At 63.1% G+C, this 115,343-nt stretch carries 100 protein-coding genes and 1 riboswitch (2 of these 101 cut by a window edge); of the genes, 66 read left to right on the plus strand and 34 right to left on the minus strand.

What is annotated here, in order from left to right; genetic code table 11:
- Positions 1 to 32: the start of an SOS response-associated peptidase gene (locus M4J40_RS13970; protein WP_251754745.1), read on the minus strand. It extends 745 nt beyond the left edge of the window; only the first 32 of its 777 coding nucleotides appear in the window; its start codon is at positions 30 to 32; the stop codon falls past the left edge of the window.
- A gap of 171 nt (positions 33 to 203) precedes the next feature.
- Here M4J40_RS13970 and M4J40_RS13975 point away from each other — a divergent pair, with 171 nt between their 5' ends.
- From M4J40_RS13975 to M4J40_RS13995, 5 genes are all read left to right on the plus strand, one after another.
- Positions 204 to 698 carry a hypothetical protein gene (locus tag M4J40_RS13975; protein ID WP_251754746.1) on the plus strand — a complete coding sequence of 165 codons (495 nt, stop codon included), beginning with the start codon at positions 204 to 206 and terminating at the stop codon, positions 696 to 698.
- A 4-nt stretch (positions 699 to 702) separates the two neighbouring features.
- Positions 703 to 1,140: an NUDIX hydrolase gene (locus M4J40_RS13980; RefSeq protein WP_251754747.1), complete on the plus strand. Its 438-nt coding sequence runs from the start codon at positions 703 to 705 to the stop codon at positions 1,138 to 1,140.
- 67 nt (positions 1,141 to 1,207) lie between these two features.
- Positions 1,208 to 1,612, plus strand: a complete 405-nt coding sequence (locus tag M4J40_RS13985) for a TIGR02301 family protein (protein ID WP_251754748.1) — start codon at positions 1,208 to 1,210, stop codon at positions 1,610 to 1,612.
- 163 nt (positions 1,613 to 1,775) lie between these two features.
- On the plus strand, positions 1,776 to 2,045 hold the full coding sequence (locus M4J40_RS13990) for a hypothetical protein (RefSeq protein WP_251726904.1): 270 nt from the start codon (positions 1,776 to 1,778) through the stop codon (positions 2,043 to 2,045).
- A 36-nt stretch (positions 2,046 to 2,081) separates the two neighbouring features.
- On the plus strand, positions 2,082 to 2,765 hold the full coding sequence (locus tag M4J40_RS13995; protein ID WP_251754749.1) for a hypothetical protein: 684 nt from the start codon (positions 2,082 to 2,084) through the stop codon (positions 2,763 to 2,765).
- Here M4J40_RS13995 and M4J40_RS14000 read toward each other — a convergent pair.
- Entirely contained in the window at positions 2,749 to 4,176 is a 1,428-nt protein-coding gene (locus tag M4J40_RS14000; protein ID WP_251754750.1) for an FAD-binding oxidoreductase, read from the minus strand. The two genes, M4J40_RS13995 and M4J40_RS14000, sit on opposite strands and share 17 nt — an antisense overlap.
- 151 nt (positions 4,177 to 4,327) lie before the next feature.
- Here M4J40_RS14000 and fabI point away from each other — a divergent pair, with 151 nt between their 5' ends.
- Positions 4,328 to 5,146 carry an enoyl-ACP reductase FabI gene (gene fabI, locus M4J40_RS14005; RefSeq protein WP_251754751.1) on the plus strand — a complete coding sequence of 273 codons (819 nt, stop codon included), beginning with the start codon at positions 4,328 to 4,330 and terminating at the stop codon, positions 5,144 to 5,146.
- A 245-nt stretch (positions 5,147 to 5,391) separates the two neighbouring features.
- Entirely contained in the window at positions 5,392 to 5,829 is a 438-nt protein-coding gene (locus M4J40_RS14010; protein ID WP_251754752.1) for a glyoxalase superfamily protein, read from the plus strand.
- A gap of 87 nt (positions 5,830 to 5,916) precedes the next feature.
- Here M4J40_RS14010 and trpC read toward each other — a convergent pair whose 3' ends face one another.
- The 3 genes from trpC to M4J40_RS14025 all read right to left on the minus strand — a co-directional run bounded on the left by trpC (position 5,917) and on the right by M4J40_RS14025 (position 9,718).
- The gene (trpC, locus tag M4J40_RS14015) at positions 5,917 to 6,705 is read right to left on the minus strand and encodes an indole-3-glycerol phosphate synthase TrpC (RefSeq protein ID WP_251754753.1); all 789 of its coding nucleotides are present in this window, start codon (positions 6,703 to 6,705) and stop codon (positions 5,917 to 5,919) included.
- A gap of 10 nt (positions 6,706 to 6,715) precedes the next feature.
- On the minus strand, positions 6,716 to 7,729 hold the full coding sequence (trpD, locus tag M4J40_RS14020; RefSeq protein ID WP_251754754.1) for an anthranilate phosphoribosyltransferase: 1,014 nt from the start codon (positions 7,727 to 7,729) through the stop codon (positions 6,716 to 6,718).
- Positions 7,730 to 7,825: 96 nt separating this feature from the next.
- Positions 7,826 to 9,718: a peptidylprolyl isomerase gene (locus M4J40_RS14025; protein ID WP_251754755.1), complete on the minus strand. Its 1,893-nt coding sequence runs from the start codon at positions 9,716 to 9,718 to the stop codon at positions 7,826 to 7,828.
- Between the two features lie 476 nt (positions 9,719 to 10,194).
- Between M4J40_RS14025 and tpiA the strand changes: the two genes are divergently transcribed.
- The 5 genes from tpiA to thiM all read left to right on the plus strand — a co-directional run bounded on the left by tpiA (position 10,195) and on the right by thiM (position 15,542).
- Complete coding sequence (gene tpiA / locus M4J40_RS14030; RefSeq protein ID WP_251754756.1) at positions 10,195 to 10,938, plus strand: triose-phosphate isomerase; 744 nt, start codon at positions 10,195 to 10,197, stop codon at positions 10,936 to 10,938.
- 292 nt (positions 10,939 to 11,230) lie between these two features.
- Entirely contained in the window at positions 11,231 to 12,562 is a 1,332-nt protein-coding gene (locus tag M4J40_RS14035; RefSeq protein WP_251754757.1) for a dihydroorotase, read from the plus strand.
- A gap of 1 nt (position 12,563) precedes the next feature.
- Positions 12,564 to 13,046, plus strand: coding sequence for a cyclic pyranopterin monophosphate synthase MoaC (gene moaC, locus M4J40_RS14040; RefSeq protein ID WP_251754758.1), 483 nt, complete (start codon positions 12,564 to 12,566; stop codon positions 13,044 to 13,046).
- A 229-nt stretch (positions 13,047 to 13,275) separates the two neighbouring features.
- A complete protein-coding gene (locus M4J40_RS14045) occupies positions 13,276 to 14,493 on the plus strand; it encodes an amidase family protein (RefSeq protein WP_251754759.1) in 1,218 nt (405 codons plus the stop codon).
- A 78-nt stretch (positions 14,494 to 14,571) separates the two neighbouring features.
- Positions 14,572 to 14,675, plus strand: a riboswitch (TPP riboswitch).
- Between the two features lie 60 nt (positions 14,676 to 14,735).
- Positions 14,736 to 15,542: a hydroxyethylthiazole kinase gene (thiM, locus tag M4J40_RS14050; RefSeq protein ID WP_251754760.1), complete on the plus strand. Its 807-nt coding sequence runs from the start codon at positions 14,736 to 14,738 to the stop codon at positions 15,540 to 15,542.
- A 2-nt stretch (positions 15,543 to 15,544) separates the two neighbouring features.
- On the opposite strand, the gene M4J40_RS14055 is transcribed toward thiM, so the two are convergent.
- The 4 genes from M4J40_RS14055 to M4J40_RS14070 form a co-directional block, all read right to left on the minus strand.
- Complete coding sequence (locus M4J40_RS14055; RefSeq protein WP_251754761.1) at positions 15,545 to 17,323, minus strand: cation:proton antiporter; 1,779 nt, start codon at positions 17,321 to 17,323, stop codon at positions 15,545 to 15,547.
- A gap of 63 nt (positions 17,324 to 17,386) precedes the next feature.
- Positions 17,387 to 18,505, minus strand: a complete 1,119-nt coding sequence (locus M4J40_RS14060; protein WP_251754763.1) for an ABC transporter permease — start codon at positions 18,503 to 18,505, stop codon at positions 17,387 to 17,389.
- Positions 18,502 to 19,701 carry an ABC transporter permease gene (locus M4J40_RS14065; protein WP_251754764.1) on the minus strand — a complete coding sequence of 400 codons (1,200 nt, stop codon included), beginning with the start codon at positions 19,699 to 19,701 and terminating at the stop codon, positions 18,502 to 18,504. Before M4J40_RS14065 ends, M4J40_RS14060 begins: the two co-directional genes overlap by 4 nt.
- 3 nt (positions 19,702 to 19,704) lie before the next feature.
- Positions 19,705 to 20,697: an HlyD family secretion protein gene (locus tag M4J40_RS14070; protein ID WP_251754765.1), complete on the minus strand. Its 993-nt coding sequence runs from the start codon at positions 20,695 to 20,697 to the stop codon at positions 19,705 to 19,707.
- Between the two features lie 119 nt (positions 20,698 to 20,816).
- Here M4J40_RS14070 and M4J40_RS14075 point away from each other — a divergent pair, with 119 nt between their 5' ends.
- Entirely contained in the window at positions 20,817 to 21,458 is a 642-nt protein-coding gene (locus M4J40_RS14075) for a TetR/AcrR family transcriptional regulator (protein WP_251754767.1), read from the plus strand.
- A 4-nt stretch (positions 21,459 to 21,462) separates the two neighbouring features.
- Here M4J40_RS14075 and M4J40_RS14080 read toward each other — a convergent pair whose 3' ends face one another.
- On the minus strand, positions 21,463 to 22,542 hold the full coding sequence (locus tag M4J40_RS14080) for an ABC transporter ATP-binding protein (protein ID WP_251754769.1): 1,080 nt from the start codon (positions 22,540 to 22,542) through the stop codon (positions 21,463 to 21,465).
- A 329-nt stretch (positions 22,543 to 22,871) separates the two neighbouring features.
- Between M4J40_RS14080 and M4J40_RS14085 the strand changes: the two genes are divergently transcribed.
- The 5 genes from M4J40_RS14085 to M4J40_RS14105 all read left to right on the plus strand — a co-directional run bounded on the left by M4J40_RS14085 (position 22,872) and on the right by M4J40_RS14105 (position 29,663).
- Positions 22,872 to 25,220 carry an alpha-L-rhamnosidase gene (locus M4J40_RS14085; RefSeq protein ID WP_251755606.1) on the plus strand — a complete coding sequence of 783 codons (2,349 nt, stop codon included), beginning with the start codon at positions 22,872 to 22,874 and terminating at the stop codon, positions 25,218 to 25,220.
- 66 nt (positions 25,221 to 25,286) lie between these two features.
- On the plus strand, positions 25,287 to 26,585 hold the full coding sequence (locus M4J40_RS14090; RefSeq protein ID WP_251754771.1) for an ABC transporter substrate-binding protein: 1,299 nt from the start codon (positions 25,287 to 25,289) through the stop codon (positions 26,583 to 26,585).
- A 261-nt stretch (positions 26,586 to 26,846) separates the two neighbouring features.
- Positions 26,847 to 27,737, plus strand: coding sequence for a carbohydrate ABC transporter permease (locus M4J40_RS14095; protein WP_251754773.1), 891 nt, complete (start codon positions 26,847 to 26,849; stop codon positions 27,735 to 27,737).
- Positions 27,734 to 28,567: a carbohydrate ABC transporter permease gene (locus M4J40_RS14100; protein ID WP_251754774.1), complete on the plus strand. Its 834-nt coding sequence runs from the start codon at positions 27,734 to 27,736 to the stop codon at positions 28,565 to 28,567. Before M4J40_RS14095 ends, M4J40_RS14100 begins: the two co-directional genes overlap by 4 nt.
- Positions 28,568 to 28,640: 73 nt before the next feature.
- On the plus strand, positions 28,641 to 29,663 hold the full coding sequence (locus M4J40_RS14105) for a LacI family DNA-binding transcriptional regulator (RefSeq protein WP_251754775.1): 1,023 nt from the start codon (positions 28,641 to 28,643) through the stop codon (positions 29,661 to 29,663).
- 3 nt (positions 29,664 to 29,666) lie between these two features.
- Here M4J40_RS14105 and rhaM read toward each other — a convergent pair whose 3' ends face one another.
- Positions 29,667 to 29,981: an L-rhamnose mutarotase gene (rhaM, locus tag M4J40_RS14110; protein ID WP_251754778.1), complete on the minus strand. Its 315-nt coding sequence runs from the start codon at positions 29,979 to 29,981 to the stop codon at positions 29,667 to 29,669.
- 383 nt (positions 29,982 to 30,364) lie between these two features.
- On the opposite strand from rhaM, the gene M4J40_RS14115 reads away from it, so the two are divergent.
- The 8 genes from M4J40_RS14115 to M4J40_RS14150 all read left to right on the plus strand — a co-directional run bounded on the left by M4J40_RS14115 (position 30,365) and on the right by M4J40_RS14150 (position 39,751).
- Positions 30,365 to 31,633 (plus strand): L-rhamnose isomerase, encoded by a 1,269-nt coding sequence (locus tag M4J40_RS14115; protein WP_251754780.1) that lies wholly within the window; start codon positions 30,365 to 30,367, stop codon positions 31,631 to 31,633.
- Between the two features lie 6 nt (positions 31,634 to 31,639).
- Positions 31,640 to 32,497, plus strand: coding sequence for a rhamnulose-1-phosphate aldolase (gene rhaD, locus M4J40_RS14120; protein WP_251754781.1), 858 nt, complete (start codon positions 31,640 to 31,642; stop codon positions 32,495 to 32,497).
- A gap of 79 nt (positions 32,498 to 32,576) precedes the next feature.
- Positions 32,577 to 33,389, plus strand: a complete 813-nt coding sequence (locus M4J40_RS14125) for a DeoR/GlpR family DNA-binding transcription regulator (protein WP_251754783.1) — start codon at positions 32,577 to 32,579, stop codon at positions 33,387 to 33,389.
- 51 nt (positions 33,390 to 33,440) lie between these two features.
- The gene (gene rhaS, locus M4J40_RS14130) at positions 33,441 to 34,436 is read left to right on the plus strand and encodes a rhamnose ABC transporter substrate-binding protein (RefSeq protein WP_251754784.1); all 996 of its coding nucleotides are present in this window, start codon (positions 33,441 to 33,443) and stop codon (positions 34,434 to 34,436) included.
- 346 nt (positions 34,437 to 34,782) lie between these two features.
- Entirely contained in the window at positions 34,783 to 36,306 is a 1,524-nt protein-coding gene (locus tag M4J40_RS14135; RefSeq protein ID WP_311134134.1) for a sugar ABC transporter ATP-binding protein, read from the plus strand.
- Positions 36,307 to 36,352: 46 nt separating this feature from the next.
- Positions 36,353 to 37,342 (plus strand): ABC transporter permease, encoded by a 990-nt coding sequence (locus M4J40_RS14140; RefSeq protein WP_251754786.1) that lies wholly within the window; start codon positions 36,353 to 36,355, stop codon positions 37,340 to 37,342.
- Positions 37,339 to 38,355: an ABC transporter permease gene (locus M4J40_RS14145; RefSeq protein ID WP_251754787.1), complete on the plus strand. Its 1,017-nt coding sequence runs from the start codon at positions 37,339 to 37,341 to the stop codon at positions 38,353 to 38,355. The genes M4J40_RS14140 and M4J40_RS14145 overlap by 4 nt, the downstream gene beginning before the upstream one ends.
- A 25-nt stretch (positions 38,356 to 38,380) precedes the next feature.
- On the plus strand, positions 38,381 to 39,751 hold the full coding sequence (locus tag M4J40_RS14150; RefSeq protein ID WP_251754789.1) for an FGGY-family carbohydrate kinase: 1,371 nt from the start codon (positions 38,381 to 38,383) through the stop codon (positions 39,749 to 39,751).
- On the opposite strand, the gene M4J40_RS14155 is transcribed toward M4J40_RS14150, so the two are convergent.
- Both M4J40_RS14155 and M4J40_RS14160 read right to left on the minus strand, forming a co-directional pair.
- A complete protein-coding gene (locus M4J40_RS14155) occupies positions 39,727 to 41,118 on the minus strand; it encodes a sensor histidine kinase (protein ID WP_251754792.1) in 1,392 nt (463 codons plus the stop codon). The genes M4J40_RS14150 and M4J40_RS14155 overlap by 25 nt on opposite strands.
- Positions 41,119 to 41,175: 57 nt before the next feature.
- Positions 41,176 to 41,979 (minus strand): response regulator, encoded by an 804-nt coding sequence (locus M4J40_RS14160; protein WP_251754793.1) that lies wholly within the window; start codon positions 41,977 to 41,979, stop codon positions 41,176 to 41,178.
- Positions 41,980 to 42,198: 219 nt separating this feature from the next.
- On the opposite strand from M4J40_RS14160, the gene M4J40_RS14165 reads away from it, so the two are divergent.
- Entirely contained in the window at positions 42,199 to 42,408 is a 210-nt protein-coding gene (locus M4J40_RS14165) for a NepR family anti-sigma factor (protein ID WP_251754795.1), read from the plus strand.
- Complete coding sequence (locus M4J40_RS14170; protein WP_251754796.1) at positions 42,405 to 42,908, plus strand: sigma-70 family RNA polymerase sigma factor; 504 nt, start codon at positions 42,405 to 42,407, stop codon at positions 42,906 to 42,908. The genes M4J40_RS14165 and M4J40_RS14170 overlap by 4 nt, the downstream gene beginning before the upstream one ends.
- A gap of 63 nt (positions 42,909 to 42,971) precedes the next feature.
- Here M4J40_RS14170 and M4J40_RS14175 read toward each other — a convergent pair whose 3' ends face one another.
- On the minus strand, positions 42,972 to 44,075 hold the full coding sequence (locus tag M4J40_RS14175) for an AI-2E family transporter (protein WP_251754798.1): 1,104 nt from the start codon (positions 44,073 to 44,075) through the stop codon (positions 42,972 to 42,974).
- A 245-nt stretch (positions 44,076 to 44,320) separates the two neighbouring features.
- Between M4J40_RS14175 and M4J40_RS14180 the strand changes: the two genes are divergently transcribed.
- Together M4J40_RS14180 and M4J40_RS14185 are read left to right on the plus strand one after the other, a co-directional pair.
- Positions 44,321 to 44,848, plus strand: coding sequence for a hypothetical protein (locus M4J40_RS14180; RefSeq protein ID WP_251754800.1), 528 nt, complete (start codon positions 44,321 to 44,323; stop codon positions 44,846 to 44,848).
- On the plus strand, positions 44,845 to 45,243 hold the full coding sequence (locus M4J40_RS14185) for a hypothetical protein (protein WP_251754801.1): 399 nt from the start codon (positions 44,845 to 44,847) through the stop codon (positions 45,241 to 45,243). The genes M4J40_RS14180 and M4J40_RS14185 overlap by 4 nt, the downstream gene beginning before the upstream one ends.
- An 18-nt stretch (positions 45,244 to 45,261) precedes the next feature.
- On the opposite strand, the gene M4J40_RS14190 is transcribed toward M4J40_RS14185, so the two are convergent.
- The 4 genes from M4J40_RS14190 to M4J40_RS14205 all read right to left on the minus strand — a co-directional run bounded on the left by M4J40_RS14190 (position 45,262) and on the right by M4J40_RS14205 (position 48,554).
- Entirely contained in the window at positions 45,262 to 46,317 is a 1,056-nt protein-coding gene (locus M4J40_RS14190) for a sensor histidine kinase (RefSeq protein ID WP_251754803.1), read from the minus strand.
- Positions 46,318 to 46,731: a response regulator gene (locus tag M4J40_RS14195; RefSeq protein WP_251755607.1), complete on the minus strand. Its 414-nt coding sequence runs from the start codon at positions 46,729 to 46,731 to the stop codon at positions 46,318 to 46,320.
- A gap of 29 nt (positions 46,732 to 46,760) precedes the next feature.
- Entirely contained in the window at positions 46,761 to 48,272 is a 1,512-nt protein-coding gene (locus M4J40_RS14200) for an ATP-binding protein (RefSeq protein ID WP_251754805.1), read from the minus strand.
- 120 nt (positions 48,273 to 48,392) lie between these two features.
- A complete protein-coding gene (locus tag M4J40_RS14205; RefSeq protein ID WP_251755608.1) occupies positions 48,393 to 48,554 on the minus strand; it encodes a DUF1328 domain-containing protein in 162 nt (53 codons plus the stop codon).
- 406 nt (positions 48,555 to 48,960) lie between these two features.
- Between M4J40_RS14205 and M4J40_RS14210 the strand changes: the two genes are divergently transcribed.
- Positions 48,961 to 50,052: a putative zinc-binding metallopeptidase gene (locus tag M4J40_RS14210; protein WP_251754806.1), complete on the plus strand. Its 1,092-nt coding sequence runs from the start codon at positions 48,961 to 48,963 to the stop codon at positions 50,050 to 50,052.
- A gap of 36 nt (positions 50,053 to 50,088) precedes the next feature.
- Here M4J40_RS14210 and M4J40_RS14215 read toward each other — a convergent pair whose 3' ends face one another.
- The 5 genes from M4J40_RS14215 to M4J40_RS14235 all read right to left on the minus strand — a co-directional run bounded on the left by M4J40_RS14215 (position 50,089) and on the right by M4J40_RS14235 (position 52,696).
- Positions 50,089 to 50,304, minus strand: a complete 216-nt coding sequence (locus M4J40_RS14215) for a hypothetical protein (RefSeq protein WP_251754808.1) — start codon at positions 50,302 to 50,304, stop codon at positions 50,089 to 50,091.
- Positions 50,305 to 50,497: 193 nt separating this feature from the next.
- On the minus strand, positions 50,498 to 50,644 hold the full coding sequence (locus M4J40_RS14220) for a hypothetical protein (RefSeq protein WP_251754810.1): 147 nt from the start codon (positions 50,642 to 50,644) through the stop codon (positions 50,498 to 50,500).
- A gap of 275 nt (positions 50,645 to 50,919) precedes the next feature.
- Positions 50,920 to 51,756 carry an FTR1 family protein gene (locus tag M4J40_RS14225; RefSeq protein WP_251754812.1) on the minus strand — a complete coding sequence of 279 codons (837 nt, stop codon included), beginning with the start codon at positions 51,754 to 51,756 and terminating at the stop codon, positions 50,920 to 50,922.
- A gap of 36 nt (positions 51,757 to 51,792) precedes the next feature.
- Positions 51,793 to 52,101 carry a cupredoxin domain-containing protein gene (locus M4J40_RS14230; protein WP_251755609.1) on the minus strand — a complete coding sequence of 103 codons (309 nt, stop codon included), beginning with the start codon at positions 52,099 to 52,101 and terminating at the stop codon, positions 51,793 to 51,795.
- Between the two features lie 52 nt (positions 52,102 to 52,153).
- On the minus strand, positions 52,154 to 52,696 hold the full coding sequence (locus tag M4J40_RS14235) for an iron transporter (RefSeq protein ID WP_251754813.1): 543 nt from the start codon (positions 52,694 to 52,696) through the stop codon (positions 52,154 to 52,156).
- A gap of 267 nt (positions 52,697 to 52,963) precedes the next feature.
- Here M4J40_RS14235 and M4J40_RS14240 point away from each other — a divergent pair, with 267 nt between their 5' ends.
- The 11 genes from M4J40_RS14240 to M4J40_RS14290 all read left to right on the plus strand — a co-directional run bounded on the left by M4J40_RS14240 (position 52,964) and on the right by M4J40_RS14290 (position 68,682).
- Positions 52,964 to 54,415 (plus strand): 4Fe-4S binding protein, encoded by a 1,452-nt coding sequence (locus tag M4J40_RS14240; RefSeq protein ID WP_251754815.1) that lies wholly within the window; start codon positions 52,964 to 52,966, stop codon positions 54,413 to 54,415.
- Positions 54,416 to 54,713: 298 nt separating this feature from the next.
- Positions 54,714 to 55,865 carry an efflux RND transporter periplasmic adaptor subunit gene (locus M4J40_RS14245; protein WP_251754816.1) on the plus strand — a complete coding sequence of 384 codons (1,152 nt, stop codon included), beginning with the start codon at positions 54,714 to 54,716 and terminating at the stop codon, positions 55,863 to 55,865.
- On the plus strand, positions 55,862 to 59,008 hold the full coding sequence (locus M4J40_RS14250; protein ID WP_251754818.1) for an efflux RND transporter permease subunit: 3,147 nt from the start codon (positions 55,862 to 55,864) through the stop codon (positions 59,006 to 59,008). The genes M4J40_RS14245 and M4J40_RS14250 overlap by 4 nt, the downstream gene beginning before the upstream one ends.
- Before the next feature lie 211 nt (positions 59,009 to 59,219).
- Positions 59,220 to 60,164 carry an aldo/keto reductase gene (locus tag M4J40_RS14255; protein ID WP_251754819.1) on the plus strand — a complete coding sequence of 315 codons (945 nt, stop codon included), beginning with the start codon at positions 59,220 to 59,222 and terminating at the stop codon, positions 60,162 to 60,164.
- 250 nt (positions 60,165 to 60,414) lie between these two features.
- Entirely contained in the window at positions 60,415 to 61,251 is an 837-nt protein-coding gene (locus tag M4J40_RS14260) for a MetQ/NlpA family ABC transporter substrate-binding protein (RefSeq protein ID WP_251754821.1), read from the plus strand.
- Between the two features lie 114 nt (positions 61,252 to 61,365).
- Positions 61,366 to 62,454, plus strand: coding sequence for a methionine ABC transporter ATP-binding protein (locus M4J40_RS14265; protein WP_405030762.1), 1,089 nt, complete (start codon positions 61,366 to 61,368; stop codon positions 62,452 to 62,454).
- The gene (locus M4J40_RS14270) at positions 62,435 to 63,091 is read left to right on the plus strand and encodes a methionine ABC transporter permease (protein WP_251754824.1); all 657 of its coding nucleotides are present in this window, start codon (positions 62,435 to 62,437) and stop codon (positions 63,089 to 63,091) included. Before M4J40_RS14265 ends, M4J40_RS14270 begins: the two co-directional genes overlap by 20 nt.
- Before the next feature lie 587 nt (positions 63,092 to 63,678).
- Entirely contained in the window at positions 63,679 to 65,220 is a 1,542-nt protein-coding gene (locus M4J40_RS14275) for a sugar ABC transporter ATP-binding protein (RefSeq protein ID WP_251754825.1), read from the plus strand.
- Between the two features lie 62 nt (positions 65,221 to 65,282).
- On the plus strand, positions 65,283 to 66,296 hold the full coding sequence (locus M4J40_RS14280) for an ABC transporter permease (RefSeq protein WP_251754826.1): 1,014 nt from the start codon (positions 65,283 to 65,285) through the stop codon (positions 66,294 to 66,296).
- Positions 66,297 to 66,438: 142 nt separating this feature from the next.
- Positions 66,439 to 67,404 carry a sugar ABC transporter substrate-binding protein gene (locus tag M4J40_RS14285; protein ID WP_251754828.1) on the plus strand — a complete coding sequence of 322 codons (966 nt, stop codon included), beginning with the start codon at positions 66,439 to 66,441 and terminating at the stop codon, positions 67,402 to 67,404.
- 273 nt (positions 67,405 to 67,677) lie between these two features.
- A complete protein-coding gene (locus M4J40_RS14290; RefSeq protein ID WP_251754830.1) occupies positions 67,678 to 68,682 on the plus strand; it encodes a Gfo/Idh/MocA family oxidoreductase in 1,005 nt (334 codons plus the stop codon).
- A gap of 189 nt (positions 68,683 to 68,871) precedes the next feature.
- Here M4J40_RS14290 and iolE read toward each other — a convergent pair whose 3' ends face one another.
- Together iolE and M4J40_RS14300 are read right to left on the minus strand one after the other, a co-directional pair.
- Positions 68,872 to 69,753 (minus strand): myo-inosose-2 dehydratase, encoded by an 882-nt coding sequence (gene iolE / locus M4J40_RS14295; RefSeq protein ID WP_251754831.1) that lies wholly within the window; start codon positions 69,751 to 69,753, stop codon positions 68,872 to 68,874.
- Between the two features lie 282 nt (positions 69,754 to 70,035).
- Entirely contained in the window at positions 70,036 to 70,929 is an 894-nt protein-coding gene (locus tag M4J40_RS14300; RefSeq protein WP_251754833.1) for a MurR/RpiR family transcriptional regulator, read from the minus strand.
- A gap of 573 nt (positions 70,930 to 71,502) precedes the next feature.
- On the opposite strand from M4J40_RS14300, the gene iolG reads away from it, so the two are divergent.
- The 6 genes from iolG (at position 71,503) to M4J40_RS14330 (ending at position 79,992) form a co-directional block, all read left to right on the plus strand.
- Positions 71,503 to 72,498, plus strand: a complete 996-nt coding sequence (gene iolG, locus M4J40_RS14305; RefSeq protein ID WP_251754834.1) for an inositol 2-dehydrogenase — start codon at positions 71,503 to 71,505, stop codon at positions 72,496 to 72,498.
- Positions 72,499 to 72,636: 138 nt separating this feature from the next.
- Positions 72,637 to 73,500, plus strand: a complete 864-nt coding sequence (locus M4J40_RS14310) for a MurR/RpiR family transcriptional regulator (protein ID WP_251754835.1) — start codon at positions 72,637 to 72,639, stop codon at positions 73,498 to 73,500.
- Between the two features lie 155 nt (positions 73,501 to 73,655).
- Entirely contained in the window at positions 73,656 to 75,587 is a 1,932-nt protein-coding gene (gene iolC / locus M4J40_RS14315; protein WP_251754836.1) for a 5-dehydro-2-deoxygluconokinase, read from the plus strand.
- A 72-nt stretch (positions 75,588 to 75,659) separates the two neighbouring features.
- On the plus strand, positions 75,660 to 77,513 hold the full coding sequence (gene iolD / locus M4J40_RS14320) for a 3D-(3,5/4)-trihydroxycyclohexane-1,2-dione acylhydrolase (decyclizing) (RefSeq protein ID WP_251754838.1): 1,854 nt from the start codon (positions 75,660 to 75,662) through the stop codon (positions 77,511 to 77,513).
- Between the two features lie 25 nt (positions 77,514 to 77,538).
- Positions 77,539 to 78,366 (plus strand): 5-deoxy-glucuronate isomerase, encoded by an 828-nt coding sequence (gene iolB, locus M4J40_RS14325; RefSeq protein WP_251754839.1) that lies wholly within the window; start codon positions 77,539 to 77,541, stop codon positions 78,364 to 78,366.
- 81 nt (positions 78,367 to 78,447) lie between these two features.
- Positions 78,448 to 79,992 (plus strand): CoA-acylating methylmalonate-semialdehyde dehydrogenase, encoded by a 1,545-nt coding sequence (locus M4J40_RS14330; RefSeq protein WP_251754841.1) that lies wholly within the window; start codon positions 78,448 to 78,450, stop codon positions 79,990 to 79,992.
- 231 nt (positions 79,993 to 80,223) lie between these two features.
- Here the strand turns inward: M4J40_RS14330 and M4J40_RS14335 are convergent, their stop codons facing one another.
- On the minus strand, positions 80,224 to 82,611 hold the full coding sequence (locus M4J40_RS14335; RefSeq protein ID WP_251754842.1) for a methyl-accepting chemotaxis protein: 2,388 nt from the start codon (positions 82,609 to 82,611) through the stop codon (positions 80,224 to 80,226).
- A 762-nt stretch (positions 82,612 to 83,373) separates the two neighbouring features.
- Between M4J40_RS14335 and M4J40_RS14340 the strand changes: the two genes are divergently transcribed.
- The 3 genes from M4J40_RS14340 to M4J40_RS14350 all read left to right on the plus strand — a co-directional run bounded on the left by M4J40_RS14340 (position 83,374) and on the right by M4J40_RS14350 (position 87,688).
- Positions 83,374 to 85,662 carry a glycosyltransferase family 4 protein gene (locus M4J40_RS14340; RefSeq protein WP_251754843.1) on the plus strand — a complete coding sequence of 763 codons (2,289 nt, stop codon included), beginning with the start codon at positions 83,374 to 83,376 and terminating at the stop codon, positions 85,660 to 85,662.
- On the plus strand, positions 85,659 to 86,933 hold the full coding sequence (locus tag M4J40_RS14345) for a glycoside hydrolase family 130 protein (protein WP_251754844.1): 1,275 nt from the start codon (positions 85,659 to 85,661) through the stop codon (positions 86,931 to 86,933). The genes M4J40_RS14340 and M4J40_RS14345 overlap by 4 nt, the downstream gene beginning before the upstream one ends.
- A gap of 323 nt (positions 86,934 to 87,256) precedes the next feature.
- Positions 87,257 to 87,688, plus strand: coding sequence for a helix-turn-helix domain-containing protein (locus M4J40_RS14350; protein WP_251754846.1), 432 nt, complete (start codon positions 87,257 to 87,259; stop codon positions 87,686 to 87,688).
- A gap of 15 nt (positions 87,689 to 87,703) precedes the next feature.
- On the opposite strand, the gene M4J40_RS14355 is transcribed toward M4J40_RS14350, so the two are convergent.
- Entirely contained in the window at positions 87,704 to 87,943 is a 240-nt protein-coding gene (locus M4J40_RS14355; RefSeq protein WP_251754847.1) for a hypothetical protein, read from the minus strand.
- Positions 87,940 to 88,980 (minus strand): GNAT family N-acetyltransferase, encoded by a 1,041-nt coding sequence (locus M4J40_RS14360; protein ID WP_251754849.1) that lies wholly within the window; start codon positions 88,978 to 88,980, stop codon positions 87,940 to 87,942. The genes M4J40_RS14355 and M4J40_RS14360 overlap by 4 nt, the downstream gene beginning before the upstream one ends.
- Before the next feature lie 293 nt (positions 88,981 to 89,273).
- Here M4J40_RS14360 and M4J40_RS14365 point away from each other — a divergent pair, with 293 nt between their 5' ends.
- The 3 genes from M4J40_RS14365 (at position 89,274) to M4J40_RS14375 (ending at position 92,322) form a co-directional block, all read left to right on the plus strand.
- Positions 89,274 to 90,287, plus strand: coding sequence for a LysR family transcriptional regulator (locus M4J40_RS14365; protein ID WP_251754850.1), 1,014 nt, complete (start codon positions 89,274 to 89,276; stop codon positions 90,285 to 90,287).
- A 53-nt stretch (positions 90,288 to 90,340) separates the two neighbouring features.
- Entirely contained in the window at positions 90,341 to 90,514 is a 174-nt protein-coding gene (locus M4J40_RS14370; RefSeq protein WP_251754853.1) for a hypothetical protein, read from the plus strand.
- A 332-nt stretch (positions 90,515 to 90,846) separates the two neighbouring features.
- Complete coding sequence (locus M4J40_RS14375; protein ID WP_251754854.1) at positions 90,847 to 92,322, plus strand: sensor histidine kinase; 1,476 nt, start codon at positions 90,847 to 90,849, stop codon at positions 92,320 to 92,322.
- 47 nt (positions 92,323 to 92,369) lie between these two features.
- Here the strand turns inward: M4J40_RS14375 and pgmB are convergent, their stop codons facing one another.
- Complete coding sequence (gene pgmB, locus M4J40_RS14380; protein WP_251754856.1) at positions 92,370 to 95,369, minus strand: beta-phosphoglucomutase; 3,000 nt, start codon at positions 95,367 to 95,369, stop codon at positions 92,370 to 92,372.
- A gap of 84 nt (positions 95,370 to 95,453) precedes the next feature.
- Positions 95,454 to 96,611: an amidase family protein gene (locus tag M4J40_RS14385; protein ID WP_251754857.1), complete on the minus strand. Its 1,158-nt coding sequence runs from the start codon at positions 96,609 to 96,611 to the stop codon at positions 95,454 to 95,456.
- A 292-nt stretch (positions 96,612 to 96,903) separates the two neighbouring features.
- Between M4J40_RS14385 and M4J40_RS14390 the strand changes: the two genes are divergently transcribed.
- From M4J40_RS14390 to M4J40_RS14425, 8 genes are all read left to right on the plus strand, one after another.
- Positions 96,904 to 97,923: a substrate-binding domain-containing protein gene (locus tag M4J40_RS14390; protein WP_251754859.1), complete on the plus strand. Its 1,020-nt coding sequence runs from the start codon at positions 96,904 to 96,906 to the stop codon at positions 97,921 to 97,923.
- 164 nt (positions 97,924 to 98,087) lie between these two features.
- Entirely contained in the window at positions 98,088 to 98,375 is a 288-nt protein-coding gene (locus tag M4J40_RS14395) for a DUF2934 domain-containing protein (RefSeq protein WP_251754861.1), read from the plus strand.
- A 274-nt stretch (positions 98,376 to 98,649) separates the two neighbouring features.
- A complete protein-coding gene (locus tag M4J40_RS14400) occupies positions 98,650 to 99,651 on the plus strand; it encodes a LacI family DNA-binding transcriptional regulator (protein WP_251754862.1) in 1,002 nt (333 codons plus the stop codon).
- Positions 99,652 to 99,834: 183 nt separating this feature from the next.
- The gene (locus M4J40_RS14405; RefSeq protein WP_251754864.1) at positions 99,835 to 101,154 is read left to right on the plus strand and encodes an ABC transporter substrate-binding protein; all 1,320 of its coding nucleotides are present in this window, start codon (positions 99,835 to 99,837) and stop codon (positions 101,152 to 101,154) included.
- A gap of 61 nt (positions 101,155 to 101,215) precedes the next feature.
- Positions 101,216 to 102,061 carry a carbohydrate ABC transporter permease gene (locus tag M4J40_RS14410; RefSeq protein WP_251754865.1) on the plus strand — a complete coding sequence of 282 codons (846 nt, stop codon included), beginning with the start codon at positions 101,216 to 101,218 and terminating at the stop codon, positions 102,059 to 102,061.
- Entirely contained in the window at positions 102,058 to 102,891 is an 834-nt protein-coding gene (locus tag M4J40_RS14415; protein WP_251754867.1) for a carbohydrate ABC transporter permease, read from the plus strand. Before M4J40_RS14410 ends, M4J40_RS14415 begins: the two co-directional genes overlap by 4 nt.
- Before the next feature lie 35 nt (positions 102,892 to 102,926).
- On the plus strand, positions 102,927 to 105,035 hold the full coding sequence (locus M4J40_RS14420; protein ID WP_251754868.1) for an ADP-ribosylglycohydrolase family protein: 2,109 nt from the start codon (positions 102,927 to 102,929) through the stop codon (positions 105,033 to 105,035).
- 21 nt (positions 105,036 to 105,056) lie between these two features.
- The gene (locus M4J40_RS14425) at positions 105,057 to 106,118 is read left to right on the plus strand and encodes an ABC transporter ATP-binding protein (protein ID WP_251754870.1); all 1,062 of its coding nucleotides are present in this window, start codon (positions 105,057 to 105,059) and stop codon (positions 106,116 to 106,118) included.
- Between the two features lie 50 nt (positions 106,119 to 106,168).
- Here the strand turns inward: M4J40_RS14425 and M4J40_RS14430 are convergent, their stop codons facing one another.
- The 4 genes from M4J40_RS14430 to M4J40_RS14445 form a co-directional block, all read right to left on the minus strand.
- On the minus strand, positions 106,169 to 107,248 hold the full coding sequence (locus M4J40_RS14430; protein ID WP_251754871.1) for an ABC transporter ATP-binding protein: 1,080 nt from the start codon (positions 107,246 to 107,248) through the stop codon (positions 106,169 to 106,171).
- A 3-nt stretch (positions 107,249 to 107,251) separates the two neighbouring features.
- Positions 107,252 to 108,145 carry a carbohydrate ABC transporter permease gene (locus M4J40_RS14435; protein WP_251754873.1) on the minus strand — a complete coding sequence of 298 codons (894 nt, stop codon included), beginning with the start codon at positions 108,143 to 108,145 and terminating at the stop codon, positions 107,252 to 107,254.
- Positions 108,145 to 108,978: a carbohydrate ABC transporter permease gene (locus M4J40_RS14440; protein WP_251755610.1), complete on the minus strand. Its 834-nt coding sequence runs from the start codon at positions 108,976 to 108,978 to the stop codon at positions 108,145 to 108,147. Before M4J40_RS14440 ends, M4J40_RS14435 begins: the two co-directional genes overlap by 1 nt.
- 126 nt (positions 108,979 to 109,104) lie before the next feature.
- Complete coding sequence (locus M4J40_RS14445) at positions 109,105 to 110,346, minus strand: ABC transporter substrate-binding protein (RefSeq protein WP_251754875.1); 1,242 nt, start codon at positions 110,344 to 110,346, stop codon at positions 109,105 to 109,107.
- 242 nt (positions 110,347 to 110,588) lie between these two features.
- On the opposite strand from M4J40_RS14445, the gene M4J40_RS14450 reads away from it, so the two are divergent.
- The 4 genes in view from M4J40_RS14450 to edd are tightly spaced (at most 35 nt apart) and all read left to right on the plus strand, a layout consistent with a single transcriptional unit that may run on beyond the window.
- Positions 110,589 to 111,596: a LacI family DNA-binding transcriptional regulator gene (locus M4J40_RS14450; RefSeq protein ID WP_251754876.1), complete on the plus strand. Its 1,008-nt coding sequence runs from the start codon at positions 110,589 to 110,591 to the stop codon at positions 111,594 to 111,596.
- 35 nt (positions 111,597 to 111,631) lie between these two features.
- Complete coding sequence (locus tag M4J40_RS14455; RefSeq protein ID WP_251754878.1) at positions 111,632 to 113,995, plus strand: GH36-type glycosyl hydrolase domain-containing protein; 2,364 nt, start codon at positions 111,632 to 111,634, stop codon at positions 113,993 to 113,995.
- 19 nt (positions 113,996 to 114,014) lie between these two features.
- Positions 114,015 to 114,527, plus strand: coding sequence for a gluconokinase (locus tag M4J40_RS14460; protein WP_251754879.1), 513 nt, complete (start codon positions 114,015 to 114,017; stop codon positions 114,525 to 114,527).
- Positions 114,524 to 115,343: the start of a phosphogluconate dehydratase gene (gene edd / locus M4J40_RS14465; protein ID WP_251754881.1), read on the plus strand. 1,001 nt of this gene lie beyond the right edge of the window; 820 of the gene's 1,821 nt are visible here — the first part of the coding sequence; the start codon lies at positions 114,524 to 114,526; its stop codon lies beyond the right edge, outside the window. The genes M4J40_RS14460 and edd overlap by 4 nt, the downstream gene beginning before the upstream one ends.

Raw genomic sequence — 115,343 nt, forward strand, 5'->3', positions numbered from 1 at the left:
AACGACTCGATGAGCACAAATCGGCCGCACATGCACTGACTCCAGAAACCAAGAAATTGCCGAAGAGAACTTTATCGGCTGTGGTGCGCTCGAAACAGACGCAGGCGTAAGGTATTTGGCAACCTTGACCGCTGTATGTTTCTGAAAGTGAAACTCTCTGCTTGGGGGAAAAATTGGGAGGCACGGCAGGCACCGAAGAACTGGTGAGACCGGAGACCGATTTTTCTCCGGACCGCCTCGTTGCTGCCAACATCCACCCCGACACATGGCTCGCCACCGATTATCTGAACCATTTCAATGAGGTGGTGATGTTGATCGACATGTTGCCCATGATGCCGGACTGTGCGCCGGACGTTGTCGCCTGGCAGCCTTGCTCCTACGTCGACCACTTCCGCCAATCGCATTTCAAGGAACGCGACCTCGCGATCGCCGCCTACGAGGCTGCCGATCCCGAGCGCCGGCGGGCTTTTGACGATACCGTCGCCAGAATCGATGCCACCATGGCGGACCTCCAGCGCATGATCCTCGACGCACCGATGGACGCGCTGCCGATTGAAACGCTGAGCGATCTCTCGGAAATGCGCATCAAGCCGTTGCTTGCCCACGCCATGGGACTCATCAACGGCGCACCTGTGGCGGCCATGGTCACCGAGGACACCGGCGACGCCCAGTCGGCCGTCGACGCGCTTTTCGGCTGACGACGTGCCCTCTCGCCCCATCACCCGTCAACCGCGCGTCGGCGTCAGCGTTGGTGTCTGGCGTGGCGGCGACGTTTTGCTGGTGGAGCGTTCCGGCGATCCGTCTGGTGGCCTCTGGAGTTTTCCCGGCGGCCATCTCGAGTGGGGCGAGAGCCTGGAAGACGCCGCCCGCCGCGAGGTGTTCGAGGAGACAGGCCTCAGGGTGAAGCTCGCTGGCGTTCCGCTTGTTCACCAAGTGATTCTGACGGGCGGTGACGGTGACACGTTCCGCCACTACGTTCTGATCGTCTTCGCCGCGACGGCGGCCGCCAACGCCGACCCCGTGGCAGCCTCCGACGCGCTTGCCGCCCGATTCGTCCCGCCCGACCAACTCGGCGGACTGAGCTTGACCCCAAAGCTCGCCGAGTTCATCGAACGGACAAGAGCGCTCGCCGAAAGCTGACACATTCTTGCTCCGCCCAAGCAGACGGTCCACAATGTCGGGCGGTTCGGCATGACAGGGGGCGTTTTTGCTGAAGATTCTGGCTGTGTTCGTGACGCTTTCCTCGGCAACGCCGCTTTTTGCCGCGAACGCTGTCCCGCCCCCACCCTATCAGGCCGACCTGCTTCGGCTGTCCGAGGTGCTCGGCGCGGCTGCGTATCTCGACGGCCTGTGCGGCGGACCGGGCGCCGCTGACTGGCGCTCGAAAATGGCCGCTCTGCTTGATGCCCAGGGTCTCGAAGGACCGACGCGGCGCCCTTATGTCGAAGCCTTCAACAGAGGGCAAAGAACCTTCGCCGTAGCCCATCGAGCCTGCACCTCCTCGGCCCGCAGCGTACTTCAGCGCTACTTTGCGGAGGGCGCACAGCTCTCCGACCGACTCGATCAGCGCTTCGGTCGCGCCAGCGATTCGACGACGCCCCCAATCCCCTGATGGTTAGCGATCAGTTAACCGCAGTTCTTCAAAGTCGTTAACGCTTTTTAACGGTTGGCGTTGCGTCCTGAACGAAGGATGGTACTGTGCCCCCGTCGAGGATGCGGATCGGCAAGCGACCTTCGTGTCGTGAGCTGCTCCCGAAAAGGTGCGGATGGGGCTGATGTCGGATATGCGGGACGAGCTGCTTGAGCCGGTTGAGGCCACGGTAAGCGACAACTTCAAACATCGCGCCATGAGCCATATGGAGCGCGCCTTCGACGATGCCGACGACGACGGCATTCCCGTCGACGCCGTAGCCCATGCGGCCCTGTTCGCTGCCCTGACGACGCTCGTCGAGTGCTTCGGCGAAGAGAGCGTTGCACGGCTCGTCTCCGAACTTCCGGAGAAGATCTCCTCGGGCGGCTACACGTTGTTGCGTACCCTTCAGTAAGACGGGACGGGCCGCCGCGCGAGGTCGGGGGAAGACATGCGAGTTTCCATCGGAGCGCCTTTGTTCGCCGCGGCGATCGCGGCGGGCTTACTGTTGCATGCCGTGCCGATGGCATTTGCTTTCGGGCTTCAATCGCCCCCTGAGACGGACCGGACGACGGGTGGCGGCGGCTTTGGCTTCAGCATCCCGGGTGGCGACGAACTGAACGCACTGCCGGGGTCGGGCGCCGTACCGCCGACAGAAGGCTCGGCCAGATCCGTTCCGCAGGTTCATTACGATCTTTCGACGCTCCCTCCCGCCGTCGCGGCCATGCGCGAAAGAATCATCGCCGCAGCACGTTCCGGTGATGAAGCGCGGATGCGGGCCGTCATCGGCCTTTCCACCCCGCCGCCGGTGTTTTCGCCGACCGGAGACGGAGATCCGATCGACATCCTGAAGGCAGCGTCCGGCGACACCGCCGGTCTTGAAGTCCTGGCCATCCTGCTTGACGTGCTCGACGCCGGCTGGGTGGTGAAGGGCGACGGCGCACAAGCCCGCTACATCTGGCCTTATTTTGCCGAGCTGCCCCCGAGCAGCCTCGACCGGCGGCAGCTTGTCGAGGTCTATCGCGTGCTGACCGCCGGTGACTTCGAGGAGATGCGGGCCGTCGGCTCCTACGAGTTCTACCGCCTCGAGATAGCTTCCGACGGGCGCTGGCTGATGTTCATGGCCGGCGAATGACCCTGCCGGGGTTGAGGATGCCCAGGGGGTCGAGAGCATCCTTGAGGCGAGCCATCAGTTCCAGATCGAGCGGCGGCTTAACCTCGGCCAGGAGGTCGACCTTGAGTCGGCCGACGCCATGCTCGGCGGCCACCGAGCCGTCGTATTTGCGAACGACGTCGTGCACGACCGCGTTCATCTCGTTCCAGCGCGAGAGGAAGCCCTGACGGTCGCCCCCTTCCGGTTGGCTGACGTTGAAGTGGATGTTGCCGTCGCCCATATGGCCAAAAGGTACCGGGCGGCAGCCGGGAAAAGCCACCTCAACGGCGGTCATTGCCTCGTCGAGAAAGGCCGGCAGGTCACCGATCGGCACGGAGACGTCGTGCTTGATGGAGCCCCCCTCACGTTTCTGGACCTCGCTCATGCCATGGCGAAGGCGCCAGAAATCCTCGGCTTGCGACAATGACTGCGCAAGGGTCGACTCAAGCACTTCCCCAGCCTCCATCGCACCGGTCAGGACATCGAGAACAACCGTCTCGGCTTCGGTATCGGAAAGGCTGGAGCTGACCTCGATCAGAACATACCAGGGTGCGGCGGAGGTCGGCAGCCGGGCACCGGGCAGATGGCGCAGGGCAAACTCCATGGCGAGTCCCGACATCAACTCGAAGCCGGTAAGGCCAAAGCCAGCCGCCCCCTGAGCACGAGAGAACAAGTCGAGCGCCGCCTTGGGGGAGGCAACCGACGCAAAGGCAACGGCTCGCCCGCGCGGAGGATGATGAAGCTTGAGCGCGGCGGCCGTAATGACACCCAGCGTGCCCTCGGAACCGATAAACAATTGTTTCAGATCATAACCGGCATTGTCCTTGCCGAGCCGTCGGAGACCGTTCCAGATGCGCCCGTCGGCGAGTACAACCTCGAGGCCGAGCACGAGGTTCCTCGCGTTGCCATAAGCGAGCACGGCAGTTCCGCCCGCATTCGTGGAAACGTTTCCTCCGATCTGGCACGAGCCAAGAGAGGCAAGCGTCAACGGAAAGACACGCCCCGCCGCCGCCGCCGCGGCATGCGCCGAGGCGAGCGGCATGCCGGCCTCGATGACCATGCTGTTGCCAAGCGGATCGATCGAGCGGACCTTGTCAAGTCGTTCCAAAGAAACGACGATTTCCTGTCGCCCGGGAACGGGAATCTGTCCCGCGACGAGACCGGTGTTGCCACCTTGCGGTATGATCGCCGTCTTCGTCTCATGAGCGAGGCGCAGGATGGCGGCCACCTCCCTCGTATCGGCGGGCCTCAGGACCAGTGGAGTCTCGCCTCGGAAGAGGTCGCGCCACTCGACGAGATAGCGTGCCTTTTCGGCGTCTTCCACTAGGGCTTGACCCGGCCCGACGAGGGCGGAGAAACGGGAAACGAGATCGGACGTCGACGGGTTTTTCATGCGGCGGAACCTACAGCCGCGAACGCTTGTCGTCGAGGGTCGGCGCCAGTCACGAAGCCTGTACCGGTGGGCCTCCACCGCGACTTGCTATTGTCATAATCCTTGTGTCATACGAGCACGACATCCGGATTTGATTAGGCGGGGTTACAAAATGGCAGGTGCTGTGGGTCTGATGGCGGGCAAACGTGGCCTGATCATGGGATTGGCCAACAACCGTTCCATCGCCTGGGGAATTGCCAAGTCGCTTCACGCCGCCGGTGCGGAGATCGCGTTGACCTATCAGGGCGATGCGCTGAGAAAGCGCGTCGAACCTCTGGCCGCCGAGCTCGGCGCCATGGTGGTCGGTAACTGCGACGTGGCGGACGCGGAAACCATCGACGCCGTCTTCGCGACGCTCGCCGAGAAGTGGGGCAAGATCGATTTCCTGGTGCATGCCATCGGCTTCTCCGACAAGGACGAGCTGACCGGTCGCTATGTCGACACCAGCGAAGCCAATTTTCAGAAGACCATGCTGATTTCGGTCTACTCTTTCACGGCCGTCGCCCGGCGCGCCGAGAAGCTGATGTCCGACGGTGGTTCGATGCTGACGTTGACCTACTACGGCGCCGAGAAGGTCATGCCCAACTATAACGTGATGGGTGTCGCCAAGGCTGCGCTCGAAGCGTCGGTGAAGTATCTCGCCGTCGACCTTGGTCCGCAGAACATCCGCGTCAATGCCGTTTCGGCCGGACCGATCAAGACGCTGGCTGCCTCCGGCATCGGCGACTTCCGCTACATTCTGAAGTGGAACGAGTACAACGCACCGCTGCGTCGCACCGTGACCATCGAGGAAGTGGGCGACAGCTCGCTCTATCTTCTCTCCGATCTGGGACGCGCCGTCACCGGCGAGGTTCTGCATGTCGACAGCGGCTACCACACCGTCGGCATGAAGGCGGTGGACGCGCCAGACATTTCCGTCGTCAAGGACTGACGACCATCGACCTATGTTGCAGAGGCCGGGCCGAAAGCCCGGCCTTTTGGCATTTGAGCGAGGTTATCTTGACAACACTGGGCGTCACGCCTAGATGACCGGCCATGGGTGAGGGACCCCAGCCGCCCGCCGGCGCAAGCCTTGGTGAAGTTCCCGTCGATCGCTTCCGTTTTCTGGCATCGAGACCTCTTGGCAATGCGGGCACCCTGCTTACGGTCATGTCCGATGCCATCTGGAGAACGGTCATGTCGTCCCGACTGCCATCACTTGACGAGCTGAAGGCTCAGGCTCGTCGTCTCAGAAACTCGCTCGCCGAGGCCGGCAGCGACGTCAGCCACTCGAAGTCCCTTGAGCTGATCGCCAAACAGTACGGCTTTGCCGACTGGAACACGCTCTATGCAAAGGCCGGCAACGAGCCGCCAGCGCGTTCGTGGAATCCCGGCGACCGCGTCAAGGGGACCTATCTCGGCAAGGCTTTCGAAGGTACCGTTCTGGCACTCAAGGCTGCCACCTCTGTACCGGGCTACTACACCATCACTGTCGATTTCGACGAGCCGGTGGATGTGGTCGATTTCGACAGCTTCTCGGCGTTCCGCAAACGTGTGACCGCCACCATCGACGAGGAGGGCGTCAGCCCTTCGAAAACGTCGAACGGCCGTCCGCACATGGTGCTGTCGGCCTGACGCTTCGCGTCTCCTGGAGTCCGTCCGGCTTGCCTGGGCGGTCTCCAGTCTCCTTACGGATAGCTTGCGCCGCCTTGCTTTACCCGCTCAGGCGAGCAGCGCCTTTGTCGCGGCTGCGACGTCGTCCTGGCGCATCAGGCTCTCGCCGATCAGGAAGGTGTGAGCACCGACGCGCGCGAGGCGCGCGAGATCGGCGGGCACGAACAAACCGGATTCGGCGACCAGAATGCGGTCGGACGGCACGCTCCTGGCCAGTTCTTCCGTGGTTTCGAGCCGCGTTTCAAATGTGCGCAGGTTTCGATTGTTGACGCCGAGCAGCGGCGACTTCAACCTCAGCGCCCTCTCGAGTTCGGCCGCGTCGTGGACTTCGAGAAGCACATCCATCCCGAGTTCGAAGGCAGTATCCTCCAGAACCTTCGCGGTGTCGTCATCGACGGCGGCCAGAATGATCAGGATGCAGTCCGCGCCCCAAGCGCGCGCCTCGTACACCTGATAGGGCGAAAACAGAAAATCTTTCCGAAGCGCCGGCAACGCCACCGCCGCGCGCGCGGCTTTCAGGTAGCCCGGATGCCCCTGGAACGAAGGTCCGTCCGTCAGCACGGAGAGGCAGGCCGCCCCGCCTTCTTCGTAGGCACGGGCCAATGCTGGCGGATTGAAGTCCGCGCGGATCAGCCCCTTGGAGGGACTGGCCTTCTTGATCTCGGCGATCAGCGCATGCCGTCCCTCGGCATGCTTCCTTTGGATGGCGGCGCAAAAGCCACGTGGCGAAGGCTGATCGGCGGCCACTGCCTTGATCTCGGCGAGCGGAATGGCTGCTTCGGCGGCAGCAATCTCTTGCCGCTTGTAGGCCTCGATGCGGGCAAGGATGTCGGCCACGAAACTTCCCTCAGGCGCTAGAACGTGCGATCAGCCGGTCAAGCGCGGCGCGGGCGCGACCGCTGTCGATGGCGTCGGCGGCAAGCGTGACGCCGTCCTTCAGCGTCGCCACCCGATCGGCAATCACGAGAGCGGCGGCAACGTTGAGCAGGACCGTGTCACGATAGGCGCCGGGGGCGCCTTCGAGCAGCGCCCGAAGAGCCTGGGCATTGTCCTCGGCGGAACCGCCTCGCACGTCCTCGGGCGAATGCTGCGGCAATCCCACGTCGTCCGGCGTCACTTCGAAACTGCGAACCGCCCCATTTCTGAGTTCGGCAACATAGGTTGGACCCGACAGTGTCATCTCGTCGAGTCCATCCGAGCCATGCACCACCCATACCGCTTCGGAACCGAGCGCGGCCAAAGTTTCCGCCACCGGCAGCAACCACTGGCGCGCGAAGACACCCACCAACTGCCGACGCACACCGGCCGGGTTGGACAAGGGGCCAAGGATGTTGAAAATGGTTCGCGTACCGAGCTCGACGCGGCTCGGGCCAACATGCTTCATCGCCGAGTGGTGTACCGGCGCAAACATGAAGCCGACCCCCGCCTCGCGGATGCAGGCGGAAATGATGTCCGGTCCGATATCGATCTTCACACCGAGCGCCATCAGCACATCGGCTGCGCCCGACTTGGATGAAAGCGCACGGTTGCCATGCTTGGCGATCGACAGGCCCGCACCTGCCGCCACCAAGGCGGAGGCGGTGGAGATGTTGAAACTGCCGGAAGCATCGCCGCCCGTACCGACGATGTCGACCGCGTCGGCCGGCGCGTCGACCCTCAGCATGCGCGAACGCATGGACGACACGGCGCCGGCGATCTCCTCTACGGTTTCGCCGCGAACGCGCAACGCCATCAGGAAACCGCCGATCTGCGACGGAGTCGCCTCGCCGGTCATCATGATGTCGAAGGCCGAAGTCGCCTCCTCCCGGCTCAAGCTGGCTCCCGAAGCCACCTTGGCAATCAAGGTCTTGAAATCGGCCATCGCTCGTTGTCACCCTCGCTTGTGCAATCTCCGGCAGATTGCCACGCAAAGCCGAAACGTGGAATGCGTAACTGCGACCTACGGTCAGCTTCCACGTCAGTTGGCGTTACTGGTTCCGATCACCGCATTGAGCAACGATTGGTTGACGGTGGTGCCCAACTCTTCCTGCGCAGCGCCGAGATACTGGGCATAAAGGTCGTTCGCCACCTCCGACGCTGCCTGATCGGCAATGACGACAGAGTCGCCTGCTCCTTCCGGCATCGGCGGATTGACGACATTGGCCACGGTCAGCACGATGCGCGTACCATCAAGGCCCGGAATCGCGGCAACGTGTCCCTTGGGGCCAGCAAAGGCGGCAATCACCCCCTCCTGCCCCAAGCCGGCGTCTCCGGCCTTGCGCGTCACGCCGGAGGCGGTTTCGACTTCCACCATAGCGGACTTGGCAAGGTCGTCGATCGACGTTCCGGCCTTGAGCGCCTTTGCCATTTCGTCGGCTTTGGCCGTCAGACGAATCTGGGCCTCATCGTCGGTCCAGGCAACGACCGCCAGATCTTTCACCTCGTCGAGCGCGCGATCACGGCCGGGTACAACCTTGACGACGTTGTACCAGACAAAGCCGTGGCTGACGGACAGGGGGTCGTTTTCGCTTCCCTCGTCAGCGGCAAAGGCAGCCTTCAGAAGATCTGCCTGATCTGGCAGGCCAGCCACCGGCTGACTGTCCGTACCGTTGCCTTCGGGATCCACCTCGGCGGTGACGACCTTCAGCTTGAACCTGTTCGCCACTTCCTGCAGCGTCGCGCCACCCGCCAGAGCGTCCTCGATCTCGTCGTGCATTTCGAGCACGGAACGTTCGGCCGCCTTGGCGGCAAGCGCCTTGCGGATGTCCGGCGCCACTTCGGCAAGCGCCTTGGTGTGTGCCGGTTCGATCTCGGTGACGCGAAGCAAGACAGTACCGAAGGACGACTTTATCGGCTCGCTCGGGACGTTGAGGGACAGACCGAAAGCCGCCTCGGCCACGGCGGGATCGAGCACCTTGTCACGAGAAAGCAAGCCCAGGTCGACATCTTCGGGCTTGGAGCCCGCATCCGCGATGAGCTGGTCAAAGCTCGCGCCACCCTTGAGCTTTTCGTTGGCGGCGGCCGCCTCTTCGGGGGTCGCATAGAACAGTTGCTGGATGCGGCGCTGCTCGGGCGCACCATACTGATCCTTGGTACGCTCGTACTCGCGCGCCACGCTCTCGTCGGTGACGGCAGAAGGATCTGCGATGGCGTCAGGCGTCACGGCGAGCGTTTCGATGGTGCGGAACTCCGGCGCCCGGAACTTGGCCTTGTTCTCCTCGTACCACTTGGCAAGAACATCATCGGCAGGCTTCTCGATCGGCTCCACCTGGGCACGGGCCAACGTGAGATAGCGAATGTCGCGCGCCTCGTTCTGATAGCGATAGAGAGCGCTGACCAAGGTCTTGGGCACGGTCATGCCGCCGACGAGGCCCGACGAAAGCTGCCACCGCAGCTCCCCCGTCCGCCGCTGGGCGATGAACATGGACTCGCTGAAACCACTCTGATTGAGAAGCTCGGTGAAGTAGGCGCGATTGAAGCTCGGAGCCCCCGGCGGCCTCAGCTGCGGATCGTCGGCAATGCCTTGGGCCAATCGCTCGTCGGAAACACCGAGGTGGGTGGTCGCGGCCACATCGGCCACGGCGGCATCCGCCATCAAGGAGCCGAGAATCTTCTGCGGCAGGCCGATGGCGCGCGCCATGTCGGGCGTCATCGCCTGACCGATCTGGCGGGCCAGCGTCTGCGATTGCCGCTGGTAGGCGAGCTGGAATTCGCCGAGCGTGACCTTGGTGTCGCCGACCGTGGCGAGCGTATCGGTGTGGGAGGCTCCAAGCCGGGAGCCGACACCCCAGCCGATGAAGGACAGCGTCAGGAGGCCCAGAAAGATCTTCGCGGGAAGCGTATTCGCCCCGCGGCGCATTGAATCAAGCATTATGTCGTCCGTCTCGGGGGCGCGCGCGCCCATCCATCCCAGTCACGCCACCGGTCTCGCAGGGACCGCTTCGGCGCGCGGGATCATAGGGGCCACGGCCTCACGCCGCAAGCACCGGTTTTGCCTGACAAAGCGCCGGAATCCGGCTCAGAACAATGCTTGATATGGATCTTGTCGCCTCCACGGCCCATCGACGCCAACACCACGAAAGTGGTGCGTGGCGACCGTTGAGAGGATCGGGCGCGACGACCGGCTGACGTCCGGGAACAGTCGCAGCTGCAGCACCCCGGCTGCCTGAGAGCGGCGCCGACGCCGTCGTAGTCAATAGCCCTTGCTAGCCTTTTGCACCTTGCGGATATAAATGCGCTTGCGGGTTTTCGCCTACAAGATCATCTTCCAGGCCGCTCCGAGGATTCACGCCGGGCCCGGTTCGGAATGGTCCACGCCCACGCAACGCACATCGAAGGAACGAGAGCATGTCGGTCAAGCCGCTGGTTGCCGGAAACTGGAAAATGAACGGCCTCAAGGCCTCCGTCGCCGAATTCGAAGCCATTGCCGCCGGCTATGACGCCGCACTCAAGGCCAAGGCCGAGCTGGCCATCTGCCCGCCCTTCACGCTCGTCGCCACCCTCGCCGCGAAGGGCTTGCTTCCGGTTGGCGGTCAGGATTGCCATGCCAAGGTTTCGGGCGCCCACACGGGCGACACTTCGGCCGAGATGCTGAAGGACGCCGGCGCCACCTACGTCATCGTCGGCCACTCCGAGCGCCGCACCGACCACGCCGAGACCGACGCCATCGTCAAGGCGAAGACCGAAGCCGCCTGGCGCGCCGGTCTTGTCGCCATCGTCTGCGTCGGCGAGACCCACGCCGAGCGCACCGGCGGCAAGACGCTTGAAGTCGTCGGCACCCAGGTTGCCGGCTCGCTGCCCGAGGGCACGACTGCTGCCAACACGGTGGTTGCCTACGAGCCGGTGTGGGCCATCGGCACCGGCCTGACGCCGACCGCCGCCGACGTCAAGGAAGTGCACAACTTCATCCGCAAGGAACTGGTCAAGCGCTTCGGCGCCGATGCCAACGGCATCCGCATCCTCTACGGCGGCTCGGTGAAGCCGTCGAACGCCGCCGAGCTGATGGCCGTCGAGGACGTCAACGGCGCGCTGGTTGGCGGCGCCTCGCTGAAGGCCACCGATTTCCTTGGCATCGCCGCCGCTTACAAGTAATACTAATGCCTCCGGCGCACCTCTTTCGGGCGCGCCGGAGGCAATACCGCATGTACCGCCAGGAGGGCGGGCCGCCACCCCTCTCCAGCTTTTCCCGAGAATGGGAAGAGAGCTTGTCGAGACGACCGGCCTTTCGGGGCCGCGTTCCGGATCGATGGTCGGTCTCGCCGAAGCGCGAGCGGCGCCGTCTTCCCTGCTGGAAGACGGAGAGGGGCAATCTAGCGAATAAGTAGAAAGACCGATAAGAGGTCTTCCGGCCGGTTTCCGGCCACTCGCATAGGACCCACGCCCCATGACTTTCGACACCGTCCTCAGAAACGGAACCGTCGTCAACCAAGACGGCATCGGCATGCGCGACATTGGCATTCGCGCCGGCCGGATCACAGAAATCGGCGATCTCTCGCAAGCCTCAGCCGGCGAAACGATCGACTGCTCTGGGCTGACCGTGCTTCCCGGCGTCATAGACAGCCAGGTCCATTTCCGCGAGCCCGGCGCCACCCACAAGGAAGATCTGGAGACCGGCTCGCGCGCCGCCGTCATGGGCGGAGTAACCGCCGTCTTCGAAATGCCCAACACCAACCCGCTGACGACCACAGCGGAGCGTCTTGCCGACAAGGTGGCCGCCGGCACCCATCGCATGCACTGCGATTTCGCCTTCTGGGTCGGCGGCACGCACGGCAACGTGCGGGACATCCCCGAGCTCGAACGGTTGCCCGGCGCGGCCGGCATCAAGGTCTTCATGGGCTCATCGACCGGCGACCTGCTCGTTGCCGACGACGACGGAGTTGCCGCTATCCTTGGCGCCACGCGTCGCCGCGCCGCCTTTCACTCCGAAGACGAGGCGCGCCTCATCGAGCGCAAGTCTCTGCGCGTGTTTGGAGATCCCTCAAGTCATCCGCATTGGCGCGATGTGGAGGCGGCGCTGAAATCCACCAAGCGGCTTGTCCGCATTGCCCGCGACAAGGGCGCGCGCATCCACGTCCTGCATATCTCCACGGGCGAGGAGATCGACTTCCTCAGCGCACACAAGGACGTCGCCACGGTGGAGGTGACGCCGCATCACCTGACGCTGACGGCGGCCGACCATCAGCGGCTCGGCACGCTCGTTCAGATGAATCCGCCCGTCCGCTCGGCAGACCATCGCGACCGTATCTGGCAGGGCGTGGTTCAGGGCGTTGCTGACGTGCTTGGATCGGATCACGCGCCGCATACGCTGGAGGAAAAGGCAAAGCCCTATCCCGACAGCCCCTCGGGAATGACCGGCGTTCAAACCCTGGTGCCGATCATGCTCGATCACGTCAACGCCGGCCGCCTGACGTTGCAGCGCTTCGTCGACCTGACCTCGGCCGGCCCCGCGCGCATCTTCGGAATGGCCCGGAAGGGACGCATCGCCGTCGGCTACGACGCCGACTTCACCATCGTCGACCTCAAGCGCCGGGAAACCATCCGCGATCGCTGGATCGCCTCTCGGTGCGGCTGGACGCCGTATGACGGTCTCGAAGTCACCGGCTGGCCCGTTGGAACCGTCGTACGCGGCCGGCGGGTGATGTGGGAGGGCGATCTGGTAACGCCTTCGACCGGCGAGGCGGTCCGTTTCGTAGAAGCGTTGCCGCGAGGGACCTGACATGGCCGGGTCCCTCAGCCATCTCGATGTGAGAGGCGCCGCCCACATGGTCGACGTCAGCGAAAAGGCGATCACGGTCCGAACGGCCATCGCCAGCGGCAGGGTGGTGATGAAGGCCGAAACGCTGGCGCTCATCGTCGACGGCAGGACGCCGAAGGGCGACGTGATCGCCACCGCCCGCCTCGCCGGCATCATGGCCGCCAAGAAGACGGCCGACCTCATCCCTCTTTGCCATCCCCTGCCCATTAGCAAGGCAGCGATCGACATTTCGCCCGACCCAACCTTGCCCGGACTTGAGATCACCGCCATCGTCCGTTGCACCGGAAACACCGGCGTGGAGATGGAAGCGCTGACCGCCGTCTCCGTTGCCTGTCTGACGGTCTACGACATGGCGAAAGCGGTCGAGAAGGGCATTCGCATCGAAGCCATCCGCCTCATCGAGAAGGATGGGGGCAAGTCGGGCCGCTGGCTTGCCGACAAGTAGGCTCGGGGATGTGGTGGGGGTGTCGGTCGGTTGGTGATAACCGGCTGAGGACTCGACGGCTTCGACCAACCTCCGCGCCCAGGTGCGTGGTATGCATCGTATGGCCATCCGGGCGGAGGATACCCGACGATGCGCATCCACCGCCGATTGTCCCCATGGTCCGCTTGGCGTTGTCCCTTGCCACGAATCGTGATCTGCCGCCTTCGGGGGCAAAACGCGAGTGGAGACCATGTCCGAAATCGTTCCGTCCGACCCGTCCGGTTCTCTTGTCGAGCGGCTGGATCTTCAGCCTGTGGGCAATGGGCCGTTGGATGGCATGACCTTCACGGTCAAGGACAACATCGACATCGCCGGCCATCGAACATCCGATGGAAGTCCTGCCTGGAGGGACGCTCACGCCGCGCCGGTACATAACGCGGTGTGTGTCGATCAACTGCTCTCGGCAGGAGCGCGTTGCGTCGGCAAAGTCGTGGCTGACGAGTTCACCTACAGCCTCGACGGAGAGAGCCAGTTCTTTGGAACGCCGCGCAACGCCAAGGCGCCCGAGCGAGTTCCGGGTGGCTCGTCCAGCGGATCGGCCGCATCCATCGCGAATGGGCTGGTGCAGTTCTCGATCGGTACCGATTCCGGTGGTTCCATCCGCGTTCCGGCGAGCCTGTGCGGACTCTGGGGAATGCGCCCTTCGCTCCACCGGATATCGGAAGCCGGTGTTCTGCCCTTCATGCCGAGTGTCAGTACGGTTGGCGTGTTGGCCGACCGGTTCGAACGCCTCGACGCGGTGGCTCGCGTCCTGCTGCGGAGCGGTTCGCGGGCAGTCACCCCGCTCAAGCGCCTGTTGCTGCTGACCGACGCGCTCGACATCTGCGACGGCGCCGTTCAGGAGCAAGCCCAGATCGCCTTGCGCCGAGTTGCCGACAAGGTCGGAGTTCCGCTGGAACCTGTCCGTTTCTCCGACATCGCGGGGGAAGACCTTCCGCTCAGCGACTGCAACGTCAAGGCACTGCGCGACATGCAGAGCGCCGAGTTTCAGAGCACCATCGGCAACTGGATAGAGACCACCAAACCGACGCTTGGTACGACCTTTACCCTCGCCTATGGCAACGTTCAGCGCTTCGACCGTATTGCGGCGTTGGACAGCCTCGTGCGCTGCGAGCGTTTCTTCGAGGCGATCAACGCGTTTCTGCCGGCCGGTGTCGTCATCTGTTTTCCCACCACACCGGTGATCGCACCCCTGAGAGGGTCTCTGACGACGCTCGACAATGTGTTGAATTTCTACGACCGCACCATGACGATCACGGCTTTCTCCGGCGTCGGTCGATTGCCCGAGATTTCCGCACCTCTGTTGACAGTCGAAGGGTGTCCCGTCGGCCTGTCCTTTGCCGCCGGGCATTATCAGGACGAGTTCTTGTTGACGGCGGTGCGCAAGATGCTCGCCCCTGCCGGCTGACGCTATCGGAGCAATCCGGGAAGCGAGGCGGCAATCGACCTCGCCCTTGCGCTTGCCCCTCCCCCCACCTATGCTCGCGCCGTCTCAAGGGGGTGTCCGGCTGAGCCGGACTGAGAGGAGCGATCCAACCCCACGAACCTGATCCGGATCATGCCGGCGGAGGGATTGAGGCGGGCGGCCCGGCATGTCCGGCAGCCACACGTCTTCTTGTCCGCGGGCGATCTTCGCGCAAGGAGCTCGCGATGACCACCCTGACGCTTGCCGACGTTCACGCCCTTCATGAGAAGGTGCGCGCCGAACGGCCGCTCGTGCACAACATCACCAACTTCGTGGCGATGAACATCGCTGCCAATGTACTGCTCGCCGCCGGCGCCTCGCCCGCCATGGTCCATTCCATGGACGAGGTGGAGGACTTCGGGCGCATCGCCCGGGCCCTGACGCTGAACATCGGCACGCTGTCGTCCGACTGGATCGCGGGCATGAAGCTCGCGGCCAGCGTCTACAAAGCCGCGGGCAAGCCCGTCGTATTCGATCCCGTCGCCGTGGGCGCAACGCGGCTGCGCAACACCGCCGCCGCCGACCTCGTCGCCATGGGCCCGACGGTTATCCGGGGCAACGCATCGGAAATCATGGCGCTTTCGGGCGTCGCGGGTCTCGCTTCGAAAGGAGTCGACAGCTCGGCCAGTTCCAATGCCGCCCTCGACAGCGCCGTCGCGCTTGCCCAATCCAGCGGCGCGGTCGTCGCGGTCACCGGCGAGATCGACTACGTCACGGATGGCACCCGTACCGTCGCCATCGAAGGCGGCCATGAATTGATGCCGCTCTCGACGGCCCTCGGCTGTTCGTTGACCGGCCTCGTCGGCGCCTTCGTTGCCGTCGCTCCCGCGTTCGAGGGAACGGTGGCTGCGCTTTCCGTCTATGCGGCGGCTGGCGCCATCGCCGGCAAGCGCGTCAAGGGGCCGGGTTTCCTGCCGCAGGAACTGTGCGACTCACTTTACGCACTCGACCTCGCAGGGCTTGAAGCCAACGCGGCCATCCGGGAGGTCTGACGTCACCCCTCTTCGGGCACCAGTCGCTTGGGTGGTGTAAGGGGTTCCGGCACGGGGCGCGTCGTCAGGTTCTCGCGGCCGGCCATGACGCCGCCTTGCACCTGCGCCAGCAACCGTTCGGCATCGAGGCGGCGGATGGTGGCGAGCGCCTCGGCCGTCCGCTCCTCGGCACAGCCAAGCGCCCGCAACCCTTCGGCGCCCATATGCAAGGCGGCGTCGAAAGTCTCGCGCACCTCGATATCGACGCCGGCGCGGATGAGCTCGATCGAATGGACCCGGTCGTAGGATCGGGCGAGCAGGCGCGCCAGCGGGAAGTGAGCCTTGACGAGCTCGACGATGCGGTTGGCCGCCTTGCGATCGTCGACGCAGACCATGATCACCTCCGCCTCGGCGGCGCCGGAATGCTGGAGCGTGTCCAGCCGCGTGCCGTCGCCGTAGAAGATGCGGAAGCCGAACCGTCCCGCTTCGCGGATGCGGTCGGGATCGTTCTCGATCATCGAGACGTCAACGCCACGCGACAACAGCAATTGCGCGGCGATTTGGCCGAAGCGGCCAAAACCGATCAGCAGAACTCTGCCCCGAAGATCGCGCGCCTCCTCGACACCGTCCAGCGACTTTTCCTCCTCGCGCCGGAAGTGGCCGGCAATGACGAGCACCAATGGCGTCAGGGCCATGGACAGGATGATGACCGTCGAGAAAAGAGCGGCATCGCCCGACGGAATGACACCGCCGCTTGCCGCCGCCGTGAAGAGCACGAAGGCGAACTCGCCGCCCTGGGCGAACATCAGCGCGCGGCGAAACGCCGACCGGTGTCTGGAGCCGAAGAGACGCGCCACGGCGTAGATGCCGATCGCCTTGACGACGGCGAAGGCCAGGAGCAGGCCGATCAGCAGCGGCCAACGCTCTGCCACGACGCCAACGTCGAGCGACATGCCGACGGCCAGGAAGAACAGCCCCATCAAGAGGCCCTTGAACGGCTCAACGTCGGCTTCGACCTGATGCCGGTAGCTCGACCCCGACAGCATGACGCCGGCCAGGAAGGTTCCCATGGCCATCGACAGCCCGGCCGCTTCCATCAGCAAGGCGGCGCCAAGGACAACCAGCAAAGCGCCAGCCGTCAGCACCTCGCGTGCCCGGGCGCGCGCGAGAAGGCCGAAGAAGGGATCGATGAGGAAACGTCCGGCCAGCAACAGCGCCGCCACGGCCGCAAGGCCCAGGCCGACTCCGGTCCAGCCGGCGCCACCGTGGTCGCCCGGCGAGAGCCAAGCCACGAGAGCCAGGAGCGGCACGATGGACAGATCCTCGAACAACAGGATCGACACGGCCCGTTGACCGTCCCCGCCGGCCAGTTCGCCCCGCTCTTGCAGCATCGACATGATGACGGCGGTCGACGACAGAACAAACCCGGCTCCGGCGATGAAGGCGGGGATCGGCGAGAGACCAAACGGGAAGATGGCGACGAGTGTCAGCAGACCGGTACAGGCAACGACCTGGGCAAGCCCAAGACCGAAGATCTGTCCGCGCATGGCCCAGAGCTTCTGTGGCCTCAGTTCCAGGCCGATCAGGAACAGGAACATGACCACGCCGAGTTCCGACACGTGCAACATGGCGGCCGGATCGGAGAACAGGCCAAAGGCCGAGGGACCGACCAGTGCGCCGGCGGCGAAGTACCCCAGCACCGAGCCGAGACCGAGCCGGCGGAACAGCGGCACCGCCAGAACGCCGGCCGAAAGAAGGACCACTACCGGACCGATCGTCGACCCGAGACCCGCCGCCGCCATACCGCACCTCGCGTCAGTGTTTTCCCGAGTGTGGTCAGAAACCGTCGCGGCGCGCAAGCCGGCTCAGGCGGAGCGGCTCTTCTTCCACCGTTCGACCGCGACGGCCAGCACCGAATAGGCAAGGCAAAGAGCGAGCTGGACAAAAACCGTCGTTTCGACCGATCGAAGGTCGGCGCCCATCTGGTTGACTCGAACCAGCGCAGGCACGGCCGTCGTCGAGGGAATGACGAAAGCAACCGCACGCAGAAGCCCCGGCATAGCCTCGGCCGGCCAGGAAACGCCGGACAGGAAAAACAATGGCATGCCGAGCACGACAAGGAAGAAGATGACGCCTTCCTTGCTGGGAATCAGTCTTGCGACGGCGAACCCCATAGCGGTGACGGCAGCCAGAAAAGGTACCGCGACCGCGTACATGACGGCAATGTCGCCGATGCGGGGCAACCGGTAGACCCAAGGCAGAAGGACAAGCACCACGCCGGCCCAAAGACTGTAGAGGGCGACGTAGACGATCGCGTCGGCAAAGGTCGATAGCCCACCTGCCGAACGGCGCCCCGCCTTGAGATTGCCGATCCCCATCAGAAGCGTCTGTTGCAGGATCAGCACGAAGACGGCTGGCAGCACGAAGCTCGCATAGCCGCCGGTTGGATTGAACAGGGGTACGGTCGTGACCCGCAAGGGCTCGACGATGGCCATGGCCTGGGTCGTGTCGACACCAGACGCGGTGAGCCGCCCGACCTGCACTTCGGCACCGAGGCTGCGTGCCGCGTTGGATAGCGCCGATGACATCACCGAGTTCAGCAGGAAGTAGCCCCCGTCGGAGAAAACGGCGATGGGCGCGGCGCGGCCGGCGAGAAGGTCGCGTTCGAACTCCGGCGGCACGACGACGATGCCATGAACCTGGCGCTTCAGGAAGAGCGCGCGAGCCGAGGGCATGTCGGCCGTATAACGAGCGACCGCCACGGCATCGGCGGCATCGATGCGCCGGATCAGCTCGCGACTCAACGTCGAGCCATCCTGGTCGATGACTGCGACCGGCATGTCCCGCACCACCTCGGACAGGTAGGGCTGCGGAAAGAAGACCGAGAAGAACAGCGTGGCGCCCAACATGGTCGAGCGGGCGCCCTTATCGTTCCAGATTGCCAGGATCGCCACGGCGATCTCGCGGAAGAAGGCGGCGATCATCGAGCCCCCTCCCCGGCTTGCGTCGGCCGGGGACGACCATGGCGCCAAAGCAGAAGCAGGGTAACGCCGCCGTAAACCAGGGCCAGCGAGGCCAGCCAGACGAAGGCCGGCATGGAAATATCAAGCGGCGCACCACGCAGGATGTTGTCGGTGCGCAGCTCGAGATAGTGCGTCACCGGCAGCAGATCGGCCCAGATGTCCGAGAAGCCATTCATGGACAGGCGCGGGAAGGTTATGCCGGTGAAGCCGAAGGCCGGGCCTGTGATGACGCCGACGGCGGCAAGCGCCGATACCGTGTCGCGGGCGACGAGCGCCGCCGCCGCGCCAAGCATCTGGGAGGCCAGCACGAAGACGACACCGTAGGCGACATGAAACGTGAGGCTGCCTCCGAAGCGCGCCCCCATCGGCCCGAACAGCAGCGCGTCGGCTCCCCAGAGCACCAGGAGATAGGCAAGCGTGTAGGGCGCCAGCTTGCCGGCGGCTGTCCTCGTGAGAGTGCCGCCGAGTCGGAGCGATTTCCCGAGCCCGGCCACCCCCTGTCGATCCCGGGAGAAGGACAAGGCGGCGCTGGCGCCGATGAAGATCTGCAACACCGTCGGCATTACCGCCGCCAGCAGGAACTGGACGTACTCAAGGCTCGGATTGAACAGTGCGCTTTGCCGGATCGGCACGGGCACCACCGCCTGAGTTGCGCTTTCAACGTCGGCGCCACGCGCGACACGCGCCTCGATGGATATGCCAGCCGCTACCGTGCCGAGCGCGCCACCAACCGAGCGGGCAACTAAGCTTCCCGGTGTCATGTACTGGTTGTTATAGAACAGCACCACTTCCGGCCGGCGCCCCGCCAACACGTCGCGCTCTGTGCGGGGCGGGATCAACACCACACCATAGGCTTGCCCTGACAGCAGCCTTTGGCGCCCCTCGCTGAGCGTGCCCTCCTCCTGGGTGACCGCCACCTCGGGTGTCGCATCGATGATGCGCACCATCTGCCGTGACAGCGACGAGCGATCCTGATCGACCACCGTGATCGGCAAGTCGCGCGGCAAACCGAGCTGGAACACCACAGCGAGCAGCACGAACAGCAACAGAGGGAAAGGCGCGAGCATGAACATCAGCCCCGGTCGGGCGCCGATCTGTCGCATCTCGGCGAGGAGAACCCGCCTGAAGCCGGCCGCGAGGTGGGCCCTTCGCTCCATGGTTCAGCGATCCATGAGCCGGGGACCGGACCAGTCGATCAGCCCGCTCATGCCAGGGCGCAGCCCTTCGACGGTTCCCTCCGGCCTTGCCCGCACTTCGAAGGTGCGCAGGTCGAAGTCGCCGGTCGCCTTGGTGGCGCGCCAGTTGGCATAGGACCCCTGGGCGTTGATGACGGTGACGCGGGTTTCGATCTCGCGTCCGCCCAAAGCCGGCACACGCACCTTCAGCATGTCGCCAACGGCAAGGCCGTTCAGCAAGTCTTCCCGCACGTTGAAGGTGAACCAGGCGTTGTCGATGTCGACAATGGACAGAAGCGGGGTACCGGCGCCGAAGAGCTCGCCGATCTCGGCGGTGCGCGCCGTCACCTCGCCCGCGATCGGCGCTGTCACCGTGAGTTCGGCGATGTCCGTCTCGATCTGGGCGACGGCGGCGGCTGCCTGCTCGACCTGCGCCACCGCCACCGCCTTCTGCTCGGGACTGTTGCCCTTGATGGCGAGTTGAAGGTTGGCCTCGGTCGCGGCGCGGGCCTTCAGCGCAGCATTGAGCTTGTTCGAGGCTTCGTCGAGCACCTGTTCGGAGGCAAACGACCGCTCCTGCAACTGACTGACGCGGTCGTAGGTCTTCTTCGCCAGGAGAACGTCGGCTTCAGCTTTCTCCCTCTCGGCACGGCGAGCGTCGATCATTTCCTGCCGTGTCGAGAAAACGAGATTGCGGTTGGAGTTGGCAACCGCCAGCGCTGCCTTCGAGGTATCGAGCCCGGCTCGGAGCGCCGGGCTGTCCAACTCGATGACCAGATCGCCCGCAGCGACCCGACTTCCAATGTCGACCGGTGTCCTGACGACCCGCCCGGCAACGCGGGCGGCAAGGTCAACCCGTGTCGCCTCCACCTCGCCTTGCAGCATCAGCGGTTCGGGATGAGTGACCGCCCAAATGACGGAAAGACCGAGGCCGGCAGCGGCCAAGCCGGCGATAACAAGGGGGCGCCAAGCGGACAACGGATCTCATCCTTGCGTTCCACAGCCGCGATCAGTCGGATTCGGCTTGCGATAATATGGAAAATCATTGTTTTCTTTATTTCCCGACGCCACCCTATGTCAAGCAAGAGGAAACCATCATGGTCGATAGCACTCAGGCCCCGGCGCGCGGTCCCGGCCGGCCGCCTCTCAGAAGCGAAGACGAGACACGCGCCCTGATCATCGCGGCGGCGGCGAAAGCCTTTTTGGAAACGGGTTACGTTCGTACGGGGATCGACACCATCGCACGAGACGCCGGCGTATCCACGCGAACGCTCTACCGACTTTTCACCGCCAAGGAGGATTTGCTGAAGGAAGCAATGGACGCCCGGATCGACGCCGCCACCGACGGCCTGGATGCGGCGCGCCTGGCCCGGCTCGAGCCGCGCGCCAGCCTTGAAGCCCTGCTATCCAGCTATGCCGACCTCGCCTTGTCGGACGAGGCGGTGCGCCTTACGCGCCTCATCGCCGGCGAGCGCCAGGAAGTGCCGGCACTTGCCGAGAGTTACCGTCAGGCCACAGCCCGGATCACCGGCGCGTTCGAGGCCTGGGTCCGCGACCATCAAGAGAGCGGCTTCCTGCGCACCGGCGATGTCGAGACGATAGCGCACCTGTTGCGCGGCACCATCAATGAGGCACAGCGTCAGATCCTGCTGGGCCTAAGAGGCCCGTTCACCGGTACCGAGCGGCAGAACTGGGTGAGAGCGTCGATCGACCTGTTTCTCGACGGATTTGCCGCCTGACCGCTCAGCGAATGCGCAGGCCTGTGTCCGGATCGAACAGCAGAACGCTCGCGGGGTCGAAGCCGATGTCGAGCGTCGCCCCCCGCCAGCCCGGCGGCAGGAAGCGCGCCTCCGCGATCACCTGATCTCCGTCAGGCGCCCTGCCATAGGCATATGTTTGCCCGCCGAGGTTCTCCAGCACGTCGATGGGCAGGGACAGCATGTTGGCTGCCGCCTGGTGAAAATGCTCGGGGCGCACGCCGGCCAGTACCGCCGCGCCGGGTGCAAGGCTCGCTTCGATCGGCAGCGTCATGGTGAGATCGAAAGCCGGAATGCGGACTTCGATACCGGTTTCGGTGCGCCCACCAACGACGGCCTTCAGGAAGTTCATCTTGGGCGATCCGATGAAGCCGGCGACGAACAGGTTGTCAGGGTCGGCGTAGAGATCGATGGGGCGCCCAACCTGTTCGACGCGACCTGACCTCAACACGACGATCTTGTCGGCCAGCGTCATCGCTTCCACCTGGTCGTGGGTCACGTAGATCATCGTTGTCTTCAACTCGCGGTGCAGGCGGGCGATTTCAAGACGCATCTGAACCCGCAGCTCGGCATCCAGGTTGGAAAGCGGTTCGTCGAACAGGAAGACCTTGGGGTTGCGGACGATTGCCCGGCCGATGGCGACGCGCTGGCGCTGGCCGCCCGACAACTGCTTGGGCTTGCGATCGAGCAACTCCTCAAGATGAAGGACACGCGCCGCCTCCCCCACCTTGCGGGCGATCTCGGCCTTGGACGCGCGGTTGATCTTCAGGCCGAAGCCCATGTTCTCGGCCACCGTCATGTGCGGATAGAGCGCGTATGACTGGAACACCATGGCGACGCCGCGCTGCGAGGGAGGCGTCTCGGTCACGTTCTGACCGTCGATCTCGATGCGGCCGGAGGTGGTGTCCTCCAAGCCGGCGATAAGGCGCAACAGCGTCGACTTGCCGCAACCGGAGGGACCGACGAAGACGACGAACTCGCCGCTGTCGATCTCAAGATCGACCGAGTGAATCACCGCGAGCTCGCCAAAGGTTTTGCCCACGCTTTCGAGTTTCAGTCCCGCCACGTTTTCCTCCCGTCAGCTTTTGTAGCACCGGCCGCCCAACGCGACCGGAATCCCTCTTTTTGAGGGTTTTGGCGAGACGGCTCCCACTCCGCCTCCCTCGACTTTGGTGCCAACGCTTTTCGCAATCAGCCCTCTTTACAATTTTGTAAACTGGTCTACACTTTTTTGCAAGTGAAGTCGAGGCAGGTGGGCGGAGGCCTTTGCCCTCGGCGTAAACCGGTCTCCAAATAGCCCGAGCCAAAGGCCGTTGGCGACTGGGACCAGAAGAACAAGAACGACCTTGCCGACGGCTGGCGGTCGGTTCCGGGAGGACAGGACAGATGAACGTGATGGGATCGGGCGACCGCGCCACTGCCGGCGCATCGCGAGCCGCGGTGCGGCATGCATGGACGGCCCGAATGATCCGCCCGCTTTCCGATGCCGGCGTCGGCACCCGGCAGCCGTTCCTGCGCAAGACGTTCGAGGCAAAGGGCGGCGGCCACGCGGTTCTCAGGATCAGCGCTCTCGGGCTCTATCGTGCCTTTATCAATGGAAGGCGGGTCGGTGACGACCAACTCACCCCTGGCTGGACCGCCTACAACGACCGCTTGAGCTATCAGACCTATGATGTCGGCCCGCTACTCGTCGAGGGCCAGAACGTCATCGACATCTGGCTTGGCGACGGCTGGTACCGCTCGCAAATGATGTGGGCGCACGAGCACGCGCTCCTCAACACCTGGGGCGACCGCATCGCCGCCATCGCCGAGATCGAGGCGGGTGGGCAAACGATCCTGGCATCCGATGCGACGTGGTCAAGCGGCCTCAGCCCGGTGATGAAGTCCGGCATCTATTTCGGGGAGACCTACGACGCGCGACTGGAGGACGCTCCCGCCGATCGGGGAGTTGTGCCTCACGAGGATTTCGACCCTCGGGTGCTGGTGGCCCATGAGGTCAACGGGGTGAAGGAACTCGGCGCGCTGAAGCCCATCTCCTCCTCTCGGGACGCCGAAGGACGCACGATCTACGATTTCGGACAGAACGCTGCTGCCTACATCTCCCTCACGGTGAAGGGCGAGGCTGGGGCAACCATCCTCGTCGAGCATTCGGAAATCCTCGACAAGGGCGAGTTCTGCAACACCAATCTGCGCTCGGCTCCGTGCCTCGTCACCTACACCCTGAAGGGCGAAGGCCAGGAGGACTATCGACCGATCTTCACGTTCCAGGGGTTTCGCTTCGCCCGCGTCACCGTGACCGGCAAGGCCGAGATCGTCGACATCGCCTCCGTGCCGATTTCTTCGGCCGTGACGCGCACCGGCTGGTTGACCACCGGGCATCCGCTGGTCAACCGTCTCGTCGAGAATTCCGTCTGGTCGCAGCGCTCCAACTTCGTTGACGTGCCGACCGATTGCCCGCAGCGTGACGAACGCCTCGGCTGGACCGGCGATGCTCAGGTCTTCGCGGCAACCGCCTGCTACCTTCACGACAGCCACGACTTCTTCGTCAAGTGGCTGCGCGATGTCATGGCCGACCAGAGGGAGGACGGTGCGATCGCGCATGTGGTGCCCGACCCGACGCGCGAGCACGAGGATCTCTATCCTGGCTTCTACGGCTCGACCGGTTGGGGCGACGCCATCTCGATCGTGCCGCACGCGCTCTACCGCCATTACGGCGACCTCGACATTCTTCGCGAGACCTTGCCGGCCATGATCCGCTGGAACGACTTCGTCTGGTCGATCAGCAACGGCCCGATCGTTCGGCCGCCACGTCCCTGGGTGGGGCGCGGGTTCACGTTCGGAGACTGGCTGCAACCGAAGGGCCCGAGCGAAAAACCGCTGCCGACCATCGGCGACGACGCAGCCGCGACCATCTATCTCCATATTGCCGCGAAGCTGACCGCGAAGATCGCCGGCCTCGTTGGCGACAAGGCCACCGAAAAACGCCTGTCCGAGCGGGCCGAGACGGTGAAGGCCGCCTTCGCGCACGAGTTCGTCACGCCGTCCGGTCGCCTCGCCTACGACGACCAGACCTCATATGCCCTCGCCTTCCTGCACGACCTCATCCCCGAGGACAAGCGTGCCGCCGCCAAGGAGTACTTCAAGGCGACCATTGACCGCGCGGATGGCCGTATCGGCACCGGCTTCATCGGCACCCCGGCGCTTCTGCCGGCTCTCATCAAGATCGGCGAGCCGGAGCTTGCTGCGGCGGTGTTTCTCCAGGAGGAGGTGCCGGGCTGGCTCTATCAGGTGAAGAACGGCGCCACGACCATCTGGGAGCGCTGGGACGCCATCCAAGCCGATGGATCGGTGTTCGACCCATCGATGAACTCCTACAACCACTATGCATACGGCGCGGTCTGTCAGTGGCTGTTCGAGGACGTGGCGGGGCTCCGACCCGACGAGAACGATCCCGGTTTCCGGCATATTCTGTTCGAACCGACCATCATTCCGGCGCTATCGCCCGTCGCCGTCGCCCATGACTCGACAGCTGGCCGCGTCGAAGCGGGCTGGCGCATCGACGACAACACCATCACCTGGGAGACCACGGTTCCCGAAGGAGCGCGCGGCACGCTGATCGTGCCGGCCGGCGCCCGGAACGTCATTCTTGATGGAGCCCCCATCAGTTCGGGCCCAGAAGAGGGCAAGCAGCGCCTGGCGGTGGGAAGCGGGCGCCACGTCGTCACATTTGTCGTCGCCCCCTGAGGGCGGACTAACTAATCACCGCCTAGGCCGAGAGGACGGCCGGGCGGATGACCAAGGGAGGATAAAATGACCCACGCGATTTCCCGCCGCCTTCTGGTGGCAGCCGCGGCCGGCAGCGCCCTTGCGCTGTCCTTCGCCTCCTCGGCCTTCGCCGAGGTGAAACTGACATTCCTGGTCGACAACGCACCGGCGACCGTCAAGGCGTCGGAAGCGCTGGCCGCCGCCTTCCATGCCAAGAACCCCGACATCACCGTCGAGGTCGAGTCGCGCCCCGGCGGCGGCGAGGGCGACAACATCGTCAAGACGCGCCTTGCCACCGGCGAGATGACCGACGTCTTCATGTACAACACCGGCTCGCTGTTCCACGCGCTCAACCCGCAGCAGAACATGCTCGACCTCACCGATGAGTCCTACCAGTCGGACATCATGGACACCTTCAAGTCGGTGGTCAGCGAAAACGGCAAGATCTACGGCGCGCCCTTCCGGACCACCATGGGCGGTGGCGTACTCTACAACAAGAAAATCTACGCCGAGCTTGGCCTCAAAGTGCCCAAGACATGGGCCGAGTTCATGCAGAACAACGCTGTCATCAAGGAGAAGACCAAGGCGGCGCCGGTGATCCAGACGTTCAAGGATACCTGGACCTCGCAACTTTTCTTCCTGGGCGATTTCTACAACGTGCTGCAGGCGGCACCGACCTTCCCGGACGACTTTACGGCCAACAAGGCGAAGTTCGCCACGACGCCGGCAGCCATGAAGGGCTTCGAGCATCAGGCGGAAGTGTTCAAAGCCGGCTTCCTCAACGAGGACTTCGGGTCGGCGAGCTACGACGACGGCCTGCGCATGGTTTCGACGGGCGAAGGCGCCCACTATCCGATGCTGACCTTCGCCATCGGTAACCTGTTCGAGAACTACAAGGACAATCTCGACGACGTCGGCTTCTTCGCCTTGCCCGGTGACGATGCCGCCAACAACGGGCTGACCGTTTGGGTCGGCGAAGGCGTCTACGGCTACGCCCAGACCGAGCACCCTGACGAGGCCAAGAAGTTCATGGCCTTCGTCGCCAGCAAGGATGGCTGCGACGTTCAGACCGAAGCGATCGGCGCTCTCGGTCCCTACATGACCAAGTCTTGCACGCTGCCGGAGGATGTACCTTCGCCCACCAAGGATCTCGTCTCCTACTTTGCCGAGGGCGGCAAGAACGCGCCGGCGCTTGAGTTCCTGTCCCCGGTCAAGGGGCCGGCGCTTGAACAGATCACTGTCGAGATCGGCTCCGGCATTCGGTCTCCGATCGATGGCGCCAAGCTCTACGACGAGGACGTGCGCAAGCAGGCGCTTCAGCTCGACCTGCCCGGCTGGGAATGATGCCAGATTCATTTGCTGGAGCAGCCGCTTTTCGATCAGGTGACTCAACCTGATCGGCGGGTGCTCTAGACTTGACCTCGCGAAAGCCCCGAAAGGTCCTGCGACTTTTCGGACGGATGATCCAAGGCAGTTCCAGCAAAAGGGAAAACCAGTCTTGCGCCGGAACTGCGCTGGCATCGAGATAGAACTTCTCCTCCAGAGAAGCGGCCCCGCGTTCGCGCGAGGCCGCGTACGACCGGATGAACCCCGCTGGAGTGCCCCATGACAACTCAGAACAAGAAAGGCACCCGCCGTGCATTCGCGGCGGTCTACCCGAGCTGGTTCTACCTGCCGGCAGCCATCATTTTCGGCATCCTCTTCCTGTTCCCGACCTTCGCCTCGCTGTTCTTCAGCCTGACGCGTTGGACACTGTTCAAGTACTCCTTCATAGGGCTGGACAACTTCCGCCAGTTCTTCAGCGAGCCATTTCTGGTCTGGGGCCTGATCAACACGCTGATCTATGCCGTCGTCACCTCCGGATCTAAGGTCGTGCTCGGTATGCTCCTCGGCATCCTGCTGACCTCAAACGTGATGATGCGAGGCCTGCTGCGCGCCATCGTGTTCTTTCCGGTCCTGGTCTCGACCATCGGCGTCGGCATCACCTTCACCATGCTGATGCATCCGACCAACGGCCTCATCAACGACGTCATCGCCGTCTTTGGCATCAAGGGACCGGCTTGGCTGACCGACCCTCGGTTTGCCCTTCTCTCCGTCGCCTTCGTAGACGTCTGGAAGGGCGTCGGGCTGGCGACGGTCATCTACATCGCCGGCATCGTGTCCATCCCGGCAGAGTATTACGAGGCCGCCAAGATGGATGGCGCCAATGCGCTGCAACGCTTCTGGAATGTGACGTTGCCGCTCGCCCGCCCGGCTACCGTGACCGTGATCATTCTTAGCCTGATCGGCGGCCTCAGGTCGTTCGACCTGATCTGGGCGATGACCAAGGGTGGGCCCGGCTTCACCACAGACGTCGTCGCTTCGGTGATCTACAAGCAGTATCAGTCCGGGTTCTATGGACTATCCACTGCCGGCAACGTGGTGCTGTTCGTGCTGGTCGCGGCCATCGTGGTGCCTCTGTCCTTTGTCCTCAATCGCCGGGAGGTCGAGGCATGACCGCCAAGAAGCTGAGATATTACGCAACGGGCATTCTATCGCTCGCCATCGCCTGTATCGTCTTCGTCGTGCCGTTCCTGTTCATTATCGTCAACGCATTGAAAGACAAGCCGGAGGCGGCACGCCTGCACTTCTCGTGGCCGACCGAGACCCACATGTGGGCCAACCTGATCGCCGTGATTGAGGCGCGCGACTACATGCTGATCACGGCCTTCGTCAACTCGATCATCCTGACGGTTGTCGCGGTGACCGGTCTTGTCGTTTTTGGCGCCATGGTCGGCTTCGTGCTGCAGCGACGCCCGTCGCGCTGGAGCGGTCTCATCAACTTCATGGTGCTGGCCGGTCTGATCATGCCGCCGGCCGTGGTGCCAACCATCTGGCTACTGCAATGGCTCGGCCTGTTCAAAACGCTGTCCGGGCTGATCCTGATCGAGATCGCCTACAGCCTATCCTTCTCGGTTCTTCTCTTCCGCGCTTTCATCGCGACCATACCGCGTGAGCTCGACGAGGCGGCAATTCTCGAGGGGGCGGGACCGTTCACGCTGTTCTTCCGCGTCGTCCTGCCGTTGTTGAAGCCGGTGGCGGTCACGGTGATCGTCGTGCAATCCGTGGCCATCTTCAACGACTTCACCAACCCGCTCTATTACCTGCCGGGCTCCAAGAACGCGACCGTGCAGCTGACGCTGTTCAACTACCAGAGCATGTTCAACACCTCATACAATCTTCTCTTCATGAACATCCTGATCATCACCATACCGCCGCTGATCATGTTCCTGTTCTTCAACCGTCAGATCGTGGAGGGCATGACGGCGGGCGCGGTGAAAGGATGACATGACCGTTGCCGACAAACCGAGGTGCATATAGAGGAAGCTAGGGAAAACCGGCGAAAACGGGCGGGGAATCATGAAGCGTGCGACGATCAAGGAGGTGGCGGAGGCGGCTGGCGTGTCGCGCGCTGCCGTCTCCAAAGTGCTGCGCAACGCTTACGGCCTGTCCGACGACATGCGAACGCGCGTCGAGGCGGCGATGGCCGCTCTCAACTACCGTCCCCAGACGGCGGCGCGCGGCCTCAGAGGGCGAACCTATACGCTCGGCATCGTCTTGCCGGACCTACGCAATCCGTTCTTCCCGGATATCCTCGATGGCGTCATCTCGACGCTCAGGAGCACCAACTACGAGCCGCTGATCGGCTTCCGTCCATCGGCGGAAGCCACCGAGAGGCACGCCATAGAGACCATGCTCGATCGCAAGATCGATGGGTTCCTGATGGTCGCCCCGCTGCTCGAGGAATCCTATCTGACCACCGTCGCCACCTCGGTACCGACGGTGATGATCGGACGTCACGACCGCGACTGCGGCTACGACACCGTCAACAATGACGATCGTGACGGCGCTCGCCTCGCTGTCGAGCACCTGATATCGCTTGGCCATCGCAGCATCGCCTATTTCGGCCTTGAGCCAGCATCCGCCGCTCCGAACAACTCGACGGCTCTGCGTCTGGTGGGCTATCGAGAGACCATGATGGCCCATGGCCTCACCGAAGGGATTTCGGTCTTCGACGGCAGCCACTTTCTCGGTGAGCGCAACGACGAGGAAGTGGCTCATCGTATCCTGAAGAGCGAGAGGCACCCGACGGCCGTGTTCTGCTGGACAGACACGGTAGCGTTCACATTGATGGCCGAGGCGTTGAAGCTCGGCATCCGAATACCGGAAGACCTCTCGGTGGTCGGGTACGACAACGCGCGTATCGCCGCGCTGCCGCAGATCTCGTTGACCTCGATCGATCAGTCCGGACACATGTTGGGAAGCGAGGCGATGAAGCTGTTGATCGAGCGGATCGAGGGACGGCGAACGGATCGACACATCATTCTGCCGCCCCGCCTCGATGCAAAGGGATCGACTGCGCAGGCTCCGGCGCAAACCTGATGCTCAGGCGAGGAAGAACACCTCGCGCAGATCGGCCGACTTCGGGCTATTGTCAGGATTGGACGGCATTATGTCGGCCATGAACTTCCACCACTTCTGACAGACCTCGGTCGATGCGACGGCGTCCCAGCGCTCCTCGGACTCGATTTCGACAGTGGCGAACAGCATCGACGTCTTCGGCTCGAGATAGATGGCGTAGTTGTGCGCCCCGTGCGCCTTGAGCACCTCCGCCAGCTCGGGCCAGATCTCGTCGTGGCGGCGCTTGTACTCAGCGTGGGCATCCGGATTGACCCACATGACGAAGGCTTTTCTGATCATGACGCTCCTCCCTGTCGGCGCTATGTCGGCCTCGGAAGATTATATTCAATCCGATCCGATCGAGCCCAGTGGGGACTTTACGCAAATCCAATCATTTTCGGTCTTGATTTGAACTTTTGTACAATGTGAAGAAGCTCTCTTTTGGCTCCTTGAACTTTTGTCGATACGCAGTTGTACACCAGATTTCCCGACAAATCTCGAATTATCTTGTCTTATCAAGGCAAAAGCCCCGAGCCAGACAGATTGATCGAGACAGAGCGGCCGGCATAGCACCAACACCGCCATATGATCGCACTTGATCGATTATGATGAAATATGATTGATAGCATCAGTGCCCGAAAGCAGGCACTGGCAGCGGAGCCAATGGGAGGAAACCGCCGGTCATGTCCGAACAATCGCCGATCACCAAAGCCTACGAACTGGCCCGCGAGCATTTCTCTCGCGACGGCATCGACACCGAGGCCGTTCTTTCCAAGCTCGACACCGTTCCCGTCTCGATGCACTGCTGGCAGGGCGACGACGTCAAGGGCTTCGAGAATCCCGATGGCGAGCTCACCGGTGGCATCCAGGTTTCCGGCAACTATCCCGGCCGGGCGCGCAATGCCGACCAGCTCCGCGCCGATCTCGACAAGGCGATGTCGCTGATTCCCGGCGCCAAGCGGCTCAACCTGCACGCCCTCTATCTTGAGGCCGACCGCAAGGTGGAGCGCGACGCCATCGAGCCCAAGCACTTTCAGCGCTGGGTCGACTGGGCGAAGGAGCGTGGCCTTGGCCTCGACTTCAACCCCTCTTGCTTCTCCCACCCCAAGAGCGCTGACAATCGTACGCTCAGCCATCCCGACGCCGGCATTCGGCAGTTCTGGATCGATCACTGCAAGGCCAGCCGCAAGGTGTCCGAGCATTTCGGCCGATCGCTCGGCACCGCCTCGGTGATGAACATCTGGATCCCCGACGGTTCGAAGGACTACCCCTTCGATCGCTACGGACCGCGCGAAACGCTAAAAGCCGCCCTCGATGAAGTGATCGCCGAGAAGATCTCGACGGAGTTCCACTACGACGCCGTCGAGAGCAAACTGTTCGGCATCGGCGCCGAGGCCTACACCGTCGGTTCCAACGAGTTCTACATGGGCTACGCGGCAACACGCGGCACCATGCTGTGCCTCGACGCTGGTCACTTCCATCCGACCGAGGTGGTCTCCGACAAGCTGTCCGCCGTCTTCCAGTTCGTCGACCGCGTGCTGCTGCACGTGTCGCGGCCGATGCGCTGGGACAGCGACCACGTCGTGCTGTTCGACGACGAGTTGCAGGCCATCGCCAACGAACTGGTACGCGGCAACATGCTCGACCGCACGGCCATCGGCCTCGACTACTTCGACGCGTCGATCAACCGCATAGCGGCCTGGGTCGTCGGCATGCGCAACATGCGCAAGGCGCTGCTCAAGGCCATGCTCGAGCCGGCGACCAAGCTCAAGGCCGCCGAAGCCTCCGGGGATTACGCGCTTCGCATGGCGCTGTTCGAAGAACACAAGACGAGCCCCTGGGGCGCCGTCTGGGATCATTACTGCGAAAGCCGGAACGTGCCGGTCGGCGCCGCCTGGTTCGACGTCGTCAAGAGCTACGAGCGCGACGTGCTCGCCAAGCGGGAGTCCTGAGCCATTATGACTGCGAATATGATCGACGCTTGGTTCGTCAAGGCGATGGTGAAGGCCACGACGGATTGCTGGGAGAAAGGCTGGGATGAGCGCAACGGGGGCAATATCAGCCTTCGGCTCACCGACGACGACCTGGCGCCCTATCTCGCCGACATTCGCGAACCGCGCCATCTGCCGATGACGGAACCTCTGCCGGCAATCGCAGGGCAGAGCTACATCGTCACCGGCACGGGCAAGTTCTTCCGCAATGTTCAGCTCGACCCCGAGAACAACCTCGGCGTGGTGCGCGTAGGCGCCGACGGCAGCTACCTCGAGGTGCTGTGGGGCTATCGCGACGGGGGTGGACCGACGTCGGAGTACTCGAGCCACTTCAAAGGCCATATCGCCCGGCAGACGGTTACCAACGGCGGCGATCGCGTCGTACTGCATTGCCATGCCACCAACCTGATCTCACTGACCTACGTGCTCGACTGGAGCGACGCCAACGTGACGCGCGCCCTGTGGGAAGGTTCAACCGAGTGCCTGGTGGTGTTTCCCGACGGCGTCGGCACCATGCCCTGGCTGGTGCCCGGCACCGACCAGATGGGCGACGCGACGGCCAGGCTTCTCGCCAAGCGTCCGCTCGTGCTCTGGCCGTTCCATGGTGTGTTCGGCGTCGGCCCGACGCTCGATGACGCTTTCGGTCTGGTCGACACTGCGGAGAAAGCCGCCGAAATCCAAGTGAAGGTGCTGTCGATGGGAGGCCCGCGCCAGACCATGACGACGCAGGATCTGATCGATCTCGCCTCTCGCTTCAAAGTCGTTCCGCAACCGGAAGCGATGGCGCTCGACGGCTGGAAGCTCGCGCCCGCCAAGGTCATCTGACCAACTCTCGCCGGCGCTTGCCCCTGCGGCGTCGGCGAGCCATCGTCCCTGGCCCACACTCCGGAGCCGAGACAGACCCATGCACGAACGCGAACGCCACCGCATCATCCTCTCAGCCGTCCAGGAGCGCCCCATCCTGACGGTCCAGGACATCGTCGAGCTGACCGACGCCTCGGAAGCAACGATCCGTCGCGACATCAGCGCGCTGGCGCTCCAAAACCGCTTGAAGAAAGTGCGCGGCGGCGCCGAGGCGCTGCACCCGCCGCAGATCGGCGTTCTGGCCGCTCGGTCGTTCCGGGCCGACGAAACGGTCAACTCGGCGCAAAAGCGAGCCATCGCCCGCGAGGCGGTGAAGCTCTGCCACGATGGTGAAGCGATCACCATCAACGGCGGCACCACGACATTTCCCATGGTGCACTACCTCGCGCAGATGCGCTTGCAGGTGATGACCAACTCGTTCCCCATCGCCGAGCACCTGATCAAGCATTCCAAATGCACGGTGATGTTGCCGGCCGGCGCGGTCTACCGCGAGCAGAACATCATCCTGTCGCCGTTCGACAGCGATGGAACCGGCCACTTCTATGCCCGCCGCTTCTTCATGGGCGCCCGCGGCGTGTCGCCGCTCGGCATCATGGAATCGGACTCGCTGATCATCCAGTCCGAACAGCGCCTGATGCGCCAGGCCGACGAGCTGATCGTTCTGGTCGACAGTTCCAAGTTCAAGACACGGTCCAGCCTGATCCTCTGCCCGCTCGAACGGGTGAGCACGATCATCACGGACGACGGAATCGACGAGCGCGACCGGCGGATGGTGGAAGCTGCCGGCATCGGACTGATCGTCGCATCCACGGACCGAAAAGAAGACACCCAGCAATCCCCGACCGTCGCCTGACTGAGGAAAGAGGCGGAGGTCGATGGAAGGTCGAAACGGGAGGAGACCCAGATGACCCTGTTCAAGAAACTGATCGTTACCACGGCTGCCGCCATTGCCCTCATGGCCGGTCCGGCCAGTGCCGAGAGCGTCAAGATCGCCCTCGTGGTCAAGACGCTCGGCAACGGCTTCTTCGACGCCGCCCACAAGGGCGCCCAGGAAGCGGCCAAGGAGCTCGGCGACGTCGAGATCATCTACACCGGCCCGACCACCTCGACCGCCGAGGCGCAGATCGACGTCGTCAACTCGCTGATCGCCCAGAAAGTCGACGCCATCGCCATTTCGGCCAATGACAAGGACGCCCTGGTGCCGGCCCTCAAGAAGGCCATGCAGCGTGGCATCACCGTCATTTCCTGGGACTCGGGCGTTGCTCCGGAAGGCCGCCTGATGCACCTCAACCCGTCGTCCAACCCGCTGATCGGCAACATGTGCGTGAAGCTGGCCTCCGACGGTCTCGGCTCTGAGAAGGGCGACGTCGCCATCCTCTCGGCCGCCTCGACGGCGACCAACCAGAACATCTGGATCGAGGAGATGAAGAAGGTTCTGCCGAACTACGCGAACGTCAACCTCGTCGATACGGTCTACGGCGACGACCTCGCCGACAAGTCCTATCGCGAAACGCAGGGCCTGGTCGCCAAGTATCCCAACCTCAAGGCCATCATCGCGCCGACGTCGGTTGGCATCGTCGCCGCCGCCCAGGCGATTGAGGACGCCGGCCTTGTCGGCAAGGTGAACGTCACCGGTCTGGGGCTGCCGTCGGAAATGGCCGGCCACGTCAAGGCGGGCTCGTCCAAGGCCTTCGCCATCTGGAACCCGATCGACCTCGGCTATTCGGCGACCTACATCGCCTACGAGCTGAAGACCGGCAAGGCCGAAGCCAAGCCGGACGCCGAGATCGCCATCGGTCGCATGGGAACGATCAAGCTCGACGCCAACAACGAAGCAGCCATGGCCGACCCGTTCGTCTATGACGCCGGCAACGTCGAGGAGTTCGCCAAGATCTTCTGATCTGGTGCGCCTATCCGAGCCCGGCATTCGCCGGGTTCGGAACCGATACGCCAACAAGCTCCTCACCCTGTTCCTCCCCCACAAGGCGGAGGGGACGCGGTCGTCGCCGATCGGGCATCTCTCCCACGGCTTCCTTCGTCCAACCCGGCGCGCCTCCCTCCAGCGCAGTCGGCGGATCGCGCAGGGTCCCCTCCCCTTGTGGGGAAGGAACAGGGCGAGGGCAGTTCCGCCGATCCGATCCCATCCGGTCGTCCCGGAATGATCGTCATCGCGACGACAGCGATACCGATCGCCGCCCGGCCACTCGGGCTCCAGGCTCCGCAGCAAAAAAGCGCCGATGAACGCCATGCCTTCCACGGACACACCCACGACAGAGCCCATCCTGAAGATGACGGGCATCTCCAAGACCTTTCCTGGCGTCAAGGCGCTGTCGGACGTCGCGCTCGAGCTCCGGCCCGGCCACGTCACGGCGCTGATCGGCGAGAACGGCGCCGGCAAGTCGACGCTGGTCAAGATCCTGACGGGAATCTACCAGCCCGACGGCGGCAGCATTGCGATCGACGGCAAGGAGGTCGCGCTTCCGACCGCCGAGGCGGCGCAGGAGCTCGGCATCACCGCCATCCACCAGGAAACGGTGCTGTTCGACGAACTGACGGTGGCCGAGAACATCTACCTCGGTCATCAGCCTCGCAATCGCTATGGCCTGATCGACTGGGCAGCGATGCATGCGCGCGCGGCGGCCATTCTGCACGGCATCGATGCGCCGATCTCGACTCGCACGCGCCTCAAGGATCTCTCCATTGCCCAGCGTCATCTGGTTGCGATCGCCCGGGCACTCTCGATCGATGCCCGCATCGTCATCATGGACGAGCCCACCGCCGCCCTCTCCTACAAGGAGGTGGAAGAACTGTTCGGCATCATCGACAGGCTGAAGAAGGCCGGCAAGGCCATCCTGTTCATCAGCCACAAGTTCGAGGAAGTCTGGCAGATCTGCGAGTATTTCGCCGTCTTCCGAGATGGACGTCAGGTGGGAGCCGGCCGTCTCGACGAAGTGTCGCACAACGACCTCGTCAAGTTGATGGTCGGCCGCGACGTGACGCAGGCTTTCCCCAAGCTCCCCGCCGAAATCGGCGACGTGGTGTTGAAGGTCGACGGCTACTGCCACCCGACCGAGTTCGACCAGGTATCTCTGGAGCTCAGGCGCGGAGAGATTCTGGGCCTTTACGGCCTCGTGGGCGCCGGTCGTTCGGAGTTTTGCCAGGCCTTGTTCGGCGTGACCCATCCGTCGGCTGGAACGGTGACCTTGTCGGGCAAGTCGATCGCCGTGCGTTCGCCGTCCGATGCCATCGATGCCGGCATCGTCTACGTGCCGGAAGAGCGTGGCCGCCACGGCGCCATCACGGCCATGTCGATCGTTTCCAACATTTCGCTGCCGTCCCTGAAGGTCACCAGTCGGCGCAACTTTCTCCGCATGGCCGAGGAGTTCGAACTCGCCCGCGAATACGCCGAACGTCTCGACCTCAGAGCCGCCTCGCTCAGCCAGCCGGTCGGCACTTTATCGGGCGGAAACCAGCAGAAGGTGGTGATCGGCAAGTGGCTGGCCACTCTGCCGAAAGTGATCATTCTGGACGAGCCCACCAAGGGCATCGACATCGGTTCAAAGGCCGCCGTACATGCCTTCATGAGCCAGCTCGCCGTCGAAGGCCTCGCCGTGATCATGGTGTCGAGCGAGATCCCGGAGATCCTCGGCATGAGCGACCGGGTTATTGTCATGCGCGAGGGGCGGATGGCCGGCGTGTTCGAACGCGAAGGCCTGACGCCGGAAGCGCTGGTCCGCGCCGCCACCGGCAACAAGGAGGCCGCCGCGTGACTCGCCGCCCCACTTTCATTGCCATCTCCGCCCCGGAGCTTTTCCGATGACTATCGTTCGCAGCCTTCTTGCGCGGCGCGAAGCGCTTCTGGTGCTGGCCTGCCTCCTGTTGCTTGCCGCCATCACCGCGCGCTTCCCCGCCTTCTCGACACCCAAGAACCTCGCCGGCGTGTTCAACGACACGTCGATCCTGATCATGATGGCACTCGGTCAGTCGGCGGTCATCCTCACAAAATCGATCGATCTGTCGGTTGCCGCCAACGTGGCCCTGACCGGCATGACGGTCGCCATGTTGAACCACCTCGTCCCAGGCCTGCCCGTCTTCGTGCTGATCCTTGTCGCCATCGGCATGGGCATGCTGCTCGGCGCCATCAACGGCTTCCTGGTCTGGTGGCTCGACATCCCGGCCATCGTGGTGACGCTCGGCACCATGACGATTTTCCGCGGGCTTGCCTTTGTCGAATCCGGTGGCGCCTGGGTCAACGCTCACGAGATGTCGCCTGCCTTCCTCGAGTTGCCGCGCACGCTGATCCTCGGCCTGCCGGTGCTGTCGTGGACCGGCCTCCTGGCCATCGTTCTGGCAACTCTCCTGTTCACCCGCACGGGTCTCGGCCGTGCGTTCTACGCCACCGGCGGCAACGCCGTCGCCGCCGTCTACGCCGGCATCGACATTGGCAAGACCCGCTTTCTTGCCTTCGTCCTGTCCGGCACGGTCGCCGGCCTCTGCGGCTATCTCTGGGTGTCGCGCTACGCCGTCGCCTATGTCGACGTGGCCTCGGGCTTCGAGCTCGACACCATCGCCGCCTGCGTCATCGGCGGTGTCTCGACCATCGGCGGCGTCGGCACGGTTGGCGGCGTAGTGCTGGGCGCCTTGTTCCTCGGCATCATCAAGAATGCGCTGCCGGTGATCGGCATCTCGCCGTTCTGGCAGATGGCGATTTCGGGCGCCATCATCATTACCGCCGTCGTCATCAATGCCCGCGGCGAACGCGTCAAGGGCCGCGTCATCCTGCGCCGCAAGGAGCTTCCGCTATGAGCGATCAGTCCGCCGCTCTCACCCCGCGCCACATTCCCGACCGTCTCGACAGCCCATTCAAGCGGGCGGCAAAAAGCTGGGAAACGCTGCTGCTGGCCGTGGCGATCGCGATCGCCATCGCCAACTCGCTGGCCTCGCCCTACTTCCTCGACCCATGGAATCTTTCTGACGCGACCTTCAACTTCACGGAAAAGGCCATCCTGGCGCTGGCCATGACATTCGTGATCGTCACCGGCGAAATCGATCTGTCGGTTGCCTCGATCATCGCGCTGGCGTCCACCGCCATGGGAGCCGCGGCCGAGGTCGGAGCCGGTACGCCGGTTTTGTTCCTCGTCGGGCTCGGCGTGGGGCTCGGGTGCGGCGTCTTCAACGGCTTCCTGGTGGCCAGGCTCGGCCTTCCGGCCATCGTCGCGACCATTGGCACCATGAGCCTTTATCGCGGCATCGCCTACGTCGTGCTCGGCGACCAAGTCTACAAGAACTATCCTGCCGATTTCGCTGTCTTCGGCCAGGGCTATGCGTTCTGGATCTTCTCGATCGAGTTCGTCACCTTCCTCGGCCTTGCGGTCGTCGCCGGTATCGTGCTGCACAAGACGATCTTCGGACGGCAGGTCTATGCCGTCGGAAACAATCCGCTGGCCGCAAGCTTCTCCGGCGTCAAGGTGCGGCGCATCAAGTTCATCGTCTTTCTGATGACGGGCGTCGCTGCCGGCCTCGCCTCGGTGATGCTGACGTCCCGCCTCGGCTCCACCCGCCCGTCGATCGCCGTCGGCTGGGAGCTCGACGCGGTGACGATGGCGGTGCTCGGCGGCGTCGGCATCAATGGCGGCACCGGCAACATCCTTGGCGTGGTCATCGCCGCCTTCGTGATGGGGCTCGTCACCTTCGGCCTGGGGCTGCTAAACGTTCCCGGCATTGTCATGAGCATCTTCATGGGGTTGATGCTGATCCTGGTGATCGCACTGCCGCTCGTCGTCCAGCGGATCAACAACCGCCGCCGTGTCGCTCGCTGATCATCGCCGGGCAAAGGAGAGAGCAATGTCGACGACGCCGAGATTCATCGCGGTTCTCGACGTGGGCAAGACCAACGTTAAGGTGGTGGTCCACGACCTTGAAACCGGTGAAGACGTGTTCGTTCGGACGCGGCCGAATGCCGTCATCGACGCCCCGCCCTATCCCCACTATGACGTGGAGGGGATGTGGACCTTCTTCATCGACACACTGAAGGAGGCATCGGCGACGCTTCGAGTCGACGCCCTCTCCTTCACCACCCATGGCGCGACCTTCGCCTTGATGGCCGGAGATCGGCTCGCCTTGCCGATCCTCGACTACGAGTTTCACGGCCCGGATGCTCTTGAGGACGCCTATCTCGCGGCGCGTCCACCGTTTACGGAGAGTTTCACGCCTCGCCTGCCTGGCGGTCTCAATGCCGGGGCACAGCTTTTCTGGCAGGCCCGTACATTCCCCAAGGCCTTCTCGACGGTAACGGCGATTGTCCCCTATCCTCAGTATTGGGCGTTTCGCTTTACGGGCGTGATGGCGAGCGAGCCGACCTCGCTGGGAGTGCATACCGACCTTTGGGCTCCAGAGAAACGCGACTTTTCCTCCTTCGCCACAGCCGAGGGGTGGAGTAAACTGTTCGCGCCGCCGCGCTCGGCCTTCGACCGGCTCGGCACGGTGAGCCAGGACATAGCGACCCTGACAGGTCTACCCGCCGATACGCCTGTCTATTGCGGCATCCACGATTCCAACGCCTCACTGCTGCCGCATCTTCTTGGTCGCCAGCCGCCATTTACGGTGCTTTCTACCGGTACCTGGGTGATCGTTTTCGCAGTCGGCGGCGAGGCGTCGGCGCTCGACGCCCGCCGCGACGGTCTTTGCAATGTCGATGCATTCAGCAATCCCGTGCCATCGTCGCGTTTCATGGGGGGGCGCGAGTTCGATCTCCTGACGGAAGGCCATCCGCGGAAGCCGACACAGGAAGACGTTCGCTCCGTACTTGACGACAGCATTATGGTTCACCCAACTTTCGTACCTGGATGCGGCCCATTCCCGGACGGAAAGGGAGAATGGAGCAGAGATCCTTCCACGCTCGCCGGCGGCGTGCGGACCGCAGCCGTCAGCCTCTACCTCGCATTGGTGGCGCAGGCCGCGATGTCTGTCGCCGGCGCGGCCGGTCCCATCATCATTGAAGGGCCTTTCGGCCGCGACACTCTCTTCGCAGAAGCTCTGCAGCGGCTCACAGGGCGCCCAGTAGCAATCGCCGACGGTGCCACCGGCACGTCAACCGGCGCCGCGATGCTGGCGCTTGGTTCTGACGGGCAACTCGATCTTCCGCCCGACCGACCGGTGGGCGGCATCTACGATCTCGAAGGCCTCGAGAGCTACGCCGAGCGGTGGGCGAGTTGAAGCTGCGCTCCAATCCGTCCCGTCACCCGGTAGGAGAAACCCACCTCGGACCGGTCGAGCGCCATCACTTCGCCTTCGAGAATGACCGGGATGACGGTGCGCAGCAGCAAGCGACCGAAGTCGCTGATTTCGATCGAAGACGCGCCTGACATGCGCCATTCCAGATGGAAGGCGCCGTCGGGTCGCATCTCCCATGACACGACCACGCGCTCGGGCGGTTGTTCCGCCGTCGCGGCGGCCGCCACCAGCTCGTGTGCGCCCAGCATGACGTTCTGAGCGACGTCTGGACCGAGAAGGACGTCCGGACCGTCAAGATCGACGCGGATGTTGTCCGTACCCTCCACATCGGCCCAGGCACGACTCACCACCTCGGCCAGCGGGATACCGCGCCACCCGTTCTGCACCAGAAGCTCGTGAGCGGCCGACAGCGCGAGCAGGCGCCCGCTAAAAGGCGCGAGGAATCCAGCGGCATCGGGGTATCCCTTGGCGCTCTGCCGCGCGATGCCTTGCACCACCGCCAGAAGGTTCTTGGAGCGGTGAGTAAGTTCGCGCAGGATGTCTCGCATCTCGCGCTCGTGTTCCTTGTAGCGGGACACATCAATGGCCGCCGCCAGAACGCCAGTGATCCGCTCATCCACAGTGACCGGCTCAACGAAGCCTTCGAACCAGCGCTGCTGTCCGCCGAGAACGAAGGCGATCTCGAAACGCTCCGGCATGCCGCCCCCCAGGACGCGTCTTGCGATGCCAGCAAACTCGGCGGCCTCTCCCGGCAGCAACAGGTCGGCCGGCCGATGCCCCAGGATGTCGGCCTGGGTAAGGGGCCGCGGCGGATTGTGCACCCAGGTAAAAACCAGGTCAGCGTCGAGTTCGAGAATCGAGATGTCCGACCCTTCGAGCGCCATCTCGAAGCGATGCCGAACCGTCTCCAACTCGGCGGTGCGGCCGGCAACACGACTTTCCAGGTCACGATTGAGATCGCTGAGTTGGTCGATCAACCTTCGATTGGCCGCCTGTCCCTCCACCAGAAGCGCGTTCGCTTCGTTGGCCTCCTGGCTGGTCGGCTGGCCAACGAGCCTCGGGATCATCGGCCAGACGGCCACGCCCACGACGAAGGCGACGACGGCGGCGACCGTCTCCATCAACACGGGAAGACCGCCACCGGTCGCTCCCGAGAGCAGGCGGCCGATGGCTCCCACGGCAACGGCCAAAACGAAAATGAACAGAAGAGCGGACGTGCCCATCAAGCCACCGGCACGGTGGCGCATGCGGAAGAGGTAGGTCACAAGGCCCGCCGACACGGAGACGCAGGCGGCAAGTGTCATTCCCCGCGCCAGCGTCTTGAGTGTCTCGAGGTCATCAGGCTGCACCTTGCCCTCCGCGTCAGACGAACGACGATCGGAAAGTCCACCTGTGTCCGGTCAGCGTCACGCGCTGTCCCTCAACCGCAGCGATGCGACCTTGTCGAAGAACAGAGCCTGTGAGATCACCGCCTTTACCATCTCCTCGCGGAACGGCTTGGCGATAAGGAATGTCGGCTCAGGCCGCTCGCCGGTCAGCAACGACTCCGGATAGGCCGTGATGAAGATGACAGGCACTTCGAAGCTCGAGAGGATGTCGTTGACGGCATCCAGCCCCGACGAGCCATCGGCGAGGCGAATATCGGCCAGGATCAGGCCCGGACGTTCACGGCGCGCCATCGCAACCGCCTCGTCCCGCGTGCGCGCGTTTCCGACAACGGTATGGCCGAGTCCCTCGACCAAGCCCTCGAGGTCCATCGCAATCAGAGGCTCGTCCTCGATGACAAGGACGCGTGAAGCAACCTGCTCGCCAATCTGGCGAGAGGCTTCCGAAAGCAAGGCCGAGAAGGCTTCCGGCCCGACGTCCAGAATCACAGACGCGTCGAACGGTGAAAAGCCTTCCATGGCCGTAAGGAGAAACGCCTGCCGGGGCAGCGGGGTGATCGCGTCAAGGCGTCGATCGGCCGCCGGGCGTTCGCCAGGTTCGTCCAACCTCATGTAGTTCATGGGGTTGGCGTTCCACACCGAAGAAAAAAGCTTGTAGACGCCCAGTCGCGGATCGAGCGACTGATCGAAACCATCCGGATCGGCCACCAGTTGTTCCAACATGGCCACGACGTGACTGTCGCCGCTCGCCTGGCTGCCACTCAATGCCCTCGCATAGCGACGGAGAAGGGGAAGCTGGGGAGCGATCAGAGCCGTGATTGACATGAGAAGCCTTTCCAACGCTTGGACGAGCAATCAACTAAAGAGAGCTGTTCTGCGTTAAAACGTCAGGGCGGCTAACCGGTTCCCTTCCCCATCGCTTTTTTTGTGGCACGCCGGAACCGGAAACACTTGTTCGCGTTAAGCACAAGATGTGACCACGCAGCCTTCGCCGCAAGAACGTCGATAGGATTGTTGTTTCGAAGTCGTCCTGAAAGAGTCGCCATGTCAGACAAAAAAGAAACGTCAGAGCGCCCCACACTAGAACCGCCGATCCAGGCTCATCTCGGTGACCAGTTGAAGAAGCTTTACGGTTCGATCCTGTCCGAGCCGATTCCCGAAAAGCTGACCATGCTGCTCGACCAACTCGAGAAATCCGAAAGAAAGGAGCGAGAGGGCCAGTCGGAAGGTGGCGACGGGGGTAGCGATCAATGACAGCCATCGCGGCCTTCAAGTCCGCCCTCCTGGCAGAGCTCCCTTCGCTGCGTGCATTTGCCATTTCCCTCTCTGGCAGCCACGATCACGCTGACGACCTTGTGCAGGAAACGGTAATGAAGGCTTGGGGCGCTCATGCCAGCTTCATTCCGGGTACCAGCCTCAGGGCCTGGCTGTTCACAATCATGCGCAACACCTATTTCAGCCAATATCGCAAAGCCCGGCGGGAGGTGCAGGACACCGACGGCGAGGCGGCGGCACGGTTGGTTTCGGCTCCGGCCCAGGACGGTCATCTCAATCTGGCGGACTTTCGCTCGGCACTCGAGAAGCTCCCGGATGATCAGCGCGAAGCCCTGATCCTGGTGGGCGCCTCAGGTTTTTCCTGCGAAGAGGCTGCCGAGATCTGCGGATGCGCCGTCGGCACCATCAAGAGCCGCGTCAACCGGGCGCGCCAGAAGCTCATGCAGATCATGTCGATTCAGAGCGCGGGCGAACTCTGATCCATCCTGTCTTTCCATGTTGCCAGACGGTCGGCGCACAAGGCGCCGGCCGTCTCATTTGCATCAGGTTGGCAACGGTAGACGGCTATCCGCCTTGAACTCGCAATGAATCGTGCGTGCGACGAGCAGCAGCGGTACTGCGAGCACCGCGCCGATGGCTCCCCACATCCAGGTCCAGAAGATGATCGCCAGAAAGACAAGAAAAGGGTTGATCTCGAAACGGCGCCCCAGCACCGCCGGGATGACGGCATTCTCGCAGATCAGGTGAACCGTCATGAAGGCGCCGACCGGCCACATGACGGCTAGCGGACCATAGTCGAGCACCAACCCGCCGGAGGCGATGGCCAACGATATGATGGCCGGCCCGAGAAATGGGACAAAGCTCATGGCAAAGGCAAACACCCCCCAAAGGATGGGTGTGGGAAGTCCGGCCGCCAGGGCGATCAGACCCGTGGCGATGCCGACGCCGCCATAGATGACCGACGTCGTCCCGAAGTAGCGTGTCAGCGCCGCTTCGGTCGCATTGAAGATGCGGATGGCGGCTAGGCGCTCCTCCCGGCCGCCAAAGGCAAGGATTGACCGGCGTCTCAGTCGGGCCCGACCGGCTACATAGAAGACAAGCGTCGCGAGAAAGATCAGGAACTCGCCGAAGGCAGGCGTCAAGCCGCCGAGAAAGCTGGCGACAAGACCAAAATCCAGCGAGCCCAGCATCTTATCCAGGCTTGCCACACCGCCATCCGTCCCAAGGCTTCCACCGGTGAGGCGCGCTTGCAGCGTCGTGAAAGGGGATAGCAGATCACCCAGGGCAGCAACGACCCGCGGCAACACCTGCGGCAACCGGTCGATCAGCGTCATGATCGGTTCGGCGACCGCTTCTATCAACAGGAACAGACCGACCCCAAGAACGGCGGTCAGGGCGAGGCCGGCAACCATCGGCGATATGCCGATGCGCTGACCGCGATCGCCGACGTGTGCGACAACGCTGCCGCCAATGATCGCCGCGACCATGGGCATCACGAGAGAGGCGGCGACGTGCAAGGCGACCAGCAACGCCAGTACGAACAATCCGATGATCGACAGGTCGACGAGCGTTCGACGCATGTCCGGCGCGTCCTTGTCGCTCGACAGCGGTCGGTCGAAGGGTGCCCGGCGGACAATGTACTTCAAGGGGGTGCTCCGTCGCATGAGACCGCACCCGACCGGATGTCTGTGCGGCCCCTCACCAATTCGCCAGAGCCGGTCCGGTTCCTTGCCGCAGAGATGGCGTCGATCTCCGGTGGACGCGTCGGTCACTCGAAAGCGAGGAACCCGACGCGACATCGGACGTTGTCCTTTCAGATGCCCGGTTGCGGCAGACCACGCGGCCTTGATCGTCCCGGGCCCTCTAGCCAATCAGATGAAAGGATCAAGCCATGCCAACTCCTGACCCTTCGACCTCGAAGAGCGGCTCGAGCGCGGCCGACAAGATCAAGAAAGACGCCAGCGCGGCGGTAGCCTCGGCCAAGGCGGCCGCCGCAGACGCGGCGGACGAGGTACGCGAGGAGATCGGAGCGGCCGACTCCACTGGAGCCAGGGTCGTCGCCGAAAACGCTAGAAAAATCAAACAGGACTTCGGCGCGGCCGGCAGCGAGTTGGCTGGCAAGGCAGGCGACGTGGCAACTGCGGCGCAGGAGGCGCTCATAGAGATGAAACGCATTATGGACGAGTTCGCGGCCAAGACCGGGACCAAGGCTTCCGAAGCGGTGGAAACGGTCAAGGCAACCGGCGCCGATGCCGCCGATCACCTCGGCGCGGCCTTCAATGGCGCCGGTTCGCTCGGCAAGGAGAGTATCGACGGCATTGCCGAAGCGGCCGCCAAGCGCCCGATAACGGCCATGGCCATCGCGTTGGGCGTGGGAGTCCTTCTCGGGTTCGCCTCGCGCGGCAGCTCGCGCACATGATGTTCGCGCGTCTCCTCGGCATTGATGTGTCTCGGATCAAGCGGCGCGGCGGCATTGCCGTCGCTGCCGCGATGGTCGCGGCGTTGGCGGCCATTCTGGCCATTGGATTTGCCGCTCTCGCGGGACACATCGCGCTTTCCAGGCACTTCGCCCCAGAGATTGCCGCCCTGATCGTCGCCGGTTCGTTGATGGTGTTGACCTTGATCGCGCTTCTCATCGCGCGGCAGCTGCTCGACAGAGCTCAACGCGAGCTCAGGGCGGCCGTCGCCTCCAGTGCAGCGGTTGCCTTCGCTCCGACGGCGGCCTCGATGGCAGCCAAGCATACTCGACTGGCGGCAGTGGTCGGAGTGGCCGCCATCGGATTCTGGCTGGCACGTAACGCCGGTCGCCGATGACCGCTTGATCGGCGACCGTCAGCCGATGGTGAACTCGATGCAGACCTGGGTCCCTGGATGGAGTTCGGAGTAAGTGACCTCTGCGTCAAGGTTGCGCGCCATGGCGCGGAGTACCTTGGAGCCGATTCCGGTGCCTTGCGCAGGCCCCGTTCCATCCCAGCCGATACCGTCGTCCTCGACACAGATCTGCAGCTGTCCGCCCTCCAGCTTGCGAGAGTGAACGCGAATTTCTCCGCTGGCATCAGGCGCATAGGCATATTTGAATGCGTTGGTCACCAACTCACCGACCATGACGCCAAGTGTTACCGCCTTGTCTGTCGGCAGCGCGACGTGGATGAGGTCCGTCTTGACCAAGCGATGAGCGCCGTTACCCGTCAACGAGGCCGAAAGCTCGCCAACAAGCTGCGTGAGATAAGCGCCAATATCGACCTCGCCGATGTTGTCGGACGTATAGAGGTGGCGATGGACACCGGCGACCGCCGAGATGCGGCTCTGCGTCTCCTCAAGGGCGTGGCGGGCATGCGGATCGCTGACGGTGGCCGCCTGCATGCGGACCATGGCGGCGACCAGACCGAGCGAGTTCGCGACGCGATGGTTGACTTCCTTCAGAAGCATCTCGGCGCGATCTCGCGCCTCCCGGATCAGTTGCTGGTCGCGCACACGCGCGCTTTTCAGACGCCAGCGTTCATAGGCCTGCTCCAGAGCCGCGATCAGGAGATCGAAGAACTCCTTCGACGTGTCCTTGATCACGTAGTCGTCGGCTCCCGTCTTGAGAGCCTCGATGGCCAACCGGGCATCCATGGAGCCGGTGACGTAGACCACCGGTGGGCGGGCACCCCGAGGCCCCATTCGGGCGAGGATGTCGAGACCGGTCTCGGCGGCAAGCGTGTGATCGAGGGCGATGATATCGATACCGCCCTCCTCAACGATTTTCACCGCATCATCGCCAGTCGTGACATGAACCGTCTCGTGACCTCGCCGGGCCAGAGCCTTGCGGACCAACAACGCAAGGGCGAGATCGTCCTCGACGTGCAGAACCTTGATCGACTCCTTGAGATCGATTCCATAGGGCATTCAATCCAGCTCCGGAATCTGCATCACGGACAGAAACAGACCTAACTGACGAATGGCGTTGGCGAAGCTCTCGTAATTGAGTGGCTTGGTAATGTAGACGTTGGCTCCAAGGTCGTAACAGCGCTGTATTTCGCGCGCGTCATCCGTTGTCGTCAGAACGATCACCGGCGTACGCCGCGTATGCTCGTTGGCCTTCAGGCGGGCAAGAATGTCTATGCCAGTCATGTCCGGAAGGTTGAGGTCGAGCAACACGAGCGAAGGTCGGCCGATGGCAACCCGCCCTGTCCCGTCCTTACCGAACAGATAGTTGACGCTGCTCGTGCCATCGCGGAAGGAGATGATCTCATTCGTGACGCCAGCGCGACGAATGTTCTTCTCGATCAGACGAGCGTGTCCCTCGTCGTCCTCGATCATGATGATCGCCACAGGCTTGGGATCTTTGCTCACGTTTCGTTTCTCCCCATACGCAATACAAGGTCTCTGGCAATCGTCACGATGAACGTCGTCCCCGTCTCGCCATCGCTCTTGACGGAAACGTCGCCGCCAAGGCGCCGAGCAAGCATACGGGTGTGCGCCAGACCAATGCCGTCTCCCGGCTGGTCCTGAACGCCCGCGCGCCTAAAAAGTTCAAAGATACGCTCGAAATCAGCCTCGGCGATGCCACGGCCATTGTCTTCCACCTCGAACACCGCCGATCCGCGTTCGAGGCGACCGCGTACAGTAATTTGCCCTGAGCGTCCATCTTTCAGATACTTGGTCGCATTGTCGAGCAGATTCGTGAAGACCTGCTGCAAGGCCGAACGGTCGGAAACGACATCCGGCAAGCGGCCCTCGATGTGAACTTCGGCTCCCGCTTCATCGAAACGCTGGCGGATGGAATCGATGCACTCGGAGACGATGCTCTGCGTGTCCAGCGGAATCGGTTCAAGGACACGACGCCCGGCACGAGACAGCTTCAAAATCTCGTTGATGAGACTGTCCATGCGCTTCATCGACGAGCGAATAAAGCCAAGTGCCTCCGGAATGTCCTCATCGACGGCGAGCAGAGCATCGGCCCGGTCGGGATCATTGGCGTCCTCATCGCCAGCTTTCCGAATGTATCCGGTAAGCCGTTCCGTGGCGGACTCAAGCTCGGACGTGAAGCCCATGATATTGACGAGGGGGGCTCTGAGATCGTGGCTGACGATATAGGCGTAGCGCTGCAGCTCGTCGTTGGTACGCATCACCGCCTCAGTGCGCTCCCTTACGCGCGACTCCAGTTCCTGGTTGATCTCGATGAGCTCCTGTCGTGCTTCATTGATCTGCCTGAGATGGCGGATCATGATCATGGTGGCGCCCGCCGTCAGAACGACGATCATGGCCACTCCGAGACTGATCATGGTCCTCAGCATCGTGGCGGTATCACGCATGGCGGCGGCACGGGCGATGCGGACGTCTATGGCGACCTGACGAATGGCCGCTGCCTTCTCACGGATCTCATCCATCACCGCGCGTCCCTGGTCGGAAGAGATGAGTAGCCGCAACTCGTCGACTTGTCCGGCCCTGAACTCCGCCAGATTGTGTCCGACGAGATCCATCTTTTTCTGGCCGAGCCTGATCAGTTCCGCCACGGGCTCGGGCGCGATCGCCTTGCCCTCGTCGACCTCGGCGGCTCGCAACCGCAGGTCGGACGCATCCTTGGCAAACTGAGTGAGCGCATTCTCATAGGGGCCCAGATAGGCCTCGTTGCTCGTAATGATGAAACCGCGCTGGGCGGTTTCCGCATCGACCAGATCCGAAATGAACTCCAGAATGAGGCGATCGACCCGGGCTGCCTTGAGCGACTCCGTGCCATGAAGCTGAGAACGGGATGAAAAGATGAAGGCGGCCGAAACGATCATCAACAAGACGACCGCCCCGCCCGCCAGGAGAAGAAGACTATAGCCAACGAACCGGCCGGTACCCCACCTCAGCATAAGCCTGCTTTCCATCATCCGCGCAAAGACTATCGACACATACTGCCTGCGAACGAGGAAACTACAAGTTCCTTTCCATCGCCCACACGACACGAATGGCACAAAGGCAGGGACAAGTCGTCACGCCTGAAGCAACTGGAAGACAAAGCTTGCGACGAACAGGATGAGGAAAAGCCCAAAGAGAACCCTGGCAACGCCAGCCGAGGCGGCGGCAATACCGGAAAAACCGAAGATCGCAGCGATCAAGGCAACGACGAGAAAGACAAGAGACCAGTAAAGCATGACGTACAACTCCATCTGTTGTGTTTCGGATGGATTAACGCCGCACATCCAAGACGGTTCCGAAGATACCGTACACTTCGAGGCCACGGTCGTCAGAAACATCGACCACAGCCCCCGGAACCGACGTCACGTTGCCACGTTGTACTTGCGAAGTCCGTGAGCGGGGATCCCCGACTGGCATTCCGTTCTCATCCCCAAAATGGAGCAGACAGCATGCGCAGCATTCTTCTCTGGTTTCTCGGCGTTCCCATTCCGATCATCATCCTGATCGCTCTCCTCTACCGCTGACACTGGCGGGCCGGTCGGCACTTCAGATCACGCTGGCGCTCCCCTAGCCGCCGGTCCTACCTTGGGCCGGCGGTTTTGCGCCGAAGCGGCGCCATGCGCCCGTCCGACGGAGAAAACGATGCGGCTTTTTTCTTGCGATGCCTGCGGCAATACCGTCCACTTCGATAATGGGACATGTGTCGCGTGCACGAGACGGCTCGGTTACGTTTCGAACCCATCGCGCATGACCGCTCTCGAACCATGGGGCGCGGGCTGGACGTCTCCTGCAATGGGCGAGAGCTTCGCATTCTGCGCCAACGCGGACGTGGCCGCCTGCAACTGGCTGCTGCCTGCCGCGCAGGCGGGACAACTCTGCCCAGCCTGCCGACATAACAGAACCATTCCCGCGCTCAACGACGACAAGACGACCGAGGCCTTTCGGCGGGTCGTGTCGGCCGAGCGTCACCTCTTCTATTCGCTTCTCGCATGGGGCCTGCCCATACCCGACAAAGCAGAGGACGCCGAGGCAGGCCTCGCCTTCGACTTTCTCGCCGATGAGATCGGACAGAATGGCGGCGCCGTACCCGTGATGACCGGGCACGCCGAGGGGGTCATAACTCTGGCCATTGCCGAATCCGACGACGCTGCACGCGAAGCGCGTCGGGTCGGTCTCGGCGAGCCCTACCGCACACTGCTCGGCCACTTCCGGCACGAGATCGGTCACTACTACTGGGATCGGCTGGTCCGCGACGGCGGAAGGCTTGAGGAGTTCCGCGCCTTGTTCGGCGACGAGCGACAGGATTATGCCGAGGCGCTCGAACGAAACTATCGGAGCGGACCGCCGGCCGGCTGGCAGAACCGGTTCGTCAGTTCTTACGCGGCCTGTCATCCATGGGAGGATTTCGCGGAAACCTTCGCCCACTACATTCACATGGTGGATGCTCTGGAAACGGCTCACAATCTCGGCCTTGTCGTCTCGCCTCAAGGAGCGAGCGCGGGGCGGCTTGACCTCGATGTGGACTTCTCGCCCTATCGCCAGCAGGACTTTTCGGCACTCGCCAACGCCTGGACACCGCTGACCATCGCGATCAACGAGATCAATCGCTCACTCGGACAGCTGGACTTCTACCCGTTCATCCTCTCCGAGGAGATCCTCTCAAAGCTGGAGTTCGTTCACACGCTCATCAAGGCGAAAGGCCAGCAACAGCGCGCAGAAAAGCCCGGCTCATGAGGAACCGGGCTTTAGGCTGAAACTGAGGCGCGAAACTCATCCCTTGAGTCTTCTGCCGCGGGACTGGCGCGGAACGATTTCGGCGGCCGGAAGACGACGCCCACCGGCGGAAAGGGCGGCAACCAACAAGATCACGGCGGCGACCAGCGGAGCCAACGCTAGAAACTGCGCGGCCAGGGTCGTCACTTCCGGACCCGCCATCACTGGAAGAGTGGAAAGGGCTGTTTGCTCTGCGAGGGCAAGGGTAGCCATGGCTTGATCCTCTTCTTGCACCAGCCGCCGGACCTTTGTGGCCAGGCAGAGATGCCGGTTGCGATTGGGAACCCGCGACTTTCGCTAGAGCGCTGTTCGATCTGAGTGAATCAGACCGGCGCTCTACGGTTTTGTTTGGTAAGCATCACCTTCTCGGTCCTCGTTTCACTCCGGTCGGATGATGCTCTAGGCGCTACTTTCCTTCGACCGACACGCCATTCTTACCGATCGAGATCTCGACGCCGTCCGGCTGCTTCTTCTCTTCGTAGAGTTGATACCCAAGGATGCCGACACCAGCGGCAAGCAGAACGACAATGGCGACAAGCATCTGACGGTTCATGACGTCTCCCCAACCTACATGCCGGACCGAATGCTCCGGCTTAGCGAGTGAAGCTCGAAAAAAAGCCGACCTTCACAGGAGAAACACTTATGGCGCCCCGTTGGTTCCCGTTGCTGTGAAATAATCGTCCGATCTTGGGCTGCATCTTCAGGATCGACGCTGACGTGAGACTGACCATCGCCTCGCAAGCCCTGAAAGACTGCTCAAACGACAGACCCCGGGGCTTCTTTCGAAACTCCGGGGGTTGGGTTGATCGCAGTGAAGGGAGGGAGGCGTCAAGCGACTGCCGGAGACGCCGTTCGCTTGGGGCGCAAGATGATCAAAAGAACCAGGGCCCAGTAACCGGCAAAGACCAGGAGCTCCATCAGATTCGGCCTTGCCCGATAGCCGGTCAGAGCAGAAATGAAGCCACCGGTGGCGTTGCCGTCGGACAGAAGCCAGCCGCTATCCCAGAGACGGCGCGACAGACGCGGCAGGATCTCGAGGTCGATCAGGCCGTCGATACCGGTCATCAGCAGCGCACAGGCAAGGAACAGCAACATGATCTCGGTGATGCGGAAGAACAGACGCCAGGAAAGTACGCGGCTGCCGGCTTGCAGGAGACCATAGCTGAGGAGTGCGAGAGCAAAGCCGAATAGCCCCGCCCCAATGCCGGACAGCAAATCGCCGGCGGTGCCTGACGACAGGATACCGTAGAGAAAGATCACCGTCTCGCTGCCCTCGCGGGCGACCGCGACCAGCGCTAGCACGAACACGCCCCACCACGAGCGACGAACCACGGCGCTTGAGAGCTGGGTCTCGAGATCGCGCTTCATAGACCGGCCGTGCCGGCGCATCCAGAACACCATTTGCAGGATCAGCAGTGCGGCGATCAGCACCACGGCCGTCGTGTAGGCGAGCTGCGCATCTTCGGAGATCGACTCGCCAAGCTGTACCAGAAGAACGGCCAGCAGACCGGCGAAGGCGAGGCCGGCGGCAACGCCACCCCAAAGAAAAACGCGCGCTCGCCCGGTGTCACGCGTCTCCGCGCGCAGCCACGCATCCAGAATGCCGATGACCAGCAACGCCTCGACGCTTTCGCGCCAGACCACGAAGGCTATGGAACCGAACATTGAACTAGACCTCGTCTTGGTCCGTCACGCCGCCATTCACTTGGCGACAAGAACAGCGGGCGGCGCTTCCGGGTGGAAGTCGTCGAAGAAGGAGTACTCGCCCGGATCGAGATACTTGATCACCATGGAGGTGGTGACGCCCGGTGCGATGACCTTTTCCTTGCGGAGCGGCACACTCTCGAACTCGGCCGGGGTCTTGCCCAGGTTGACGAGCTGCAACTCGAAGCGCGTGTCGGCCGGCACTTCGATCCGGCTGGGCGTCATGGCGCCGTCGTTGAACTCGATGCGAAACACCGGATCGTCCTCTGCGGCGGCCGGTACGGTCGCCGCGAGAACCACGAGCAGACACCCGGCGGCCTGACAAAGCCGCCGACGCTGCGTCGCCTTGGGAAGGAGCTCAGTAGCCACCTTTCTTCCCCGTACCGGCATAGGTGAACTCGTACTTTGCCTCGAAGGGCTCGAACCACGGCGCAACGCCGGTTTCCTTATCGACGTGGCGGCCGAACATGGCCATGTGACCAGTGCTCGCGGGAGGAGCGATGTTGAAGGTAAGCTGGTAGACGCCGGGCCCGTCCAGCTTGACGTTGTCGCCGTAGTGCGGACCGTCCGAGGCGACCATGCCCATGAACGGCCCCTTGGAAACGGTCTTGCCGTCCTTGGTCAGTTCGTAGGTGATCTCAAGGTAGGGAACCCAGTCGCCATTCGCGAAGCCGTTGACGTTGTCCTTGGTCGCGTGGATGTCGGCTTCGAGGTGAATGTCCGCCTTGTCGGCGGCCAGCATCATCCCGGCCGGTTCCATTTCGATCGGTTGCAGGTAAACGGCCGCGACTTCCATGCCGCCACCGAACTGCGGCTCTCCAATCGGATACTCGAGCGCATAAGCCGTCGTCGCAAACCCCATCGCCACCGAGGTCAGAACCAGTCCCTTCAGGATACGCATTTCATAGCCCCTTTTTGCAAATGATTGTCATGAGTATTTTCAGCCCTAGCGCTGCGTCAACCGTAGGGAAACCCCTGATCACCGGGCTAGAAAACGCCAGTTGATTGATTTAGCTGCCTTTTTCACAACCACCGCAGGTCTGCCGCAAGTCATGCGTGATACCCCCAGCTTGATCGCTATATGCAATTGATAGCAATTTGCAGATCGGCGTCTTTCGCAGACGGGTGAGACGACGTCGTCAGGAACCGGTGTCGGAGGGACGCACCCATGAACAGGCTTGCCCGTGGCGACGACTTTGTCGGCCCGGCCGTGAAAACCATGATCGAAGCCGGGGGCACCGACTCTCGCAGCGCGTTGACCCGAAAGATTGAGGCGCTGTTCGTTCGCTGGAGACGGCACTTCGGCTGGATTCAGGTGCTGATGTTCGGGGTGTTTCTGGTCGTCATCGGCCTCCCCGTGCTGCTACCCGACCCGCCGGCCGAAAGCGGCATTCTGTCCAACCCAACACTGTTCCTGCGCTACCTTCTTTGGGGCATCTGGTTCCCTCTGGTCTTCCTGTCCGTCATCGTCCTTGGCCGCCTGTGGTGCGGAACCCTGTGCCCGATGGGCGCCGCGTCGGAGCTTGCCAACAAATACGGGTTGCAGCGGCGCATTCCCGCCTGGATCAAGTGGGAAGGAACGCCGGCTCTCAGCTTCATCATCATGACGCTCTATGGCCAGACGATCGGCGTGCGCGACCATCCGGAAGCGGCGGCCGGACTGTTCGGCGGCACCATGCTGCTCGCCATCGCCATCGGAGGGCTCTACGGGCGCAACAAGCGCGTCTGGTGCCGACATCTCTGCCCGATCGGCCGCGTGCTGGGCCTTTATTCCCGGCTTGGCGCCGTACAGTTCACGCCCAAGATCCGGTTGAGCGGCGGCGACGCCTATACCGAGCGTGGCGCCTGTCCGACGATGATCGACCTGCCGCGCAAATGCGAGAGCCGCCATTGCATCGAGTGCTTCCGCTGCGTCAATCCGAAAGCGGCCGGCAGCATACGGCTGGAGCTTCGCCGACCTGGCGCCGAGGTGGAGGAAATCCGCAACCATCGCGCCAACCCGGCGGAGGCCTGGTTCCTGTTCCTCGATACCGGCGTGGCACTTGGCGGCTTCCTGTGGCTTGTCCTGCCCCAGTACCAGGCCCTGCGCCAGGGCCTCGGCGTCTGGGCGATCCAGAACCATGTCGACTGGATCACCCGCATCGGCCCGTCGTGGCTGATGAGCGTGCACCCGGCCCGCGCCGAGACCTTCCTGTGGCTCGACTTCATCATGATCGTCGGCTTCATGCTCGGGACGATGGCGGTGCTCACCGCCGTTCTCGCCAGCCTCACGGCGGTTGGCGCGATGATCGCAAGGCGACTTGGTGCCGACGGTGGGTTCGGCCAGGTGTTTACCGAACTCGGCTATCAATACGCGCCGGTCGCGCTGATGAGCCTCATCATCGGCCTCGGGGCGGAACTCCTGATGCCCCTGCGCGAAACGTTCATCGGCATGGAAGGCGTGCACGCCATTCGAGGCGGCCTGTTCCTGATCGGCGTCGTCTGGAGCATCTGGCTGGGCGACCGCATCTTGCGGCGCCAGGGACTGTCGCTGTCCAGGCGCTGGATGCCACTGGTTCCTGGCATTGCCGGCAGCCTGTTCGTCGGCTTCGGCTGGTGGCCGGCGATCTTCGGGCTCTAGATACTACCGACGGCGAGCATTCCCGGCTCATTCGTGGCTCGGGCGGTTGGAAACAATCGCCCGTGAAATCTTCATGCTTTCTTCTCGAGCCTGCGACACTCGTTCTTTTCCAGCTCGCGACAATTATATATCCCGTTACCATTACGCTTCAGCAAGACGTTGACTTGGCAAAGCGCGGGAAACTATTGATTCCGCTTACGACTATCGTCCAAAGAACGTATTCCCTGGCTTTTTGATCGCGGAATTCAAGGCTGGAGCACCGGAGAACATGCGCAATATCGGAAGACGCGGCGGCGTAATGCTCCTGCTTGCCCTCGTGACCGCCTGCCAGCCAAGCAGTCCGTCGGGACCGCCGGCGGCCGGCAAGGCCGAGGTGGGCTACGTCACGCTTCAACCGACCAACGTGCCGCGCAACATTGAGCTGCCGGGCCGCGTCATCGCCCTCGCCACGGCGGAGATTCGTCCTCAGGTGAACGGCATCGTTCGGAAGATCGCTTTCAGGGAAGGCGGAGTAGTCAATGCCGGCGACGTGCTCTACGAGCTCGAAGACGCCAAGTTCAAGGCTGCCTATGCTGCTGCGGCGGCAGCCGTGAGAAAGGCCGAGGCGGCCACGACCGGCGCGCAAACGGCTTTCGACCGCAACCAGAAACTCTCCGAGAGCAATGCCGTTGCCGCCCAGACGGTCGACGACGCCCGCTCGACGCTACTGCAGGCTGAAGCGTCGGAAGAGGCCGCCCGCGCCGACCTTGAGACGGCGCGCATAAATCTCGAAAATGCCACCATCCGCGCTCCGATCGGCGGCGTGATCGGGGTCTCCTCGGTCAGCGTCGGCGCTCTCGTCACCGAAAACCAGACCGGCGCCCTCGCCACCATTCGCCAGATCGATCCGATCAACGTCGACCTAGTCGATTCCAGCGCCAATCTGCTGCGCATCCGCGACGAGGTGGACAGCGGGCGTCTCGGGCGCGAGACTGGCAAGCCTCCGGCGGTGATGCTGACACTGGAAAACGGCAAGGCCTACGGCGAAACCGGCACGATCTCGCTCACCGAAATGGTGGTCAGCGAGACGACGGGCACCTTCACGCTTCGCGCCACCTTCCCCAACAGCCAGCGGGTTCTGTTGCCCGGCATGTTCGTTCAGGCCAGCGTCGATCTCGGAACGCTCAACGAGGCCTTCCTGGTGCCTCAGCGCGCGGTGACGCGTGGCGACGATGGCATCGCCACGATCTATGTGGTGTCGGCCGACAACACGGCCGAGGCGAAGCGGATCACCACGGTCGGCACGTCCGACAACAACTGGATCGTCACCGAGGGCGCGTCCTCGGGCGACAGGCTGATCGTCGACGGCTTCCAGAAATTCTCGGCCGGCGCCGAGGTCACCCCCGTCGAGGCGACCATCGATGATGACGGCGTGGTCGGCCAGGACCTTAAGGCGGAGGACGGGAAATGAACTCCCCGTCACCACGCAACGCGCTTGCGAGCTTCTTCATCGCCCGGCCGGTGTTCGCCATCGTACTGGCCATCGCCACACTGCTTGCCGGTGCGATGGGCATCTACTCGCTGTCGATCTCGCAATACCCCGACATCGCCCCGGTAACGGTTCGTGTCTCGGCCACCTACTCCGGCGCAACGGCCGAGGCGGTCGAGAATTCGGTCACCAAGAAGATCGAAAGCGCCATGACCGGGCTCGACGGCCTTCTTTACATGGAGTCGTCGTCCAGCACGGGTTCCGCGTCGATCGAGCTTACCTTCTCCAATGGAACCGACCCCGAACTGGCCCAGGTCGAGGTCCAGAACAAGCTTTCTCGCATCGAGTCCCAACTGCCGGACGCCGTGCAGGATGCGGGACTTCGGGTCAACCGATCGCCATCCGGCATCCTGATGATCGGCAACATCATCTCTCGCGATGGCCGCTATACCTCGGACGAGCTGTCCGACATCATGTCAAGCCAGATCGAGGACCGCATCGAGCGGCTCGACGGCGTCGGTGGTGTGCAGTCCTTCGGTGCTGGCTATGCCATGCGCATCTGGCTCGATCCGGCGGCCATGCTGAAATACCAACTGGTGCCGAGCGACGTGACAGCCGCGATCAAGGCGCAGAATGCCCAGGTGGCCGCCGGTTCCATCGGCGCTACCCCTGTCGTGAAGGGACAGCAGCTCAAGGCCAGCATCGTCGCACAATCACAGATGACGTCGGTCGACGAGTTCAAACGCATCAGTTTGAAAACCACGGCGGACGGTTCCGTCGTACGATTGGCCGACGTGGCTCGCGTCGAGGTCGGCCTTGAGAGCTATGGCCAGCAGTCTAGCTTCAACGGCATGCCGGCGGCCGGCTTCGGCGTTCAGCTCGCCTCCGGGGCCAATGCCATCACCACGGCGGACCTCGTCCATGCCGAGCTCGACAGCCTCCAGGACTCGCTGCCCGAAGGCGTTGAAATCGCCTACTCCTACGAAACGACACCCTTTGTCGAGCTGTCGATCGAAAAGGTGGTCGAGACGCTGATCGAGGCCATCGTACTCGTGTTCCTGGTGCTGCTGCTTTTCCTGCAGAACATCCGCGCCACCCTGATCCCGATGATCGCCGTGCCCGTGGTTCTGCTCGGCACCTTCGGTGTGCTCGCGGCTCTCGGCTACTCCATCAACATGCTGACCATGTTCGCCATGGTCCTGGCCATCGGCCTACTCGTCGACGACGCCATCGTCGTGGTCGAGAACGTCGAGCGGATCATGCGGGACGAGAAGCTGCCGCCGCGCGAGGCTACCGAAAAATCCATGGGCGAGATCACAGGCGCTCTGATCGGCATCGCCTTGGTGCTGACCGCCGTGTTCATTCCGATGGCCTTCTTCTCCGGCTCGGTTGGCGTCATCTACCGGCAGTTCTCCGTGACGATCGCCAGCGCCATGCTGTTGTCGGTCCTGGTCGCCATCATCCTGACGCCTGCGCTTTGCGCGCTGATGCTGAAACCCAGCCACGAGGGACCGCTTCATCGCTGGCTCGGTTGGTTCGACCAGGGCTTTGCTCGTTTGACCAACGGCTACTCCACCACTGTCGGGCGGCTGGTCCTGCGACCGCTGCGGATGTTCGCGATCTTCCTGGCGCTGATCGGTGGCGCCTATGGCCTCTACAGCAAACTGCCGACATCATTCCTGCCCGAAGAGGATCAGGGCGTCCTGATGACGATGATCACGCTGCCAGCCGGCGCCAATGCAGCCCGCACCCAGGCGGTGATCGACAAGGTTCAGGACTACTATCTCAACGAGGAAAAGGACGCGATACAGAGCGTTTTCATGACGCTTGGCTTCGGGTTTTCCGGCAGCGGCGAGAACAGCGCCATGGGGTTCGTCCGCCTGAAGGACTTCGACCAGCGAACGGACAGCCGCCTTTCGGCAAACGCGGTTGCCGCGCGCGCCTCGGCGCATTTCCGGGCGATCCGGGACGCCGAGGTTTTCGTGCTGGCGCCCCCGGCCATTCAAGGGCTGGGCCAGACCAGCGGCTTCTCAATGTATCTGCAGGACAGCGGCAACGAGGGGCGCGACGCCCTCAACGCCGCGGCCAACGAAATGGCCGACAAGACTGCGACCAGCTCTTCGATCGCCGACCTGCGAGGCAACACGCGCACCTTGGAGTCCCAGCTCAAGATCAACATCGATCGAAACAAGGCCGGTGCGCTCGGCGTCGATCTCTCCGGCATCAACAGCCTGATCACCACCGTCTTCTCCGGCTCGGACGTCAACGACTTCATCTACAATGGCGAGATAAAGCCCGTGTACGTGCAGGGCGACACGCCCTTTCGCATGCAGCCCGGCGACATCGACCGCTGGTATGCACGCAACGACAGCGGCGAGATGGTGCCGTTTTCGGCCTTTGCCGGTACGGAATGGGTGAAGGGATCGCCTTCGCTTGCCCGCTTCAACGGCACCGCCGCCATTGCCCTTAACGGAACGGCGGCCAGCGGCGTCAGCTCCGGTGACGCGATGACGGCGGCCGAAGCATTGGTGAGCGAGCTCGATGGCGGCTACTCGGCGGCCTGGTCGGGCCTCTCCTATCAGGAGCGTCTGGCCGGCTCGCAGGAGATGCTGCTTTACGCCGTATCGTTGGTCGTGGTCTTCCTCTGCCTGGCAGCGCTTTACGAAAGCTGGTCGATTCCCTTCTCGGTGTTGCTCGCGGTCCCGGTCGGGGTGTTCGGAGCGCTTGCCTTCGCGCAGCTGTTTGGCCAGTCGAACGACGTCTACTTCAAGGTAGGCTTGCTCACCACCATCGGACTCACCGCCAAGAACGCAATCCTGATCGTCGAGTTCGCCAAGGACCTGATGGAGCGCGGCAGCACTGCGGTCGACGCCGTCGTCGAAGCCGCCCGGCTTCGCCTGCGGCCTATTGTCATGACATCGCTCGCCTTCGTGCTGGGTGTGCTTCCGCTCGCCCGGGCCACAGGGGCCGGTTCGGCGGCGCAGAATGCCATCGGGATTGGAGTCATGGGCGGCATGATCTCGGCAACATTGCTGGGCGTGTTCTTCGTGCCGCTTCTGTTCGTCACCATTCAGCGGATCACGACCGGCAGGCGGGAACCACGAGGTCACGCTCAAAAGGCGTGATGACGCCCACGAGAGGAGCCCGCGCGAAGCGTACACCCCAAGGCGTCAGCACGCGATGGGCAAGACGTTTGCGGCAAAGCCATATGCAATCGGGATATCGTTCCGGCGATCGACGGAAAAAGGAAAAACCAGCCCTGATGGCCCTTATCGACATTGGCTACCCTCTTGAGAGCCGGCATCGCCGACGCGCGACAGTCATCCGAGAGGGCAAATGGTCGAGGGGAGCACGCCAGGCAGACCAGCCGTTATCGGCGACTTGCATCTATCGCGGATCGGGCTTGGCACGGCGGCTCTCAAAACGGGTGAAAGCCGGTTCACCGAGGCTATCCGCCAAGCGTCGGAGCTGGGCATCAACTGGATCGATACCGACGCCATACTCGATCGTGGCGACATCGAACGGCGCATAGGCGCCAGCCTTAACACGCTACCGGCAGGCGATCGGCCCTTCGTTTCGTTGGCTGTCGGCTTCGACTGGGATGGTCGCTCCAGACACGCCCAACTGCGCCCCACCTTCGATCCGAGGCGGTTGCGTCGGCAACTTGAGAGGTCGCTCTCCCGACTCGGCGCCGAAACAGCGGACCTCGTCAAACTCCACCTCCCCATCGCTTCCGATGCTCTTTTCGAGGATGCATGGTCCTTGCTCCTCGATTTGCGGCAGAAGGGACTCCTGAGACACCTGGGACTGATCGCGCCTGACAGCAGCCATCTTGAACGGGCCGAACGGATCGGCGCCTGTGACACCGTGCATGTGGAGATGTCCCTGTTCGATCGTCGCGTCAGTGACGGCGAGTTGCCGGTGCGGCGTCAGCGGACGCCGGCGGTCATCGCAAACCACGCGTTCGGGCCCGACCTGGCGGTCTTGCCGAATGATCGGGAAGGGTCAGCCAACACCTTGCAGCCAATGCGGCTTCTCCTTCGGACCATAGCCGCTCGCCGACGCGCGTCTCCGGCCGCCGTGGCGGCTGCCTGGAGTCTGAGCTGGCCGGGGGTGGCCGCGGTCGCAGTCGGCATTCACACTCCCGACGAGCTCCCAGCCATAGCGAAGGCGGCCGAGATCACGCTTTCGCCGCGCGATTTTTCCGACATCGGCAAGCTGCTGCCCACCTTGGGCAGTGGACGAGGTCCGGTGCATCCTCGTCTCGCAGGGACAGGGTGAACCCTCGCCCAGCAACGACAGCACCCTGCCCGGCAGAGGTGCCAGTCATGGACAGCACGCCCATCGCAATCGAGGCCATAGAAAATTCGTCCGACACATGGCCGATTGTTGGTAGATCTTTTCGCGAGCTCATTGCACAAGCGTTGTGCACATCGTCGCCGAGACAGCCCGCATCTGCCATAGTCTCATCCGAAACGAAGCCTTCGTTCCGAAGTCCGGATGCCGGATGTCCAACAGGAAATTTTACGAGATGACCAAAGCCCTCCCCTTCGCCTTCACCCGTCGCGCCGGCCTAGCTACCATTGTCGGCGTCGCGGCGCTGATGTCCGTCGCGGCCTTCGCTTCGACCGTGGCCCTCGCCGCCGACAAGACGTCGGTGAAGGTCGGCATCATGTCGGGCGAGGATGAAGACGTCTGGCGGGCCGCGGCGGCAGAGGCGGAGAAGGTTGGCCTGACGCTGGAGCTGGTCACCTTCAACGACTACACCCAGCCCAACGAGGCCCTGGAGCGCGGCGAAATCGACGCCAATGCTTTCCAGCACAAGCCCTATCTCGACAACCAGATCCAGCAGAACGGCTATCACATCGTCGTTGCCGGCTACACCGGTCTGTGGCCAATCGGCCTTTACTCGAAGACCCACACCAAGATCGCCGACATCAAGGACGGCGCCAGCATCGGCGTCCCCAACGACCCGTCCAACGAAGGGCGCGCACTCAAGGTGTTGGAGCAGTTGGGCCTTATCAAACTCGCCCCCGGTACAGGCATCCTCGCCACCGTCGCTGACGTCGTCGAGAACCCGAAGAACCTTGAGATCAAGGAGCTCGATGCCGGCGTGGTCGGTCGGGCCATCGACGATCTCGACGGCGCAGTCGTCAACACCGACTGGGCTTTGAAGGCCGGTCTCTCGGCCAAGGACCGCATTGCCCAGGAAGCGATCACCGACAACCCCTACAGGAACTTCATCGCAGTCCGCGAAGCCGATGCCAAGGAGCCTTGGGTGGTCAAGCTCGTTGCGGCCTACCAGAATCCGACCGTCAAGGCCGTGTTCGACGAGGTCTACAAGGGCACTGGCGTCGCCGCCTATTGACCTCGGGGACAGAAAGCCGTTGAAGAAGCGGTTCGGCGGCGGTTTTCCGCCGGATCGCGTTCATCGGGGAGGCCCGACCGCGCACTCTCCGGACGAGACATGACTGGAAGAAACTTGAACTCGCAGCCGTCCGCCACAGCCTTCACGGCTGTGGACCCCGCAGCTGGCGCCCCAGGCACGCCTGTCGTCGCCCTATCCGGCGTCAGCCGCAGCTTCGGCCCGACACATGCCCTCGACGATCTGTCGCTCACCGTACGGCGCGGCGAAATCCTCGGCATCATTGGTCGATCCGGTGCAGGCAAGTCGACCCTGATCCGCTGCCTGAATGGTCTCGAGCGCCCCGACAGTGGCCGCATTGAGATCGAGGGCCGCAACATCGTCGGCCTGAGCGAAAGCGAACTGCAACCCATCCGCCGCAAGATCGGCATGATCTTCCAGCACTTCAACCTGATGTCCGCCAAGACCGTGGCGGAAAATGTCGCCCTTCCGCTGAAGATCGCCGGTTGGGGCAAAGCCGAACGGCGCGCACGAGCGCTGGAGTTGCTTGACCTCGTCGGCTTGTCCGACAAGGCCGATGCCTACCCGGCGGCCCTTTCGGGCGGGCAGAAGCAACGGGTCGGCATCGCAAGAGCGCTGTCTGCCCGGCCCGCCCTGCTGCTTTCCGACGAGGCGACGTCAGCGCTTGATCCGGAGACGACCCGCGCCATTCTGACACTCCTCAAGGACATCAATCGCAAGCTCGGCGTCACCGTCGTCCTCATCACGCACGAGATGGAAGTGGTGCGGACCATCGGGGACCGTGTGGTGGTGCTTGAAGCGGGCCGCGTCGTCGAGGAAGGAGAAGTGTGGCACGTCTTCTCCGATCCGAAGACAGAGCTGACCCAAAGCCTTTTGTCCGGCATCCGGCCGCAGCTGCCTGCGCATATCGCCTCGCGACTGGCTTCCGATGGTCCAGAGACCGTCCTCGGCGTCGATCTTACCGATCCTGCCTTGGGCAATGGTCTGTTCTCGGAAATCCTGTCTCATCTGCCGGCAGCGCATTTCCTCCATGGCGGCATCGACCACATCCACGACCAGCCGGTCGCCCGCTTCTTTCTGACCGTACCGCGCGAGCCGGCCAGCCTCGTTGACGAGGCCACCGCCTATCTCCGCTCCATCAATGCCCGCGTCGAGGTGCTAGGCCATGTCGCCCGTCCTGTTTAACCTCCTGCTCCAGTCGATTTGGGAGACGGTGGTCATGACGCTGGCCTCCGGCGTGATCTCCTTCGTCGCCGGCCTGCCGCTGGCACTCATTCTGGTCGCGACCGATCGCGGCGGCATTGCCGAGAACATGATCGTCAACCGTGCCCTGGGCTGGGTGATCAATGGCTTCCGTTCCGTTCCATTCATCATCCTGCTCGTGGCGCTGATCCCGATCACCCGGCTTCTCGTCGGTACGTCGCTCGGAACGGCGGCGGCCATCGTGCCTCTGGCCATTGCCGCCGCCCCCTACTACGCCCGCGTCGCCGAGGTGTCGCTGCGCGAGGTCGATCCCGGCCTGATCGAGGCGGCGCGCGCCATGGGCGGCAACCGCTGGACCATCGTCCGCGAAGTCCTGGTCCCGGAGGCGATGCCCGGCATCGTGGCCGGCTTCACGGTAACGCTCGTCACCCTTGTCGGTGCCTCGGCCATGGCTGGAGCAATCGGGGCTGGCGGCCTCGGCGATCTCGCCATCCGATACGGCTACCAGCGCTTCGAGACCGGCATCATGATCGCCGTCGTCGCCGTGCTGATAATCCTGGTGTCGGGCATTCAGTGGCTAGGCGACCGACTCGTCGCTCGTCTCGACCACCGCGCCTGATCCAAAGAACGGGCATTCCGCGCCTGGGCACGGTGGAGATCACCCGAGCCAATCGCCTTGTTCGCGTCGATCTTTCGGAATGGCCACCCCCGCATTGAGGCCATGCCCCGACGCCGCCACGAGTGAAGTTCCGGATAAGCCCGACGTGCGACGTCCATCCTTCGGCACGACCGTGCCGCTCGATGGGCGGGAAGCGGCCCACTCGCGCCGCACTCGAGATGATCAGATTACATACCATCATGCATGAAACATCCATTTCATACGTTAGTATGACTCCGACCGTTCACGGCACAGCTTTGACGAGATTCCAGAGCATCACATTCCTTTTTAAATCAATTATATAGCCCGAAATCGCCATAGCGATCACGATCAAGGGGTGCATGACCCCCAACATGACGAAACCGAAAGGGACTTGACGCCCCAACCCCGTCATGGAACTAATCTTCCATTCTAGACAGGAAAACAGTCGTTTCATTCCTGAAGGAGTGAGGCACGGGAGGAGGCCGGTCCGCGGGGAGCCGACCGGCAGATGGTAGGGAGGAGACGGTCAGGCAGCGAAGCCAGTTCCATGGCGGCGCGGCGACCTCTTGCTCGACACCGCAACCGAGGTATCGGAAATGGTCGCCGATGGAATCCTACTGAAAGTCAAAGGCTTAACTAAGAAGTTCCCCGGCGTTGTCGCGCTGGACGGCGTGGACATAGAGGCGCGCGCCGGCGAGATCCACGGCATCTGTGGTGAAAACGGAGCCGGCAAGTCGACTCTGATCAAGATGCTCACAGGCGCCCATACGCCTGACAGCGGCACCATCGAGTTCGACGGAGTGACCTACACCTCTCTCGATCCCAGGCGAGCGATGGGAGTAGGCATCGGCTGCATCTATCAGGAACTGAACCTCATTCCGCATCTCACGGTCGCTGAGAACATCTTCCTGGGACGCGAGATGTATCTGGCGGAATCGCTGAACATTCTCGATCGCGGCCAGATGAACGCCAAGGCGGCCGAACTGCTCGCCGATCTCGGGCTCGCCGTGTCGCCCACCGCCAGGCTCGGTACGCTCGGCGTCGGTCACCAGCAGATGATCGAGATCTGCCGCGCCGTCTGGTCCAACGCCAAGTTGATCATCATGGACGAACCGACGTCCAGCCTCAGCGAAAAGGAAGCGCATGACCTTTTCCGCGTGATGGCTCAGATGAAGGCGCGCGGCGTCGCCATCCTCTTCATTTCGCATCGGCTCGACGAGGTGCGCGACAACTGCGACACCGTGACCGTGATGCGCGACGGTCGCTCCATCGAGTCCTTCGCCATGAAGGAGCGCTCGGTGGCCGACATCATTCAGCTGATGGTCGGCCGCAGCATCCAGAACAAGTATCCGAAGGAGCCGGCGCCGCAGGGCGACGTCATCCTGTCGGTCAGGAACCTCAATCGCAAGGGCGTGCTGCGCGACATTTCCTTCGATCTCCGAGCGGGCGAAGTGCTCGGCTTCGCCGGGCTGGTCGGCGCGGGACGGACCGAGACTGCACGCGCCATCACCGGCGCCGACCCCTATGATTCCGGCTCCATCGAGGTATCCGGCAAGCCGGTGAAGATCCGGCAGCCGCTCGATTCCATCAATGCCGGCATCGCCTTCCTGACCGAAAACCGCAAGGAACAGGGCCTCATCCTGATCCAGAGCGTCGCGTTCAACGCGACCATCGTCAAGATGCACAAGTATGGCAAGGCCGGTTGGCTGAGCCTCGGCCGCATCAAGGAGACCGCGAGAAAGGTCTGCGCCGAAATGCGGCTCAAGACCTCTGGCATGGACATGCTGGTGGGCAAGCTTTCGGGTGGCAACCAGCAGAAGGTGGTCATCGCCAAGTGGCTGTTGTCCAACGCCAAGATCTTCATCTTCGACGAGCCGACCCGCGGCATCGACGTGGGCGCCAAGGTCGAGGTCTACAAGCTTATCAATCAGTTGGTCGCGAACGGCGCCGGCGTCATCATCATCTGCTCCGAAATGGAAGAGGTGATGGGCATGGCCGACCGGATCCTCGTGATGCACGAGGGCGAGATTACCGGCGAGATGACGCAGCAGGACGCGACGCAGGAAAAGATCATGTACGCCGCGTCCGGCTTCAAGCAGGCGTCCTGACCTCAAGACCAGCCTTTTCCCGGCCAGCGCTGCCGGACCCTATTCCGTGGGAGGAATTTTCGATGTCCAACGACGTCCTGACCAACAACGGCAAGCTGCCGGCTGAGAAAGCCGTCGGCAAGAGCGCCGCCATGACCGAGAAACTCTACCAGCTCGGCGTGCTGCTCAGCCTGCTCCTGCTCTGCGCCGTCATGACCGCGCTTTCGCCCCGCTTCCTGACCATGGACAACCTGATGAACGTCGCCTCGCAGGCGGCGGTCAGCGCCATCGTGTCGATCGGCATGTTCCTCGCCATCCTGACGGCGGGTATCGACCTGAGCGTCGGTTCGGTGCTGGCGCTGTCGGCCATGATGATGGGCATCGCTTCCGATCGTTGGGGCCTGGGTCCTTATGCGTCGATACTGGTATGCCTCGGCTCCGGCGCTCTGCTCGGCCTCGTCAACGGCCTGCTGCTCACCAAGCTGCGCCTGCCTCACCCGTTCATCTCGACGCTCGGCATGCAGAAGATGGCGCGCGGCATCGCACTGTTCGTCACCGCCGCCGCCCCGATCAGCATGTTCCCCGACGAGATCCAGTATCTCGGCAACAACTCGATCGGCCAGGTGCCGGTGAGCTTTATCCTGGTCGCCATCCTCTACGTCGGCATGTACTTCTTCCTGACCCGCACCTCGACCGGGCGTTACATCTACGCCGTCGGCGGCAACAAGGAAGCGGCACGACTGTCCGGCATCAAGGTCAACAGCATCCTGAACCTCGTCTATACGATCTCGGGCCTGACCGCCGCTCTCGCCGGCCTCGTCCTGGCCGGACGCGTCAACGCCGTCTATCCGCTGGCCGGCCTCGACTACGAGACCGATGCCATCGCCGCCGTGATCATCGGTGGCGCCAGCTTCTTCGGCGGCGTCGGCTCGATCGCCAACACCATCATCGGCGTGCTGCTGATCGCCGTGCTGCGCAATGGCCTCAATCTTCTGAACGTCGACAGTGCCTTCCAGACCTTCGCCATCGGCGCGGTGATCGTGGTTGCCGTGGCCGTCGACGTCCTTCGACAGAATGTCATGAAGTCCGGGCGCTGAGGCTGCAAGCCCAGCGCCAGGATCGACCCGCCCTACGTCCGCGACATGGGTCCGCGCGCCACGCCGGACCGGACGTAACGAGGCCTCGCCAAGAGGAGACGCGAGGCCTCGGAACCAGACCAGTCTTAATGGGAGTGAGAACATGAACCGGAGAAGTTTCGTCACCGCACTGATGGCCGGTGCCTTTGCCGTCGCAACGCTGCCGGCGCTCGCCACCTTCAGCGCCCCTGCTGCCGCCGCCGAGAAGGTGAAGATCGCCGTCGTCCTGAAGACGCTGTCGAGCCAGTACTGGAAGATCGTTGCTGCGGGCGCCCAGGCTGCCGCCGACAAGAACAACGTCGACCTCATCGTGCTCGGCCCGCCGACCGAAGACGCCGTCGAACAGCAGATCAACATGGTTCAGGACGTTCTCGCCCAGAAGCCCGATGCCCTGATCTTCTCCCCGTCGCAGCCCGACACCGCCGTCAACGTCATCACCAAGGTCCGCAAGGCCGGCATCCCGGTCCTGCTGGTCGACACCGGCATGCCGGAGAAGTTCACCGACTATGCGTCCTTCATCGGCACCGACAACATCGCCGCGGGCAAGGCGGGTGGCGAAGCGCTTCTGAAGGTACTCAAGAAGGGTGACAAGGTGCTGCTGCTCGATGGCGCGCCGGGCAACCCGAGCATGACCCAGCGTTGCGATGGCGCCAAGGAAGTGCTGGAAGCCGCCGGTATCGAGATCGCCGCGCGTCAGCCGGCCTACTCGGACCGCGAAAAAGCCTACACCGTTACGCAGAACGTGCTGCAGTCGACGCCCGATATCGCGGGCGTGTTCGCCGGTAACGACGAAGAGGCGCTCGGCGCCCTGCGCGCCCTCAAGCAGAGCGGCAAGGAAGTTCCGATCATCGGCGTCGACGCCAACACCGACAACCTCAAGGCCATGCTGGCCGGCGACCTCTACGGCTCCATCGCCCAGGGCAACTATGACATGGGTCGCCTTGGCGTCGAGAAGGCGCTGGAAATCATCGCCGGCAAGACCGTCGACAAGCGCATCGACTCCGGCGCCACCTTGATCACCAAGGAAAACGCCCAGGAGCTCCTGGACTTCCGCGCGTCGATCAAGTGATCCTGACCGCTCCCAAAGAGTGTTGAGAGCAAATATGGGCGAGGCGGTTCCGCTGCCTCGCCACTTTCACGAGCCGACAGCCGGATCCGGCTGCGCCGCCCGTGGAAGCGGACGGCCGGTCTTTTGTGGCTTCGCCATTTCGGAGCCGCAAGCAGACTGGCCCATTTGTCGACGTCAAGTCTGAATCGTTTTTCTTTCACTTCAACAAACCATTGCGCCGACGGCGCCGGCATATCGAAGACCGGCCGGGCGCAGATCTCGAGGTAGGTCCTCATGTCCGCTTCCGTCCGCATCGGCATTGTGGGTCTGGGCCGGCTAGGCCGTCGCCACGCCGAAAACCTGGCCCTTCGCGTTCCCGGCGCCTCTCTTGTGGCAGCCGCAAGCCCGATCGCCGAAGAACGAGCCTGGGCCGAGGCCACGCTTCCCGGCGTCTCGACCTACCCCGGCCTGACCGAGCTTCTCGGCCATCCCGGGCTCGACGCCGTCTGGCTGGTGACTCCGACGTCGCTGCATGCCGACCAGACGATAGCCAGCCTCGAAGCGGGCAAGCACGTCTTCTGCGAGAAGCCGATCGCCCTGGAGACCGCCGACTGCGACCGGGTTGTCGCCGTTGCCGAAAAGCACCCCGACCAGTTGGTGATGATCGGCTTCATGCGCCGGTTCGATCCCGCGTATGCCGAGGCCAAACGCATTATCTCCAAGGGAGAACTCGGCGACGTCTTTTCCATCAGTTGTCGGTCGGAAGACCCCGTCGACCCCGACGGCTTCTTCGTCCGCTTCGCGCCGACGTCCGGCGGCATCTTCCTCGACTGCTGTATCCATGACATCGACCTTGTCCGCTGGATGCTGGATGGGGCCGAAGTTTCGTCGGTGAGCGCCGCCGGCAGCCGCGTCATGTATCCGGCACTGGGCGAGTGCGGCGACGTCGACAACGGCTTCGCCACCGTGACCTTCAAGGGTGGACAAGTCGCCACCTTCCACGTCTCCCGGACGTCGCATCGCGGCTACGAAGCGACCATGGCCGTTACCGGAACGCGCGGGGGCCTCGACATAGGCCGCAATGTGCCGCGCGGGCCAATCACGCTGGAAGTCGGCGGAAATCGTCAGATCGAAGGCCAGGTCGATTTCTTCGAACGGTTCGGCGATGCCTTCCTGCACGAAGCGCGCGCCTTTGTCGAAGCCGTGCGGACCGGCGGCCCCACGCCTAGCAGCATCGCCGACGCCCGTGAGGCGACGCGGCTCGCCTGCGCCATGCGCGAGGCGCTGCGCGTGGGCTGACCACCGCCTGCGGAGACAGACCAGCCCTTCACGAGTCGCCCCGGAGACAGCATCTCCGGGCCTTTTGCATGGCCATGCCATAGGCTGCCGTTCCATCGTACCGGCGATATCAAGCAACACCCCGGGGATCAACAAAAAGGCCCTCTGAAGACCTGCTTCAGAGGGCCAGTTCCGCGCTGGGATAGCGGGTCAGCGAAGCCCGGCTTCCGCCAGGAAACGCTTCAGGTTGGTGATGCCCATGTTGACGTACTTCTTGGGATTGGCCTTCTCCGGATCCTGTTCGGCTTCAAGCACGACCCAGCCCGAATAGTTCGGCAGCGCTTTGAATACGCTAGTGAAATCGATGGCCCCATCGCCGGGAACCGTATAGACGCCCTCGAGAACGGCATCGAGGAAGGACCAGCCCTCGGCAAGCGCCTTCTTGGCAATCGGCTCACGCACATCCTTGGTGTGGACGTGGCCGATGCGATCGGCGTATTTGCGCGCCATGGCAACGGCGTCGCCGCCGCCCCAGGTCATGTGGCCGGTATCGAGGAGGAGCTTCACCGCCGGGCCTGTCCCGGCCATGAACCGGTCGACCTCTTCCGGGGTCTGGACTACCGTGCCCATGTGGTGGTGGTAGACCACCTGCAGACCATAGCCCTTAACCAGCTCGGCGAAACGGGTCATGCGCGGCAGGAAGACGGCCCATTCGGCGTCGGTGAGTACCGGGCGGCTCGAAAGCGGCGCCGACTTGGTACCGTGAACGGTCCGCGTGCACTCGCAGACGATGAGCACCTCGGCGCCCGCTTCCTTGCGCCACTTCAGCTCGTTCTGGGCCGCGGCAAACTCTGCGTCGGCATCGCGTTCGAGCAGGAAGGTGGAGTACCAGCCGGAGACGAAGACCATGCCATAGTCGGCAAGGAGCTTCTTCAGCGCCGGTCCGTCCTCGGGCAGCTTGTGCCCCTTTTCCATACCCTCGATTCCGGCCTCGCGCGCCTCGGTCAGGCACTGTTCGAGGGGGATGTCACCGCCGATTTCCCACAGGTCATCGTTTGACCAGCAGATGGGATTGGCCCCAATGCGAATCATGTCTTCTCTCCCAGTAGCCGCGCCGGTTCGAGCCTGTCGCCGACCGGACTGTTGCTTGCCAAACGCCTCGTCCGGATTGGACGTCAGAATAACGCACAGGCCGTCCTCTTCGGCCGGCGACGTCTTGGAACACGCATTCCACTCTCACTCCGTTCCAAGAGCGAACTTTCAGCACTAGGGGCAGGATCGGCCATGAACCGAGGATCAACTGACGATCCGCTCATGTCAGCGAACAAGCCCAAAGGCAAATCCATTTTTGATTTGTATATTCCTTATTTCATTTCATTCGGTATGTAAATTCCGTTTCTCTCGACCTCGACGAAGGTCGGCTACCGATACCGTCAGCGCTGTCGCAACGGTCAACGTGGCCGCGAGCGACCTGAACCCCTCGAAGTCGGCCTCCACAATCTCGAACCAGGCCCCGTTCTCCGGCACCAGCGGGCTGAAGGGGCTGTCGGTGATCACGACGAGAGGCACACCCTGCAACGCAGCCTGCCGCATGTGGTCGACCGTACCGGACGCATAGGGGGTGAAGCTGATGGCGAAGGCGGCGTCTTGGGGGCCGGCAAAGTTCAGGATTTCACGATCGATCCCGAGCGGCGACCCCACGAGAACGGTACGAACGCCGAGCTTTCCGAAGGCATAGGCCATGTATGAGGTGATCGGATAGGAGCGACGCTGGGCAAGCAGATAGATGGTTTCGGCATCAGCCAGGATGCGGGCCGCCTTGTCCATGACGGCGGGATCTATCCGTTCGCAGACGCGCTCGACCGAGCGGATCGCCGCCTTGCCGAAACCATCCAGCATGGCCGCCGTGACAGGCCGACCGGACGAGTGGGTCGAGAACGCATCGAGACGCTCGTCATAGTTGGTCGGACGATCTCGCAACCGTTCCTGAAACACGACCTGGAGCTCCGAGAACCCCTTGTATCCCATGGCCTTGGCAAAGCGCACAAGAGTCGAGGGCTGCACCTTGGCGGCGGAGGCTATGCTCGCCACCGTGCCGAAAGCAATCTCGTCGGGCGACTCCACGGCATAGGCAGCAACCTGCGCCAGCCGACGCGGCAGCTTGTCACGACGCTCGACAATAACGTCGCGCAAAGCGCGGAACTCCTGAGGCGGCGCCCCGACGCCATCGGCGTCCTCGAAGTCCATCGGTTCGTTGTCTTCGCTCATCCCCACTCACCCCAATCGAATTGGACGTTTCAACCGTATTCCACCGTTCCAGCCGATGTTAGCCCATCCCCCCTTCGTTGGCATCGGCAAAGAAGCGACCGGCCGTTTCAGGGAGATACACCACACGACGGTACAAGCCCGCTCATCCCTAGTGGCTAGACGCTTGGTCAACCGGATGCTCAAACCGTATCAACATTGACTTAATTCATTGTAATTAAACAATAATACTTTCTTCGTCCATTGAAGTCACCTCACTTGCAACCTCCCCCACGGATCTGAGCATTCGACCAAATGGTAATGATCCTGATGCCAACGAAGGGCCGATTGGGCAGTGAAGCCCTTGACGGGCAGACGATATGGAACTTAAATTCCATATCGAAAAACGACTGTTCCATATAATCCAATACAGACAGAACGCTACACTCGGCGAAGAGGACGCTGGAACAGGCTTGCTACGGCCAATCCGAAAGGGATTGCGACCTATCTCACCTTTTGGCGCGGCGGGCAGATTCAATCAGCCGACGGGGAACACGAGATGCCCCGACGGTAACTGTCGAGGGAGAGAGCTCTATCATGACGCTGAGATTTGGATTGCTGGGCGCCGGGCGCATCGGCAAGGTGCACGCTGGCGCCGTCGCCGCCACCCCGGGGGCAAAGCTTGTCGCCGTGGCCGATGCCTTGCCGGAGGCGGCCGCCTTCATATCGAAGTCGTCGGGCGCCGAAGTTCGCACGATCGACGAGATCATGAACGCCAAGGATATCGACGCCGTGCTGATCACGACGCCGACCGACATGCATGCCGACATGATCGAGCAGGCCGCCCGCGCAAAGAAGGCGATCTTCTGTGAGAAGCCGATCGATCTCGACGTCGATCGCGTGCGCCGCTGCCTCGACACGGTCGCCAAGGAAAAAGCGGCGCTGATGATCGGGTTCAACCGGCGCTTCGATCCCAACTTCATGGAAGCGCGGGCGCGCATCGACGCCGGCCAGATCGGCGCGGTGGAAATGGTGTCCATCACCTCGCGCGATCCCTCCCCGCCGCCAGCGACATACGTGGCGCGCTCGGGCGGCATGTTCCGCGACATGACGATCCACGACTTCGACATGGCGGCCTTCCTGCTCGGCGAGGATCCGGTCAAGGTGTTCGCCGTCGGCTCAAGCCTGGTCGATCCGGAAATCGGCAAGGCTGGCGACATCGACAGCGGCTCGGTCATTCTCACCACCAAGTCCGGCAAGATCGCCCAGATCTCCAACTCGCGCCGCGCCACCTACGGCTACGACCAGCGCATCGAGGTGCATGGCTCGAAGGGCATGGTGCACGCCGAAAATCTTCGCGCCACCACCGTCGAGGTCGCGAACGCCGAGGGCTACCTTCGCGAGCCGCTCCTCGACTTCTTCATGACGCGCTACACGCAGGCTTACGCCAACGAGATCGCCGCCTTCATCAAGGCGCTCGAAGCCGGCAAGCCGATGCATCCCTCGGGCGAGGACGGCCTCAAGGCACTCGCCATGGCCGACGCGGCGGTGAAGTCGCTGAAAGAAGGCCGGCAGGTCGACATCGCTTACTGAAACGACGGCGGCCGGCAACAGTCGCCGGCCGCCACCCTCTCCCCCTCGGCCCGGTTCGACCAGCTGTGCCAACGCCTTCAGCCGAGCTTGGACGGCAAGCTCGCACTATGGCAATGCCACGCCGCAAAGTGATCCCGCATGCCCAGTCTTCCAGACCAGTCGGGCAGCCTCCTGTCCGTACGGGCAGCGCTCACCGGCTACCAGCCACTGAAGGAAGAAATCGTTCGACGGCAGAAGTCCCTGCCCAAGCGCCTTCTTCAAATTGCCGCCTTCGCCCTCGAGCGGCCCGACGAGGTCGCCTTCGGGACGGTCTCTTCAATTGCGAAACACGTCGGCGTTCCTCCATCTGCAATCATTCGCTTCGCCCAGCACTTCGGCTTCGACGGCTTCGTTGAAATGCAGCGGCTGTTCCGCGACCGTATGCGCGAGCGCAGTTCGGAGTATGAGGAACGCCTTCAGTCGCTGAACCACGGCGTCGATCCGAATGATGAAGCCGGCAAGACGCTGGAAGGCTTCTTCGCGGCAGGCCGTCGGTCGATGGAAGGCGCATTCCAATCCGTCAGCCATGAGGTGTTTTCGGCGGCGGCATCCGTCCTTTCCGAGGGCGAGACCATCTATCTCCTGGCGCGTCGGCGCTCGTTTCCGATCGTCAGCTACATGGCCTATTCCTTCGGCAAGCTTGGGCTGCGCTGCGAACTGGCAAGCTCGCCAATGGGCATCGACAGCGATCTGCTGCAATTTGCCAGTCCGAAGGATGCCGCGCTCGCCGTCAGCTTTTCACCTTACGCGTCGGAAACCGTCACGCAGGCCAGAGCCCTCCGGGAGCGAGGCGTTCCGCTGGTCTCGCTGACGGATTCGCCGTTCTCGCCCATCGCTGCGATTTCGAACGTTTGGTTCGAAGTTGTCGAGGCGGACTACGGCGGCTTTCGACCGCTATCGGCCTCCATGGTGCTCGCGCTGGCGCTATGCGTGGCGGTTGCCGAGAGAAAACAGTGGAGTTGACGACAAGGCGCATGCTTGTAGCGACGACGGCACACCCTTCCGGGATACTACGTTGGTAGTAGAACAATAATTTCATCGACGTTTCATGTCGGAACGTATATTCTTATTCCAAGAGTACGAGACGGCGTAACGACGAAAAGCCCTGCGAGGAAAAAATGACAGACACCCCCAGCGCGGCCAAGACACTCGACCTCATTGCGATCGGCCGAGCCTCGGTCGACCTCTACGGCCAGCAGATCGGCACTCGCCTTGAGGACATCGGCAGTTTCGCGAAGTCGGTCGGCGGATGCCCCGCCAACATTTCCGTCGGAACCGCCCGCCTCGGCCTGAGGTCGGCGCTGGTGACGCGAGTCGGCAACGAGCAGATGGGACGTTTCATCCTCGAACAGCTCGACCGTGAAACGGTGGAGACCTCTGGCATCGTCGTCGACAAGGACCGTCTGACCGCGCTGGTACTTCTGGCGGTGGAGGACGAAGGCGTGTCGCCGATGATCTTCTATCGCTCCGACTGCGCCGACATGGCTCTTTGCGAGGACGACGTCGACGAGGCCCTGATCGCCAGAAGCCGTTCGATCGTCGTCACCGGCACTCACTTCTCGCGTCCGCACTCCGAAGCTGCCCAACGCAAGGCGATCGCGCTTGCCAAGAAACACGGCGCCAAGGTGGTAATAGACATCGACTATCGGCCGAACCTCTGGGGGCTCGCCGGTCACGACGCCGGCTTCGAGCGCTACGTCAAGTCCGATCGCGTCTCCGGCCTCCTGCGCACGGTGCTTGCCGATTGCGACCTGATCGTCGGCACCGAAGAGGAGATCATGATCGCCACCGGCGCCGACAGCGTGCTGGCGTCGCTGAAGCTGATCCGCTCGATCAACACCACCGCCACCATTGTGCTGAAGCGCGGCGCCATGGGATGCATCGTCTACGATGGTCCGATCTCCGACGACCTTGAGGCCGGCATCGTCGGCAAGGGCTTCCCGATCGAGGTGTTCAACGTGCTCGGGGCGGGCGATGCCTTCATGTCCGGCTTTCTGAGGGGCTGGCTCAAGGGCGAGACGCTCGCCACCTGCGCCACCTGGGCCAATGCCTGCGGCGCCTTCGCCGTATCGCGCCTTCTCTGCTCGCCGGAGTACCCGACATGGGAGGAGCTGAGTTCCTTCCTCGCCAACGGCAGCAGCGAACGGGCGCTCCGCAAGGACCCGTCCCTCAACCACATCCATTGGGCAACGACCCGGCGGGGCGACTATCCGACGCTGATGGCGCTTGCCCTCGACCATCGCAGCCAGGTCGAAGACCTGGCGCAGGATGCGGCGACACTGAAGCGCGTCCCCGACTTCAAGGTGCTAGCCGTGAAGGCGGCGCGACGGGTCGCTGCCGGGCGCCCCGGCTTCGGTATGCTGCTGGACGACAAGTATGGGCACAAGGCGCTGTTCGCAGCCGGGGCCGGCAAGGGGCTCTGGGTTGCCAAGCCGATCGAGCTGCCAGGCTCGCGGCCGCTGAAGTTCGAGTTCAGTCAGGATCTTGGCAGCCGGCTGATCGAGTGGCCGCTTGAACATTGCATCAAGGTGCTGTGCTTCTATCACCCCGACGATCCGGCCGAGCTCAAGGCCGAGCAGACCGCCAAACTCCTCACCGCCTTCGAGGCGGCGCGCAAGGTCGGTCGTGAGATCCTGGTCGAGATCATCGCCTCCAAGGCTGGTCCGCTTGGAGACGACACGGTGGCCAAGGCCTTGACGGAGCTCTACGCCGCCGGCCTCAAGCCGGACTGGTGGAAGCTGGAACCCCAGGCTTCGGAGAAGGCGTGGCTGGCGATCGACGCCGTGATCAAGAGCAATGACCCCTATTGCCGCGGCGTGGTACTCCTGGGACTGGAGGCACCGATCGAAACGCTGAAGCAGGGCTTCGCGGCCGCCAAGACGGCCCCCTGCGTCAAGGGCTTCGCCGTTGGCCGTACCATCTTCGCCGATGCGGCCAAGCGCTGGCTCGATGGAGAGATCGACGACGAGGCGGCCATCGCCGATATGGCGGAGAAGTTCGGCGCCCTGGTGGATGTCTGGCTGTCGCTGGGCGCCCCGCAGGTGGCTTGATCGGCATCGGATTGACAGAAAAGCAAGAAGGGGCCGACCGCAACGACGACGGCGCCACTTCGGGAGGCAGACATGGCAGGCAAGACAGTGCGATTGACGGTGGCGCAGGCGACGGTGCGTTTCCTCGTCAACCAGAAAACCATCATCGACGGTGAGAAGCTGCCGATCTTCGCCGGCTGCTGGGCGATCTTCGGGCATGGCAACGTGGCCGGGCTCGGCGAGGCGCTTTATCAGGTGCGCGAAACGTTCCCGACGCTTCGCGCCCACAACGAGCAGGCGATGGCGCTTGCGGCAACCGCCTTCGCCAAGGCGACCTTCCGCCGCCGGTTCATGGCCTGCACCACGTCGATCGGCCCCGGCGCGCTCAACATGATCACGGCCGCGGCCGTGGCCCACGTCAATCGCCTGCCCCTTCTGCTGCTGCCGGGCGATGTGTTCGCCAACCGCCGCCCCGATCCGGTGCTTCAGCAGGTCGAGGACTTCCAGGACGGCACCGTTTCGGCCAACGACTGCTTCCGAACCGTGTCGCGATACTTCGACCGCATCCAGCGGCCCGAGCAGTTGATCCTCGCCTTGCAGCGGACCATGCATGTCTTGACCGATCCGGCCGAATGCGGTCCGGTGACGCTCTCCATGTGCCAGGACGTTCAGGCCGAAGCCTATGACTGGCCCGAAAGTCTGTTCGAGGAGAAGGTTTGGACCCCGCGTCGCATCCGGCCCGACGAGAACGAGCTCGCCACCGCCATAGGCCTCCTCAAGGCGGCGAAGAACCCGATGATCATCGCCGGCGGCGGCGTACTCTATTCCGAGGCGTCCGCCGAGCTGGTCGCCTTCGCCGAGAAGCATCACATTCCCGTCGCCGTGACGCAGGCCGGCAAGTCGTCGATCGACGAGACGCATCCGCTGGCCCTTGGCGCCGTCGGCGTCACCGGCACCTCGGCCGCCAATGCGCTGGCCGCCGACGCCGACCTGGTTCTGGCCATCGGTACGCGTTTCCAGGATTTCACGACCGGTTCCTGGGCGCTGTTCAAGAGCGGTGAACTCAAGATCGTCGCCCTCAACGTCGCCAGCTACGACACCACCAAGCACAACGCCGCGCCGCTGGTGGCGGATGCCAAGGTCGGCCTCGGGCTGTTGTCGCAAGGCCTCGGCGCATGGAAGGCGCCGCGCGTTGCAGAACGCGCCTCCGTTGAAAAGGCCAAATGGCTCGAAGAGGCCGAAAAGGCGCTAGCGTCGACCAATGTCGAGAAACCGTCCGACGCACAGGTGATCGGCGCCGTGGCGCGGACGCTCGGCGGACCCGATACGGTTGTCGTGTGCGCCGCAGGCGGTCTGCCCGGCGAGCTCGACAAGCTATGGGTGCCGTCGGTCCCAGGCAGCTACCACCTGGAATACGGCTTCTCCTGCATGGGCTACGAGATTGCCGGCGGCATCGGCGTCAAGATGGCCAACCCCGACAAGGAAGTGGTCGTCATGGTCGGCGACGGCTCCTACATGATGATGAACTCCGAGCTCGCCACCTCGGTCAGCCTCGGACAGAAGCTGACGGTCGTCCTGCTCGACAACCACGGCTTCGGCTGCATCAACCGGCTGCAGATGGCCACCGGTGGCGCCAACTTCAACAACCTCTGGCAGGACTGTGCCATGCAGGCCCAGCCGGACATCGACTTCCGCGCTCATGCCGAAAGCATGGGGGCCATCGCCGTCAAGGTGTCGTCGATTTCCGAACTGGAGACGGAACTGGCTAAGGCCAAGACAGCCGACCGCTCGACGGTGATCGTGATCGATACCGATCCGCTGATCACCACCGATGCCGGCGGACACTGGTGGGACGTAGCCGTGCCGGAGACGTCGCCGCGCAAGCAGGTTGCCGGCGCGCGCGAGGCCTATGAAGCCGCCAAGCGCCTCCAGCGCATCTTCGACTGACGCCGCTGCTGAGAAGGAGAAAGCCATGTCCAACTCTCATCTCCGGGTCCGGCCCAAGGCCACCCATGGTCTGGTCAGCGAGGTCACCCCCGAAAGCGCCGGCTGGACCTACGTCGGCTTCGCCCTCAACCGCCTGACCGCCGGCCAAAGCCTGGCGGCCGAGACGGGGCAGCGCGAAGTTTGCCTGGTATTGCTGTCGGGCAAGGTCCGCCTTGCCATTGATGGCAAGGACTTGGGCGAGATCGGCGAGCGGATGAACCCGTTCGATGGTGCGCCCTGGGCAGCTTACGTGCCGGTCGACGGGCGATACGAGCTGACGGCCACCACGGACGCCGAAGTTGCCGTTTGCTCGGCGCCCGGCGCGCCCGGCTTCCCGGCGAAGCTGATCCCGCCTGGTACGCACCAGCAGATCACGCGCGGCAAGGGCTCCAACACCCGGCTCGTCACCAACATCATGCCGGAGAACGATGGGTCCGCCCACTCGCTTCTCGTGGTCGAGGTGATCACGCCGGGCGGCAATACCTCCAGCTATCCACCCCACAAGCACGACCAGGACGACGTTCCAGCCGAGAGCCATCTTGAGGAAACCTACTATCACCGCTTCAACCCACCGCAGGGCTACGGCTTCCAGCGCGTCTATACCGACGACCGCAGCCTCGACGAGGTGGTGCTGCTTGAGGACGGCGACGTCGTGATGGTGCCGAAGGGCTACCACCCGGTGGCGACGATCCACGGCTACGACAACTACTACCTCAACGTCATGGCCGGCCCGAAGCGTATCTGGAAGTTCCACAACGAACCGGCGCACGAGTGGCTGTTCACCGGGCTTGGCGCCCCGGCCGCTTCACGCTGAGCGGATCGGCAACAGTTCCCGTCGCCCAAGCACCGGCTTCAAGGCGACCGATATCCTGAGACAAGCACTACGGAGAAGATCATGAACATGGAAATCCTGAAGCACCAGTTCGGCAAGGTCGAGCGTCTCAGGTACCTCGTCGACAACGAGTGGCGGGAGTCGAAGACCAGCAAGTACATGCCGGTGATGGATCCTTCGACCGGCAAGCAGATTGCCGAAGCGCCTTGCTGCACCCAGGAGGAAGTGGATTCCGCCGTCGAGGCCGCGGCCCGCGCCTTCCCGGCCTGGCGCGACACGCCGATCCCGACGCGCATCCAGCTGATGTTCCGCTTCAAGCAGTTGCTGGACGCCCATCTCGACGAACTGACCGAACTGCTGGCCACCGAGAACGGCAAGGTCCTGTCGGAAGCCAAGGGCGACGTTCTCAAGGCGATCGAAGTGGTCGAGTGCGCCTGCTCGACGCATTACCTGATGCAGGGCGACACCTGCATGAACGTGTCACACGGCTACGACACCGTCTCCTTCCGTGAGCCGCTTGGCGTGTTTGCCGCCATCGCGCCCTATAACTTCCCTGCCATGATCCCCATGGGCTGGATGATCCCGTTTGCGATCACCACCGGCAACACCGTGGTTCTGAAGGCCGCCTCAATGGTGCCGCAGACGGCGAGCCGCATGCTCGAACTGCTGATCGAGGCGGGACTGCCCAAGGGCGTCGTCAACCTCGTGACCTGCTCGCGTGTCGAGGCCGACAGCCTTCTCGTCAACCCGGCCGTCAAGGGTGTCGCCTTCGTCGGCTCGACCTCGGTGGGGCTGCACATCTACAAGACGGCTGCCGCCAACGGAAAGCGCGTCCAGGCCCTGACGGAGGCCAAGAACCACGCCCTCGTCCTCGAGGACTGCGTGCTTGAACGCACCGTGCGCGGCATCATCAACTCGACCTACGGCTGCGCCGGCCAGCGCTGCATGGCCCTGCCGGTCGTTTGCGTACAGGAAAGCATCGCCGACGAGTTCGTGGCGCTGTTCAAGAAGCTGGCCCAGGAGCTCAAGCTCGGTCCGGCCTATGTCGCCGGATCGCAGCTCGGCCCGGTCATCTCCCAGGGACAGAAGGAGTCGATCGAGAACGCGATCCAGCGCGGTATCGATGAGGGCGCGACGCTGGTGCTCGACGGTCGCGGTGTCAAGGTGCCCGGCTACGAAGGCGGCTATTTCGTCGGCCCGACCATCCTCGACCGCGTCAAGCCCGGCTCCTACGTCGGCGAGGAAGAGATTTTCGGACCGGTGACGTCGATCAAGCGCGTCAAGGACTTCGAGGAAGGCCTGGCGATCATGAACGCCAACCGCTTCGCCAACGGTTCTTGCATCTACACGACGTCGGGTCGCCACGCCCGCGAATTTGCCAGGCGGACGGACGGCGGCATGGTCGGCATCAACGTCGGCATCCCCGTGCCCTTCTCCATCTTCCCCTTCTCGGGCCACAAGCAGTCGTTCTTCGGCGACCTGCATACGCTCGGCAAGGATGGCGTCGCCTTCTTCACCGAGACCAAGTCGGTTACCTCCGTCTGGTTCTCCGAGGAAGACGCCAAGAAGGCGGTCAGCACCTGGGACGGCACACTGACCCGCAGCTGATAAACGAGGCGAGGCGGCCCCCTCCAACCGCCTCGCCCTTCTGGCGCCTCTCCTCCGGCGCAGGCCGGCCCTTCCCCGGGGCCGGCCTTTTTTCTTGCCTGCCCCGATCTGTTCGGTTCGAATCGAAGGCCATCTAAATGCGAAAGCCGCCCGACAGGGGCGGCTTTCGGCCTTCATCGGGTATCGGCAGCGCGACCGGCAGCGGTTTCCTGCCAGTCCGCCGCCCTTCGTCTATGCGGCCATGACGCGGTTTATGAAGCCCTCGATCGCATCCCTGAGGCGGCCCGCCTGTTCGTTCATGTCGTTGGAAGCGGCCGAAACCGCCGCCGCGGATTGCGACGTCTCCCCCACCACCCGGGTCAAGGCTTGGGTCTCCTCGGTCACCGCACGAGTTCCCTCCGCTGCCCTTTGGGCATTGCTCGAGATCTCGGATGTGGCCGTCCCCTGCTGGGTGACGGCGCTTGAGATGATCATGGTGGTCCGATCGACGTCGACCATGATGTCGGAAATCGAGCGGATGGCCGTCACCGCCTCAGCGGTGGACACCTGGATGGCTGCGATCTGGGTTGCGATCTCCTCGGTGGCGTTGGCAGTCTGTCCGGCAAGGTTCTTGACCTCGGATGCGACGACCGCAAATCCCTTGCCCGCTTCGCCGGCGCGCGCAGCCTCGATGGTGGCGTTGAGGGCAAGAAGATTGGTCTGCTCGGCGATCGCCTTGATCAGCGTCACCACATTGCCGATCCGCTCCGCCGCCTCGGCCAGACTGCCGATGGTCGTGTCGGTACGCTTCGCCTCCTCCGAGGCGCGGCGAGCCACCTGGGTAGCATTCTCCGTCTGGCGCGCGATCTCGGCGATGGAGGCGGACAGCTCTTCGGCCGCCGCAGCCACGGTCTGAACGCCGACCGACGCGTCACCGGACGCATCGGCGGCGCTGGTGGCACGGGAACTCGCCTGTTCGGCGATGGAGGCAAGCGCATGCGCCGTCTCCTCCATCTGGTCGGCGTTGCCGGAAACGGAGGTGAGCATGGTGGCGACCTCCTGCCGGAAGCCCTGGATAAGGCTCTCGATTTCCTCCTGCCGAGCGCTTCGCTTCAGCTGCTCGATCTCTGCTTCCGAGGCCAGGCGATGGCGTTCGATGGCATTGTCCCTGAACACCTGAACCGCTCGCAACATGTCGCCGATCTCATCCCGACGGTTGTTGTTGCCGAGATCGACGTCTGTGTCGCCCCTGGCGAGGCGCGCCATGGCCTGGGTCAACGAAACGATCGGCCGCGACACGAGCCTCGACATGCCGATACTCACCACAAGGGCGAGCAACAACGTGGCCGCAGTGATCACGGCCATCAGAGCGTAGGAGGATGTGCGGCTCTCCGCCGCCGAAGCGGCATGCTGGTCGCTGACCGAGCGGATGGCCGCGACCGCGGCAGCGGCGTTCTGCACCGATGCCTCGCGGGCGGCGGCGAACGCCTTGGTACCGGCAACAAGATCGGCGAAGGCTGTTCCGAAGCTCTCGATGTCGGCGGAGGGGTCGGCGAGTCCGCTGGCGGCGACGGCCTTGCCCGTCTCGACAGCCGTGGCCAGCATGGACTGGACGCTGGCTTCGTTCTCGGCGGTCGGTTCAAGCTTGTAGCCGGCCGTCTGGATTGTGAGGCTGTCGGCGGTATAGCTGAGGGAGATCCCCTGGTCGAAGGTGGTATTCGCCTTGGTCCGGTCCTCGCTGGCCTGCTGGGCCGCAGCCTCCGCTGCCTTGCCAAGGTCGCGAGCGGCCGCGACGACGGCTTCGGTTCCCTTGACGAAGGTGTCGATGCCGGAGTCGGCCTGAAGCCGCAGTCCTTCGATCTCGGTAGGGTCGGTCGCCCTCGACATCGAAGCCATGATCTTGGCGAGCTCGTTGATCGACTTCGATGCCAGACGCATCTGGTCGCCAATGGCGTCCGAACTGGCATAGTTATAGATGCTGGCGATGGCAGCCTTGGCCTGATCGATTGCCTCCTTCGCGGCGGAAACATCGGCAGTGTTGCGGCTCGACACGAAGCGGACCAGCGACGTCCGCGCCCTGACGGCCAAAACCTGTCCCTGATAGGCCAGCGCCAGGAACTCAGAAGCCTCTCGCACTTTTGCCTGCTCGGCCGCGGCAAGTTGCTCCATTTCCTGCGATTTCATCTTCGCATCCGTCTGGAGCTTGTGAGCGACCCATCTGAGGGCGGAGACGGACTTGTCGGCGTTGCTCCAGGCGGTGGCGGTATCCGCCGATGCCTTGACAAGTGAATCGATCGACTGACGGAAGGCGCCGATCGCCGCGCTTGCCGACTTCAGCGCCGGATCATCCGCCGCGCCAAGACTGTCGACATCGGCGCTCACCCTATCCAGAAGGCCGCTCGCATTCGTCGTCGCTTCAGGATCTCGCGTGACGATGAATCGATTGACGGCGTCAACCGCGTTGCCCACCTCGGCAACGGCTACGGACGACCGCGAGGTCAAGTCTATGGCAAGCCCCAGACGGCCGAGCCCAAACGCGCCAGCGGCGCCAACGACAGCCGCCATAATGGCCAGCAGCATCAGGCTCGCAGCGATCTTTCGGCTGACGGACTGCCTGGCGAGCGCTTCTGCACGCTTCATGATTCTTCCTCCCATTTCGGCCGGCCGTGCACCTGCGCGCCCGAACCGGCACCGCCCCCTCGCTTCCCCGCAAGGTCTGCCCTCCTCCGGCGGTCATCGCCATACGACAGTCCGTTCTTGTTGGGGAATATTTATATCGAAAACAATTTCATAGGGCACATATATTTCATTTTCGCACTCTAGATATCGACGGTTTCGCAATCGTTAGTTTTTGCGAGTTTTTTCGCATTCGACGACCGCTGGGAGCACAGGAGACCACTTATGGAGATGAGAAAGGCAGGTTTCCTTGGCCCCCGAGCCGTTTATTTCGCGTAGTGAAGTTCCTTGGGGCTATCATCGGCAATAGCGAGTCAGGCACCGCCCGCTGTCCGCCCCTCGAAAGGCCGACCTGTCGGCAGTGCATGCAAAAGCTTTGAAAAGTTGTCTTTGACTGGAACCGAATAGTGCCGACCTGCGTTTTGACGTATAATCGCGGATTGCGGGCCACCAACATGACACCAGTACGCTAAGTGCCTTGCCGCTCAATTCCTGGGCACTTGAAACGTCTACCAATCCTCCCCATCTTGAAAAGGATTATTACGCGTCTTCGATTGATTACAAAGACTTACACATCGTTAACTAACATTGTCTGTCTGAGGCAACGAGCCGACGCCGACCACGACGAAGTAAAATGGAGTTCGGCCTTAGCTCAGTTCTCCTCAACGTTTCCAAGCCGATCCGCATCAGTCCGTGGATGAATTTCCGAACTCGGGAGACCTGCCGATGAATCGCGACAATCTCACTCCGCCTGTCAGTCATATTGCCCTGATCGGGAATTTTCCGCCGCGCAAATGCGGCATAGCCACGTTCACCGCCGATCTGCGCGAGGCGCTGGCCACGACCGACGGCGACCTGAAGATCAGTACGGTCGCCTTGACCGACGAAGGGCAGAACCATGCCTATCCTCCGGCCGTTGGTTACGAGATCAGCCAGCACGAGGCGGATGACTATGCTGCCGCGGCCGACCACATCAACGCTCTCAATCCCGATGCGGTGTCGATCCAGCACGAGTTCGGCATTTTCGGCGGTGAGGCGGGCGAATATCTCCTCAAGCTGACCGAACGCCTGCGCGCTCCGATCGTGACGACGCTTCATACCGTGCTGGTCGACCCGACAGCCGACCAGAAGCGCGTGATGGAGCAACTTGCCGAGCACTCGGTCCGGCTGGTGGTTATGACGGAGATGGGGCGCACCATTCTCACCCGCGACTGGAACTTCCCGGAGGAGAAGATCGCCGTCATTCCGCACGGCATTCCCGACGTTCCCTTCCTCGATCCGGCGTTCCAGAAACACAACTTCGGCCTCGATGGCCGCAAGGTGGCTTTGACCTTTGGCCTCCTGTCGCCCAACAAGGGCATCGAGAACATGATCGATGCCCTTCCCGACCTAGCTCGGGCGCACCCAGATCTCGTTTACGTGGTGCTTGGCGCCACGCATCCGCACCTTGTCGCCCGCGAAGGCGAAGCGTACCGCGAGAAGCTCCAAGCCCAGGCGGACGCGCTCGGCGTGACCGATCACCTGATGTTCGTCAACGAATACGTCGACGCCCCCGTCTTGAAGGACTGGCTTTCGGCGGCCGACATCTACGTGACGCCATATCTCAATGAGGCACAGATCACTTCCGGCACACTGTCTTACGCCGTAGGCCTTGGCAAAGCCGTTGTTTCCACGCCTTACTGGCATGCTCGCGAGCTGCTGGCCGATGACGTCGGCGCGCTGGTACCGTTCGGCGACCCGAAGGCCCTGGCCTCGACCATTGGCGATCTGCTGACTGACAACGGTCGCCGAGACCGCTTGCGAGCCTTTGCCTATGACGCCGGACGCAGCATGATATGGCCGGTGGTTGGCCGTGCCTATCTCGACCTGCTCTCCGAAGCCCGTTCCGGCGGGCGGGCGCCGGCGCCCGTCAGCAACCTCAGGATTGGTCGACGGGCTCCGCTCGTTTCGACACTCGCCGCCGTCGACCGGATGACGGACGGCTGTGGCATGCTGCAGCACAGCCGCTCGACCATCCCCGATCGCCGACACGGCTATTGCCTCGACGACAACGCTCGCGCGATGATGCTGGCGGTCGAGCTGAAAGCGGAAGGCATCGAGACGGAGCGAGCCACTCGCATTGCCGATACCTGCGCCGCCTTCGTGGATTCGGCGTGGGACGAGGATCGTTCCGCTTTCCGCAACTTCATGGGCTACCAGCGCAACTGGCTGGAGGACATCGGATCGGAAGACAGTCATGGCCGAGCCGTGTGGTCGCTCGGCCGTGTGGTGGCGAGCACGGACGATCACGGGCTGAAACTCTGGGCCACGGGCCTCGCCGACCGCGTGATCCCGGCCAGCGCCGATCTCTCCAGTCCGCGCGCCACCGCCTTCACAACACTGGGGCTTATCAGCTGGCTGGCGGTCTACCCCGGCCACAGGCCCGCACGCCAACTGCTCGACAGGTTCGCCGCCCAGCTGCATGCCCTGCTGCGCGAACAACGCCGACCCGACTGGTTATGGTTCGAGCCGGTGCTGGCTTACGACAACGCCAGACTGCCGGAAGCGCTGATACGTGCCGGTCAATGGCTGCACAACGACGACATGATCCGGGATGGCATCGCCGCGCTCGATTGGCTGGCGGACCTGCAGACCGATACCGACGGTCACTTCCGCCCCGTCGGCACAGAGAGCTTTGGCCGGCTCTACAGCCGTCCCCTGCCCTTCGATCAGCAGCCGGTTGACGCATGGGCGATGATCGAGGCGTCAACGGCGGCGTTCGACGCAACCGGCGACGACCGCTGGCAACGCTATGCCGAAGCGGCTTTCGACTGGTTCAATGGCCGCAACGACCTGGGCCTCAGGCTCGCGACGCCAAACGGCGGCTGTTACGATGGTCTTCAGGTCGACCGCGTCAACCTCAACCAGGGAGCCGAGTCCATCCTCGCCTTCCAGTTCTCGGTTCGCTCGATAAGGCAGTTGCAACGACTCGCGCATGGCCGTTCGGAACGGGTGGTCGCGAGGGCTGGCCAATGACGCTGCAATTGCTGCCTCAGCGTCTGTATCCCGACGCCAGCCGGGTGGTCATTCGCAACTTCCAGCTGGCTGGGGAGCCCCGTGGGCTGAATCCCGCCTCGCAGGCGCGGGCGCGGCGGATCGTCGAGACGGTCCTGGCGATGGACAACCGGACCGTTCAGGCGGAGCTGTCGCTCGTGATGGCGGATTTCGAGACCCGACATCGAGAGGTGCGGCATTTCTTCGAGGAGCGCTACGAAGGGATGGCCGCCCATCTGGGTATTCTGGAACCGCTGCGCGAAGCCGAGCGGCTGCTGATCGGAGCCTACTTCTGCCACGAGTACTCGTTCGAGGCAGCGGCCCTGATGAACCCAAGCGTCGTACGGCATCCAGATCAGTCCGCCCTGGCACCGGGCGAGGTGCGCTTCCTGTTGTCGCTGCGGGCGGTTGGCGAGGGGCATATCTCCTCCATCACCTTCCGCGAGGGCGTTCTGTCCGACCAGGGCGATCTGCGGCTCACCGAGGACAGTCCGTTCGCAGTCGCTTCCCGCCCGGAGATCGGCGAGGACGGAAGGGTTTGGGCGGTCCGCGAAGGTGACGGGCCACTCGACGAGACCGTGTTGTTGCCGGTCACCTCGGCACAACGAAACGGTCTGGAGGATCTTCGGCTCGTTCACTTCATGGATCCGGACGATGGACCGCTCTGGTACGGCACCTACACCGCGTTCAGCGGTCAGGCGATCGCCTCGGAGTTCCTTATCACCCGCGACTTCAGGCGCTTCGAGCTGAAGCCCCTGTCCGGACCGGCCGCCCGAAACAAGGGCATGGCGCTCTTCCCGCGCAAGATCGGCGACAGCTACACGATGCTGGGTCGGCAGGATAACGAGAACCTGTTTCTGATCCGCTCGAACAACCTTTTCGACTGGGGCGAAGGCGAACGGATTGCCGGCCCGCTTCACCCCTGGGAGCTTCTTCAGATCGGAAACTGCGGCTCCCCCATCGAGCTTGACGAGGGATGGCTGGTACTGACCCACGGCGTCGGCCCGATGCGAAAATACGCGATCGGCGCCATGCTTCTCGACAAGGAAGACCCGACGCGTATGCTCGGGCGTTCGCGCGTACCGTTGCTTTCGCCGTCAGACGCCGAAAGAGAAGGCTACGTGCCCAACGTCGTCTATACATGCGGCGCCATGGCGCATGCCGGCAGACTGTTCGTTCCCTATGGCATCGCCGACAGCGCGGTGGGTTTTGCCAGCGTGGGGATCGAGGAACTGCTCGCCTCTCTCGACTGAGGGGCGCCAGCGCCATAGCCGCTTCGGCGGGAAAAGGAGTGCGCCTCTTTCGGGCGCATTCCTTTCGCGTTTGACGATCCGTCGGGCGAAAGTCACCTCAAGGAAGCCTGCGTTTGCCGCAACGGCTACGCGAAATCCGACAAGCCCTCGAAGACTACGCTAACCGCGCGGCCAAGTCGCGTTTGCGCGCATTTGCACTCGCCCACATTCCAAGTAAAAAGAATATCGAAGAACAGCCGCGCCCTGGCGAGCGTCGTGCGGCAATGGCAAACGTGTGAGTGAAATCCAGCCCTGCGCCGCGGATGCTGGTAGGGAGTCCGTGAATGGAGCCTAACACCGCCAAGAAGAAGATCCCGAATCCGGCCGACGTACACGTTGGAGCTCGCATCCGCATGCGGCGCATGATTCTGGGCGTATCGCAGGAAAAGCTTGGCCAAGCGCTCGGCGTCACATTCCAGCAGGTTCAGAAATACGAAAAAGGCGCCACCCGCGTGGGCGCCGGACGTCTTCTGGAAATCGCCAACTATCTTGGCGTTCCGATCGGCTACTTCTTCGAGACTGCGGCTTATGACGCCTTGAAGGCGAATGAGTCGAGCGCGGTGGTCGTTACGGCGCCCGACGAGTTCGATGAGTTCGTGAAGAGTTCGGAAGGCATCAAGCTCAACAACGCCTTCCTCGGCATCAACGACCCGACGGTTCGTCGGCACCTGCTCGACCTTGTCGTCTCCATGTCGCGCACCGGCCAGGACAGCTGAACGGCTTCGACAGCTTCAATGGCGACGTCGATGTTCGTCGAGATCGACGACGTCGGGGTCAGTCTGAAGGGCCAGAAGACCTGATAGCTCTGAGTTGGCGAGACCGAGAAGAAGAGCGGCGGACACACTGACTTCCCGCGCCTGCGGCATCAGGTAGTCGATCATCGTCATCATCGCCCGGATGTTCATCGGACGATGAACGTCGCCGGCGTAGACTTGGTCGCCCGCCATGGGATCGTCGATTTTAGCACTCATTGGTCACCCGTTATTCCTTCCAGGATGCCGGGCCGATTCCATTGCCCTTCCGGCCGGATAAGCACGGTGGCGCCGGACTCCGGCGACAGCACGTCCTCGGCTGGTGGAACCACAAGGTCGGCCTCGTAGTAGGTTTCGTCGGTCAGGTAGTTGATGCCCGTACCCTCGCGCAGGACGAAACCGAAATGCTGCCAGATGGGCGCGACGTTCGCCGCGGTCTGGCCATAGAAGCGCGTATATCCCTTGGTGCGGCAGAGCTCGATACCGGCCCTCACCAGCTTCAAGGCCAGGCGGCTCTTGCGGAAGCGGGGCAGAACGGCCAGTCGTTCGAGTTTCACGAAACCGGCAAAATAGCGGATACGCAGGCAACCGGCGGGCTCGTCGCCGACGAACCCCAGCAGGTGCGTCGCAGTGAGGTCGTTGCCGTCGACATCCTCGGCAAAGGGGATGGACTGCTCGGCCAGATAGGTGGCCGCCCGGATCGAATGGACCATCAGGAGCTGGTTGACATCGTGAACGACGGTAATGCCGATTGCATTGCGCCGACCGGCCACGCCAGGGCGCCACGTATCGTAGGGGGCACTCGGCAAATCGAACTCACCCTGTCGCTCTGCCTCGGAGAGGCGGCGGCAGGTCATGATGCCAGGGGCATAGACGTCGCCATGCCGGGCGCCCATCGTGAAGCCAATGCTCTCGAACAGGCGCCGCGCCTTGTCGTTGGCGGCCTTGCAGAACACCGGCAAACCACGGAACTTGTCCGACGTCAGGCGCTCCATGACGAGCGAGATGCCACCGGCGATCGCTGGTGAGATGTAGATGCCCCAAAAATAGATGGCGACCGGCTTTTCCCACTGGCGAGCGATGAATCGATCGGCGGGAGCGCCGGTGTCCATGCGACCATCGAACAGAGCATCCAGACCATCCTGGTTCAGCGGCAGGAGGCATACAAAGCCAAGAGCCCCATTGCCTGCCTTTTCGCGCCACTGACCGCGTCCGATGGCCAGGATGGTGTCGGGATTGCGCGTGTAGATGCGCATAACCGTCTCGAGGCTGGCCACTCCCTGAATTTCAGGGGTCGCTTTTCTCATCAGATCTGCAATAATTTCGCTCGATGGGCTGAAGACAGAAATGTTCCGGCCATATTTCGAGTAATCGATACGATCAATGTGACGAGACGGATAGAAGTTGGGTGTTTGTTCGTAGTTTCGAGCGTGAGAATTCATCGTTCCCCTCGTCCTGAATGATCAAAGCCCATTTCAATCTGAACTTAAACGTAGCCAACTCGGATGCTGTTCCGTGCATCCGATTTTGATGCGGGGTGATGAGGTAGATGGAACACGGTGACGAGGCAGGAGGGCTGGACATCAACTGGGACGATGTTCGCGTGTTCCTGCTGGTTGCGCGACTTTCCAGCTTCCGGGCGGCGTCCCAGGAAAGCGGCGTGTCGGTCAATGCATTGCGTCGGCGGATCGAAGCGCTCGAACACAAGATCAACGCCGTACTGCTGACTCGATCAGCCAAGGGGGTCGAGCTCACCGACGAAGGGAGAAAGGTCGAGGAGACCGCTCAAGCCATGCTGGAACAGGCGCGCGCGCTTGCCCGCCTGTCGTCACGCTCGAAGCGTGGCCTGCGGGCAACGGTGCGAGTGGGTGCCACCGAGGGACTCGGTGCCTTCTGGCTGGTTCCTCGCCTGGTCGATCTGTTCGATCGCGCTCCGGGTATCCAAGTCGACTTCCGCAATGAAATGCGCATGCCCGATGTATCCGGGCTCGAAGTGGACATTGCGGTCCAGCTCGAGCGACCGGCGGACGAGGAACTTAAGGTTGTCCGCCTCGGCTGGCTTCACATCGTCCTATTCGCCTCAGGCGACTATATTTCCCGCAACGGCATCATCGAAACCTCGCAGGACATTCCCCGCCACCGCTTCATCGAGATCAGCGCCCCGCAGATCCAGAGCGCTGCGCTCAAGGAAGAGCTGCCGGAAGACGATAGCCGCAGCTTTGTCGCCTTGCGGGTCAACACGGCGTCGGCCCAGGTACTGGCCGCGACGCACGGAGCCGGCGTAACAGCTCTTCCGACCTATGCCCGGCTCGTGACCCACAAGTTGCATCATGTCGCCCGCGAGTTCACGCTGAAGCGGGACATCTGGCTTTGCTATCATCCTGGTGTCGTAGAGTTTCGCCATATGAGGCAGGCCATAGACTGGATCAAGGCATCCTTCGATCAGGAAAGATATCCTTGGTTCGGAGAAGACTATCTTTCTCCGGACGAAATCGATCGCCTGGCGACAAAGCATGGACTTGGCACCCTCTTTTCAGGCTTTAGAGACGAGCATAAGTTGTAATGTCAGTTGCTGGGGCGGTGCGGCGTCGCCTCTGGTCACCTTCGGAGAGGGCGATGGATGAAAAGGCTTTGACACTCCGCCACGAACTGCCGCGCCTCATCGAGGCGGCAAAAGCCCTTGAAGCTTCCGTGCTTGTCATGCTCCTCACGTCCGCCGACGAAGAGCTTCGGAAACAACTGGCCGAAGCCCGGCAGGAACAGGAACGCGATCTGACCGATCGTTCCTGATCCTGCATGGCTTGTTAGCCTTCCCAAGGGACGGCCCGCTTTCGTCCGCGCCACGGCCCACTGCTGAGAACCACGTTTCGCAGCAACTCTCACAGGCAAGCCGATCTCTTGTGTGGCGGGTCAGACTCCAGCCTCTCCAGCAGCCATATCGAACCTCGCGCTCGTCCGCCGAGGCAGTATCCAGTTGAAGGCCTCCAGAAGAACTCGCAACTCGCCCACGAACACACGATCGTGGCGATTGACACTCTCGCCAGGGAGTTGTCCACTCCCATCGGAGAGATTATCGGCAATCTTTCCGATGAGCGGAAAGTACTGATCAAGTTCAAGGTCGAATGATGCGGAACTCACAGGAAGAGGCGCTGCAAGGCCTGATCGGCGACCTTCGGCAGCGCGCGGCCGAGGCCGAGGAGACGTTGGCCGCCATTCGCAACGGTGGCGTGGGCTCCGCCATGGTCGAGGAAGGAGGCAAGGATGAGGTCCTTGCCATCGGCGATGACGCTTTGGCGTTCGAAAGCTTCCTGGAGGCCATGGAACCCGGCGCCGTCGCAGTCGATTCCACCGGCCGAGTCCTGTTCTCGAATGCTCGTTTCCGCCAGATGTTCTCCGAAGACGGAGATCGCCTGAAAGGAAGAAATATCTCCGATATCCTTCCCGAGCCCGCATCGCAGCTCATTGGCAAGCTGATCACCCCCGACGGTCACAAAGCTGTTCCGGTGTCTTTCCTCGAGAGAGGCGTGGAACGCAGTTACCTCGTTTCCGCGCGTCCCGTACACCTTGGAGCCGTGCGTGGCTTTGCCGTAACCCTCTCCGATCTGACCGAGCGTGTCCGTGCCGAAGCAGCCGAACGGGCAGAGCGGATCGCCAATACGGTCACCGCTTCCACCAACGAGGCGGTTATCGTCTGTGATCGTACGCTCACAATCACCCACGCCAATCTCGCCGCCGAGGCGTTGTCGACCGAAAAGCTGGTCGGCACACGACTGGACGAAGCAATTCCGCTCAAGTTTCCTGACGCGACCGGTATCATCGAGATCGATGAACTCATCGAGTCCGCGCTATCAGGAACGCCGCTCCGCGGCATCGAAGCCCTTGCCCCCATTTCCCCCGGACCGCGGGACGTCATGATCAGCGCCGCGCCCCTCAACATATCGGACGATGGCCCCGAAGGCTGCGTACTGACCCTTGCCGACCTCTCCCAGCGCAAGAAGGACGAGCGGCAGATGCATATGCTGATGCGCGAGCTCGATCACCGCGTCAAAAACACGCTGGCGCTGGTGTTGTCGATCAGCAAGCGCACCGCAGCCAACGAAGAAACGCTGGAGGGTTTCCAGGGGGCGTTCAGTGGGCGTATCGAGGCCCTTGCGGCCACTCACGATTTGCTCGCCAACGCATCCTGGGAAAGCCTTTCGCTCCGCCAGATCTTCAGCGCCGAGGTCTCGCCCTATGCGGAAACCGGCGGAGATCGCTTCAACATCATCGGCGCCGATCTCAATCTCAATCCGCGCGCCGCCATCGCACTCGGCCTGATCTTCCACGAACTTGCAACCAACGCGACCAAGCATGGCGCCCTGTCGGGGGAAGCAGGCTCGATCAACCTGGAAATTCACCCCAAGACCGACGCGCCGTTCGTCGAAGTGACGTGGGCCGAGAAAGATGGTCCGACTGTTAAGTCTTTCTCTCGCAAAGGGTTTGGGCACACGGTCATCGCGCGAAGCTTGTCGTACTCGCCGCATGGCGGAACCACGCTGGAGTTCGAGCCGACTGGCGTGATCTGTCGCATCCGGATTCCGGCGTCGGATGTTGTGTGAAGAGACGCCGACGCCTTCAGAGCGCCGGCGCCTCGTGACTTTTGCTTTCAGGCGACGTAGTCGGCGAGCACGAAGTCGGCGAGGCTGGGTATGACCGCGTCGGCCTCGGTCAGAACCGACGGCTTGCCGATGCCGAGAGCCGCCATGCCGGCTCCCTTGATCGAGGCGACGCCGGCCACGGCGTCTTCGACACCGAGGCAATCGGCCGGATCGGCCCCGAGCTGAGCCGCCGCCTTCAGGAAGATTTCCGGATCGGGCTTGCCCCGTTTCAAGAGGCGTGCATCGACCACCGTATCGAACATGTCGGCGATGCCGAGCCGCTCGAGGATGGCCGGGGCGTTCTGGCTGACCGAGGCGAGACCGATCCTGAGACCGGCGGCGCGCACGGCTTCAAGTGTGTCCAGGGCACCCGGCAGAAGATCGTCCCGGGTCATGGTCCCGATCAGTTCCTTGTACCAGACGTTCTTCATGTCGGCGAGGCGATCGAATTCGGCCGGTTCCAGCGTAACGCCCCCCTTGTCGATGATCATCTGCAGGGACATGCGGCGATCGATGCCCTTGAGACTTTCCGCCAGATCGTCGTCGAAGCCGATCCCGAGCGTATCGGCCAGCCGCTTCCAGGCGAGATGGTGGAAGCGCGCAGTGTCGGTGATGACGCCGTCGAGATCGAAGACGACCGCCTTGAAGGGTTTCTTGTCGAAAGGCTTTGGCAAGGCAACGCGACGCACCGGCTCGGTCGCCGAAAGATCGACGGGTTCGCCGCGGTGGAACAGTCGAATGGCATCGCCTTGGACGAGCCGGAACTCCGTGCCTGACGCCGACACGGCGACTTCCAGCGTCCGCCCATGGTCGACAAGGCGGAAGCGATAGCGGCTCCAGCTCTTCGGCAGCGAAGGGGCGAAGTGGAGCTCGCCCTTGACCGCCCTCAGGCCGGCGAAGCCATGCACGACGCTCATCCAGGTTCCGCCCATCGCCGCCGTATGGACGCCGTGGAACGTGTTGCCATGGCTGTTGTCGATGTCCATGCGGGCCGCGTCCATGAAGAACTCATAGGCCCGCTCGTCCAGCCCGACCTCCGCGGCGATGATCGAGTGAATGCAGGTGGACAACGAAGAATCGTGGGTGGTGATGGCCTCGTAATAGTCGAAGTCGCGCCGCTTCACGGCCTTGGAGAACAATTCGCCGCGCAGGAACAGGGCGAGCAGCACGTCGGCCTGCTTGCAAACCTGGTGACGGTAGATCACCAGCGGATGGTAGTGCAGGAGCAGCGGATAGTTTTCGGCCGCCGTCCCGGCGAAATCCCACACCTTGCGAGACAGGAAGGCATCGTCCTGGGCGTGGATGCCGCGCTTGGCGTCGTAAGGCAACCGCAACCGATCCGAAACGTCCGACCAGCGCGCGATCTCCTCGCCGGCAAGTTCGATCCGCTCGGAGAGCTTGGCGAAGGCCTCTGGCTTTTCCCGGCTCATCCAGCCCGCGATCTCGGCCGCGAAAGCCAGATGGGTCTTGGCCATCACGTTGGTGTAGAAGTTGTTGTTGACGAGTGCCGTGTACTCATCCGGCCCCGTCACCTCGTCGATATGGTAGGCGTCGCCCACGAGATGGGCGAGATCGGCCCAGACGCGCGCCGTCTCGAACACAAGTTCAGCCGCTCCGTCTGTGAGCAGTGAGGCGTCGCCGGTGGCCTCGACATATTGCTTGATGGCGAAGGCGATGTCGGCGTTGATGTGGTATTGCGCCGTTCCGGCCGGGAAATAGGCCGAGCACTCCTCACCCGTTATGGTCCGCCAAGGGTAAAGCGCACCGCGAACATGGCCGAGATCACGGGCGCGGGCTCGCGCCTTGTCGAGATAGCCAATGCGGTGTCGCAGCACGGCGCGCGCCAGTTCCGGCATGGTGCGCAGGAAGACCGGCAGGACGTAGATCTCGGTGTCCCAGAAGGAGTGGCCTTCGTAGCCCTCCCCCGTCAGCCCCTTGGCGGCAATGTTGGTACGACCGTCTCGCCCGATCGACTGGAAGAGGTGATAGAGATTGAAGTGGAGGCCCTGCGACAGGGCGTCGTCCCCCTCGATCTCGATGTCGGCCTTTTCCCAGAAGGCGGCGAGGCTGGCCCGCTGCTCATCGACGAGCCCTTCGAAGCCGACGGCGAGCGCTCCACGCAGTGCCTCGTCGGCGCGGGCGGCCAACTCGTCAGCCGGCGCATCGCGACTGGTGACGATGGCGGTCATCTTCTCCAGCGTGACGGTTTCACCGGCCTTGGCCGAGATACGGAACTGCTGGGAAAGAACGCCGCTCTTCTCCGATGCTTCGCTTGAGCCTGCGCCCCTGCCAACCACGCCGACCCGTGTTTCGATCCTCAGCGTCAGCCCGCTATTATGGGTGCGCGACACCAGGACTGACCGGCCGGGACTGGCCACCGCCTCAACCGTTGTGAGCGCCCGGGCCGAGGCACCGGACCCAAGACGGGGGTCGAAACTTTCCTCGCCCCCCTGCACCGTGCTGTTGAGCGTGGCGACAAACTCGATGCTGGCGTCGGCATCGAGCGGCGTAACGGTTACTTGCTGAGCGATAATGGCGCTACGCGACAGGCTGACGACGCGCTTGGAAACGATGCGCACCCGCCGGCCGGACGGCGACTTCCACTCGACACTTCTGACAAGCACCCCCTCGCGGAAATCGAGGCTTCGCTCATAGGACAGGATCACCCCGGTCGCGAGGTTGAAGCGCTCGCCGTTGACTGCGATCTCGACACCCTTGGCATTGGGCAGGTTGAGCATGAACTCGTTGATGCGAGCGAAGCCATAGGCATTCTCGGGATAGCGGATCGCCTCGGTGTCGTAGAAGCCGTTGACGTAGGTCCCCTCCATGCTGGCGTCGGCTACGCCCAACCAGGCCTCGTCGTGACTGCCACGCGTGCCGATATGGCCGTTTCCGAGCGCGAACAGTGTCTCCCGAAGGAGGTTGGTATCGGCATCCCAACGGGTTTCGACAAGACGCCAGGGATCGGTGGGCAGCGACGAGGTCGTCGGGGCGGAGGTGGCAGTCACTTCAGTCTCCTTGGAAAGGTCGAGCATCGGCTTCAGCGCCCCAGTCCGGGCCGGCCGCCGATGAAGCGTCAATCTTCGGTCCTGCTATCGATGAGCCAACGGCGATGACGCCAAGATGTCAATCGGACGAGTGGACCCGGAAAGGTCGGCGATGGCAAGCGTCACCGCGGCTTCGGCCAGCCGGTCGTCGCTGCCGGCAGTGCCGACCAGCGAGCCTCCGTCCGGCAGTCCGATGGCTGCGAGACCGCAGGCGCTGACAAACCCCGTCGACCCGAACTCGGATGGCACGAACAACAGATCGAAGTTCGAGAAAGCGTCCTCGACCTTTCGGCGCAGCGCCAGAAGACGATGCTGCGCATGAGCAAGATCGCTCGCCGGGAGGGCAAGCGCCCCCGAGAGCCGTCGCCGGAAGCGAGAAGGCAACAGGTCCGGCAGCTCGACGAAAGCCGTCGCCATAGTGTCAAGCCGTGGCGCCAGCCAGATATCATCACTCGAGAGAGCGGCGACTTCGGCAAAGGGGGCGCCATCGGTGGCGACCCTCGTCAAGCCGAGCCGCTCGGCGGTCATACGCGCCGTCGCCGATGCATCATCGCAGAGCAAACCGAGACGCCCAATCGGACTGGCGGGGCGAGCGGCCGCCTCGATGCCCTCAAGCACGCGCCGCACCGCCGCGCCGTCGGCGACATTGGACGTGAGAATGACGATACCATCGACCTCGGGGGCAATGGCCGAAACACCCTCGGTGGAAACGAGACCGGGGGTCGGCTTGACGACAGCCAGGCCGCAATCGACAGCGATCGCGTCGGCACGATCGCCGACGACGCTGAAAGCCGCGACACCGGCGGCGACAGCCGCAGAGGCTCGCGCGACCGACGATTCAAGACCGAGAGGATCAACAGAAAGCTTGCCGACCAGAAGGGCGCCGGCCGCCCTCAGCCGTTCCACGACAACGGCGTCGAAGTCCGGCTGAAAGTCAAACGCAGGAACGCCGATCGAGGTGGGAAGTCCCACGACATCTATGCTGGCGTCGAGGACGTAAGGTACGCCCCAGAGCGGCAAGGTGGACGGATCAGGACAGCGGGCGAGAAGATCGCGAGCAGCGACATCAAGGGCGGATGGAAGGCAGGAGCCACCAAGCGCCGCGAAGCGGACGGCAATATCATCGACGAGCTCGAGAAGGCTGCCCGGACGCCGCGTGAAACGTTCGCCAAGGCCGCCCAGCGTCAACACGGGAGCGCTCATCGGCACTCCTCCCCTTTTCCTGCCCGACCACCCATCGGAACCGTTCAAAAGCGCTTTTGTTCTCGTATCATTGGCCTCGAACGCCTGTCAATGCTTTTGTCCCCGCACATCATTGTCGCCGAAGAAGCGTATTGTTGGTGTTTCCTCCAGACTTCGCCTGTCTTTTCTCCACTCGGGCCGATGAGCGGCTAATTATCCTTCTATGAAAGCGCTTTTGACGCCTTGCACAAGCTGTACAATCCAATAAGCGGGAGCTATACAAACGCCCTGTTTTGTATTCATCGGCACCTTCATGAACCTCAAGGAACTGGCACGTCACCTAGGGCTTTCCCAGAGCACGGTCAGTCGCGCCCTCAACGGCTACCAGGACGTCAGCACCGATACGAGGGAGCGGGTGCTCGCAGCTGCACGGCGTTTCGACTACTCGCCGAATGCCAGCGCGCACCGCCTGGCAACCGGACACTCCGGTGTGATTGGCATTGTCTTTCCCTCCGACAAGGACCCACTGCTCGACCCGCTGTTCACCGACTTCCTGTCCGGCCTGACCAATAGCGCCGCTCGTCGGCAGATGGACATCCTGGTCAGCGCCAGTCTCGATACGTCAGAGGCAAGCTATCGCCGCCTTGCCCAGCGAGGCTCGGTGGATGCCGTCGTGCTATCGAGCCCGCTCATCGAGGATCCGCGCGTGCCGTTGCTCGAAAGGCTCGGCATTCCTTGCGTGGTGCATGGCCGCACCAAATCGTCACACCCCCACGCCTTTCTCGATATCGACAACGAAGGCGCCTTCCGGCAGGCCGCCGAGTTGCTGATCGGCCTCGGTCACCGGTGGATTGGCCTCGTTAATGGCGACGCACGGCAAGCTTTCGCCGTCGACCGCGAAACCGGCTGGCGCTCGGCTCTCCTTCGTGCCGGGCTTGAAGCCCCGGATACCCTCAGCGGATCTGACGTCATGACCGACGAGGCGGGCTATCGGCTGACCGCCGGCATGCTGGCAAGCGCAGCGCCGCCCAGCGCCATCATCTGTTCAAGCATCTTTTCGGCCATCGGGGCGTGCCGCGCCATTCGCGACAATGGGCTGACGATCGGCTCCGACATTTCGGTGATCGCCCACGACGACGGCATTTCATCGATCCGGCCGGAGGCGCACAGCCCGCCTCTGACCACCACCTTCTCGTCGATCCATCGGGCCGGCGAACGCATCGCCGAAATCGCAGCCGACCTCATTGGCGGCAAGAGCCCAGCCGAATGCCAGGAGGTGTGGCCGGTGGACCTGATCTTCCGCGACAGCACTCGCCCACCCAGGTCGGTTTGACGGCGTTGCACGGCTTTTCCGTTCGCGATCGCATCGGCGAACAGAAGGGTGCGCCTGCCTGATCAACTCCAAGCCGGCACCCAGTCGCGACTGCCCCTTGCCATCGCCAGCGGGAACTCTTGCTCCCCTCCTACGTTTCTCTGGTGAACGCAAAGGAGCCGAAAATGAGCACCAACCGCGACGACAAAATCCGTGCCCGAGCCTATCAGCTCTGGGAAGAGGAAGGGCGACCGGAAGGCCGCGCCGAGCAGCACTGGTTTTCCGCCCGCGAGAGCCTTGCCGTCGAGGAAAACCACGAGTCGGCCCTGCTCCCCGTCGACAATGTAACCGACGCCGAGCCGATCGAAGCGATCGAGAATGCCGGTGAGTTTCCGACGCTCACCGATCAGGGCGAACAACGGATTCCGCATCATCCCAAAACAGACGATGCGTCACGTCCAGCCAACAACTGATGGCGTCATTTCCACCGGATCCCAAGCCAGAAAGGGTCGTTTGGGAAACCGGTCGCTGTAGCGAACCCGCCCACCTTCTTCGTCCGGCTCGTCCGCTTTGTTGGAAGGCCTCCAGCATCGGAGCAATCGATTGCTCCATTGCGCGACCACCTAATGACAGACGACCCGATCGCGGCTTCTACGGAATATCCGAAGGCACCGCTTGACGGCTTTCGCCCGCTAGATTATTCGTATCACTAATACGTATAACAAGACTATGGGCGGAAACAAACCCATGAAACGTCCCACGCAGAAAGATGTCGCCAAGCTGGCGGGCGTCTCGCAGGCGGCTGTATCCATGGTGCTGAGCGGGACCGGTGCACCGACGGTGTCGCCCGACACCTGGACGCGCATCACCGAGGCTGCGAAGGCGCTGGGTTACGCGCCGAACCGTTTTGCGCAGGCGCTCAAGACGCGCCGAACGATGACCATCGCCTGCATCGTCCCCGACATCACCAACCCGTTCTATCCCGTGCTGATCCGTGGTGTGCAGGCTGTGGCGCAAGAGGGCGCCTACGATGTCATCACCGTCAACACCGACGGCGACCCCGCTCGCGAGCGACACTTCCTCGACTGGGCGCACCAGGGCCGGGTCGACGGGGTCATCGGCGTGTTCTTTACGCTCAGGGCGACAGACTTCCGCTCGCTCGTCGAGGCTGGCGTCCCGGTGGTCCGCATCGAGTCGGCCTGCAAGAAAGGCGGCGACATCGCCATCGACGACATCTTCGTCGATAGCCGCGCGGCTTCCCATGCGGTTGTCAACTATCTCGTCGGCCGGGGCCATCGTCGCATTGCCATGCTGGCCGGCACCGGCGGCCCGCAGCGCGTTCGGGTCGAGGGCTATCGCGAGGCCATGTCGGCCGCCGGCATGGACGCCTCCGTCACCATCACGGACGCGTTTAGCGAGGAGGCAGGCTTCGCCGCGGCGCAGTCCATTCTCGAAAGCGGCTACGGTCCGACCGCCATCTTCGCGGCCAATGACCTGATGGCGATCGGGGTCATGCGGGCTTTGCGCGATCGGGGACTCAGAATTCCAGACGACGTGGCCGTGGTTGGCTTCGACGACATCTCACCCGCAAGTCTGGTGTCGCCGCCGCTCACCACCGTCAGTCAGTTTCAGGCGCGGATGGGCGAGTTGGCGGCCAAGGCCCTGCTTCAACGGCTCCGCGGCCTCAGCCCAGCGCATGGCACCACGGAAGAGGTTCGCTTCAAGCTGATCGAACGCGCATCGGCTTGAAAGTCGTCGCTCGCCACGTGAAGGCGCGTGGAGGCGTTCGACCCGAGGAGTTGCCCGTCCGGTCTTGGCTGACGGGAGGCGGCCGGCGCCTAAGCCGGCCGAGAGAGGAACCGGCTCCAGCGATCGATGAAATCGAGACAGCAAGCGCGACGAGCCGGAGAGAACAACAAGGTGGAGGACACAATGGATAGACGGACATTTCTCACAGGAAGCCTGGGCGCATCTCTCGTTCCCTTCATGAGCCGCTTTGCCTTCGCCGCCGGCAAGCCGGTGTCGTGGTGGTATGAAAGCGCCGCGCCTGCGCAGCAGGAGGCTATCGCCAAGGTGCTGGTCGCAGGCTTCAATGCCGCCCATCCCGACTACAACCTGGCGATCGACTACCGTGGTTCCGAGCTCGACAAGCAGATGCGCGTGGCGCTCCTGTCCGGAAGCGGACCGGACGTCGTCTATACCGCCGGCCCGAGCTATGTGGCCCCGATGGCCCGCGCCGGGCAGTTGCTGGCGCTCGACGACTACGCGGAGAAGCTCGGCTGGAACAAGCGAATCCTGCCGGTGTTCCTTGAGATGGGCAAGTACGACGGCAAGCTCTACGCCGTGCCCAAGACCTACGAGACGCTCGGCCTGTTCTACAACAAGGCCGTTCTCGAGAAAAACGGCTGGAAGGCGCCGACGACGATTGCCGAGATGGAAGCCCTGGCCGACGAGGCGCTCAAGGCCAAGCTCGTTCCCTTCGCTTCCGGCAATGCCGGCTGGCGCGGCAACAACGAGCATTACGTCACCATCGTCTTCAACTCGATCGCTGGGCCGGAGAACGTCTACAAGGCGCTGACGGGCGAAATCCCCTGGACCGCGGAACCCTTTGTGGCGGCGATCAACAAGTTGAACGACTGGTGGCAGAAGGGCTACTTCGGGCCGGACTATTTCTCGCTCGAAACCGAACAGTTCTTCGCCCAGATGGCCGCTGGCCGTTCGCCGATGCTGCCGAGCGGCACCTGGCACTTCCAGTACATCCAGTCCTATTTCAAGGACAACGCCGACCAGTGCGGTTTCGTCGGCTTCCCGAGCGCCGATGGGCTCGGCGGCCCGGTTTATGCCCTGGGCGTCGGCTCGACCCTGTCGATTTCGGCGGCCTCGCAAAATCCGGATGGAGCGGCTGCTGCCATCGACTACGTGTTCTCGCCGGAGTTCTACGGCGCCATGAACTCCGTCTGGCAGGGTGAGTGGAACACGCCGCTGGTCGACCTCAGCATGGTCAAGATCAGCGATTCCGTGCCGCCTCTCTATGCCGAGACCATGAAGACGCTGGCGGACTCGGTCGCCAAGAACCAGTACGGCTATACGTCCTGGACCTTCCTGCCGCCGGCCACCGACACCCAGCTGATCAACGGCATTGAAGAGGTTTGGCTCGGCCGCGCGACCGTCGCCGACTATCTCGCCCAGCTCGACGCCGCCTTCCAGCAGGAAAAGGCCGAAGGCAAGGTGCCGGCCGTACCGGCGCGCTGACCCCTCGCACGACGGATGGAAGCGGCCGGCCGGCCGCTTCCGCTCGCCGGAGACCTTAAGCATGCATCGCCTCTACTTGGTTCCGACGTTGCTCATCAACGTCGTCATCATCTTCGTTCCCGCCGCATTGACCATAGCGCTCGCCTTTTGCCGCTGGGACGGCATCGGCATGCCGGTGTTCGTCGGCCTCGCCAACTTCCGCCAGCTCATGGCCGATCGCGTCTTCTGGATGGCGCTTGGCAACAACGTGATCTGGACGGCGATCTTCCTGACCGTGCCGATCGCCATGGGCCTGCTGGCCGCCACCATGATGCTGATCGCCCGTCGCGGCAGCGCCTTCTTCCAGGTCATCTACTTCCTGCCGATGGTGATCGCCACCGCCATCACCGCCCGCGTCTGGCAGGGCATGATCTACTCGCCGCTGACCGGCATCGCCGGCCTCGTCACGCGCGCCGGCTTCCCCGTACCCAACCCACTGACCCAACCCGCCACCGCCCTCTACGGCATCGCCGTCGTCGATCTTTGGCACTGGTGGGGCTTTCTCTGCGTCATCTTCTTTGCGGCCCTGCGACAGGTGCCGCAGGAACAGATCGAAGCCGCCCGCATAGAAGGTGCGAGCTTCTGGCAGATGCTGCGCTACGTGCTGCTGCCCGGAATCCGGCCGACCATCACGCTGATGATGATCATGACCATCATCTGGTCGTTCCTGGTGTTCGACTTCGTCTACATCCTGACCCAGGGCGGCCCGGCTTTCTCGAGCGAGGTTCTCTCGACGCTTGCCTATCGCAGCGCCTTCTACGATCTCGCCGTCGGCAAGGCCGCCGCCGTGGCCGTTGTGATCAGCCTGTTCGGCCTTGCGACCACCGCCGTCTACATCCGCCTGCAGGCGAAGGAGTTCGACCAATGAGGCTGATCGAAAGCCGCACAACCTTCGTCCTCACCTACACGGCGTTGGCGATCCTCCTGTTGATCACACTGTTCCCGATCGCGCTTCTGGTGCTGAACTCTCTGAAGCCAGCAACGCAGATCGTTCAGAGTCCCCTTTCCTGGCCGGAAGTCTACCGCTGGGATAACTTCGTGCGCGCCTGGAACGACGCCCGCTTCGGCACCACGATGCTCAACTCGGCGCTGCTGGCTGCGCTGACCATCGTGCTCGTCTGCTCCACCGGCTCGCTCACCGCCTACGTGCTGGCCCGCTGCAAGATCAAGAGCTGGAAGATCGTCACCTTCTACCTTCTCGCCACCACCACGGCGCCGATCCAGTTGTTCCTGTTCCCGCTCTACTTCGGCTTTGCCAAGCTCGGGCTCATCAACAACGTCTTCGCAGTGTCGCTGATCTACACGGCGATCTACTCACCCTTCGCGGTGATGCTGCTCAGGACCTACTTTCTCGCTGTTCCCAAGGAGCTGGAAGAAGCGGCTCTGATCGACGGCGCCACCCACTGGCAAGTGTTTTCAAAGGTGATGCTGCCGATCGTCTCGCCCGGCATTCTCACCGTGGCGCTGATCATCGGGCTCTATTCCTGGAACGAGTTCCTGATCGCCACCACGTTCCTGCAGCGGACCGACCGGCTGACCGCCGTCGTCTCCTTCTTCCTGCTGTCCGGCCAGTACACCTCGGACTGGGGGGAGATCATGGCCGCCGCGCTCATCATCGTGACACCGGTGATCGTCCTGTTCGTCGCCCTGCAGCGCCGCTTCATCGAAGGCATGGCCGGCGGATCGGTCAAAGGCTGATCCCGGCGTTCCCGCAAACCTACCGGAGAGTTCCGATGTCCCTTCCCTCCGACTATCTCGAGCGCGTCTATGCCGGCGTCCTCGGCAAGCTGATCGGCGTCTACCTCGGCCGCCCCTTCGAGGGCTGGACCTATGCCAAGATCATGGAGAAGCTCGGCCCCATCGACTATTACGTTCATGAGAGGCTCGGCCAGCATCTCGTCGTCACCGACGACGACGTCGCCGGCACTTTCACCTTCCTGCGGGCGCTTGAGGACTACGGCGTCTCGCCCGACCTCTCATCCGAAGATATCGGCAAATCCTGGCTCAACTATCTGATCGAGCACCGATCCATCCTGTGGTGGGGTGGCAATGGCAACTCGACCGAGCATACTGCCTGGCTCAATCTCAAGCGTGGCATCTCGGCGCCTGCATCCGGCTCGATCGCCACCAATGGCGTCACGGTGGCCGAGCAGATCGGCGCCCAGATCTTTATCGACGGCTGGGCCATGGTGGCTCCGGGTAAGCCCGAGCTCGCCGCCCGGCTGGCTCGCGCCGCGGGGCAGGTCAGCCACGATGGCGAGTCCGTCCACGCCGCCGCGCTCTGGGCGGCGATGGAGGCGGAAGCCTTCGTTTCGAAGGACATCGATCATCTGATCGATACCGGCCTCTCGGTCATCCCTCGGGATTGCCTGATCGCCCGACTGATCGCCGACATCCGCCGGTGGCACGCCGAGAACCCCGATTGGCTGACGACGCGACAGCTCATCCAGAACACCTACGGCTACGACAAGTTCCCCGGCAACTGCCACGTCGTGCCCAACCATGCCCTGATGATCATGGCGATCCTCTACGCGCCGCACGACTTCCAGGCGGCGCAGCGCATCGTCAATACCGCCGGCTGGGATACCGACTGCAACGCCGGCAACGTCGGCTGCCTCAGCGGCCTGATGCTCGGCCTCGACGGCATCGAAGCCGGCCCCGACTGGCGCGGTCCGGTCGCCGACCGTCTGCTGATCTCCTCGGCCGACGGCGGCAACGGCATCAACGACGCCGTGCGCATCGCCTACTATGTCGCCAATCTCGGTCGGCAGCTGGCCGGCGAGGCGCCCCTTCCCCTACCCAAGGATGGCGCCCGCTTCCACTTCTCGCTACCGGGCAGCGTTCAGGGCTTCCGGCCTCACATGAGGACGAACGCCAACCCAGGGCTGCGGGTCGGCAACTGCGCCCTGGGCGCAAGCCGGGCGCTGGACATAGCCTACACGGCTCTGGCGCCGGGTCAGGTCGCAGCCGCGACGACGCCGACCTTCGCGCCGCCCGCCGTCACGGAAATGCGCACCTATGAGCTGATGGCGACGCCAACCGTCTATCCCGGCCAGACGGTGCGTGCCCGCGTGGTCGCGCCCAAGAACAACTCGGGTGCCGTCGATGTGCGCCTGACACTGAAGGTATTCGGCGAGAAGGACCGTCTCGTCGATGTCGACGGCAAGCCGGCGCAGCTGGCGCCGGGTGCCGAGACGGTGCTCGAATGGCGCGTTCCGGAGTTCGACGGCCAGCCGATCGGTGAGATCGGCATCGCCATCACCACCCAGGCGCAAAGGGCCGACGGTCACGTGCTGGTCGACTGGTTGCGCTGGGATGGCGCGCCGGAGGTCACGCTGCGCCGGCCAAAGGCGGACAGCGACTTCTGGCGCATGGCCTGGGTCAATGGCGTCAGCTTCTTTTCCAAGCTGTTCCCGCCGAGCTTCCGCATTTCCCAGGCCGTTGGCGAAGGCATGGTCAGTCACGGCACGCGGGAGTGGACCGACTACACGGTGAAGACCGACCTCACGGTTCATCTCGGCGGCTACGGCGGCCTTGCGGTACGCGTTCAGGGCCTCCGTCGCTATTACGGCATCCGCCTCGTTCGCGACGGCCGGCTGCAGATCGTCAAGGTGCGCGACGAGGCCGTATCGGTGCTCGCCGAGACGCCGTTCGACTTCGCCTTTGAAAAGGCGGTGCCGATGGAGGTGCGCGTTAGCGGTAGCACCATCTCCGCCGTAGTCGAAGGCACGCGCCTCGAAGCCCGCGACGACAGCGACACCACTCTTGCCGATGGCGGCATCGGACTCGTCATTCATGAAGGCGCGCTGTCGACCGATAGCGTGGCCGTATCGGCCGCCTGAGACCGAACAGGGAGAAGAAAAATGGCATCGGTCTCGATCCAAGAGGCGGTCAAGAACTACGGCGCCGCCAAGGTGATCCACGGCGTGTCCGTCGACATAGCCGATGGTGAGTTCGTGGTGTTGGTCGGTCCGTCCGGTTGCGGCAAGTCGACGCTGCTCCGGATGATCGCCGGTCTCGAGGACATCTCGGGCGGCACCATTTCCATCGGCGGCCAGGTGGTCAACGACCTGCCGCCCAAGGCGCGCGACATATCCATGGTGTTCCAGAACTACGCCCTCTATCCGCACATGACGGTGGCGCAGAACATGGCTTTCTCGCTGACGCTGGCCAAGGCGCCCACTGCCGAGAAGGACCAGAAGGTCAAGGCCGCAGCCGAGATCCTTGGCCTCACACCGCTGCTCGACCGCTACCCGCGTCAGCTCTCGGGCGGCCAACGTCAGCGCGTCGCCATGGGCAGGTCGATCGTCCGGAACCCGCAGGTGTTCCTGTTCGACGAGCCGCTCTCCAACCTCGACGCCAAGCTGCGCGTTTCCATGCGCGCGGAGATCAAGGCGCTGCACCGGCGGCTCGGCACCACCACCGTCTACGTCACGCATGACCAGGTGGAGGCAATGACGCTTGCCGACCGTATCGTCGTCATGCAGGCCGGCCGCGTCGAACAGGCCGGCGCACCGATCGAGCTCTACGATCGGCCAGAGAACACCTTCGTCGCCCAGTTCATCGGCTCCCCCTCGATGAACATCCTCCCAGGGCGGCGTCAGGGAAGCGGTGTCGTGCTCGACAACGGCGGCGCGGTCGCCGCTTCCCTTCCAATCGGCATCGAAGAGGGGCGACACATTCTGGTCGGCAAACGACCAGAGAACGTCCGCCTTACGGACGTCGGCGGCCTGCCGGCCACCGTCAAGGTGGTCGAGCCGACAGGATCGGAGACCTATGCGGTGTTCGACGTTGGCGGCGAGGAAGTGGTCGGACTGTTCCGGGATCGCGTCGACCTGCGCGAGCAGCAGGCAGTCCGTCTGTCGTTCGACGACGGTCCGCTCCATCTGTTCGACGCCGAGACGAAACGCCGTCTTCCCGACTGATCGAACCCCGGCGGATCGCAGCAATCAGTCGATCCGCCGGTATTCTCTGGTTATAGCCGCCAACCGGTCTCCGCGTCGAAGAAGGAAGCCTTCTGAACATCGATGGTGACGGGGAAGGTGCGATCCGCCTCGCAACTGTCGTCCTGCCCAACGAGATGCGACAGGCTGACCCCATCGAAGGTGGACCAAGCCAGGATGTTGCTACCCATCGGCTCGACCAGCGACACTTGGCCTTCAATGGCCGCCGCCGATCCGTTGGCGGGAAGGATGTGCTCCGGACGGAGTCCTAGCACGACCTTCCGGCTGCTTTCGATGTTCTGGGCAAAGGGATAGCGGCTGACATCCAGCCGGAAATCGCCGGCTATGAAGAACCGGCTTTCTCCTTCCGAGACGAGCCGCCCCTCGACCTTGTTCATGGCCGGCGAGCCGAGGAAGCTGCCGACGAATTCGTTGGCCGGCTTGTTGTAGACGTTGAGCGGTGTGTCGAGCTGCTGGATGATGCCATCCTTCATGACCGCGATGCGATCGGCCAGCGTCAGCGCCTCGATCTGGTCGTGGGTCACGTAGATCATGGTCGACTTCAGCGTTTTGTGCAGCTTCTTGATCTCAAGGCGCAGCTCGGCACGAAGCTTGGCATCAAGGTTGGACAGCGGCTCATCGAACAGGAAGATGTCGGCGTCGCGTACCAGTGCGCGGCCGATGGCGACGCGTTGACGTTGGCCACCCGACAATGCCGACGGCTTGCGATCGAGCAAGTGGTCGATCTGCAGAAGTTCGGACGCCCACTTCACCTTCTTCTCGATGGTGGCGCGATCGATGCCGGCGATGCGCAGCCCGAAGGACAGGTTTCGCTCGACGCTCATGGTCGGATAGAGCGCGTAGGACTGGAAGACCATGCCGATGCCGCGATCCTTGGGGTCAGTCCAGGTGACGTCCTTGTCGTTGAAGAAAATGCTGCCGCCGCTGACGTCGGTCAGGCCGCCGATCGCGTTGAGGAGCGTCGACTTGCCGCAGCCGGACGGCCCGAGCAGGACAAGGAACTCACCATCCTTTATCGTCAGGTCGAGTTTCTTGACGATCGGCACGTTGCCGTAGCTGATGTCGATGTTCTGGAGGGAAACGGAACTCATGAATTACCCCTTCACGGCACCGGAGGCGATGCCGCGCACGAACCAGCGGCCGGACACCAGGTAGACGGTGAGCGGAACCAGCGAGGTGAGCACGGTTGCCGCCATGTTGACGTTGTAGGCACGCTCGCCGGTGGTGGTGTTGACGATGTTGTTGAGCTGGACGGTCATCGGCAGGTTGTCGCGTCCCGCGAAGACGAGGCCGAGCAGGAAGTCGTTCCAGATCGCCGTTACCTGCATGATCACGGCAACGATGGCGATCGGAACCGACATCGGCAGGATGATCGAGAAGAAGATTTTCCAGAAGCCCGCACCATCGATGCGCGCCGCCTTGAACAGCTCGAGTGGCAAACCCGAATAATAGTTGCGGAACAGCAGCGTCATCACTGGCATGCCGAAGATGATGTGCGTGATGACGATGGCAGGCAGCGATCCGTAGATGCCGGTCTTGGCGTAGAAGCGCACCAGCGGGTAGATGAACACCTGATAGGGAACGAACGAGCCCAGCAGCAGGCAGGCGAACAGGACGTTGGCGCCCCTCACTTTCCAGAAGGACAGCGCGTAGCCGTTGAGGGCGCCGAGCAGAATGGAGAGGACGACGCTCGGCACAAGGATCTTCACCGAGTTGCCGAAGCCGACTTGGAGCCCCGTACACTCGAGACCGGTGCAGGCCGATGTCCAGGCCTTGACCCAGGCGTCGATGCTGAACTGCTGCGGCAGCGAGAAGATCAGGCCGAGGCGGACTTCATCCATGCTCTTGAACGATGTGACGAGCATCACATAGAGCGGCAGCAGGAAGAATAGCGCCAACACGCCGAGAAAGGCGTAAATGCCGACGCGCCCCCAGACCTCATGGTAGGTGAGCGGACGCTTGGTGGTGGCCGACTTTGCCTGGGACATCACGACGCCCTCCCGCTCTTCCGGAAGTATTGGGAGTAGATGACGGGCGCCATGACCAGCAGCACAGTCACAAGCATCACTGTCGAGGCCGCCGTGGCGAGGCCGATGTTGGCCCGTTCGAACAGGTTGTCCATGATGAACTTGGCCGGCACTTCGCTGGCCGTGCCGGGGCCACCATTGGTCATCGCGACAACGACGTCGTACATCTTGACGATGCTGATCGACAGAAGAACCAGCGACGTGATGATCATCGGCCTGAGCATCGGCAGGACGATCGAAACATAGACGCGCCAGGCCGGAATCCCGTCGATGCGCGTCGCCTTCCAGATCTCGGTATCGACGCCGCGCAGTCCGGCCAGGATCAGCGCCATGACCAGCCCGGAGCCGTGCCAGACGGTCGCCAGGATGATGGCGTAGAGCACCATCTGCGGATTGACCACCCAATCGAGGACGAAGCCGGAAAAGCCGAGACCATGCATGGTGTGCTGGATGCCCAGGTCCGGGTTGAGGATCCACTGCCAGATGAGGCCGGCCACCACGAAGGACATGGCGTAAGGATAGAGGAACACCGTGCGGAACAGGCTTTCGGCGCGAACGTTCTGGTCGATGAAGATCGCCAGGAGACAGCCGAGCACGAAGCAGATCAGCAGGAAGAAAAAGGCGATGATGGCCAGATTGCCGAGCGAGGTCTGCCACCGCGACGTGTCGAACAGCGTGACATACTGGGCAAAGCCGACGAAGTCGTTCCGGGGAAGAAGCTTCGAGCTTGAAAACGATAGCCGGACCGACCAGGCCATGGTGCCGAGATAGGCGAAGATGACGACGGCGGCCATCGGTAGCAGGGCGATGTAGGCAACTATGTTGCGCTTCACATGCCGAGTGAGATCAGCTCCCACTTGTTCCTCCCGTGTTGCTGGCGGGAAGGCGGAACACCGCCTTCCCGCGCTCTTGAGGCAGGATCAGCCTCTCAGGGCCTTGTCGAACCGGTCGATCGCCTGATCGACGGTCATCGGCGTGTTCCAGAGCTCGGTGACGATGTCCTGCACCGAGCCATAGACGAACTCTTCCATCATCTGGGAAGCGTCAGGCGCCTGGCGGGCAGGGTCGGACATGATCTTCATGCCGAGCTGGGCGCAAGCATCGAGGCTCGACACATCGACGTCGGCGCGGATCGGGATCGAGCCCTTGAGGTTGTTGAACTTCACCTGGACGTCGGGATTGGTCATGATCTCGACGAGAAGATGCTGGGCCTTGATCTGTTCGGCATTGTCGGTCTTGGGGAAGACGAAGACGTCACCGCCAAGGACATAGGGCGAGTCGGGGCGGAGACCCGGAATGCAGCCGTAGTCCTTGCCGATTTCCTTGTTGGCCTGCTTGAACTCGCCCTTGGCCCAGTCACCCATCACCTGGAAACCGGCTTCGTTCTTGATCAGAAGCGCAGTGGTATCGTTCCAGTTGCGGCCCGGCGAGGCCTGATCGACATAGGGCTTGAGGCTGATGAAGGTCTCGACGACCTTGCGGAACTCCGGCGAGCGGATCGCCGCCTCGTCCTTGTCGCCGTAGACCGACTTCCACAGCTTGCCGCCGCCGACGTTGGTCAGCACCGCCGAGAACAGCGAGTTTTCCTGCCAACGCTGGCCACCGAGGGCGAGCGGGGTGATGCCGGCCGCCTTGAGCTTGTCGAGAGCGGCGAAGAACTCATCCATGGTTTCCGGCGGCTTCTCGACGCCGGCCTTGTCGAGCGCGGCAGACGAGTACCAGATCCACAAGGGCATGTGGATGTTCACCGGCGCGGCGTAGTACTTTCCATCGACCTTGACCGCCTTGATGATCGGCTCGGGCAGAACCTTGTCCCAGTTGTTCTGGGTGGCAACGGCATCGATGTCGTTGAGAAGCCCCTCGCCGATGATCTCGTGATACTGGCGCGAGGTGTTGAACAGCGCGGCCGTCGAGGGATCTCCGCCGATGATGCGGTTGATCGCGGCACTGCGAGCCGCCGAGCCACCGGCGACGGCATTGTCGACCCATTCGCCACCGGCCGCGTTGAAGGCATCGGCAAACACCGAGATGGCAGCGGACTCGCCGCCAGACGTCCACCAGTGAATGACTTCGGCCTTCAGCGGCTCCTCTGCCCTCGCGACTCCCGTCGCGGCCAAAATCGCGATCGCCGACACGGCGACCATCTGCTTCATTCCGATCATGGTTCCTCCCATACGGGTAACGCCAAGGCGATCCGACCGGCCCGACCTTGGATGACAACGGCTCCTGATCCAAAAGTGGGATCGGTTCCATTTTTGAACTGAGAGGCTTGATTTTGTCAATGCGCCTTGCAAGAAAAGCAGGGCAGGAGAAATGCGCAATCGGTGAGTTTTGATTTTCAGCCATTTAAAAACAAAAGGATAACTGATACTGTGCCAAAGGTCTGGGTGATCGGAGATCCGAAATGGCGACGGTAAAGGACGTGGCGAAGCTGGCCGGGGTGGGGTCCGGGACTGTTTCGAGGTACATTTCTGGAACCGGTTCCGTTTCGCTCAAGTCGGCCGAGAAAATCGCCCGCGCCATCGAGCAGCTCAACTACCGGCCAAACAGCATGGCACGGTCGCTATCGTCGCGCCGATCCGACCTCATCGGCGTCTGGGTGCCCTCGCTCGAGGGGCCCTACTACCACATGATGATCCGCACCATCGAAAGCGCGCTTCGTCGTCAGGGCAAGCACATGATCCTCGCCAACGCCGAGGACGCGCAGTCGAACGAAGATCGCCTCGCCCATCTGGACTACCTCATCAACCGCGACTGCGACGGCATCCTGATTTCCAGCTCTCTGCAAAGCGAGTTCGAGCTGGCGAAGTATGCCGAGAAGTTCCCCAACCTCGTCGTGATCAACCACCGGACCGACGAGTTGGCCGGGCGGTCCTTCTCGATCGATCATGACCTTGGCGGACGACTGGCGGCCCGACATCTCGTCGAACTCGGGCACACGCGGATCGCGACGATCACAGGACGGCTGTCCGCACAGGACGCGCGACAACGCCACGTCGCTTTCCTGGACGAAATGGCGAGGCTCGGCTACCCGGTATCTCCGAGCAGAATCATCGAGGGCGCCTTTTCCTACGCTGGCGGAGAGGGTGCCGTCGCGGCGCTGATGGCGTCGAACGCGGACTACTCGGCCATTTTCTGCGGCAACGACAAAGTTGCGCTCGTACTCATCGCGGAGCTGCACAAGCGAGGCATTTCCGTGCCTGGGGATGTCTCCGTTCTCGGCTATGACGACGTTGACTTCGCACCGTTCACGGCGCCGGCGCTCAGCACGATCCACGCCCCGATCGAAGAGATGAGCCAGTCGGCCTGCCACCAGCTCCTCAACCTCACCTACGGCCTCGACCTGCCCTATCAGGAGCGTTTCGAACCGTCACTTTCCCTCCGGCAGTCAACCGGGCCCGCTCGCCCCTGAACGTCCGCCGATCACTTCCCATCCGAGAAACAGCGATGCCATCCTTCATCGACAACGGAACCCGGTTTACCCTGGAAGATCCGACACTTGCCCCCAATGCCGCCGGCTACCTGTGGAATCGGCGGATGATGATCCAGATGAACAGCCGCGGCTACGCCGTGAGCCAGTACATGGATCCGGAGCCGCGCAAATACGCTCATCCCCCGATCATCCCGGCACCGACATTCATGCTGCCGGAGCAGACCTATTATCCCAATCATCCCGGCCGCTTCTTCTACGTCCGCGACAACGATACCGGGGGGCTGTTTTCCGCACCTTACGAGCCGGTACGAGCCCAGCTCGACAGCTTCGCCTTCGAGCCAGGGCTTTCCGATATCCGCTGGCTGATCGAGAAGGATGACGTGCGGGTCGAACTCGGTCTTGTCCTGCCGGTGGACGACGTCGCCGAAGTCTGGACGGTGAAGCTGACCAACCTCTCGGCCGCGCCGAAGCGCCTCACCTTCGTCCCCTTCTTCCCGGTCGGCTTCATGTCGTGGATGAACATGGGCGGGCATTTCGACGCCGGCCTCAACGCGGTGGTCTGCACCTCCATCACGCCCTACCAGAAGATCGAACAGTACTTCAAAAACCAGCACTTGAAGGACATGACCTTCCTTGCCGCCGATCGGCATCCGGACCATTTCGAGGTGGCGCAGCAGGCCTTCGAAGGCGAAGGCGGGCTGCAGGCCCCCTCGGCGCTCGCCGACGGCGGTCACCTTGGCGACGGCGAGGCGTATTACGAGATCCCGGCCTGCGTCATGCAGTGGGATCTGACGATCGCAGGCGGTGAAAGCGAAGCCTTCCGCTTCGTGTTCGGCCCGGCGAAGAACGAAGCGGAAATCGCGGAGCTACGCCGGAAGTACCTGGATGGCGACATCGAGGCGATCCGGAGCGCAGCCCACGCCTATGTCGTGGAGGCCGGGCGCAGCTGTCTTGAGATCCGGTCGCCGGATGAAACCTTCAACCACGTCGTCAATCACTGGCTGCCGCGTCAAGCGTTTTACCATGGCGACACCAACCGCCTGACCACCGACCCGCAGACACGCAACTATCTGCAGGACGCGCTCGGGATGCTGTTCATCCGGCCGGACACGGCGCGCGATGTCATCCGTCATGCCGTGAGCCAGCAACACGCCAGCGGCAAGATGCCGGACGGCATCCTGCTGAGGCCAGATGCCGAACTGAAGTACATCAATCAGGTACCCCATACCGACCACGGCGTCTGGCTGGTGATCGCCGTCAAGGCCTACCTGGACGAAACGGGCGACCGGTCCATCCTGGACGAGATGGTCGCCTGGACCGACGACCCCACGCCGGCCAGCATCCGCGAGCACGTGACGCGCGCCTTGCGCTTCCTCGCCGCCGCCGTCGATGAGCGGGGGTTGCCCTACATCGAGCAGGGCGACTGGTGCGACCCGATGAACATGGTGGGCTACAAGGGCAAGGGCATCTCCGGCTGGCTCGCCGAGGCGTCGAGCTACGCCATGTCGCTCTGGGCCGAGGTCTGCGACGCCGAGGGAGACCAGACGACCGCCGACTGGTTGAAGACGGAAGCGGGCGCGCTCGTCTCGCGGATCAACCGCCACCTCTGGGATGGCGACTGGTACGGCCGAGGCATTACCGACGACGGCGTGGTCTTCGGCATTTCGACCGACAGGGAAGGCCGCATTTTCCTCAACGCGCAGAGCTGGGCCTTCCTCTGCGGCGCCACCGACGACGACCGGAAGGCACGCATGCTCAAGGCGATCGACGAGCAACTGGTGACGCCCTACGGGGTCGAGATTCAGGCGCCGTCGTTCACAGCCATGCGGGAAGACGTTGGCCGTCTGACCCAGAAATGGCCCGGCGTGGCGGAGAATGGCGCCGTCTACAACCACGCCGCCGCCTTCTACGCCGCCTCGCTCTATCACATCGGCGAGGGCGACCGGGGCTTCAGCGTGCTGCGTGCCATGATCACCAACCCTGATCCGGAAGATATCGCCGCGCGCGGGCAGTTGCCGGTCTACATCCCCAACTACTATCGCGGAGCCTATCGCCAGTTTCCGCGCACCGCCGGTCGCTCCAGCAACCTGTTCAACACCGGAACCATCGGCTGGGTCTACCGCACCGTGGTCGAGCAGCTCTGTGGCGTGCGCGGCCATGGCGAGGGCGCGGTGATCGCGCCGCAGGTGCCGTCGTCCTGGCAGAACCTGACGTTCACCCGACGTCTGCGCGGCGCGACCTTCAACGTCGACTTCGTCCGCGAGGATGGCCTTGCCGAACAGGTGGTTGAACTCGACGGCCAACGCCTTGACGGCGGAAAGCTCGCCGCCATCGAGGCTGGCCGGGTCTACGACGTCAAGGTGAGAAGCCCTCGCTGAGTTCGGGAAAGAGGACGCAATGATCGTTGTCGTCATGGGCGTGTCGGGTAGCGGAAAAACAACGGTCGGCGGATTGCTGGCGGAGCGGATGGGCTGCGGCTTCTCCGACGCCGACGATTTCCATCCGGCCGCCAACGTCGAGAAGATGCGGGCCGGCGTTCCGCTGACCGACGATGACCGCTGGCCCTGGTTGAGGGCCTTGCGACAGGCCATCGATGGCTGGCAGGCCGACGGGCGAAGCCGCGTCATCGCTTGTTCGGCCCTGAAGGCGGCCTATCGCGACCTGCTGTCGCCGCGCGACGACGTGGTCTTCGTTTATCTCAAGGGCAGCGCCGAGACCATTGCCGGCAGACTCCGTGCCCGCAAGGGACACTACATGAACCCCGACCTGCTGGAGAGCCAGTTCGCGGCTCTGGAAGAGCCGGCCGGCGCCATTTCCGTCGACATCGCGCCGCCCGCGACGACCGTGGCCGACAACATCATGGCCCGGCTCACCGCGCTCGGGCTCGAGCAGGAAAAGAGGCAAGCATGACCGTTCGCTCCACCATCGCCGACGTCACCGAGCGCATCGAGAAGCGTAGTCGGGCGAGCCGAACCGCTTATCTCGATGGTCTGGAAAGATCCCTCGATGCAATCCGCGCCGCCGGCCCGGCTCGTCGGCGTCTGCCCTGTTCCAACCTTGCGCATGGGTTCGCGGCATGCCCTGCCGACGACAAGCAGCGCCTTGCCGGTGGCGAGGCAGTCAATCTCGGAATCGTCACCACCTACAACGACATGCTTTCGGCGCATCGCCCCTACGAGCGCTATCCGGAGCTGATCCGCGAGGAAGCGCGTCGGCTCGGCGCCGTCGCAGAGGTCGCCGGTGGGGCTCCCGCCATGTGCGACGGCATCACGCAGGGGCGAACGGGCATGGAGTTCAGCCTGTTCTCGCGCGATGTCATCGCCATGTCGACGGGCGTCGCGCTGTCGCATGACATGTTCGACGCCGCGCTGATGCTGGGCATCTGCGACAAGATCGTCCCGGGTCTCGTCATGGGCGCCCTGGCATTCGGACATCTGCCGACGATGTTCATCCCGTCCGGTCCGATGCCGAGCGGCCTCGGCAACGCCGAGAAGAACGCAGTAAGGCAGGCCAATGCCGCCGGCACGGCAACCGAAGCCGATCTGCTCGAGGCCGAGTCGAAGTCCTACCACGCGCCCGGCACCTGCACCTTCTATGGCACCGCCAACACCAACCAGATGCTGATGGAGATCATGGGCCTGATGCTGCCGGGCTCGGCCTTCGTGGCGCCCGACACGCCTCTACGTGACGCTTTGACCCGAGCCGCCGTAGCGCGTGCCATAGCCA

Source organism: Pleomorphomonas sp. JP5 (assembly GCF_023721815.1).
Classification (GTDB): domain Bacteria; phylum Pseudomonadota; class Alphaproteobacteria; order Rhizobiales; family Pleomorphomonadaceae; genus Pleomorphomonas.

Excerpts from the sequence above, each read along its gene's own strand:
- M4J40_RS14215 (WP_251754808.1), bottom strand. The coding sequence starts at position 50,304 with ATGGCTACCCTTGCCCTCGCAGAGCAAACAGCCCTTTCCACTCTTCCA.
- M4J40_RS14385 (WP_251754857.1), bottom strand. The coding sequence starts at position 96,611 with ATGAGCGCTCCCGTGTTGACGCTGGGCGGCCTTGGCGAACGTTTCACG.
- M4J40_RS14285 (WP_251754828.1), top strand. The coding sequence starts at position 66,439 with ATGAACCGGAGAAGTTTCGTCACCGCACTGATGGCCGGTGCCTTTGCC.
- M4J40_RS14195 (WP_251755607.1), bottom strand. The coding sequence starts at position 46,731 with ATGATCGAGGACGACGAGGGACACGCTCGTCTGATCGAGAAGAACATT.
- M4J40_RS14415 (WP_251754867.1), top strand. The coding sequence starts at position 102,058 with ATGAGGCTGATCGAAAGCCGCACAACCTTCGTCCTCACCTACACGGCG.
- moaC (WP_251754758.1), top strand. The coding sequence starts at position 12,564 with ATGGCCGGGTCCCTCAGCCATCTCGATGTGAGAGGCGCCGCCCACATG.
- tpiA (WP_251754756.1), top strand. The coding sequence starts at position 10,195 with ATGTCGGTCAAGCCGCTGGTTGCCGGAAACTGGAAAATGAACGGCCTC.
- M4J40_RS14340 (WP_251754843.1), top strand. The coding sequence starts at position 83,374 with ATGAATCGCGACAATCTCACTCCGCCTGTCAGTCATATTGCCCTGATC.
- iolB (WP_251754839.1), top strand. The coding sequence starts at position 77,539 with ATGTCCAACTCTCATCTCCGGGTCCGGCCCAAGGCCACCCATGGTCTG.
- M4J40_RS13995 (WP_251754749.1), top strand. The coding sequence starts at position 2,082 with ATGCGAGTTTCCATCGGAGCGCCTTTGTTCGCCGCGGCGATCGCGGCG.
- M4J40_RS14165 (WP_251754795.1), top strand. The coding sequence starts at position 42,199 with ATGTCAGACAAAAAAGAAACGTCAGAGCGCCCCACACTAGAACCGCCG.
- M4J40_RS14360 (WP_251754849.1), bottom strand. The coding sequence starts at position 88,980 with ATGCGCATCTACACGCGCAATCCCGACACCATCCTGGCCATCGGACGC.
- iolD (WP_251754838.1), top strand. The coding sequence starts at position 75,660 with ATGGCAGGCAAGACAGTGCGATTGACGGTGGCGCAGGCGACGGTGCGT.
- M4J40_RS14435 (WP_251754873.1), bottom strand. The coding sequence starts at position 108,145 with ATGTCCCAGGCAAAGTCGGCCACCACCAAGCGTCCGCTCACCTACCAT.
- M4J40_RS14255 (WP_251754819.1), top strand. The coding sequence starts at position 59,220 with ATGGTCGAGGGGAGCACGCCAGGCAGACCAGCCGTTATCGGCGACTTG.
- M4J40_RS14460 (WP_251754879.1), top strand. The coding sequence starts at position 114,015 with ATGATCGTTGTCGTCATGGGCGTGTCGGGTAGCGGAAAAACAACGGTC.
- M4J40_RS14095 (WP_251754773.1), top strand. The coding sequence starts at position 26,847 with ATGACAACTCAGAACAAGAAAGGCACCCGCCGTGCATTCGCGGCGGTC.
- fabI (WP_251754751.1), top strand. The coding sequence starts at position 4,328 with ATGGCAGGTGCTGTGGGTCTGATGGCGGGCAAACGTGGCCTGATCATG.
- M4J40_RS14115 (WP_251754780.1), top strand. The coding sequence starts at position 30,365 with ATGTCCGAACAATCGCCGATCACCAAAGCCTACGAACTGGCCCGCGAG.
- M4J40_RS14280 (WP_251754826.1), top strand. The coding sequence starts at position 65,283 with ATGTCCAACGACGTCCTGACCAACAACGGCAAGCTGCCGGCTGAGAAA.
- M4J40_RS14170 (WP_251754796.1), top strand. The coding sequence starts at position 42,405 with ATGACAGCCATCGCGGCCTTCAAGTCCGCCCTCCTGGCAGAGCTCCCT.
- M4J40_RS14455 (WP_251754878.1), top strand. The coding sequence starts at position 111,632 with ATGCCATCCTTCATCGACAACGGAACCCGGTTTACCCTGGAAGATCCG.
- M4J40_RS14210 (WP_251754806.1), top strand. The coding sequence starts at position 48,961 with ATGCGGCTTTTTTCTTGCGATGCCTGCGGCAATACCGTCCACTTCGAT.
- M4J40_RS14190 (WP_251754803.1), bottom strand. The coding sequence starts at position 46,317 with ATGCCCTATGGAATCGATCTCAAGGAGTCGATCAAGGTTCTGCACGTC.
- M4J40_RS14180 (WP_251754800.1), top strand. The coding sequence starts at position 44,321 with ATGCCAACTCCTGACCCTTCGACCTCGAAGAGCGGCTCGAGCGCGGCC.
- M4J40_RS14160 (WP_251754793.1), bottom strand. The coding sequence starts at position 41,979 with ATGTCAATCACGGCTCTGATCGCTCCCCAGCTTCCCCTTCTCCGTCGC.
- M4J40_RS14395 (WP_251754861.1), top strand. The coding sequence starts at position 98,088 with ATGAGCACCAACCGCGACGACAAAATCCGTGCCCGAGCCTATCAGCTC.
- M4J40_RS14085 (WP_251755606.1), top strand. The coding sequence starts at position 22,872 with ATGGGATCGGGCGACCGCGCCACTGCCGGCGCATCGCGAGCCGCGGTG.
- M4J40_RS14055 (WP_251754761.1), bottom strand. The coding sequence starts at position 17,323 with ATGGCGGCGGCGGGTCTCGGGTCGACGATCGGTCCGGTAGTGGTCCTT.
- M4J40_RS14150 (WP_251754789.1), top strand. The coding sequence starts at position 38,381 with ATGTCGACGACGCCGAGATTCATCGCGGTTCTCGACGTGGGCAAGACC.
- M4J40_RS14400 (WP_251754862.1), top strand. The coding sequence starts at position 98,650 with ATGAAACGTCCCACGCAGAAAGATGTCGCCAAGCTGGCGGGCGTCTCG.
- M4J40_RS14365 (WP_251754850.1), top strand. The coding sequence starts at position 89,274 with ATGGAACACGGTGACGAGGCAGGAGGGCTGGACATCAACTGGGACGAT.
- M4J40_RS14410 (WP_251754865.1), top strand. The coding sequence starts at position 101,216 with ATGCATCGCCTCTACTTGGTTCCGACGTTGCTCATCAACGTCGTCATC.
- iolC (WP_251754836.1), top strand. The coding sequence starts at position 73,656 with ATGACAGACACCCCCAGCGCGGCCAAGACACTCGACCTCATTGCGATC.
- M4J40_RS14350 (WP_251754846.1), top strand. The coding sequence starts at position 87,257 with ATGGAGCCTAACACCGCCAAGAAGAAGATCCCGAATCCGGCCGACGTA.
- M4J40_RS14000 (WP_251754750.1), bottom strand. The coding sequence starts at position 4,176 with ATGAAAAACCCGTCGACGTCCGATCTCGTTTCCCGTTTCTCCGCCCTC.
- M4J40_RS14235 (WP_251754813.1), bottom strand. The coding sequence starts at position 52,696 with ATGCGTATCCTGAAGGGACTGGTTCTGACCTCGGTGGCGATGGGGTTT.
- M4J40_RS14220 (WP_251754810.1), bottom strand. The coding sequence starts at position 50,644 with ATGAACCGTCAGATGCTTGTCGCCATTGTCGTTCTGCTTGCCGCTGGT.
- M4J40_RS14035 (WP_251754757.1), top strand. The coding sequence starts at position 11,231 with ATGACTTTCGACACCGTCCTCAGAAACGGAACCGTCGTCAACCAAGAC.
- M4J40_RS14375 (WP_251754854.1), top strand. The coding sequence starts at position 90,847 with ATGATGCGGAACTCACAGGAAGAGGCGCTGCAAGGCCTGATCGGCGAC.
- M4J40_RS14440 (WP_251755610.1), bottom strand. The coding sequence starts at position 108,978 with ATGGCCGCCGTCGTCATCTTCGCCTATCTCGGCACCATGGCCTGGTCG.
- M4J40_RS14105 (WP_251754775.1), top strand. The coding sequence starts at position 28,641 with ATGAAGCGTGCGACGATCAAGGAGGTGGCGGAGGCGGCTGGCGTGTCG.
- M4J40_RS14090 (WP_251754771.1), top strand. The coding sequence starts at position 25,287 with ATGACCCACGCGATTTCCCGCCGCCTTCTGGTGGCAGCCGCGGCCGGC.
- M4J40_RS14405 (WP_251754864.1), top strand. The coding sequence starts at position 99,835 with ATGGATAGACGGACATTTCTCACAGGAAGCCTGGGCGCATCTCTCGTT.
- M4J40_RS14300 (WP_251754833.1), bottom strand. The coding sequence starts at position 70,929 with ATGAGCGAAGACAACGAACCGATGGACTTCGAGGACGCCGATGGCGTC.
- rhaD (WP_251754781.1), top strand. The coding sequence starts at position 31,640 with ATGACTGCGAATATGATCGACGCTTGGTTCGTCAAGGCGATGGTGAAG.
- M4J40_RS14200 (WP_251754805.1), bottom strand. The coding sequence starts at position 48,272 with ATGCTGAGGTGGGGTACCGGCCGGTTCGTTGGCTATAGTCTTCTTCTC.
- thiM (WP_251754760.1), top strand. The coding sequence starts at position 14,736 with ATGACCACCCTGACGCTTGCCGACGTTCACGCCCTTCATGAGAAGGTG.
- M4J40_RS14010 (WP_251754752.1), top strand. The coding sequence starts at position 5,392 with ATGTCGTCCCGACTGCCATCACTTGACGAGCTGAAGGCTCAGGCTCGT.
- M4J40_RS14425 (WP_251754870.1), top strand. The coding sequence starts at position 105,057 with ATGGCATCGGTCTCGATCCAAGAGGCGGTCAAGAACTACGGCGCCGCC.
- M4J40_RS14430 (WP_251754871.1), bottom strand. The coding sequence starts at position 107,248 with ATGAGTTCCGTTTCCCTCCAGAACATCGACATCAGCTACGGCAACGTG.
- M4J40_RS14075 (WP_251754767.1), top strand. The coding sequence starts at position 20,817 with ATGGTCGATAGCACTCAGGCCCCGGCGCGCGGTCCCGGCCGGCCGCCT.
- M4J40_RS14205 (WP_251755608.1), bottom strand. The coding sequence starts at position 48,554 with ATGCTTTACTGGTCTCTTGTCTTTCTCGTCGTTGCCTTGATCGCTGCG.
- M4J40_RS14140 (WP_251754786.1), top strand. The coding sequence starts at position 36,353 with ATGACTATCGTTCGCAGCCTTCTTGCGCGGCGCGAAGCGCTTCTGGTG.
- M4J40_RS14060 (WP_251754763.1), bottom strand. The coding sequence starts at position 18,505 with ATGATCGCCGCCTTCTTCCGCGAGATCGCCGTGGCGATCCTGGCAATC.
- M4J40_RS14310 (WP_251754835.1), top strand. The coding sequence starts at position 72,637 with ATGCCCAGTCTTCCAGACCAGTCGGGCAGCCTCCTGTCCGTACGGGCA.
- M4J40_RS13990 (WP_251726904.1), top strand. The coding sequence starts at position 1,776 with ATGTCGGATATGCGGGACGAGCTGCTTGAGCCGGTTGAGGCCACGGTA.
- M4J40_RS14065 (WP_251754764.1), bottom strand. The coding sequence starts at position 19,701 with ATGGAGCGAAGGGCCCACCTCGCGGCCGGCTTCAGGCGGGTTCTCCTC.
- M4J40_RS14260 (WP_251754821.1), top strand. The coding sequence starts at position 60,415 with ATGACCAAAGCCCTCCCCTTCGCCTTCACCCGTCGCGCCGGCCTAGCT.
- M4J40_RS14290 (WP_251754830.1), top strand. The coding sequence starts at position 67,678 with ATGTCCGCTTCCGTCCGCATCGGCATTGTGGGTCTGGGCCGGCTAGGC.
- M4J40_RS14145 (WP_251754787.1), top strand. The coding sequence starts at position 37,339 with ATGAGCGATCAGTCCGCCGCTCTCACCCCGCGCCACATTCCCGACCGT.
- M4J40_RS14135 (WP_311134134.1), top strand. The coding sequence starts at position 34,783 with ATGCCTTCCACGGACACACCCACGACAGAGCCCATCCTGAAGATGACG.
- iolE (WP_251754831.1), bottom strand. The coding sequence starts at position 69,753 with ATGATTCGCATTGGGGCCAATCCCATCTGCTGGTCAAACGATGACCTG.
- M4J40_RS14225 (WP_251754812.1), bottom strand. The coding sequence starts at position 51,756 with ATGTTCGGTTCCATAGCCTTCGTGGTCTGGCGCGAAAGCGTCGAGGCG.
- M4J40_RS14335 (WP_251754842.1), bottom strand. The coding sequence starts at position 82,611 with ATGAAGCGTGCAGAAGCGCTCGCCAGGCAGTCCGTCAGCCGAAAGATC.
- M4J40_RS14270 (WP_251754824.1), top strand. The coding sequence starts at position 62,435 with ATGTCGCCCGTCCTGTTTAACCTCCTGCTCCAGTCGATTTGGGAGACG.
- M4J40_RS14240 (WP_251754815.1), top strand. The coding sequence starts at position 52,964 with ATGAACAGGCTTGCCCGTGGCGACGACTTTGTCGGCCCGGCCGTGAAA.
- M4J40_RS14100 (WP_251754774.1), top strand. The coding sequence starts at position 27,734 with ATGACCGCCAAGAAGCTGAGATATTACGCAACGGGCATTCTATCGCTC.
- M4J40_RS14355 (WP_251754847.1), bottom strand. The coding sequence starts at position 87,943 with ATGAGTGCTAAAATCGACGATCCCATGGCGGGCGACCAAGTCTACGCC.
- M4J40_RS14345 (WP_251754844.1), top strand. The coding sequence starts at position 85,659 with ATGACGCTGCAATTGCTGCCTCAGCGTCTGTATCCCGACGCCAGCCGG.
- M4J40_RS14450 (WP_251754876.1), top strand. The coding sequence starts at position 110,589 with ATGGCGACGGTAAAGGACGTGGCGAAGCTGGCCGGGGTGGGGTCCGGG.
- M4J40_RS14420 (WP_251754868.1), top strand. The coding sequence starts at position 102,927 with ATGTCCCTTCCCTCCGACTATCTCGAGCGCGTCTATGCCGGCGTCCTC.
- M4J40_RS14330 (WP_251754841.1), top strand. The coding sequence starts at position 78,448 with ATGAACATGGAAATCCTGAAGCACCAGTTCGGCAAGGTCGAGCGTCTC.
- M4J40_RS14045 (WP_251754759.1), top strand. The coding sequence starts at position 13,276 with ATGTCCGAAATCGTTCCGTCCGACCCGTCCGGTTCTCTTGTCGAGCGG.
- M4J40_RS14245 (WP_251754816.1), top strand. The coding sequence starts at position 54,714 with ATGCTCCTGCTTGCCCTCGTGACCGCCTGCCAGCCAAGCAGTCCGTCG.
- rhaM (WP_251754778.1), bottom strand. The coding sequence starts at position 29,981 with ATGATCAGAAAAGCCTTCGTCATGTGGGTCAATCCGGATGCCCACGCT.
- iolG (WP_251754834.1), top strand. The coding sequence starts at position 71,503 with ATGACGCTGAGATTTGGATTGCTGGGCGCCGGGCGCATCGGCAAGGTG.
- M4J40_RS14390 (WP_251754859.1), top strand. The coding sequence starts at position 96,904 with ATGAACCTCAAGGAACTGGCACGTCACCTAGGGCTTTCCCAGAGCACG.
- rhaS (WP_251754784.1), top strand. The coding sequence starts at position 33,441 with ATGACCCTGTTCAAGAAACTGATCGTTACCACGGCTGCCGCCATTGCC.
- M4J40_RS14185 (WP_251754801.1), top strand. The coding sequence starts at position 44,845 with ATGATGTTCGCGCGTCTCCTCGGCATTGATGTGTCTCGGATCAAGCGG.
- trpD (WP_251754754.1), bottom strand. The coding sequence starts at position 7,729 with ATGGCCGATTTCAAGACCTTGATTGCCAAGGTGGCTTCGGGAGCCAGC.
- M4J40_RS14025 (WP_251754755.1), bottom strand. The coding sequence starts at position 9,718 with ATGCTTGATTCAATGCGCCGCGGGGCGAATACGCTTCCCGCGAAGATC.
- M4J40_RS14445 (WP_251754875.1), bottom strand. The coding sequence starts at position 110,346 with ATGATCGGAATGAAGCAGATGGTCGCCGTGTCGGCGATCGCGATTTTG.
- M4J40_RS14250 (WP_251754818.1), top strand. The coding sequence starts at position 55,862 with ATGAACTCCCCGTCACCACGCAACGCGCTTGCGAGCTTCTTCATCGCC.
- M4J40_RS14370 (WP_251754853.1), top strand. The coding sequence starts at position 90,341 with ATGGATGAAAAGGCTTTGACACTCCGCCACGAACTGCCGCGCCTCATC.
- M4J40_RS14125 (WP_251754783.1), top strand. The coding sequence starts at position 32,577 with ATGCACGAACGCGAACGCCACCGCATCATCCTCTCAGCCGTCCAGGAG.